Raw genomic sequence first — 115,343 nt, 5'->3', positions numbered from 1 at the left:
TGCAATCTCTCTAGGCGAGCCATCAAGAGAGAATACAAGGGCCAGCCAGAACCCTTCCGCCGGAGCCGCAATCTCTCTGAGCAGCCATCAAGCGAGGAGGTGCAGGAGGGCCGGTCAGGCCCTCCTGCCGGGGTCTGACTTTTTATCACAAATCTAGTTGATTCGAAAGGAGGGAAGCGAGTTGCATTCCCTGCAACACGTTCTGGATATACATCCACCCCAACCACAAGGTTTTCCATCCAGGTGGGCCATCGCCTTTGCGACCCAAGTAGCCACCATGACGTGCAATGCCATGCCAGCATTGCTGCACCGTCATGGTTTTTGCTGGATGCCCACTCAAATGAGCCACCACCAGGACAATATCAGTGGGTATCACTGCCCGTGCCAGCTCGTCAGGACATTGACGCGAAAGCACACGCAATTGCAACAAGCGCACGGCAATGGGGGCAATGATGCCCAGCAACGTTCGCAACCCCTCGTAATCCCGAATCTCTCGTTCTTCCATATGGCATCCCGTCTTGAGACCTTGGTGATAGTCCTCAACAATCCAACGCCTGCGATACCACTCGACCCGCTCTTGGGCTTGAGTTGCCGTGTGGGTGGGGACCGAGGTCAACAAGATCCAGTCCAAGGCTTCAACCCCTTCTGGGGGATCAGGTTCCCACACACGGATGACCCAGATCACCAGCGGACGCCACTGGTTGGCTTCCCGTGTGCGGGGAGGCAACAGACGCACGGGCTGCCAACTCACGGCCAAAAGGGCCTTGCGGGCCGGGTGTTTCTGGCTACTCTTGAGTTCCAGCCACATGCTCGACCGAATGGGCATCTGCTTGACCACCTCCAGCAAATGCAGCGTGGGGCTACGATGATGATGCGATCGTGGGGGCACCGGTGTCTCTCCTTGTTCCACCAACAGATCAATACAGCGATCTTCATAGGCCCGGACGAGAAAATCACACCCCTGCTCTCGACATTGGCGCATGAACGCAAAGATGTCACTGTAGCGGTCGCCCATATGAATCCATTGACTGCCAGCAGGAGGCGAGCCCAGGATGCGCACACTGCGCTCCCATACCTCCGATTCCCGTTCGCGTTTCCAGCGTTGTTGCTTGCTCTCTTTCTCAGGGGCTGGCTGGCGCAAAAAGGGTTCTTGATGAGCCAATCCCAACAACTGATCGTGCTGAGGTACAACAGCCAGGACGCTTTGCAACAGAAAGCCGTGATGCGTTCCGTTGCCAATGGGCCCCAGTCCACGCGTCGTAGGATGAGCCTGGTAATCCATCTCTGTGGTATCCTGAATCAACAAGACCTGTGCCTGCTGGTGGCATGCTTGCCGTGTGTGTTGCAGGTGGGGAGCAACCAGATGTTCATACGAGGTATGCGACGAATGCACAAATCGATAGGCCGCTTCCAAGCCCGCCGGGCTCAACACACCGGGCAGAGACGCTTGTGGATGCTGCGCAAGGTGGAACGCAAGATCGACGGCACGCTGCACACGACGTGGATCGCCCAGTTGGACCGAGCCAAAGGTGGCTTGAGCCCACTGCTGAGACGACAACAAGATTGCTGGAGACAACATCACCTTCTCCTTTCTTTTCGTTCTTGGTCGTTCCAATGGCATGTGCACCAAGAACCGTGGTTTTTCTGCTTCCACGATTCAACGACTAAAAATGTGATAAAAAGTCAGGCCGGGGTGCGGGGTGTCCCCGCTCCTCCTCCACTCTCTTCTGCCGCCGAAGGCGGCACCAAAAAACAAGTCCCAACAAATGGGATGTGACCAAACTCACATCCCATTTGTTACACACCCCCTTCCCGCGTTGTATCATTATGTATAATATAGACTCAGCCGTTTAACCTGAATACTTATGATCCGGGAGGATAAATCAATGTCGTTAAGCTGGATTGATATTCTCTTTCTTGCAACCGTTGCACTATTAGTCTTTAATGGCTTTCGCAATGGCGCTGTCTTTAGTCTGGTAAGCCTGATCGGTCTCCCGGTAGGTCTCTGGGTCGCATATAATTATGGCCCCCAATTTACCCGGATATTATCCTCAAATGGCATTCCAGCAACACCCCTCATCTCTTATATTGTGCTTTTCTTTGGGAGCGTTTTTGTAGTACACATCATCGGCAATTTCATCCGCGGAGCAGTCAAGAGCACGCCTATCATCAGTCAGGGTGACACCTTATTGGGTGGAGCGATTGGCTTTGTCGAAGCCTGGCTTCTCTGGCTACTGCTACTGATCGTACTAGGAGCTTTCCTGGGTAACCTGCAATCCTCGCTCATACAAGGCTCCGGCCTCGTACCAGGCTTAAATATCCATCTCGATCAATTACAAGGCTGGCACGACTTTTACAACCAGGCGGTCACCAACAGCTTATTCGCTAAAGTTAATGGCCTATTCATAAAATCCCTGCCCAGTTTGCCTTAGACCTTATCCGAAAACCAGTGATACAATACAGACAAAAAACGATGAGGTGAACAACGATGGTACGAACACGACCGTGGGAAGTCAGCGATGAACTGTGGGAACGCGTACGCCCCCTGATCCCAGAACGGCCGCCGCATCCCAAAGGCGGAAGGCCTGCAGCCGATGATCGCAAGATGTTTGCCGCCATCGTCTATGTGTTGCGAACCGGCATTCAATGGAACGCCCTGCCTCGTGAGTTGGGAGCATCCAGCACCGTCTATGACCGCTTCCGCGAGTGGGAAGCCCAAGGCGTCTTTGAGCGCTTGTGGCAGGCTGGCCTGCAACACTATGACGACTTGGTCGGCATCAGCTGGGACTGGCAGAGCGCCGACAGCTCGACCGTGAAAGCCCCTTTCGCCAGAGCCGCCGTCGGCCCCGCTCCCACCGATCGCGGCAAACAGGGAACCAAACGGAGCATTCTGTGTGATCGCCGTGGCTTGCCCCTGGCGCTGTGCATTGATGGGGCCAACCGCCATGATAGCAAGCTGCTTTTCTCCACCCTGGATGCTCTCGTCGCTGAACAACCAGAACCCACCGTGGAGCATCCTCAAAACCTGTGCTTGGATGCGGCGTATGATCATGAGGCAATCTATGGTGAGCTCTATGAACGAGGCTATGAACCACACGTGCGGCTCAACCGGAAGTACCACACGTGGTATCAGCCTCCCCAGGAAGAAGCCAACAGCCTGGAACCAGGAAAAACGCCGCGTCGATGGGTGGTCGAGCGCTTTTTCTCCTGGCTCAATCGGTGGCGCCGCTTGCTGGTCCGCTGGGAAAAGCTTGGTCAAACGTATCAAGCGTTCTTGCAGCTGGCTTGCGGACTCATTTGTTTTCAGTATGCTTCTCATCATTAGGTTTTCGGATAAGATCTTAGTTGAGTTAGATGAAACATAAAACTTGCTTTATTGCGGTCTAGTTCATACAATACACAATAGAACATATCATTCAATTGGATGAGCCTGGCTGGTTGTGATCCAGCGGCGTTGCCACGTGTTTGGTACTAGCAATAGACCGGAGGTCGCATACGACAAAATTTGAACATCTCATCGATACTGGTGTCAATAGTGGACCCGAGCGCGCCTATCTAGTAGCGGTTGATGCTACAAGTGCTGATAGTGTCTGGAGCGTCGAGGACTCGCTCAACGAATTGGGCGCGCTGGCCCGTACGGCTGGTGCTGAGGTTGTAGGTACAATGCGCCAGCGTCTGACGCATCCTGAGTCCGCAACCTATCTGGGAAAAGGACGTGTACAGGAACTTGTAGACATCGAGAAGCAACTTAATTGTGATCTGATCATCTTTGATGATGAGCTTTCTCCTACCCAGCAGCGCAATCTAGAAAAAATCCTCAATGCGCGCGTCATTGATCGTACTGCTTTGATCCTCGACATTTTTGCCCAGCATGCACGTAGCCGTGAAGGTATTCTCCAGGTGGAGTTAGCTCAGATGGAGTACCGTCTGCCTCGCCTTAGTGGCCAGGATGTAGAATTTACCCGCCAGGCGGGTGGATCTCGTGGTGCTACAGGAGGTGTTGGCGGTGCTATTGGTGTACGTGGCCCTGGTGAGACCAAGCTAGAAATTGATCGACGGCGTATTCGCAGTCGTATCTCAGAGCTAAAAGAAGACATCGAGGATGTACGCAAGCAGCGCGCGATTCACCGCCGACAACGAGCAGCCCAGGCCATGCCAGTTATCGCCGTAGTTGGTTATACCAACGCAGGCAAATCGACGCTCTTTAACACCCTGACAGAAGCCGGTGTCCTGGCTGAGAACATGCTATTTGCCACCCTTGATCCGGTAACTCGTCACATCGTTTTACCCAACCACCAGGAAATCTTGCTCACCGATACCGTAGGCTTTATTCATAAGCTGCCAACCAAGCTAATCGCCGCTTTCCGTGCCACGCTTGAGGAAGTAGTGGAAGCTGATATGTTACTAGAAGTAGTCGATATCAGCCACGAGAACGCAATCGAGCAGAGCGAAACGGTCACAGAGATCCTGGAAGAGCTGGAGGCCGCAGATAAGCCGAGGGTGACAGCCCTGAACAAAATCGACCTGGTTGATGATCCCGATGACGTCGATACCAGCCTGTATCCCAATGCAGTCCCGGTTTCAGCCCTGAAGAACCAGGGATTAGACGCCTTACTGGAGACCATCGCCCGCGTGCTGGCAGAGAGCATGGAAGAGGTGGATATCCTTATTCCTTATCGTAAAGGGGACCTGGTAGAGCTCTTCCATCGTCGAGGCAATATCCTGAAGGAAGAGCATCTAGAGGATGGTGTGCATATCGTTGGGCGCATCCATCGCACACTGCGAGGTTACTTCCTCTCCTACTCCATTGCCGAGTAGCCTGTACTCAATCCGTCCACTTTTGTCAGGCGACATACCCTCTTTGAAACTCCAATCAATGAAGTTTCAAAGAGGGTATGTCAGACCTGTTATGGCGTCCATTTTTCGGGTAAATTCTGGAAGGGCTACTAACTTGTCGACCCCGAAATGGTATGTTATCCTGCTGAATACAATCACTCTGATCTTCAATTAAAAAAGGCGCAAATTATGTCAGAACGGAAAACGCAATCAAGATATCGCCCTTTACGCGTCCGTATACGATCGAGCAGTGATCACACATCTCAAGGACGTGAAGTGGCTAGTGTTACCCAGGAGCACACTGTGAATCGTGAGACAGAGCAGACTTCTACTATCGCCAACTCTTCTGAAAAGGAACGATATATCCATCAGACCCGCGAACTGGTACGACTCTGTAGCCTGTTGCGTGCCGACCTGGACCTCGATGAAGTATTGCAACAGATCGTCGCCTCCACTGCAGCTTGTACTGGTTTTCGAGTCTTAAATATTAATCTGCTTGATCAGAGTGGCAAAATGCTTTCTTCTGCAGCCTCGATTGGCCTATCAGAAGCAGATGTTCGCACCTTGCGTGAGACTCCATTTCCCATTGAGTCATTTATCAATACAATGTTACCCGAATTTCGTATCAGTCAAAGTTATTTTATTCCTCATTCATCTTATAAAGAGGCTTTGGTTAATGTACCTGTTGTGATTGTTAAAGAAAAAGATAAAGATATATATGAGTCAGGTCAGTGGCATCCTGAAGATTTCCTTTCAGTGCCTTTATATAGTCCTCGTAAGCAAGAATTATTGGGCTATCTTTCTCTGGATGATCCTGAAGATGGAAAAGTTCCGACCGAAGAGGCCGTTGAGGTGATTGAGCTGTTCGCTAATCAAGCGGCGATCGCGATTGATAATGTGCGTATTTTTCATGAGCGCGAGGCCGAGCATCGGGCGCTGGAGGCGAGTGTAACAGCTTTAAGCGAGCAGATCCAGCTGCTCTCAAAGGGTGATATGCGGCCGCGTATCTCATCGCAGCATCCACGGTTACAGCCTGTCGCTGATACGATCAATTTGACGATCGATCGTATTAGCGCGATTTTACATGATATGCGGGCGGTGGCCCAGGCGGTGGATGCCCATACCCAGAACGTACAGCAAAATTCTGAATTGCTGGTGCACGATACGCATATACAGGAGAAGCAGGTCGATCAGATTTCGCGCACCATTAACGATTTCGCGCAAATGATGAACAAGATCTCTGAGCGGGCGGCCAATCTGTCGAAGACGGCCATTGATGGAGTAGATGTTACCAATGAGGCCCAGAACACAGTCGATCGGACCGTTGAGGGGATGAGCCTGGTGCGAGAGGCGACCTTGCAATCTGCGCGTACCATGAAGAATCTCAGTGAGAGTGGGCAGGAGATCAATGAAACCGTCGCAGGCATGAATGATTTAACGATGCGGATGCATCTACTGGCCCTTAACTCGGCGATCGAGGCTACCCGGGCTGGCGAACATGGCCAGGGCTTTACCGTTATTGCGCAGGAGATCCGTACACTGGCTATGAGTAGTGCCGAGATAGCGCGTAAGGTAAGTTCATATATCCATACTATCCAACAAGAGACGACCAAGGCCTCTCAAAGCGTGGAGCAGAGTACTCAGGAAGTGGTGAAGCAGACGGAACTGGTAATGCAGACGGGCGTTGCCCTGGATGCGATCGGGGTGGTGACGGATCAATTGACGCATTTGATCGATGGTATCTGTACTACGGCTGAGAGCCAGGTGCAGGGATCACAACTGGTGGTCTCCGCTATCACTGAAATTTTGCGTATGACGGGTGATGTCACCCGTCATATGCGCGAGATGCAACAATCTACGAATCGTCTGGTTGAATTTACCGATGCATTGCGCTCACGCCTGACTCGTATTCATCTGCGTGAGCAATAATACTATAGTTGTTAACACCGATGGCCCAGATTGCGTGCTGTTTCGTATGCGATCTGGGCTTCTGCTATGCGGCCCAATTGTTCTAGAACCTGGCCTTTATGATAATACAAAATGGCTTCACGTGGTGCCAGGACAATCGCCTGTTCGTAGGCGCTCAAGGCTGTTTCCTGCGCATCCAGGTCCACTACATCAAAAGTGTTTGTATCTGTAAAAAATGATGAATAGAGTTTGTTCATTTGGTGTGTGAGAGCAGGACTATGCATTGCCGCCCTTCCTTTTTTTCTTCCGCACTGTTCTGCTGATCGATAATGATCAACTTGTCCGTCCTACGTCAAAATATTATCAAGATGCAATCGTCAAGGCCGCTTACGCGCAGCCTACTATTTTATATTCTGATTGGGAAGATCGAAGCAGGTTAATCCTCCCTGATAGTCCTACAATTGCTGTGCTACGCTCGGGGTTGGTTGGTCTGTTAGTGTCTGTACCAGAAATGATCCCAGGCTTCCCAAAAAGTATCTCCGGTTGCCGAGACCATGCGTGGCCCCTCGATTTGCACGCCCTGGCGTCCAATGAAGCTATTGGCTCGTTCTGGTGTAGCCAGTTCAACCCGGAAAGTAACCGGGCCAGTCAGTTTATAAGGTTTGGGCCAGTTAGCTTTCTGGCTTAGCGCCTGGGCTACGCGCATCTCGATCAGGGCGCAGGCGTCCTGGGGAGCCAGATTGATGGACGTATAGCGCCCCAATCCCTTTTTGACCTGGGCTGTAACGATCTCTTCACCCAGGAGTGCCTTTACCTCGCGACAGGTAGCTTCATCGCCAGAAGCAAAAACGGCTGGAACGTTCCAACTGCCTGCAATCGCGGCCAGTATGCCACTTTCGCCAACCAGCGTATCGTTTATCCAGGCATTGTGCCATTCCTCAGTTGAGACCGTATGACAGAGAACACCATCAGGCGTACCGGCCATGGCATGCGCACCCACAAATAGAATGGCATCACAGCCACTTTCGAAGGCATCGATGTAACGTGCCCAGGGATATCCAAAGACATATTCCGCACCAGATTCCAGGCGTGAAGGAAGGAAGCTCTTAAAATTATAGGCTCCACCAGCCCCATGGCAATCGACCACAATAACTTCACTGGCTCCGGCTGCGCGCGCACCCTTTACAGCTGCATTCATTTCATCAGTATAGAGCTTACGACACTCTTCATAAAGAGCGGTCCCAGCAGTAACCTGCTCCCACGTTTCAATACAAGAGATGCCTTCCATATCACAGAAAATAACGACTCGCATGTATTCTCTCTTTCCTCTTAGTTGGGATTGTCCATTCATTCTTGTGCGCTTAAGATGTTTAGGGAACCATAAATACATCATCAAATACTATGCATCGCCCGTCTTATACATGCCTGGATGCGGTTTTCTTTTTGATTACATATATAATAACGGGTTATTCATACCCAGATTATGTCATTCTAGCCAATTTTCCTATGCGCTGAGACTGGGTAGAAGGTTCGTAGCACAATTCTTATATATTCAGCCTTCTAATTACCCTATATCATACCCCCATCGGCAGAACTGATAAAACAGGCATAGTACTTTCTAGCTTTATGCTAATTCAAACGATTATCTCTACAAATATTGAAATGTAATTGTAGAGGTAAAAATGCACTTATCATCTAAGCATAAATATTGATGAGTATCGAGGATAGCAGGGGAAATGGGGCAGGAGGATAGTTATCCTCCTGCTAATTTTATTTTGCATGCAGGAGAGGGAAGCAAAGTCATTATTTGCTAAGGCGGGGAATTCCGCATAATAGAATTTATGCTTCTATTATGTTTTCAATTTCTTTTAATAGATCGTCCAGTTCGAATGGCTTCTCTATATAAGGAAGGCGTAAGGTATCCAATTCCTTCTCTGAAAAATTTGCGCTCATAAAGAGAACAGGTGTATTTTCCAGCCCCTCAGTTGTATGTAGCAGATTATAAAGTTCCAATCCGTCCATGCCAGGAAGTTGATAATCAAGCAGGAACATATCGGGTTTGCGCGCACGAATTGCATTCAATGCTTTGAAAGCATCTATGGCAAGCACTGCTTGATAACGCGTCTCTTGTTGAATGGCATGGACGATGAATTCCCCGATATCTATATCGTCTTCAACTACGAGCAGCGATTTTACCGCCGTAGGTTCTTTCACTCCTGATGTTGGGTTGTTTAACATTCGTTTCCAACTCCTATTCCGAATCCGATAGAGAAATAAAGTCATATTAGGTACGTGGACAAGATCTATAGCGTTTCACTTTATGGAAAATTCAGGTAGGTTTGCAAAAAAAATTTTCGAGGTGCAGAAGATAAAAAAAATTTTTTACTCTTTACTTAACGTAGTCTATGCGCCAGAGATGTTAATTTGAAGAAGAAGCAGAATCCTCTGATAAACGCACCAAATCTTCAATCGTTTTTAGAAGCTCATCTAACTCAAAGGGCTTCTCCAGAAAAAGAATATTATTTTGTTTGATATCATCTTTTTCTGTACTGGCACTAAGAAAAATAGTCGGTACATTCTGCAAGCCGGTTTGCTGATGTAATTGTTTGTAAAGTTCGAAACCATTAATGCCTGGAGGCAAAAAGTAGTCGAGTATAAATAGATCCGGAATAATAGTTTGGATCACCTCTAAAGCCTCGTCCGCGTTGGCAGCAAGTATGGGTGTATACGTTGTCTCTTGCGAGATAACAAGGGAGAGGAACTCCCCATTATTAGGATCGTCCTCGACAATCAGTATTTTCTTTTGCTGCTGCATATCTACTGACCCTTGTGCCATTGGCTCATTACCTCCTTGCAATTTATGGATAGCAGGAAGCCAGGTTGGATTTTATCTTAATACAAATGTACGACATAATCCGTATCCTGGCTATCTATACAATTAGAAAAAGCGTACCAAAAGAATCATAGCACATTTAGCGTCGGCGTTTTTTTCGCCTTTTTCGCTGAGGTTCCTCGTATTCTCGATAGAAGCGTTTCCCAATTTTCCAGCCGAAGTAGCCACAGAAAATAACCGCTACGATAGCCACCACGAACATCACAATGCGGATCGTTGTACTTAAATTACTATGGAGCACACTGGCCAATGGATCAGCATAGAAACGACCAAAGATAGCCACACTTAAACTGAGCAACATCCCGATCATTGTCCCAAGGCAACAGCCAAGTGGGCCGCCATTGGTTTCCCCCTGTGCCTCTGGTGGTAGTTGTGAAAGAGAGGAAGGTGGGGGAGAAGAAGGAGATGTTGTATCAGACTCTGTAACCTTTTGAGGAGGAGTTGTTTCCTCCTCCTCCGCTGAATGTATTTTATCAACAGAATCTTCTGACGAAAACGAATCAGATGGCGTAGACACAGAAGTTAATCCTTTATATCTGTCAAAAACAGTTGTTCGGGCCAGCGGGACTAGAAAGTCCCAAACTGGCGATCTCCGGCATCTCCAAGGCCTGGAACTATATAGCCAATATCGTTGAGTGCCTCATCGAGTGCCGCGACATAAATATCGATATCAGGATGTGCCTGCGCAAGCCTCATAAGCCCATAAGGAGCAGCGATAATACCCAGATACGAGAGGCGTGGAATACCGCGACGCTTAAGAATATTAATAGCATCAATCGCCGAGCCGCCGGTCGCCAGCATCGGATCTACGGCATACACTACCTGTAAATCTACCTGGTGTGGCAGGCGATTATAATACTCCATTGCCTGCAATGTTTCCTCATCGCGGCGCAGCCCCAGGTGCCAGACCTGCACATCTGGAATTACCTGGCGAAATCCCTCGGCCAATCCCAGGCCAGCCCGTAAAATAGGTGTCACACCAATGCCACCTGCCAGGCGATAACCGGTTGTGGACTGTAGCGGTGTGTCAATCTCACTCTTTTCCAGTGCCAGCGTTTCTGTCGCCTCATACGCCAGCAACGCGCCGATCTCTTTCACCAACTGATAGAACTGAGGGGGGGTGTATTTTTATTGCGTAGCAGGGTCATTTTATGTGCCATCACAGGATGGGATGAAATATGTACCCGAGGAAGCTTTAGAACTTCCTCCCGTGTGGGTTGAGGCACGCCCTGCATGGGTAATTTCGATTTCCCCCCTTGTGGACTTGTTCCTAGCATGTTTCTACCCTCATTATAAATCGTATCAACTTTACTGAGAATTGTATCAGAGTTAGCCAGACGCGTCGAGTCTGCAATGATAAAGTTGGGAAAAAGTGGGGAGGTGCGGGAGGGGCGGCGAGCCCCACCTGCCGGGGTGTGGTGGCAGGCATGCTGGGGGCATGCCAGTCCCCACTAAATTCTTCCCCACTCCCGCCGCAGGCGGGAGTGTTGAGCTTTGTTTCTACCACTTTTTAAAGTGAAGACCATCGGGTGAGAGAGGAGGCCCTGGAAGAGCGCGCATGGCGCCCCAATAGTCCATTGGTCAAGTATAAGGGAAAGACAGCTCTGCATATGCTATACTACACCCATGGTTATAGCTGCAGCTGAAATTACATTGCATTTGCCGGCATGCCATTCATTAAAAGATAAACGGCAAATTATAAAATCTATTATGGCTCGTGTACGCAATCAGTTCGAAGTCGCTATTGCTGAAGTTGGAGATAATGATCTCTGGCAGAGCGCCAAAATTGGACTGAGCCACGTTAGTAACAGTAGTCAGCACGCTGACGAAGTACTTTCTCATATCAGGCGCTATATTGAAGAGACGCGCCCGGATATTGTGATCTCTGCTTTTGAAAAAGAAATAATTCACTGGTAAATCTATGGTACAAATGCTCAATACTTCACCGTCTGATGTACCACCACCCGTTTATGTACTGGGGGTGCGTGTAGATCGCCTCACCCAACGCCAGGTACTTGCTTCACTGGAGCAGATACTTTCTTCCGCCCAACGCAGCTCGACGCCACTTCCCTGTCAGCAGATCGTTACTGTCAACCCTGAGTTTGTGATGGCCGCCCAGCGAGATAGTTTATTTTGCGCGTGCATTAATCAAGCCGCGCTGGTGATGGCGGACGGTATTGGTATTGTATTGGCGGCCCGTTACTTGCGCCAGCCAACGCCTGAGCGGGTGACTGGTATTGATACTTTAAGCGAGCTCGCCACATTATGTGCCCGCCAGGGATACCGGATGTTTTTATTGGGCGCTGCACCTGGTGTGGCTGAGATTGCCGGGGAGCGCCTGCAAGAAATGGCCCCTGGCTTACAGATCGCGGGCACCTATGCTGGCTCACCAGCCCTGGATGAGGAGCAGGCTATTCTTGAGCGTGTGCGCACTGCCCGGGCCGATGTTTTGTGTGTTGCCTATGGTGCGCCTGCCCAGGATCTCTGGATCTATCGTAACCTCAGCCGGTTGCCGGTTGCCCTGGCGATGGGTGTTGGTGGCTCATTTGATTTCTTAGCGGGCCGGCAACGCCGCGCCCCCTATTGGATGCGCAAAAGTGGCCTTGAATGGCTATATCGCTTATATCGCGAGCCCTGGCGCTGGCGAAGAATGTTGGCATTACCTCAATTTGCATTATCTGTGGTTTTGAAAGGGCGTAATTCCCATGACGCTTGAGACTTCTACCTCTCTCCCCTCAACCACCACCCTACGCTCGCTGATCGCTGCGTTCGCGGGCAAACGTGTGCTGGTGATTGGAGATATGGTATCTGATGAATATATAATCGGTCGCCCCACGCGTATTTCGCGTGAGGCGCCCGTTCTCATATTAGACCTGACCGAAGAACGTACGGTGCCGGGGGGAGCCTGTAATGTAGCCGTTAATGCGCGCTCATTGCGCTCAGAAGTGCTGCTGGCCGGCGTAGTAGGCGACGATATTGCCGGCCGTAAATTGCGCGAAGCTATTGCTACCTGGCATATGAATCAGGATGGTGTGGTCTCTGACAGGGATCGCCCAACCTCAACCAAGACACGCATTCTGGCGGGCAGCGCACAGATTGTGCAGCAACATATTGTGCGTGTGGATCGGGTAGATACCTCTGATATCAGCGCGGCAAGCAAAAGTCAGATTATAGACTATGTTGAACGCGCTCTTCCGACTATTGATGCGGTGGTCCTGTCAGATTATGAAAATGGCATGATCAGCCCTGAGATTATCGAGACCTGTATCCCAGTGGCCAGGGCGTTAAATAAAGTAGTGGTGGTAGATGCCCACGGTTCGCTCTTCCGTTTCCAGGGAGTGACCGCCTTAACGCCGAACCAGCCTGAAGCTGAAGCTGAACTGGGTATGACCATTCGTACTCAAGCAGAATTAAATGAGGCCGGGCGACGTTTATTAGAGGGAAGCAATGCGCAGGGGGTATTGATCACCCGTGGTAGCGAGGGTATGAGCCTGTTTGAAGCGGGAAAAGCACCCTTACATCTGCCTATCTTTCCGCATTCTTTCGATAGCGAAATTGTAGATACCAATGGTGCCGGTGATACAGTTGCCGCCACGTTTACGCTAGCCCTGACCGCTGGTGCCAGCATGGCAGAAGCGGCCTACCTGGCCAATGCCGCGGCCTCGCTTGTTGTACGCCGCATGGGATGTGCCAGTAATACACCAGAAGAATTGATGGGAATCCTACATGAGTAAGGTTATACACGAACTGACGCAGCAAAAGATTCTGACACGTACAGAGCTGGCCGCGGAAGTACAACGGCGCCGGCAAGCTGGTGAACGTTGTGTCTTTACCAATGGCTGTTTTGATCTCTTACACCTGGGACATATCCGCTATCTCCAGGAAGCGCGCGAGTTAGGCGATTTTTTAGTGCTGGGGCTGAATAGCGATGATAGTGTACGTGCCTTGAAGGGTCCGACACGACCACTGGTGTCTGAAGATGAGCGAGCAGAGATTATGGCGGCCCTACATAGTATCGATTATGTGACCATTTTTCCCGAAGTTACGGCCGGGGAACTTATTGATCTGCTGCAACCCGAAATTTATGTCAAAGGTGCGGACTATGTTGGGGCGCAGGGCGGTCAACCCGATATGGAGCGTTTACCTGAGGCAAAGCATGTGCTGGCCTATGATGGGGAGATCCGTTTACTTGCCTACTTACCACACCACTCAACTACGGAGTTAATCGCCAAAATTAAGCGTTTGCCATAAGGTAAAGTAGGATCAATTACTGTGCTTATTTTGTGAAGCTCCACTATTTTTGTTTATTGGTCTATGAGGAGCAATTTTTTTATGGCAAAAGACTCTATTAATAATGAAGAAATACTCTCGTCCGAAAATAACCATGATGATGACGCGGTGGAAGCCGTTCCAACGGTCCTGGGTGGTGGGAATATAGACTCTGAAGCGGCTGTAGAGATTATCGAGACTACCACAGCTAAAGCAAAAGACGATACCAGCGTTTCTTCCACGGCCGAAAGCGCATCATCCGAGGTACAGGAAGAAGTAGTTGCCCCTGCCGATTCGGCCATAAGGAGCGAGCGCAGAGAATTGGTGAAATCGGCTTCTTTGGTCGCTCTGGGTAATCTTGGTAGTAGTGTACTGGGTATGCTGCGGCAAAGCTTCATTGCTTACACAGGCCCTGGTATTTCAGGACCATTTTTTGCTTCTCTCTCGCCAGCGCAAAAGTTCAATGATTTTATCGTCAATGGATCTGTGCCTGGAGCATTGATACCCACCTTTAATGACTATGCCGAGAACAAAGAAGCGTTGCGGCGTCTGGTATTTACCCTTGTAAATCTGGTCTTGATAATCATGACCATCTCATCAGTGGGTTATTTCTTCGTTGCTCCCTGGTTTACCAATACTATTCTCGCGCCCGGTTTTAATCCGCAAGAAAAATTGTTGACGCTGCAATTTACACGCATTGTTTTCTTCTCGTTGCTGGCGCTCGGTCCTTTTGCCGTATTGCAGGCGGCACTTTACGCGCAGAAGGAGTTTGGCTGGACCGCCTTTGCGGCTGCGGCCTATCACGCAGGCATCATTGTGGGCGCCATTTTTACAGGTATGGTGGGGAAGCAATTCTTTGGCCTGGGTCAATATGGCCTGCCCCTTGGTGTGATTATAGGCACGGTGGGCGAAATACTACTATTGATTCCAGGCATGCGTAATCAGGGTATGCGCTATATGTTTGTGCTGGATTTTAATCATCCTGCACTGCGCCGTATTTTAAAGCTCTACGCGCCTATCGCTTTCAGCTTCTTTTTCTCGGCCTGTGTCGCCTTTCTGGATCAATTTTTAGCCACCCAGACGCCCTGTATCGAGATAATGCGGCAGCAAAAGAGCTGTGGGGATGCCAATCTTTCCGCGATGGCTTTTGCCACCTTGTTGATTCAATTTCCTGGTGGCCTGGTAGCATCGGCACTCTCTTTTGCCGTTCTACCTACCTTAACTACTCATATGCGCGAAGGGGACCTTGAGCGCTTCAAAAGCACCTTGCTGCTGGGTTTTCGCTTAGGTTTGCTTCTGATGATTCCAGCGGCCGCGGGTTTGATCGTCTTAAAGTTGCCGATTGTGACCTTGCTCTTCCAGCGTGGTAAATTCTCGCCGGCCCAGGCAGTTCTGACCTCAATGGCGCTACAGAATTTTTCATACCAGCTACCATTTATCGCCATCGACCAATTGCTCATCTCAGCCTTTTATGCGCGTAAAAACACAATTATTCCGGTTGCGGTACTGGTGCTCAGCGTCTTTGGCTATCTGGCTGTCGCTTTACCATTCTGGCACACCATCGGCATGCCTGCCCTGGCCTTTGCCAACAGCGTCCAGAACACCCTGCATCCCCTGATCCTCTTGCTTATTCTGTGGAAGACTATCGGCTCATTGCACCTGCGTGGTGTGGTACCAGCGCTGTTGAAGATTCTACTAGCGACCGCGGTTATGGTTGCTGTCGCCTGGGGCCTACAACTCGCACTGGCGCATATCCACCTGTTCTCACTCTCAACCTTTATTGGTAGCGCCCTCACAGTCATCGTGGCTGGTGGTATCGCGGCCGCGATCTACTTTATCCTGGTAATTGCTTTTAAGGTAGAAGAGGTCTCTATGCTGAAGGGGGCGGTACTTGCCAAGCTGGGCAAAAAGTAGCGTACCGTTCAATCGTACGTGAAAGATATAACTACGACATAAAAAAACCTCGTCAACAGACGAGGTTTTTTTATGTCGTAGTTGGCAATGTATACTCTTCTATACGCGAGTTATGGAATACGGGCAAATAAATCGTTCTCCCCTACCGTATCATTGCCAACACGTGACGTTGCCAATTGAAAATACTCGGTGCTACGCCATTTGCGTTGTAACTCACGTGGAAGCCGAAGGATCGGGAGCACAGAGTCTACCTCGCTCCTATGCATATCCCAGGATCGCTTCTTCTCTTGTTGCCAGGGCTCTACATCCAGCAAAACGCTGATCTGATTGTCATCGAAGCCAGAGTGCTCCAGATCTAAATTTTTGAACACATTGTCAAAAGCCTGATCCTGGATCCATTCAGACATCATAACCACCTGGCGGCGCGAATACGAAGTATAGTACAGTTTGCAGGCGGAATAGCCGGGACCCAGTTCGGGATAGAGGTCGCCATCGGCTGCGGCATGAAAGGCTCCAATTGTGTACTTATAGATCGTGATATGATCTGGATGGCCATAGCCGCCAGATTCATCAAAGGTTATAATTACCTGTGGGCGGAACTCACGGATAATTCCAACTAATTTGCCAATTACTTCGGCTGCACTGGCATTAATTAGCGCCTCGGGATGTTGATTGGCTGGTGTATCTGGCATACCTGAGTCGCGGTACCCCAGAAACCACAGATGTTGCACGTTGAGGACCTCGGCGGCATCCCGCATTTCGCCTTCGCGGATCTCACCAAGGTTGTTTGGTGCAGCCAGGATTGAATCGGAGGCTTCTCCGACCTCTCCTCGTGTGGCGTAGACAAGGCCCGTCTCAATACCGAGTGCCTGGTATTTCAGCAAAGCGCCGCTGATGAGCCCCTCGTCATCGGGGTGGGCAAAAACGCCAAGTAGTCTTTTCGTTGACATGGTTCATGTTCCTTCTTCTACTGCCTGCCTTGTGGATGGAACCTTTCTGCTAATGTAGCATGTGTTAAGAATGACTGTCAATTATGCATACTTTCCAGCAGGGTTTTTTCATGTTCCTCTTTGGCGCCTGCGGCGCCGGGTTGGGAGCGTGGAGTGTGTTTTGTGGGCGGTCGCGGCCGCCCACAAAACACACTCCATGCATGAAATAATGTACATCTTATTGTGAAGAATATTTTTTTAAATGATAGTTTTTATATAGAGACTTGTAGAGGTATTCTGTTTTTCGTGCAGCACTGGCAGGGCTTCTCTGGCTATTCTATAAGATACTAGATTTTTGTAAATGCATATCCCTAAAGAATAGAACGAGTATTTAGACTATGACTCTATCTTTCCTGTGTCAAATATGTTACACTATGTTTGGTGTGGAAGGCATTGCGTACTTTTTAGGTAAATCATGCATGTATTACTGCTTTTAAATATTATTAACGATGTGTGCTATTTTAATAGCCTTTGGACACCGGGTTGAGGATTGGTGGATAGCATAGTTAGCCAGCCAGGATGTCGTGTGATCATATGCTTTTAATCTCCTGGGAGTCAGGTGTATCTATCCTCCAATGTCATAGTCGTAACCATAATCAATATACATTGGCTGATTAGCTATGATTGAGCGGCATAACGATTGCTTTATTGCATGCAAATAAGAATCAAGGAGAGTTGAATGGCAAGGTCAACATTAGATAAAGAACTATTGGAGTTGGACTCTCAAATTCAACATCTGGGTACTCTCGTAGATGAAGCATTGGAGAAGTCTCTGGATGCTCTAGCGACAGGGGACCTGGCCCAGGCGGGTATGGTCATCGAAGCTGACTCAACAATTGATAGTGTGCGCAAGACTGTGGAAGAGCATGCTATCCGCCTGTTAACAATGCAACAGCCATTGGGTGGCCGCGACCTGCGCTATCTGACGTCAGCGCTGGCGATTGCTGGTGACCTGGAGCGTGCCGGTGATGGTGCTGCGGGTATCGCGCAGATTCTCTTGCGCATGGCCCCTTTGCGTACTGGTGAGGGCGTTGTCAGTACTACAACCGTTGGAGATACCCAGGTTTCGGAAGCCTCTGCCCTACGTGGTATTCTAGAGCTTGGACGTGAGGCACGTCGCGTTTTACAGGGAACCATGAAAGCATTTGCTGACCGCGATGTGAGGGCGGCACGTTATATCTGGGAAGAGGATGATGTGGTGGATGTACGCTATCATCTGGTACGTCATGACTTGATGGCCATGATGGCGGGCGCCCATGCCATCCCTACACTGCAGCATGATGGTAAAGCGTTACAACGCGTTACCTACTTACTATGGATTGCCCATAAATTGGAGCGCGTTGCTGACCACTGCACCAACGTCTGCGAGCGCCTGGTATTCACCATTGAAGGCGAAAACGAAATTGTCGCTTCTTCAGATAAACAACAATAAACCAAAAAGCGGCGGGCTGATACAATTTGTGGATTGTATCAGCCCGCCGCTTTTTGGTTTTTGGCTGCCTGGCTTAAGCTTTAATCGCCTGCCAGAAGAGATTCGATAGCTGCACATAGCCGGCGGCACTGGGATGGAAGCCGTCACTACTGATATATTCAGGGTGTGAAGTGAGCAGACTATTCTCAGCAGTAAGATCAACCAGTGTTACACCATATTGCTGGGCGAGGCTGGCAATGTGGATATTCCAGCGCTGAATCTCACTATGCATGCGAGCTTTCTGATCGGCATTGCTGCGCGTGAAAATGGGTAGGCGCGTCAAATCAGGTAGATTCGCCATCACCATCCGGGCCTGGGTCTGAGAATGCAACTGCTGGAGCATCGATGAGAGGTCTTTCATATAGTTTCCATATGAAACGCCGGCAATAAAGTCATTTGTGACCAGCCAGATAGTGATCAACTGTGGATTGGTATTCAGAGCCAGGGGAAGTTCTTTAGTCAGGGCATCATGCAGGCGAATACCACTGACACCAAGATTGATCATATGTGATCCCTGGGGAAGATGGGTAGCGATCAAGGGGACGTAACCCTGGGCCCCTGGTTGCTGGCTCCCCACCCCGACGGCATCCGAAGCCCCGAGCGCGACATAGATTAGCGGTCCACTGGGAAGTTTCGCGCTGGTTGACGACGTTGTAGGAGCGGTAGTATGGGGCCTGGGTTTTACGGCACTGGGACTGGTGGAACTGCCACAGGCGCTAAAGAGTAGCAGCAGTGCACAGGCCAGGATAAACAGGATGCCGATTGGCTTTTTATGGAAATATGTCTGCATATGTGTAAATTCACTTTTTCATGGTAACGATTAAATGTACTGCATCAACTTCTCCATTGTAACATACGTTAGCCTTCCACAGAATGATACACAAAGATCTTTTTTGGTGCTGCCAGTTTATTTTTCTTCCAGGGCAATTCCTGTACAAAAAAGGAAAGAGTGCTCAAGAGAGCATTCTTTCCTTTGCGTTTGATTGTATTGTCTATCAGACGAAATACTGCTCAGAAAATGAGTAATATTAGGTTCTCCGCCCTTCCCCTGGAAGGACGGGTGGGGAGGGTTGCGAGGACTGGCATACCCCCAGCATGCCTGCCCCTGCACCCCGCTTTCCCCCTAAAAGGCGGAGAGTTTAATATTAAGCGCCTGAGACTGATGAGTAGCCAGCCTGACCATCAAAATTGTAGAGATTCTCAATTTTAATGAAATCCAGTCCGCTCTCACTGATGCGTTGAAGCAGAGCGGTGATCTGGGCATGGTTAACCAGGCCCTCACCCAGGAAGCGGCTGCGCCAGTGATCCGTGGTGAAGGTCTCGGAGAGACCATTGGGCCAGACGCGTGCTCCACGGTTGGTAATGAGCTTTAATTCGAGACCATCGCCATTAGCTTTTTGTAAGATACTGGCCAATTTCTCTGTATCATGCTCTGACCAATCCAGGAAAACATCGACGCCGACCAATTCTTTCTTACTCTCGACACGTGTGCGCTCGACCTGTTCTTTGGTTTCCTGTTTAGGGGCGGAAACATAATGGACCGCCTTGAGGGTCTGTGGTTCTTGTCCCAGGCGTGCAATCACGGCCTCGGCAAATTCTTTGGTACCGACTTTTTGCTTGCTGATACCCTCTTCAAAGATATCATAAGTATGGATGCCATCCTCAATGGTGCGCAGCCAGGCATTATGTACGCGGGTCGCCACATCTGGCTGATCAATATGGACCAGCAGCATAACGGCGGCCAGGAGCAAGCCAGAAGGATTGGCCAGATTTTGGCCGGCGCGACGTGGGGCTGAACCATGGATAGCTTCGAACATCGCGCACTGCTCGCCGATGTTAGCAGAGCCAGCCAGGCCGACTGAACCAGCGATCTGGGCCGCCACGTCTGACAGAATATCCCCATACAGGTTGGGCATCACAATGACATCAAAGGCCTCAGGAGTATCAGCCAGTTTCGCCGAACCGATATCTACAATCCAACTCTCGTTTTCAATGTCAGGATACTCTTTAGCGATCTCATCGAAGACCTTGTGGAAGAGGCCATCGGTAATCTTCATGATATTGTCTTTCATGAAGCAGGTCACTTTTTTGCGATTATTGGCACGAGCATATTCGAAGGCATAACGAATGATCTTCTCAGAGCCTGGGCGGCTAATCAGTTTGAGAGACTCCATCATATCATTCGTCTGGCGATATTCGATACCTGTATAGGTGTCCTCTTCATTTTCACGAATGATCACAACATCCATAATTGGATGTTTGGTATCGACAAAGGGATGATAGGAGACGCAAGGACGCACATTGGCATAGAGTCCAAAGGTAGTACGTGTAGTTACATTCAAACTCTTATAACCGCCACCCTGGGGAGTCGTGATAGGAGCTTTAAGAAAAACTTTGGTGCGGCGCAGTGATTCCCAGGCGCTGGGCTCAATTCCAGCGCTAATTCCACGCAGATATACTTTCTCACCCACCTCAATTGTCTCAGGTTCAATCTGTGCACCGGCCGCCTCTATAATATGAAGCGTTGCATCCATAATCTCTGGCCCGATACCATCACCGTGGGCCACTGTAATTGGTGTCTTATTTGCCATTGGTTTAGGAGTCCTTTCTCCATCTTACCGCTCCTAGTACTGGGAAGGAGTCGGATTGTAAGCTTTAGCACATAATAAAGAGCACGTACTTCCCCTGTGTGGGCATAGTGGTACGTGACTCCTGGAAATAACCCTGGTAATCATGGCACAAGGTGTCAGTGATTACCCGCATTGTATCACATTGGAAATTTACGCTGTTGCCTTACTGCCATCATCGACAACGGTTAATTTGCCAGTATTAATGTCGATAACCAGTCCATAAACCGGGATTTTGGGCAAGAATGGACTTTTTCGAATGACCTCAACTACTTCTTGTACATTGAGATGGACGTCCTTAAAGGCACCGATCCAATCGACCAGCCCATTGATATCTTTAAGATTATATTGTTGAATCAGCTGCTGTGGATCGACCCCCAGTGCCTGCATAGTCGAGGTCAGGACCGTTGGATCGACTTTGGAGAGGCCGCATTCGGTATGTCCAACTACGATGACCTGGCGTACGCCAAGCAGGTAGACGCCGCCGGCCAGAGAACGAATTAAATCGTTATCGGCCCCCACGCGTTCAGGTGAAGAAATAGTCGCGCCAGCGGTACGCAGTTCCAGCACATCGCCGCGCTCTAAACCGAGGGCTGGTTCAAACATATTGACCAGACGACAATCCATGCAGGTAACGATTGCGGTATGTTTGCGAGGAGCGTGTCCGACATGTGGAAGCGATGTATGCTGGAGGAAGCGTTCATTATGAGCTAGAATATCTTGCAGCATCAAGGTCACCTTCCTTATCTATTTTTATGGAAAAAAAACTTGTATTGTAATGCTTGACGGCCCCAGTTTAACATGTGCGCATCCCATGTACAAGTGAGAGAGACGCAAAAAAAGGGAAGCAAGCCTTGCTGTGGGAAGATTGCTTCCGCTAATCTTAGCTATTGAATAGTTCGCGCACACCCCAGGCATGGGCACCCGGGGATGAGCCACGCAAGATAGTGGTTTTTAAGCCTGTTTCTTGCTCATAACGTTCGGCCAGGGCCTGTATCTGTGCTTCGGCATGGGTGCGGGCCAGAATAGCAACCGTGCCGCCACTTCCCCCACCCGTGATTTTTGCGCCATAAAGGGGAGCGTTGGCCGCGACCTGACGTACCAGGTTCACCAGGCGATCAGTGCCAGCCGAGCCAAGCCCACAGGCGCTATAGCTGACATGGGACTGATACATCAATTCGCCAAGCAGCTGTAACTGCTCATCGTTGATGGCGTCTGTTCGCAGCAGGGTGCGGAATAGTTGTACCCGGTGATGTTCATAGATAGGATGGGCGGTTGGTTGACGAACCGCGTAGCTGCGCTGAGGATCAATCTGTGTAATCGTATCTGTTGTCCCCCCATAACGTTCTAGAAACTCTGCCCCCTGGATAGTTAATGGGAGCTGATCGCGGAAGCTGGTTTCCCAGAGCGAAGGCGTAATATTGGCGAGAAACCCCTGCCAATCTGGATCAGCAATAGAAACGACCGCTCCATCTTGTGGCGTAATAGCATAGCCACGCAGCTCGGCAATCATGCGATAGCCCATAAACGCACCAACACGTACAGAACCATAATCAGCTCCGACAACGGCATGTCTCACCCCGGAATCGATGCCCCATATCTCAATTCCTTCTGGAAGGGGTACCGATCCCTGCAGTTCAGCTGGTTGGCAGAGCAGGGCCAGTAAGCTATTATCCTCACCACAGGCCGAGGTCATCTGATCCATGATGCCACAGGGCGCCCCCACAATCAAATTCTCCACCTTCTGGCATAAAAGTGCTATCTCTCGTCCGCTGAGTCGTAGCTGATAATGTGCATTAAGTGCTTGCATGACCGCTACTTCCAGGGCGGCCGATGAGCTGACACCTTTGCCAATGGGGACTTCGCAGTGGATCATAATACGCAAGCCATGTGTAATAGTCAACTGGCGCTCACGCTGCAAAACGACCAGCACACCGAGTACATAGGCTGCCCATGAGGTCGCAGGATCGCTATTGAACTGCTGCCGGGCCTCCTGATAGCTGAGTGGTTGACCATTGTCCTGTAAGCTGCTCAGCGGCACGCTGACAAGCGGCTGACCGGAGAGTTCGCTGATCGCCGTACTACATACAGTGATGGTTGAAGCGTTGGTTGGCTGTATAGCGGCAAAGGTAGCCACCGCCAATGGCATCTCAAGTACCAGCGAGCCAGAGTAGTCGGCGATCCCCCCATCAGGTCCAGGCGGCCGGGGGCACGTGCGAGTAGAAGAGGTTTATCTGTGGTAAAGAAATCTGTATGCTGTGTATTAAGCTGGGTGAGAAAGTGCTCAATCTCTGGTTCGGTCAGGCCTGGCTGCCGGTGATGATAATGCCACATGGAGAAGTGACTCCTTTCATTTCAATGCCCATCTGTTTTCACATCCAAGCATGTTTTGACTAATCATGCTTTAAGTAATAAATACTGTGTCAGCAATGTTTTCAGGGTAGGGGCAATCTGTGCATGAATGGCATCGTTAGCATAACCGATCCAGGATATATTTGTCGAGACATCCAGGGGGGCGCTAAGTTGTGCACCATGTTCATTAGTGACGATGATACCCAGTTTGCGTGCGATCAGCTCGGTACATAAATCATAGGGATGGCAGCAGAGTCCGGAAGCCTGGCCACGAGCGGTCAGGAGTGGCTCAGCCAGTGGACGCAGATCCGCCACCCAGCGATCATGGCCCATCATCAATTCATAGAGTTGTCCACCACTACAAATATATTGATCTTCAAAGGCCTGTACCTTACCAGCTTCAGCGGGTCCAAGTGTGCGTCGGACCAGCTCATCATCGATGGTGGCTAATTCGGCCCGTACACCAGGAAAAAAGCGTGAGATATTGCCATAACCCTGAGCGATGGTAGGGGCCTGTGAAGGTTGGGCGTGTAGCGGGATGCTCTCGCCGGTAAGCCGGTTATAACGCTCTCCCTGAGCCGGTTGGTCGGCCAGAGCCCACAGGCTATCACTCAAATGTTGTTTGACCAGCGGAATCTCAGTCTGAACCGCCAGCTCTATATCTGAAAGGTTAGTGGCCGCTCCTCGATTAGGAGCCACCCCGGTTAAAATCCAGGCGGCTCGCTTCTGATACATCAGGCCACGCGTCCCATCGATAGGATCAATGATAATCACCAGCTCGGCCCTGGCTGGATCGATCTCTGGTGGGAAGACCATCAGACCATCTTCTCCCAATCCCTCTGCAACCAGCACAAAGGACCAGCGGCTACTGAGCTGCGCAAAATGTTGTAAGAGTACCTGTTCAGAGATGCGATCGATGGCAAAAATTGTATCGCCGGCCTGTTCGGCCACGATCTCACTTAAAGCGGCCAGCGAACTGCGTTCACAGGTGGCCACGACCTCATCACGAATAGCGGCATGGATCTGACGAATAGTAACCAGTAATTCATTGGCGGCGCGAATCATTCTTTTCCACCTTTGTTCTGTTCTCGATAATGCACTGTAGATTGTTGTAGCAATTCGGCAGCTTTTTCTTCTGGCAGAGTATCGCTAATAAAATTGCCGCCGCCGATCTCTGGACCAGCCAGGTATTTGAGTCGGCTGGGTTGGCGTAAGGGAGGGTGAAAGGCAATAAAGAAATGGTACACACCATAGTCCCCATCATTCGGTGCCTGGTGCAAAGCCATCACATAGGGAAAAGGCATCTGCCAGAGATTATCAAAACGTACAGTGACATTCTTAAGCGCCCGGGCCAGGGAGACAATTTCCTGCGCATGTAAATCCGAGACATAAGAGACACGGCGCTTGGGTGCCACGTATACTTCATAGGCATAGCGAGCAAAATATGGCACAAAGGCAATGCAGTACTCATCCTCATATAAAATGCGCCGTCCATCTTGCTGCTCGGCTGATATGATCGTCCTAAAGAGCGGTTGTCCGGTCTCTATTTGATAGCGCTGAGAAGCGAATAACTCGGTTTCAATAGTCTTAAAGACGAAGTTGGTGGCGTAGATTTGTCCATGGGGATGAGGATTGGAGACTCCGACAACTTCCCCCCGATTTTCAAAAAAGAGGAGATGTTTAATATCAGACAACTGCTGAAGTTCGCGGGTTTGTGCCTGCCACATAGAGACCACATTTTCAATGTCTGGCAATGCCATTTCCGCCAGGGTGAGGTTGTGGGCTGGACTATAGCAGATGACACGGGCCAGGCCTTGTGCTGGACGGACGCGATAAGGGAGGGGAGGGACAGATGGATTGCCAGGAGCAGTCAGGCCAACGCAAGGATGGTCATTATCAAAGACATAGACGCCGGTATAATCGGGATTGCTCGCGCCTGAGACACGGCTATTGCCAGGGCACAGATAGCAGTCAGATTGATATACTGGCACCTCCTGATCCGCGATCGAAACGGTCTCACCAATCCAGGGACGATTCTGACGATGTGCGGCGATGACCACCCACTCCTCGCGGAGTGGGTGCCAGCGCTCCTCCCACTTTGTTTGTTGGGGAAAAGCTGTCTCGTTCATGGTATTACTGCTCCTCAGAATAACCATTCGGGTGGGTACTATGCCATTTCCAGGCAGTACGCACAATATCTTCTAGCGTGTACTCTGGTTTCCAGTCTAGCTCGGTTTGAGCCTTGTTACTACTGGCCCAGATCGCTACTGGATCTCCAGCGCGTCTTGGCTCCAGATCGACCCTGAAATCAACGCCGCTAATGCGTTTGGCGGTATCGATAACCTCCTTCACGCTGCTACCAACGCCGGTACCTAGATTATAAGCTGTGCTCTTACCTGTCTTTGCCAGCGACTCAAGCGCTTTCACATGGGCGATTGACAGATCGACTACATGGATATAGTCGCGGATCGCAGTTCCATCGGGTGTTGGATAATCGGTACCAAAGATCTTGACTGCCTCTGTCTTACCCACAGCGGCCTTCATAACCAGTGGAATGAGGTTGCCTGTAATGCGCCAGTCCTCACCGATTTTGTTATCGAGCGAAGCACCAGAGGCATTAAAGTAACGCAGGCTGGTTGAGCGTATTGGAGTGGTCTTATCAAACCAGCGCAGCATGGTTTCCACCATCAGTTTGGTTTCCCCATAGACACTTTCAGGACCAAAGGGGGCATCCTCAGTAACAGGGAGAGTTTTTGGGGTACCGAAGACGGAGCAGCTTGAAGAGAAAATAATATAATTACAGTTATGGCGTTGCATCGCCTCAAGCAACGTCAGTGTGCCGCTGACATTATTGCGAAAGTACTTAGCTGGCTGGGTCATCGACTCACCTGGAGCCTTATAGGCTGCAAAATGAATGACGGCATCCGGCTTCTCTTTATCAAAAATTCTGTCGAGCAATGCGGCATCATCAATGTTACCTTGAATAAAAGGGGCTCCCAATAGCGAAGCTTTATTTCCATTCTCGAGCGTATCAAGAACAATTACATCATGCTGGCGTTTGATAAGCTCGCGCACGGTATGTGAACCAATATAGCCCGCTCCGCCTGGTACAAGTACTTTCACTTTACTGTCCTCCAGTAGCTTTTCTATGCATCTCTAATCTCTACTAACAGTATACTGCACAAAACGCGTCTAGTCAATGCGCATTCGTGCAAATAAATTGCATGCTATTGCGCAAAAGGGCAAGATGCAGTGTGCAATATCATCCACAGATGATGGATTACCTGGATAATATCACAACCCATAGGGTTAAGTGGAGAGACTATTGGCGCGGTTTTATAAGAAGGTGTTTGGTATCTCGGGAGCGTGCGGGAGCGTAAGCTCCCGAGAATGTTTCTTTAATGGTGAGAAACTGCATGCGCAGTTTCCCACCATTAAAGATGATTGATCGCAGTTTCTTCACATTAGAGATAATTGATCACCGTGATTGAAAATGTAGGTGCAGATATTACGGAAAAACAGGCAAATTAAGCACACCTGATTTTTTATTATGTACTAGAAAAGCGCGTACAGCGCTTTTCTAGTACATAATAAAAATTTAAGCACCGCAGGTGCAGAAACACAGGCGTGGGGATTACTGAGCCAGTATGACTTTGACTTCAGTTTCTTTAAGTTCTTGCAGGATATTGGTGGGGATCTCTGTGTCTGTGATCAGGGTGTGGACAACGGAGATGGGCGCGATTGCATGCAGGGCCACTTTTCCTAATTTCGTATGGTCGGCCAGTACAATTGTTTGTTGGGCCCGCTCAATAGTCATTTTATGGGTTAATGCCTCCAATTGATTGGGGCCGGTCAAACCATATGTTGGACTGAAGCCGGTTACTCCGATAAAGGCTTTAGCCACAAACATCTGGCTTAAGCTTTGTTCAGCCATGGGGCCAACGAGGGCAAAGAAATCGGGGAGGAGGAAGCCGCCTGTGAGCGTCAACGTTAGCCCGGGCACCTGGGCTAGCTCCATGGCGATATTGACGGCGTTAGTTACCACGGTAAGATTAGCAATCTGGGCGCGACGAATATAGCGCGCCAGGTGTGTGGTGGTCGTACCCGGCGAAAGCGCCAGCGTATCACCTGGTTGGATATAGCGCAAAGCAGCCGCCGCAATGCGATTTTTCTCATCAACCAGCTTTCCCATATTCTTTTGAAACGTTAGCTCTTCAGCATAAGTGCTGTAAGAAAGCGCATCCAAAGGTACCGCCCCGCCATGCACACGTCGTAAAAGGTTCTGGCGTTCCAGCTTTTCTAGGTCGCGTCGTATGGTGGAGGAATTAACCTGGAGGCGTTGGCTCAAGTCTTCGGCCAGGACTCGTCCATTGGCCATAAGTTCTTGTAGAATAAAATCAGTTCGTTTTGTAGCGTCCGACATGCATCTTCCCAAATGTGGCAATGTGCCGCAATTATATATGGTTGCCTGAGTGCTGTCAAGCCAGGTACGCCTGCTCTGAGCAAGCTTTAACACATTATTGATGATATTTGAGTCATTTGAATTGATTTCGTACCATTTCAGCGCTATTGTCGCGTTGTAACTGGACTAGCGGTGTGAAGTATGGTATAGTGTAGAGTACACACCATGTCTATAACGCTTTTAGAAATCAGAATGGCAATTCATTGAGTGATAATTCACCACTAACAGATTTAGAGAACCTGGAAAATTTACACGGTTACCTGGGGCCTACCCCCCCACCAGGCAAACTGCCACAGCGAGGAGAGCGTTTCTGGGTTGATCGCCCGGCGCAACTATTACATGCGGTCAGTTTACTTAAGCAGTCTGGTGTGGTGGCGGTAGATGCAGAATTCACTCAGGTGCGTGCGCGAACACAGAGTGATGTTGTTTCTAATATCCCTCGTCTCGCTCTTCTACAATTATCAATTGAGAATCATTGTTTTGTTGTAGATGCGCTACGCTTATCCGATCTTTCGCCTTTAATGGATGTGCTTGGCAACCCTTCAATTGCTGTGCTATTGCATGGGCCGGCGCCGATATGCGTGTGATGGCTGAACGTGGACTGCAAGTTGCCCACTATTATGATCTGGAGGCAACGTGCCGTTCTATTTTTGGTCAGCACGAATCTTCATTGGCGGCAATGCTCCAGAGAGCCTTTGGCTATCATTTGGACAAGAGTCTGCAGCGTACCGATTGGACCAGGCGCCCACTTCCTCCTGCTATGATTGCTTATGCTGCCCGCGACGCAGAAGTGACCTTAGCTCTTTATCATTGGCTGGATACCCATTATCATACAATTCTCCAATTGCATGAGACAAATGGCAAAGCAGACCTGGTTGCGCACTGGATTGAGCCGTTTCTACGGGGAAATGCAGCCCTCTCACCCGAGATGGCCGTCACCGAGGCCAAAGCTCAAGGGCAGATCGTGAACCGTGCCCAGGTGGCCGCTGATTGTCGCGCGGCCCTGGTGATGGTCAAACATCCTATGCGTCGCAATCGCTTGCTACGCCTGATTGCTGATCTCTCATTGACCCAACTCGCGGGCGACATTCTGCCATTGTTGCAGGCTCCAACCTCTGATGAGCGAGCCGCCAGTGCTCGAGCCCTGGGACGCATGAGTATACAAGCTGCGATCGAGCCTATCAGCGTTTTGCTCAATGATCCGGTGTTAGATGTACGCAAGGCAGCCCAGACCGCACTACGCAATCTGCTGACAAAAGAACTGCGCCAGACTCGCCCCGCTCCCGCGCGTGCCGCCGATGGGACACGCAGCTGGGTGGTTGAGAATACGCAGTCCTCAAATGATGATGATAACGGTTGGAAGTCGCGCCTACGCTCAATTATAGACGCCTGAACCTCTGTCCAGAAACCATTAGCGGCGGCGCCTGGGTAGGCGTGTACCGATCCAGATCAATAGCGCTAATCCCGTGATGGTCCCGGTTCTGCGGATACGTTGTTCCCAGCGTAGTTGTTCCTGGGTATCTTCAGCTCCCAAGTGGAGTAACTGTACCACCCTGGCCGCCAGCGTAGCGGGCAACGGAGTCTCAGCCTGCTCATTTCTTCCGGGCAGGATAATAATATCACCATTGGTCGAAGTTGTTCTCTGGGTCTCGTGTGTTTCTGGTTGGTTTGCCAGAGGTGCATGATCGTGTGAACGTAAATATTCTGCCAGGTGTTGAAAATACTGCTGGATAAAATGCTTAACAGCGCCTTTGATCAAGGCGGGGGTTAATTTGCTGCCAACCTTATTCGTCGTGATGGTTCCTTTATAGGCAACGATTGTTTTATGCTCGCGTTCATGCAGATGAATACTGCCAACACCGCTTAAATTTGTATCGCCATCGCTCGTAAAGGTCAAACGATAATGATAAGGGTACTGTTGTTCTGAAAGTGTCATCACACCATGATGAGTGCCTGACAATAGTCCGCTACTCATAGTGAGTGTAACGTCATAGGTATGCTGGTCTACAGACTTAACCTGTTGTAGACCGGGGATAGTAACGCCGAGGATCTCCTGATCTGTCAGGCAGCGCCAGACCTCTTGTGGAGAAGCCTGTAAGGTGTAGGTCCCTTCGATATTCATATTATAAATCCTTTGTGATAGATGAGTTCTCGTCGTTGAATAATAATAGCTACTGATAGCTGTCATTATAGGTGAGAATTTCATTTTCTGAAAGTCCGTGTTTCTTCTTGCCTATAATGAGTGATGTATCTAGGTCTAGAGCGGTTTTAAATCCGCTCTAATTTGCAAAAATGGGCCTAAAATGATTGCGGTTTTCGCTTTATTTTAGGTGTAAAGATGAAATTATTTCATCTTGGACAGTATAACTCTTTTGTGTCTGGTTGTGTTGGTTGGGTACAAATCAAAAACGTATCTTTACTGGGAAGGAATAGTACTGTCGGTTTTCTTCCTTCATCGTGGATTTTCAAGGCTTCATGAATCGGCTTCTATAGCTGATTTTATGAAGCTTTTTCTATTGTGGTGATTTGTGCTTTTTAGTGCGTTTTTCTACTAATTTTGTGCTTTGGGTGAAACATTTTTTCGTAAATTGATTTTTTGTTTTGTTCCCTATATACTTTGATCAATAGAGTATATAGGGCTACTGCTCCGCAAGTATTGCGAAAGGCTGGTTTCTATGCCAACTCAAGAGGAACGGTTGACTGCGGTAGAAAATGATCTTAAGCAGTTTAAGACTGAAATGAGGCGGTTTAAGACTGAAACTGTGACTTCTCACCAAGACTCTAATATGAATCTGATGCTGGTTAAGGCCACTGTGGATGGTTCGTATGATCGTATTGCCTCTTTACGTAACCAATTATCAGATTTCAGGCAAGATGTTTTGGATCGTTTCGAGCGACAAGAAAATCATTTTGATGCACAAGATGCTCATCTTGATATGCATGATAAACGTTTTGATGTTGTGGATAAGAAGCTCGATCAGATTTTGCAATTGTTGACTAGTTTAACAAACAAATCTTAATCTGTCTGTATCTGGATATATTAAAATAAAAAGCACCTGGTTTACTTGCTCCAGGTGCTTTCGCTTTATTTATTTCTTAACTTTTCTGGTATACCATCTGCAAACAATGGAAACGAATAATGTAACCTGTATTTGTCTCCTCTGTCTGTTAGAAAGTCTACTGCTAGAGGTGTACCATCTTCGTCGTAAGCTATCCTCAATATTTTGAAGAGTGCTGATGTGTCATCTGGCGATAGCTTGAATTTTTCACGTTCAACACTACTGGCTTGTGTGACATCGACAGTTTCTGTACACCATGATGGTTTTTTTCCCAATTGTTGCATGATCTGGTAGATGTCACAATTCGGTTTTTTTAATTCTGGTAACGATTCTGCAAACCAGAAGGGCAAGTAGGTATCAGCTATTGCAATAATGGTATTTGGATCACTTTTCTGAACCGTTCGCAAGATGATCACATTCTCGCCTGGTTGTATTGCTAATAACTTTGCAATTTCTTCATCGGCTCTCTCTACTTCTATATCTGCTGTTGGTTCTAGTGAGGCAGTAGTTTCTTGTTGGGATATATCAGATACAAATCCTCCGTGCCTGGTCGAGAATATTCTATGCCTTACATTTAAATCTGCTACTCTGTATTCATTGTATGCAGCGTTGTTAGGCCATGACCTCTCTTTGAGAGGCTGTATCTTTATTAGCCCTTCAATAGCAAGCCTTAACAACATGATTTGTGTACTGGTGTTGTTAATGCCATATTCCTGTTCAATTTCTTTAGGGTTGATGATCTGATCCGCTTTATAGATGCCATTCAGTATCTTTTCTCTCATTGACTGATGGGCATCTGTAGCTTTATTTTTTCTCAGTTCGGGTGGTCTGGTCTCTAAAATTTTTTGTGGTTTGGGTCCTCTCATTTCATGACTCCTTTTCTAATTTTTTCATTAGGGTGAGTATATCTTGTACTTGATTGTAGATATTTATGCTTACTTGCTCTATAGCTTTCTTCCCATTTTCAGGGTTAGCTAGGCTTGGGTCCCCCCATATACCTTCTTTTGTTAATTGGTAAGTGTTGAATGCTTGAAGGGCTGAGTGCATTATAGATGGGTTAATGTCTACTTGGTACTTAGCATTTGCTGGAATGTTTTCTTTAACTAAATTAGGCCAGTATGCTTGTATGATAGAGGTTTCTATCGCTCCAGCATGAATATCTTCTATCTTGTCTGGATTCGAGCAATTTTTAAACCAGATAGTACTAGTTTCTGATATCGCGTTTATAACGGTGGTTGGTATATCCTCTTTAGCTGTTATTTCTGCGGATAGGGACGATAAAATGTTATTTCCTCCATGCCAGTTTAAGAGGATAAATAAGTCGGGTTTGGCCCAATATTTAAGATTGTAAGCGATGTCGTGAATAATACTGGCTATGGTGCTATGGCTAAGTGCAATCGTGCCATTTCCTTTATGTTCCCAGGAACAGCTAAATGGAATAGGTGGGAGCAATAGGCATTCATCATCTGAAAATTGCTTTTCTAATTTTTCAGCAAGTAGTTGGGCTATACGTAGATCAGTATCTATAGGAAGGTATGGCCCATGTTGCTCACATGATCCAATAGGTAACAACACAATCCTCTGTTGGGCTTTTAGCATTTGATTTGCTGGTCTATCTACTTTCATTTTTCCTCCTCGTGCTGAATAGTTATCAAATTTATTATAGCACAAACAGATTTATTTCTGATAACCAAAATCAAGATGAAAAACCATTGACAATATAAAAAGCAATATGATAAACTTAAATCAGATTTGATAACCAAAATCAAATTGAATAAAGTACGGTAGTTCGAGCTAGGTCGAGGCTCTTGAAAACAGCACATGAACAACTGAAGAAAAGACACGGTATATCTAAAGGGTATAGCTCGTAGTCACGTGTGAGGGAACCTGTTCTTGCTAAGGGTAGCAAGACAGCCAAAGGACTGCTGTTAAAAGGCGATGACCGCTCACCGGATTGGGGTATAACTGCTGTCACTCATTGTTCTCTTTTCCTTCATCAACTGCAAAGGTTGACGGCTGGCGGTTGGGTTCGTTCCTGGTCGCTAGACGCTAGCCTTGGTGGTAAAGGTTAGGTTTCTGTAGCACTGTCACATGTGCAAAGTCCCCGTTTAAACGCTTACTTTTGCAAGGGAGTGGCATGATGTCACCGCTTTTCGAATGGGCTTTGTACTGGGCTGTGGTGATTGTGGCTGGCCTTGCGGTGCTGGTTACAAACAGGCCGTACAATCCACGCATTTGCCGTATTCTTGCCCGTAACGTGTTCCTCGTGAGTGTTGTGCTGATTGTGTGGCATTTCGTGGCGGTGTCGCTTGTCCCTCGCACTCCTGCTGAGGCGAAAGCTCCGGCGGTGGAGGCCGTGAACTATGTCAGCATAGCACGGCAAGATGCGGTGGCGGCTGGCATCAATCCTGATCTGTTTGTCAGGCAGATTCAACAGGAAAGCGGGTTCAATCCTGACGCGGTTTCTCCGGCTGGTGCCGTGGGAATTGCACAGTTCATGCCTGCTACGGCTGCGGGCCTGGGCGTCGATCCTCGTGATCCGGTCCAGTCGCTTCGGGCGGCTGCACACTTAATGTCCTCGTATATCCGGCAATATGGGAGTGAATCGGCTGCTCTGGCGGCCTATAACGCTGGTCCTCAAGCGTTGCGGAATGCTGTTTCTCGATGTGGTGATACCTGGCGGTCGTGCTTACCTGAGGAAACGCAACAGTATATCGCTGTTATTACCAGATAGGAGTGAAGCCTATGTCAAAACATCTGTGTCAGCAATGTGGGCATATGTGGGTGGTCACGGCTGCGGCTGGTTGGTTTCAGTGTCAACGGGTGATCGATACCAAAGTGACCAAACGCAATCCCATTGGTCAGTCGGTTTATTGTGGTGCGGTGGCGCATTGTCCTGGGTGCCTGGGCTATGTGCTGCAAGGGTACGAGGTGGTGATGTGTCGTGAACACGCTTGCCTCAATATTCAACGTCTCCCGCTGATGACGCCAACACGTCAGCGGTCCTTTTCATCCTTTACCACTGAGCAACAATCGCTCTGGTAAGGTCGTCTTTTCCTCCGGTCGTCCGTTCTATATTGGCCTGGGGTCTGGTGCTCCGGGCCGTCTCATTTCACACTGTTGAAGAAAGAAAGAGGGTACGAACTATGATGACTTTTATTGGTTTCGTTAAAGCTGGTGGTGTCTACGATGTAACTCCGAAAAACAAACCGACTGAGAAAAAGCAGATGATCTCGTTCACGGTGACCGATGAGTTGGGTAATAGCTTCGCCTGCCAGATGTGGCAGGACGATCCGCAATTCTCCCAACTGGCGCAGGTCATTGAGTCGGCGCGTCGTCAACCCGTGCAATTCGAGGTCGCTGGCTATACCTCGCGTCTGCGCACCTTCAAGGATGGTACGGAAAAGCCGCAAACCAATTTCATTGTGACACGTGTGTCGTTACCGAATATGGGCCTTCAGGCTGCATAAGAAAGGGGTGGTCCTATGAATACACGTACGGTCGTTGGCGTTCACCTGTTCCGTGAGCGCCTTGATGTTCTGTTGGCTGTCCTGGCTCCGCTCATCATGATGGCGGAGTCGGGCTATGCCAATGCCTGGATCTTCGCTGGTGGGCATCTCGGCGTTGACTTTCCTAGCTTGATGGCCTGGGGTCGTGGCATCTTCTTAGAAGCTTTGATCTTCGCCTGCTACAAGCTGGTGCGGGTCTTTGTTCTCAACAAGAAGTACTTCATTGCTGTGGTGCCGTTCATCGTTGGCAGCGTGGGTATGATCGTTTCGGCTGGCTGTAACCTGGGCTGGATGTCACAGAGTCCAGAAATGCAACGGGCGTTCGCTGCGGTGGCAGCCTACCTTCCTGGCTGGATGGGTCAGATTTTTCATATTGGCCTGGGCCTGCTCTTTCCGGTGGGTGTCGGTGTGTTCGCGCTTTTTGATGTCTCACACCTGATTGAAGAGCTGGTCAAGGCGGCGCACTTGGATAACAAAGCGGTGATGGTGCTCCGCTCCGAACTGCACCGGACGGCGTTCCTCAAACATCAGAAACAACAGATCAAAGAAGCCTCCGAACAATATGCCGAAATTTGTCGGGCTGATGTCGATGGGATGGTGGATCGTGCGCGTAAGGGTGACTTCACCTTCGGGGCTGAAGAATTGACACAGCCGCTCACATCCACGCCTTCATCGGTAACACGTATCAATCCTCCAGTGGCTTTCCCTGCGATCCCTGCTCCACAAACGAGCTACATCAACGGGCAGTACACGACCAATTTCCCGCCAACGGGCACGACACAACAGCTTAACATTCCTCCTGCTCCGCTTCCTGCGGCTGCTCCGGTCAAGCGGAAAGGGCTTGGTAGTTGGCTCGCTGGTAACTAACACTTCTTGCACGCCTGCACGCCTGCACGCCTCACATGAGGCGAATGGCGTGCTATCCTTCTCTTTTTTTTGCTCTACGGTTCGTACATATGTTCTATAAAAGCAAGCAAGCGAAAAAATCCTGCGGCATTATCTGGCTTCCAGAGGCATACAGCGTACAGGTGCGCGAATGTCGCGCCGTGACGGTGCGTAGCAAGCGTACTACCTTGATGCCAGTGTTACGCTCGGAGTCCGACGGTGCCTGTGATGCAGTCCTGCGTATATCACCTTGGCACCGTCGGCACGGAGTGCTTAACACTGAGCGTCAAGGTGGAGACGCTAGTCACGACACCATGTTGGCTAGGGGTGGGGTGGTGCTCCCTCCCGCTCCCAAGATAGAAAGAAGGTGCTCTATGCAACGTCAGCTCACTGATGTTCGCTCGATCAATACGGCTGTTTGGGATAACGTGAGTGGTCGGAACAATGGCGTTTTTTGTCGTCTGCCTGATGGCTCAACTCACAGAATTAATCGTGCTCGTACAGTTCATGGTCAATTGCAAGTGCATAGTTTGCATGCTGATCGTTGGGTTGTTCCTGCTCTGGTCTATCAAGCATAGGAGGTGCATGGTATGTCGACTCCTTATATTGTGGTCGCGTATGATCTCGCATCAAATACTTGCCTGGGTATTGTTGCTGTAGCTCTTTCTATGGAACAGGCAGTAAGCATTGTGAAGGCGTTCGCATTTGTTGCGCTGACCTGTGGCAGTTCTCTCCGCTACTATGTTCGTGATAGTTCTTCAGCCTCGCTGTATGGTCCTGAGTGTGCCGTTAATCTCTTGGTACACTGGCAACTCCCATAGGTTGCAGACAGGCGCACACAAGTAACACGCGCCTGTCTATCCTCATGTTCTATGAGTTTACTTCCTCGCTTGTTTCCTGTGGCATGGCGGTGCATAGCGCATAAAATGATGTCTCTTCTTCCATCTGTGAAAAGTCCCCGTTTAAACGCTTACTTTTTGAGGTGGCTTATGGATGAACAACTTCAGCAATTTCGTGAGTCCTGGTTGTATCATGCGACACTGTTTCTGTTTGAACATATGCAGCGGTGCGGTCTGGCTCCGGTTCCGGTTCGTGTTTCTTGCGGCTGGCCGATGAGTGGCGGTGCTGGTCAAAAGCATGTCACCATTGGTCAGTGTTTCCCTCCGACGATGTGTGCTGACGGTGTGGCACAAATTTTCATCTCTCCTCGGCTGTCAGATTCCATTGATGTGCTCGGTACGCTGCTGCATGAATTGATCCATGCTCATTTTCAAGGCCGCTTTGGGCATCGGAAAGAGTTCTCTCAAGCGGCGCGCAAAGTTGGCTTAGATGGTCCTCCTACGGCAACGGTCGTCGGTGCGCAACTGCGGCCTTTCTTGCAAGAGTATGTGACGCGTGTTGGTGCCTATCCACATGCGGCGATTGTGCCACGGGTGAAAGAGAAGGCTCCTGGCTCTCGTCTGCGGCTGTATGAGTGCTCGTGTGAGACTCCTATCAAGGTGCGGGTCGCAAGCAATGAGTTTGATGCGACCTGCAACCGTTGTGAAGAACTGTTTGTGTTGGTTGAAAAATCAGAAGAGAAAGAGGGATAAGCCTATGTGTAGACGGTCTTTTGAGTCGAGCGATTCACTGAACGAGGGTGGGCCAGTTCCACCCTCCTTGTCGTTTCTCTCCGTCTTTGATGCCTTGATTGATAAGGTGAAGGTCGTTGGCTATGGCGTGGATACCTTGATTGTGAATATCCGCTATTCGGATGACTCGTATCAACCGCTCCAGAAAGAGCTAGATGACCACCTTCAGAATTAGACTACTTGCAAGGTGAAGCGAAAGTCTCTGAGACAGCGGTGATCACGGAATGGTCATTTCTGGGGATGCCGCTCTTTATCGAGCCTCACGGTGCTGGCCGTCAATGGCGGTGGCTGCTGACCTGTCCCTGGCTGTCCCTGGTGATCTCGCGTGGGACGTTTAATGACGTGATCGCACAAGTCCGTTTCTCCTCGGAATACCTGTGGTCGCAACCGTGGACGGGTGACGCACTGGTCAAGGTTCATGATTTTCTGATGCAGGTCTTTGGGGACCATATTCACCTGCAAGTCTCCTCGGTCGATCTGTGCGCGGATGTGATGGGCTATGATTTCTCGCTGGCGAACTATCAACAAGATTTTGTGACACGTGCGCGTAAGCAATCTGTGATCTACGGGGCTGATGCTGTCAACCTGGATAGTCGGACACCTTCGTATCTGCGCTTTAGCTCTAGCTCGTCGCCGATCTCCTGCCGCATTTATAACAAGACACAAGAGATTGTCCAGAAGTCGTATAAAACGTGGTTCTATGACCTCTGGAAGCAAGAGCGATCTGGCCTGTATGCTGGCTCCTGGGATGGTGAGTCAGCGGTGTGGCGTGTGGAGTTCCATTTCAAGCGTGAATTTCTCCATAACTTGGCGGTGCCTATCGAGAGTCCCTATGATCTGCTCAATCAATTTCAATCGCTCTGGATGTACGCGATTGGCAGTATGGAGGGTGATAAAGACGGTTTTCCTGATGGCTGGTTGCGCTATGTGATGCCAACAGAGGACAGTAACCGTGATCGCTGGCCGTTGCATCCGGCTTGGGTGGTTCTTCAGTCGGCCTTTACTGAGATGGTTGAGCCTGGGCTTGGTCCAGTGGTGCGGCAACGCATTCGAGAGAAAAATCTTGAGCGTGGTTTGGCTGCGATCATCGGGTATTCATCAACAATGGCGGCATGGAACGGTGGCGACTATGCAGCTCCTGGTGCTGACTTGTCGCTGACGTTGCAATGGCTGTACGAACACGGTCAAGCCTACTTGGAAGCAAAGGACCGTGATTTTCTGGCTGAGGTTCGCCGCAAACAACTGTTGTATGGATCTGAAGGTATTGAGTAAACTGAGCTTGAATGGAGTTTGCTAATGAGATTGGACATAGCACTTAAAGATTATGTTACTGCGCATGAGATAGATAATTGCAGTGAGCATACTATTAGAGAACAGCGGCGTCTTTTGTTGGCATTTCTAGCTTGGTTAAGGTCTGAACACAATGTTACGGATACAGACGATTTGAGGGTTACTCATTTGCGAGGTTGGATCGCCTATCTACAAAAAAAACCTCATAAGAACCATCAAGATAAAGGGCTTAAGGATAGCACTGTGTACCAGTACGGTCGTATCTTGCAGACTTTTTGCCACTGGCTGGAGCATGAGGAGATAATAGAAAAGCCTATTAGCACGCGCTTTAAGCTTCCCAAGATGGAGAAGCAATTTATACCGACCTTCACACCTGATGATGTTCAGAAGCTTCTAGCTGCTTGTGAAGCTAAATATCAGCACAAACCGGAATTGAATAAAGCCTTGACTGCACGTAATCGTGCTATGGTTTCAGTGATGCTTGATACTGGTATTCGTCGTAGCGAGTTGGCCGGGCTGCGGCTCTGTGATATAGATCGTGAATTGCGTCTCCTGGTAGTTCATCGTAAGGGTAACAAATGGCAGCAAGTACCGATTTCCCGTGATGGCTTTAAGTCACTTCATGAGTATCTAACCAAATATAGGCCACATCTGTCTAAGATAGCTGGGATAACAAAAGCTCGTAAAGAGGATAGAGTGTTCTTGACTGCCTACGGTGAACCTCTTACCGTTGGTGGGGTATCCTGCTTCTTCACTAATCTTCAAAGGAAAGCGGGGATTGATGGCAAGGTTGTAAGTCCGCATAATTGTAGACGTTATATGGCGACAACACAGTTAGCTATGGGCAGGAGTCCTCTAGACGTTCAGAGACAAATGGGGCATACTACTCTAAACATGACTAACAGGTATGCCTCATTGACGACAGAACAATTACAACGATCTCATGAGGAGTTCTCACCATTAAGAGCCAAGGGGACTAACGATTTTAAGCATATGGGGTCTGGTTATTGGGAAGAATAATTATCAGGGTGGCTAACATTATTTGCTACAAATACTAATGTTAACCACCTTGTGGAACCCGCTTCTGAAGCCAATTGATGGTTGCCCAACATAACATTATAGGTGAGAAGTTTAGAGGCTGCAACACATCGCGGATTCTATGTTATTTCTCCGGAACGGTGGGCGAAAGTCAGAACTGGTTTTTGCTACAAATAGTTTAGGAGTAGAAAAATAAAACTCTGCATTAAGGAGGCTCTTTCCCTTACTATGGAAGGCTTGCTTTCGTTTAACTCAGGGTGTATACTATCACGCGTATAATTGCGTGAGGAGGAAGTCGGGTTTTCGCCCCCCCTCTGTGAGGAGCTAAGTATGAAAGTTATTCTATTACAAAACGTTGAAGGTTTGGGAAAAGTTGGTGATCTGAAAGAGGTTGCTAATGGTTATGCCCGTAACTACCTCTTGCCGCGCCAGTTGGCTGCAGGAGCAACCCCAGGCTTAGTCGCTAACCGTACACAGCGCATCGCTGCCGAGCAGCGTAAGATGGAGAAGCAGGCCGAGAGTGATCGGCAGCTAGCTGAGCGGCTGGGTCAGGTTTCATTAACCTTCAAAGCTAAGGTTGGCACTCAGGGCCGTCTCTATGGTTCAATCACGAGCCAGGATATTGCTGCTGCATTGCGCGATGCCGAGAATGTCACGATCGATCGTCGTGTTATTGACCTTCCCGAGCCTATCCGTGCGTTGGGCACTTTTACTGTTCCTGTGAAAATTGCGTCTCAATTAGAGCCAAAAATCACAGTTAATGTGGTCGATGCGGCGGAAAAGGCTGTTGCCCAATAAGCTTTTATTGCCAGGGCTGCGTAGGGTGATCTGCAAGTAAATAGTTACTTGAGGATGCTGTATGCAGTTTCCTATCTACCCCAAAAAATTGACCGTCATTGCTTTCTTTACTCCCAATGGTGAAAGGTAAGCAGAGTATGACGGTCATTTTTTATGTCTTAAACTTGTGGCAGATGACTACATTTTGGCATAGGCTGTGTTCACTATGGCATTTGGAATATATCTGAGTAGATCGGATGCCAGGAGACCTGCCCGGCCAATGTTCATATTTTCAGTTACCAGATCGGCTGCCGCAGTATGCAGATAGACGGCGGCGCTGGCTGCATCGAATGGCTTCACTCCCTGTGCTAGAAAGCCACTAATCATACCTGCCAATACATCGCCGGTACCGGCCGTTGCCAGAGCTGGATTTCCCCACCAGTTAATACGGGTCTGCCCGGTGGGATTTGTCAGGATGGTACAAGAGCCCTTCAGGACCAGATTGACCTGCCATTCTTTGGCCTTGGTGCGGGCTAACTCTAGCCGGTCAATATTGCCCCCTGATACCTTAATACCATTGCTGAGACGTCCCATCTCACCCGGATGAGGGGTAATCACCGTATTCTCAGGTAGTAGCGTCCACCAGCGTTCCAGAGCGGAAAGGTTATTTAATCCATCTGCATCTATAACCAGGTGAGGACGTTTCTCATCCGGCAGTGAGCGCAGATGTTCAAGGACCTGTAGAATGACTTCGCGGGTATTGGATGATTGTCCCAGGCCTGGCCCGATCAGCAGTGCTTTATAGTCATCGAGCTTGTCGATCAAGGCATTGGCACGCTCAAAGCTCTCTGCATCATCTTCGGGTAAGATCGTGAACGTTGCCTCATGAAATGAACTGGCGTAGAAAGGCAGCATTTTTTCTGTGACTGCCAGGGTAATTAAGCCTGCTCCTACTCTAGCTGCCGAGTTGCCAGCCAGGTAAGCTGAACCTGGATAAGGCAGCGAGCCACACAGTAGCATAACCTTACCAAAGGTCCCCTTATTACTGTTGAGAGGGCGCTCAGGCAAGAGTCGATGTACCATCTGGCCTGTTAGCATCTCTGTCTGTAGCTGGCTTTCTAGTTCGGCTGGTAGGCCGATATTCCCTACCTCCAAGTCACCCATATAATCGCGGCCGGGAAAAAAGAAAAACCCCAGTTTGGGGCAGGCCAGGGTAATAGTAGTATCCATGGCGATGGTGCCCGGATCTACTTCGCCGGTATCCGCATTGAGTCCAGTGGGAAGATCAATCGCTACCAGGCGCAGGTTTTTTCGCCTGGAGCGCTCTTCTTTTACGCGAGCAAGCAGGGCACGCATATCGTCAGGCAGTGGACGCGAACGTCCCGTTCCCAATAAAGCATCAATGACATAATCTGCCCGCTGGATCTGCTCCGTTAGAGCCTCATCAACCACCGCATCCGCTCTTTTTTCACCTTGCACAATCAGCTTATGTTCTTTCCAATAATAGAGGCTAATCAGTGCCCCGCCTTTTTCCAACTGGTCGGCCATGACCAAACCATCGCCTCCATTGTTGCCTGGACCAATCAGGAACAGAACTTTCAAGCCTTTGAGACTATAAGTGGGAAGCAGATTAGTCTCAAAAATTTCTGCGGCACTTTTTCCTGCGTTATTCATGAGGATCTCTGAGGTCAGGCCATACGTTTGTTCAGCCCGGGCTTCAAGTTCTCTCATTTCTGAGACGGTGACGATATGCATACAACACCCTCCATGTTGCTCTACTGATGTATCTCTGTCTTTTTGTATTGTACTTACTGACTAATAAATAGTGAAGGGGGCGCACCATAAATGAATTGATAATCCGCGTCCCTATTGTGAGTGATAGTCACGAGACAATATCCAGTCTCTCCTGTTACTGAGTACGTTTGAATGCTATGAACTGGCTCAGGGCTATGCTATACTGCTATATTATGAAGATAGCGCTCAAAATTACACCCCAACGCAGTACACAGTACGCACATATGACAGCCATTCTGGCGCAGCCGGAGCTACTTACCAGTCCGCTGGGCCCGCTTATGCAGGAGATACAACCTGTGACCCTGGCCGGTCAGGATTATTTATTAGCGACGGTGCCAGAGGATGAGAAGGATCGATGCCTGTCTCTCATCTCAACTGTCTTGCCCAGGTTAGGGGCTTTAAGTGAAGGATATGAATATTTTGAACAGCTGGGAGAGGTTCCTGGCCCTTTGCTGCGCCCGATTGAGCCTGATTTTACCCCATTTGTACCCATGGAAATGTCTGAAGCCCGGCGTTATCGGGGTAAGACCAACGAGACCTTTACACGTGTCTTGCTCAACGCGGCTGTGTTTTCCGGTCGTTTTGAGCTTTCTGAGGCAGAGCGCATTAGAGTTCTGGACCCTTTATGTGGTGGGGGAACTACCCTGTTCCTGGCGCTGGCCCTCGGCTATGACTCCTTTGGTATTGAGTTGAATCGACAGGATGTGGATACCACAGCAGTATTTGTACGCCAGTATTTAGAGAGTGAACATATTCGTATGAAAGAGATTGATGAGCGTGGTCGGCGTAGTGGTCGACGCTATCAATTCGAAATCGGGCGAAAAGGCGACACACGGCACATGGTACTGGTTAATGGCGATACTTCCGAGGCTACCTTGCATATGCGCGAAGTTGTCGGAGGCCCACATATGCATGTGATTGTAGGTGACTTGCCTTATGGTATTCAGCATTTTGGCGAGATTTCATCCTTGTTGAGCAAAGCTCTGCCAGTATGGGAAAGCATGCTATTGCCTGGCGGCAGTATGGCCCTATCCTGGAATGCTACACGTATTGAGCGTAAAGATATGATAGAAGCATTTCAAGAGCATACCCAATTACATATTTTGAACGAGGCTCCGTATACACAGTTCGCCCATCCGGTGGATCGCGTGATCAAACGAAGAGACCTGCTTATAGCGGTGAAGGCGTAACTGCTCCTTTGTAGCTATACAATGCTAGCTGGCTTCGCATATAATGTTACTAATTGTCACCGTAACAATCGGAACACCAAAGCTACCCGCTGAAGACGGGTGCTGCATAATAAGGGGTATGTATGCGTAATCTCCCAAATATATTGAGCATCAGCCGTTTAATTGCCACGCTGATCGTCTTTATCCTGGTCTTAGTGAATCAACCCTGGGCATTTCTGGTCGCCACTGTACTGTTTTTCCTGGCCTCTGTGACCGACTACCTGGATGGCTACCTGGCCCGACGTTTTAAGTTGTTTCCTCATTGGGGGTCTTTCTGGATTTAACCGCCGATAAAGTTTTTGTGGCCGCGGTCCTGATCGCTCTGGTACAACTCAACCTGGTGCCTGCCTGGGTTACTTTTATCATCATCACACGCGAATTCATGGTGTCCGGTTTACGTTCAATCGCGGCAGCCAAAGGCAAGGTTATTCCTGCGGGCATCTGGGGTAAGCAGAAGACTTTTATTACCCTGGTAGCTTTAGGGGCTTTATTGTTAGCTAAAGGATTAGGTGCGCATATGCTCTCACTATTTCCTCTTATGCTCACATTTAATAGCCAGACCGTCAATGCGGCCGAGATCCTGTTACTGGTGGCAGATGGCTTAATCATTATCGCTACGATCTGGACCATCCTGTCGGGTGTCGAATACCTGATTGGTGGTTGGCCACTGTTACGCAGTAGTGAGGAAAGCGCGCAATAAACTCTACTAAGAGAAGAAGCGAGAAGAGAATTCTCTTCTCGCTATTTTGTTGGGCTGACTTCCACATTAGCTACCTTCTGTCCTAATTTTCTCTCGGTTCCTGAGAGCAGGCGGCCAATATTGTCCCGGTGAAAAATAATAATTAGAGAGGGACCAATAATCATATAGAGGAGTTGAGGCAGGCTAACGGCGGCAAAGAAACCTGGATGGGTGAGTCCCAGGGTATAAAAAATAATCCCACAAATAATCGATGTCAGGGCGCCAACAATTGAACCAAGTGAAACGTATCTCCAGATACTAATAGTACCGATAGTAGTGATGGCTGAGATCAAAAATGTCAGTGGTGAGCAAACCAGGAGTACGCCAGCGCCTGTAAGTACGCCTCGGCCCCCTTAAAGCCAATAAAGACCGGATAACAATGTCCCAGCAAGGCTGCCAGGCCAGCTATCAGAATGCCCCAGCCCCCCACATTAAAAAGCGGAACCAGCGTTGCCAGCAGGGCTGGTCCGATGCCCTTTGATAGATCGATGACCAGCACAATCAGTGCCGGACCCGTCCCTAGTGTACGCTGTACGTTGGTTGCTCCGATTTTGCGGCTGCCATGGTCTCGAATATCATAATCCTTGCCGCGTAGCAGCTTTCCCATCCAATAGCCAGCGGGGATCGAACCCCACAGATAAGCGACGATTGCCGTCAGAACAAGTGAACCGATGATATTGGGCATCGAATTCTCCTTTGTGTGATGTACATTCAGTGCCAGCCACATTATAGACTGCTTCTAATAAATTGACTAGAGGATATGTTTGTGTAAAGAAACGCTGCTAATAGTTATTACAGGTCTTCCCCGGTGGATTGGGCGCGCAGGGACATTCTCTTACTTGAGGTTGAATGGGTAAAAAAGTTCTTGAAGTCAGTACTTCTGGTTATGGGTTATCAAGCTATGTTATAACAGCTATATAGATACTGTAAGCTGATAAGCCACAGGGCTTTTTCATGTTCGTCCAGAGATCACGAGCAAGCGATACGATGGATCTTCTTTCAGGTGAGGAGTGTTGTGTGGGCGGCCGTGGCCGCCCACCACGCAACACTCCACGCGCCCAACCCGGCGCCAGAGAGGAACAGTAAAAAGCCCTGGATAAGTTATTATTCAGACACGTTTATGGATGAAATGGTGATATACTCAAAGGGAATATTGGGTTATGGCTTTTAAATAGCGTGCTGTAGAGGGTAAGGATGTTGCATATGCAAAGTGTTGGAAAGTATAGTCGTATCTTTGTCAGAATACTTATTCTAGCTATATCAGGTGTCTTATTCATGGTAGGAAGATATATTGTAAGGCACCCACAGCTGCTGAAAAGCATACTACCAGGTGACGGTCGTCTCCATGAGAGAGCACTTGAAGAGCCAGTGGTCACTATCCCTGTGACCGCTGAAGAGCCAGTAAAGATTGAAGAGCCGCTAGCAACTGAAGGTCTGGCAACGGTCGCAGATCCAGCCGCAATCGAAGAGCCGCTAACGATTGTAGATCCGCCAGAGACTGAAGAGCCGGAAAAAATTGAAGAACCAATCGTAATTGAAGAACCGGCAGCAAGCGCTGAAACAGCCACCACTGAGGATGTAGTAGTTTTTGAAGAGATGCCTGTGATCCAGCCAATAATGGTGTCAGAAGAGGCTCCTGTTACTACTGACAGCGCGGTGGCAGACGAGACTCCAGTAGATGAACAAACAGTAACAGACCCCACGCTAGCCCCAACCCCGGCAGTCGTTGCCCATGACGATTCTGTTGCACCCCTGCCCGATGCTTACTGTGTCAAATGCCGTACCAAACGAGGGATGCAAAACGCCAAAAAAATTGTTACAAAGAATGGAAGGAATGCTATGGAGGGCACCTGTCCAGTCTGTGGTACGCGACTTTTCCGTTTTATGTCAATAAAATAGGTAAAATCCTCGACTGAAAAACATTGAAACAGTTTGAAATCATAAATTTCGCATACTGCTGGTGGATTATACGGAGATAAATTCACAAAAACATTTTGCGTCAAGCGGCCTGGCAAGCAAGCCAGTATATGCCATGTTAGCATGATATGAAATGAAAAGACTTCATATCAGAATAATGAAAAAACGGTGCAAATCACTTGACGTTCCTTCATTCTCAACGTATAATCTCCCTCATGTGTGTTGAGCATCTACGTTTCGCGTTGAACCGGGGCGTGGAATCATGTCGCCTCGATTGACAAAAGACAGCAACAAATAACCAGGCGCGCAAGCGTTGTATTTGCTGTCAGTACTTCATCCTCTTTTAGGAAACTTGCAAGGATTGGCAAAAAGTTGGATGTGGTTTCACTATCAATGTCTCTGATAATCAAGTAGATGATGGTAGAAGACGGGGGCAAGCCACATAGCCAGAAGCAAAAGAGTGATGAAGCTTGTAGTCTAGCTAGACAAGGTAATCAGAGGCAGATATCGGGAAGGGACCCGTTGGGGTCGAGAGCCTCACTACCAGGAGGAGTTATACAATGAGTATTGGTGGACAGAGTGATGCATCTGATCGCAAAGTCTATCGCTTAACGCCAGAAGGCTTTACTAAAATGAAAGAGCGGTTGGATTACCTGCGCAACGTAAAACGTCGCGAGGTCGCCGACTACATTCACGAAGCCAAAGAAGCGGGCGATATCAGCGAAAGTAGCGCATACGAAGAAGCAAAAAATGATCAGGCAATGTTGGAAGGCGAGATTATCGAGCTTGAGCAGCGGCTAGCCCTATCTGAAGTGATGACCCCGGATATGCACACTAATGCGGACGGTACGGTTCGTATTGGGATGCAGGTGGAAGTAGAGACAGATAGAGGTACCAAACGAACGTTTAAGATTGTTGAAACGTTCGAAGCTGATCCAAAAGCTGGATTAATCTCTGATCAGGCCCCGGTGGGCAAAGCTCTGATGGGGCATCGCGAGGGCGATGAAGTAAGTGTTTCAACTCCTGGCGGTGTAACGACATACTACATCCTCTCGATCCGTCCAATGCTGTAATCGCACAACCATTTTCACCACGGGGCATCCAACAATGTGGGTGCCCCGTTTTTTTTGAGCAAAGCCAGGGAATAAGGATGTCTATCTATCTATAAGACAGGCCCTTTATTTGACACATATCGTACACCTCGGTAATATTAAAAGGTACATTATTGCTGAGACTTAAGGTTGCATTGCAACCGACCAGCAAGATGCCTGTTAAAGGTAATAAGGAGCTTGTAATTGTTAACATTTGAAGACTTGACCGGATTATTTATCAAAACTGCGCGTGATCTGGGTCTGGTCGTCCATCCCGAATCCTGGTTGAATACCCGTTCACTGGAACGTGAATTTTCTTGTGCCTGCCATACAGGTAACTGTGACGATGTTGAAGAACAGAGTTCATGTATTCTCTCATTTTCCTGGGGTGTACTGGATACAGCCATTTCAACGGATGGTCTGGCTGCCATCTGTGAATTTTTCCATGATGTTGAGCAAGACTGTGGTCATCTCCACACCAGTGCGATCCCACCGTTAGTACTTGATCTTTCATATTCATTGGCTCTCCATGGTGAGGCGCCTTCTGAAGAGACCCTGCTCTCACTGGCTCAGATGCTCAAGCTTCAGGCCAGCGAACAGAGCCGTAGGACTACCGAAACGCGTCCCGGGGTGAGCATGATCTTACGCGATAATCGTCTCTATCCTGAAGTTCTGAACTTACAGCAGCGTGTAGAGATCCCTATCTGGCATCCACTGGGTATGCGTGGTTTACATGAAGAGCAACCCGTTCCTGGTGAGAGTATTCTGGTGCAGGTAGATGATGGAGAGATTGAAAAAATCGTCTTGCCAGATGATCCCCAGCCAGAAGAGTGGTTGCCAGAAGTGCTGGTTGATGTATGCCAGGATATCATGCAGGTTCTCGCCGCGCTTGAAGTTGCTGTGCTTTCTAACTCTCATGACCACTCTTAATAAAGAGTCTTACTGGGTGCGCCGTTCATCTTACATATATTGAGGCATTATTGGGATAGTAAAGGATTCTACTGCTAGATGCTTTCCATACGTATGTTAGCTGACACTGATATCGAAGTTGCGGATCAGATTATGCGCGCGGCATATCGAACAACTTCCAGCAGGATGCAGGTGCTGCGGCAAAACTTATTGATACAGCCAGATGGTTGGTTTTTAGCTGAACTAGAGCAACAGCCGGTCGGTTTAGTCGGAGCTACCAATTATGGGCCTTTTGCCTATGCTGGCTCTATGTCTGTTTTGCCTTCGATGCAGAGACGAGGGATTGGGGCTGCCCTGCTGGAGCATCTTTTACGTTGGTTAGAGCTTGAGCAACATTGCTCGACCATATTATTGGATGCTACTAAAGAAGGGGCTTCCTTATATCAACGCTTCGCTTTTCAGGATGAAGATACCGTTGGACATTGGGTTCGTCCTGCTTCCGCGTTTGCTACACATCTTGGACACCATGATGACCATATTCAACCTTTGCAGCGCGAAACGCTTCCAGCTTTGACCGCCTTCGATGCCCCTTATTTCGGAGCGGCCCGCGCCATCATCTTCTCCCTCCTGACCCTAAACTATCCGGACCAGCAGTCTTTTGTCTCCTATGATGAGGAAGGGGATATCAGTGGTTATCTATTTGTCAATGGCCGAACCCTGGGACCCTGGGTTGCCCGGCGGAACGAGGATGCGGAGGCTTTATTAAGGCATGTGCTTGTATTGTCGTCAGCCAAACCACTGACCGTGCTAGCGCCCGCACTTAATACGCATGCTGCAGCGTTGTTAGAGCAATATGGCTTTCATCCCCAGCGTATATTGCGCCATATGCGTCGAGGAGAGCCAGTTGGCTTGCGTGAGCGAACAAAAATATATGGGCAGGCCAGTTTCTCTTTAGGATAACTGGTGGGGGTCGCTAATTAATACATCCGTTTGGGTTTACGGCGCCGATCTTCAGGTAGCAAGGTATCCAGTGCATCATCGATCGTGACCACACCTTCAAGGATGCCATTTTCATTGACTACGGGCAATGCCAGCAAATTATATTTGGCCAATGTCTCGACGACCGCCCGTGGATCAGCATCTGGCAGTACTTTAATCAGGTTTGTCTCCATGATATCCTGCAACGTTTGGGTCGGCTGTGCGACCAGCAAGTCCCAGATAGATATCACTCCGAGAGGATAGTACTCATCCGCATCCTCATCATTTACGCAATAGACATAGGCGATGCGCACATCATTATCGATGATTTCAGCGCGAATGGCCGTCAAGGCATCCTGCGCAGTGCGAGTCTGGTTGAGTACAATATAGTCCGTAGTCATCAGGCCGCCAGCCGTATTGGCTTCATATTCCAGCAGATCCTGTACCTCTTCCGAGTCTTCAGGATTCAGCTGGCGTAATAATTCTTGCTGACGCTCTTCGGGTAACTGACCGAGCAAGTCGGCGACCTCGTCTGGTCCCATGGCATGCAGAATACCTGTGGCCCGTTCATCGGGCAGATTTTCAAGGATCTGTGCCTGGCGCTCTGTATCAATCTCCTCCATCGTATCAGCCGCCATTTCATTATCCAGCCGCTCGATTAGCCGGGCGCCCTGTTCTACAGTGACCTGGTGCACTATACTGGCGATATCGGCGGGGTGGAGCTCTGAAAGGTGACCACTGAGGGTGCGGGAAGTGGGAGGCGTGGCTAAAGGGGAGGTTGGGACCTTATCCTTGTTCTCTTCTTCATAAGGGGCGGCTTGCATCAATTCAACCTTTTCCCAGGGAACCAGGGTACTGCTTGTAGGTTGATTGATTGCATTGGCTAACCACGAGGGAGCCAGGCGACGGACCAGGCCAAGCGAGCTCTTATCGACGCCTAGAATCTGCCAGGCATCACTAAAGCAAAGATCATTGACGCGGACCATTTTTTTATGTTCCAGGTCAATGATCTGTTTATCGAGTATCTCTTGAGCCAGGCGAAACTCATCTTCATTCAAGAGATTGGATTGTACAAAAGCGAACCGCTCGATGGGATAACGCAGATGCCATGTTCCCTCACTACGTATGATGTCAGTCATCGGAACACGTTTCTGTTGATCGTCTTCAACCTCTACCAGCAGAGCGGTAGGGGAGGTTGGAGTACCCTGGCCTACCTGAGATGCTTGCGCTAGTAAATCGATGATTTTGCCCACGCGCACATTGTGCTGGTCCAGAACTGGTGCGCCGAGCAGTTGGCTTAAGTATAACATGTATTACATCTCTACCCTTGAATCAGGTAACACTTTACTTGGTTCTAACTCAACTGCATCATCCTGATTACGGCTAAGCTTCACACTTGTCCCAATGAAATCACGGAAAAGTGGATGGGGACGAGTAGGACGACTTTTGAATTCAGGGTGGAACTGTGAAGCGACAAACCAGGGATGATCTTTGATCTCGATCACTTCTACCAGGCTATTATCGGCTGAACGGCCACTGACAACCAGGCCATGAGCTTCCATACGTTTGCGATATTCATTGTTGAATTCATAGCGATGGCGATGGCGTTCAAAGACAATTGCCTCACCATAAGCTTTATGGGCCTTGGTATCTGGCATCAAGCAGCAGACCCAGTTACCCAGGCGCATCGTGCCACCTTTATCTGAGACGTTGCGCTGTGTATGCATAAGATCAATCACTGGATGCGCATTTTGTGGATCAAATTCTGAGCTATTCGCGCCGGTCAGGCCCATTACATTACGCGCGAACTCGATTACAGCCACTTGCATGCCCAGGCAGAGGCCCAGATATGGAATATTGTGGCGACGTGCATAACTGGCTGCCTTAATCTTGCCCTCGATACCACGATGACCAAAGCCACCAGGAACCACGATACCAGCAACATCTTCCAGGGCTTCTTCATAATTATCGCCCATCTGCTCCAGGGCCTCTGAATTGATCCATTTAATATGGATATCCACATCGTGGAACCAGCCGGCGTGATGGAGTGATTCAGCCACAGACATGTAGGCATCATGGAGCTCCACATACTTTCCAACCAGACCTATGGTCAGTTCTGGTCGAGGACGTTTGATGCGGTTCACCAGATTTTCCCATTCTTTCATCTGGGGCTCATGTTTAGGGAGATTTAATTCTTGTACAATAAATTCGCCGAGGCCAGCTTTTTCCAGGCTCAGGGGAACTTCGTAGATGGTCTCCGCATTGGTCATGCCGATGACCGCCTTCTCCTCAATATTACAGAAGAGCGCGATCTTCTCGCGTAGCTCATTGGGCACTGGATAGTCAGAGCGGCACAAAATAACATCAGGCTGAATGCCGACGCGCAACAGTTCTTTAACACTATGCTGGGTTGGTTTTGTTTTGAGCTCTTTGGCTGCACCAAGATAAGGAAGAAGCGTAACATGGATATAGAGGACATCCCGACGTCCGACATCTTTGCGCATCTGGCGGATCGCCTCTAAATAAGGCTCGCCCTCAATGTCGCCAACAGTGCCACCAACCTCAACAATAACCACATCGGCATCTGACCGACGAGCAACGGCATGAATGCGATCCTTAATTTCATTGGTAATATGAGGGATAACCTGAATCGTCCCTCCAAGGTATTCACCACGGCGCTCTTTACCAATCACTGAAGCATAGACCTGGCCAGTAGTAACGTTATTGGCCTGGTAGGAAGGTTCGTCTATAAAGCGCTCATAGTGGCCAAGATCCAGATCAGTTTCCGCGCCATCATCAGTTACAAAGACCTCACCATGTTGATAGGGTGACATAGTACCTGGATCAACATTAATGTAAGGATCTAATTTCATGAGCGAGACGGAGACTCCGCGATTTTTGAGGAGACGCCCCAGTGAGGCGACACTGATACCTTTCCCTACTGATGATGCTACACCGCCCGTTACAAAGATAAATTTTGACATAGCTTCGCTTCCTCCTTATACCCGGAGCCTTGCCTTGAGCAATTGAAACATTGATAGTATAGTCACGGTCTTTACCGTGGTGTAAGTAACACAACCTGCATAGTAGCCGGTAGAGAATTCTTTGTGACTGTAAATTTTGGCTGTGGTTCGATTGCTTCAACACCCATTTCACGGCAAAATTTATTTAACTGTGCCGGAATGCCTTCTGTTTTTTCTGGGTGATAATGCATAGGGATAACCACGCGTGGTTCTACCTGACTGATAATCTCCGCAGCCTGTGTTGCATCGATCGAGTTTCCACCGCCAATCGGAAGGAGAAGTATGTCCGCATCGGCAACTTCTTCTAATTGTTGCTCTTGTAAAACATGACCCAGGTCACCTAGATGACAGATGACGAGATCGTCCATATGTATAATGTAAATAGTGTTGCGTCCCAATTTTTTACCACGTTCGTCATCGTGATAGGAAGCAACACCGGTAATCAATACGTCGCTAATTTCATATTCACCCGGTCCACGTACGACCCGTGGATTCCCACCCACACCCTGTACGTAGTTATGGCCTGGATGATCATGACTGACTGTAACAATGGAGGCGTTCACTTTACTCAGCTGGGAGGCGACTTCTGCATCAGCCTGCTGAGGAGTAACGGGATCTGCGATTAAAACAACATTTTTGCCACGTAGCTGGAAGCAAGAGTGGCCAAGCCAGGATATTTCCATAACTGTTATACTCTCTCACATAAGTTCGGGCGGGGACCCAATGTCCTCGCCCGGATTGTATTGTATCATAATGGATAAGTGTTCTACAAGGGACCAGCTAAGGTGTGATAATTTTGTGAGCCTAGGAAAAATGACTATTGTTTTCGCTCTTTCCTAGTCTATAGATCCCATGTGTTACTATCTTTGTTGCTATGTATGTAGTCATTCGTTTACTCGATATGGATTAATTTTTTTAGGTAATTATTTTTGAGTACACTTTCATTTCTTTTAGATAAGAGGAGAGGCTTTATATTATGCGGGTTTCTGTTGTCGTCCCTGTTTACAACGAAGAAAAAACAGTGGCTAAAATCCTGGAGATGCTTTCTCAGGTGGGTTTAGATCTTGAAGTTATCGTTGTTGATGATGCTTCAACTGATCGTACATGGGAAATTCTCCAGCAAATTCGTCAGACAGCGCCATTTGATACCTATCAGTATGTGCGCCATGAGCATAACCAGGGTAAAGGCGCGGGCCTGCGCACCGGTTTTAGACTGGCTACAGGCGACCTGGTTACTGTCCAGGACGCAGATATGGAATATGATCCTCAGGATATTCCTGCGTTGGTACGTAAATGGGAGGATGCCACAAAGGCAGGCCATAAGCGTGTGGCTATTTATGGCTATCGTGACCTTTCGGGCCAGAAGTTCACTACACGCTGGGGCAATCGCTTCCTGACAACCATGACTAATATCCTATTTGGTAGCCGCATCCATGACATGGAAACATGTTACAAATTGATGCCTGGTGCTGTAGCGCATGCGTTACCTATGACTGGTCGCCGTTTTGAGATCGAGCCAGAAATTACCACCTGTATCCTCAAAGCTGGATATGCTATTTTTGAGGTGCCGATTAGCTATTATCCACGCGAAGAGAAGAAACTTTCTCCCTGGAAAGATGGCTGGCCAGCCCTGGCTATGTTATTGCAGCAACGTTTTAACAAGCCTTTTCGTGTGATTGAGCCTGCTCAGGTCAATACTGTTGAACCAGAACATGTTCATATCAATAAGTAGGTATTTGTCTTAAAAGGCCTTTTAGGGTTCTGAATAAGGATGTTTTCCTTGAAGGCCTTTTCAACTGGCATTTGTCTATCCGTTGGATAGGGGTGAGCTTATCTTGTTAGCCGATCGGCATGTAGATTTTTTGTGGAGCTTATCATTTGCCAGATATGTTGATCCTTTTTGCGGCGATAGTCATAGTAGCCTTGCAGCCGGGCGTATCCTTCGAGTAGAATCGCGCCCAGGGTCCAGATGAGCTGTCGTGGTGTTCTCATCGTGATAGCATGGCAGGCCAGAATTTGCCAGAGAATGGGACCTACCTTCAATGTTGATGCTGCATAGCCTTGCGACGCTTGCACCTGTAGATGGCCGGCGTAGATCCTCCTGCGTTGCTGAAGGAAATCCTGGATTGTTAGTGGTCCTTTATTACGGACAATACAGGCCGGCTGATAATGCAATTGGTAGCCGAGTTGTGAGATAAAAGCCTGAATAGAAATCTCGTCCACTGCACTCTTTGCAGGAATGGCTGTAATCACATTGCGAAAGGCGATGGCTTCCCCCAGCTTTGGTTCCTGGCGCGCCAGACGATCGTGAAGGTACCAGAGCAGATGCACTGCATGCCCCATAAATGTGTCTTTTGAATTTATGGGCACGGGTCTTCCTCCAGTCATGCCAATATATGGATTTTTAAATGCAGCGCATAATTGCTCAAATGCCATTGGCTCAGGAATTACATCGGCCCCCAGTAGTATAAGGATTTCACCTGTGGCCTGTTGCAGAAAAAGATTGATGGCTGAGGCCTTGCCTTCTCTATATTGCTGAGTATAAAGGCGAATACGTCTATCTCGCCGAGCCATCGCGGTCACAATTGGCACTGTCTGATCTGTGCAGCCGCTGGCCACCACAATAATCTCATTAATGCTAAATGAATATTGTTGCTGGGTCAGGACCGCCAGCAAGGTATGTGCAATATTAGACTCTTCATTGTATGCCATGATGCCAACGCTACATGTGAAGCGGGGGACACTACCTGAGGCCGTCTGTTTCCTATAAAGTTCAACCTGCGCCGCTTGTCTGCTTGAAAAGACTCTTGTTGCCACTACTACCTGCTCCCTCCACCAAAATGCCTGCCAGGGCAAGCATCATTGACAGAAACATATGTATGTATTTATGTAATATCCTGTCAAAATGATTTTTTAATTATCTTTTGTCCACTACAACACAGTATGCATGCACAATTTGCTTATATCAATATGCGAAAGTATACAAAGGCAGACTCTTTCGTATCGCATTTTCTCCTGTGAGGGAGGGAGCAAGTACCAGTATATTTATATATGCGTGTGTACTCTCTCGACGTCTTATCTATCCTATGGTATAATCTGTCCGAAATTGATTCACTTTTGGTTGAAATGGGTTAGCACGAAAGAGAGGATTACTCTTGCTGCAACAGTGGCTTCCGGCTATTAGAATTGTTCAAATTATCTTGAGCATAGCCGTAGTAGTTTTTATTTTGTTACAGGCGCGTGGAGCTGGCCTGGGTAGTGCCTTTGGTGGCAGTAGTGCCGGTTCAGTCTTTAAAACACGCCGTGGGGTTGAGCGTTTGATTTTCAATGCGACGATTGTTTTTATCGTCCTTTTCGCTCTGATCTCTGTGTTGAGTGCTGCTATCGCTGCTCGCGGGTTATAAGTCGCGCTTAAGACACCCTCCTTTGTGCACTGCGTTCCGTGCAGTCATCTGTAAAGCGAACTTCGTAGACACAGGTTACGTCAACGCTTAAGGGGTTATGCAGCAGGTACACTGTGCACGGATAGCTTACCCGCAATATAATAGAAGGCTGTTGAAGAGGTCCGGTCATATTTCTCAACAAGTACGGACAATATTCAACAGCTTCTTTTGCTTGCTGCTTTTTATTTTCCTCCTTATTGCCTGTGCTGGCCCAGCTCCTTCTAAGCAATTACAGCTGCAAGTGCCTCCGGCCGCTCGCATAACATATGTAGCGATTGGCGCATCTGATACTTTTGGCACGGGCACTGCTGATCCCGCCACACAATGCTGGCCCGTCGATCTGGCAACTTCTTTAGGTCCCCAGGTTCGTCTGATAAATCTAGGGATTCCCGGAATTAACGCCCATGATGCGCTTAATATAGAGCTACCAGTAGCTCTGGATGAGCATCCAACCCTTATAACGGTCTGGCTAGCAGTCAATGACCTGGTTGATAAAGTTCCACTGGATAGTTATCAACGTGACCTGAATAGTGTGGTCCAGCGCCTACATTCCGCCAACCTTAAAGCTCGTATTGTGGTTGCCAATGTGCCGGATCTGACCTTCTTGCCGCGTTTCAAAAACAATAATGTGCAAGAGTTGCACCAGACAATCGCTGCATACAATAACGTCATCTCCTCTGTGGTACAACATAACCATGTTATACTGGTCGATCTCTATCAAAATTGGCAAACGCTAGCCGAGCATCCCGAATATATCAGTCAGGATGGTTTGCATCCCAATGCGATCGGTTATGCTCAAGTGGCTGAAATTTTTTATCACACACTGCAGATACAAAAAACATGACACAATTTTTTGGCATCTCAATTGACCGTTTAACTCCTATCCTGGTGATAGTGACAGGCATCATCGTGGGCGGTACACTGCTACTGGCTCTGTTTAATACTATCTTTTTTAAGATCGGTCTACGTAATGTGACCCGTCGGCGTACCCAGATGGGTTTAATTGTATTTGCCCTTATGCTATCTACGACCCTGCTCTCAGGGGTGCTGGCGACAGGGGATATTATGACGGCGGCCGTACAAAGCGTTGCCGTTTATAATTGGGGCAATATTGATGAACTGGTTGAAGGGGGCCATGGCGCGGTGGGAAGTTATTCTCAACGCATCTATGATCGTGTCAAGCGGCATGCCCAGAATGATTCAACGATCGCGGCGGTAGGGGCGGTCTTGAATGAGAGTGGTTTGTTGATCGCGGACCAGACGTCGCGCCAGGTACGTTCGAATGTTGGTGCTTTAGCTGTGTTACCTGGAAGCGAGCTAGGATTTGGAGGTCTCTATGATGCCAGCTCTAAACGTCCACGCCCAGTCAGTGCCCTACCAGATAATGCTGTCTATCTTAATCAGACCTGCGCTACCCTCTTAAATGCAAAGGCCGGCGATCACTTATACATATATTCATCGCGCTGGCCTGGACGCCGCTATACGATGCGTGTGGTTGCAATTGTCGGCAATGCTAACATTGTCGGTGATCAGCCAACCTTAGTCAGCAATTTAAATACTTTTCAGAAGGTAGAGAGCTTACCTGGTCGGATCAACCAGATCCTGATCGCTAATCGAGGCGGTGGCGGCGTCAAGGGAGCAAACCTGTCTGATCAGGTAGAGGATCAAGTAGAAACCTGGATTCCAAGAAGCGTTGTTCATGTTATCCAGGTCAAGCAACAAGGAATTCAAAATTCGCAGAATGCCCAGGAAATATTTTCACGGATCTTTTCTTTGTTCTCCCTCTTTGCGCTGGCGATCGGGCTCTTGTTGATATTTCTGATCTTTGTCTTGTTGGCGGCTGAGCGGCGCTCGGAAATGGGGATCTCACGTGCCATTGGAGTACAAAGGCGACATTTAATCTTAATGTATATATTTGAAGGTACGATCTACGATCTCTCTTCTTCGCTGATTGGATTATTGGCTGGTTTTGGACTTGGGGCCATCTTGATCTATTTGCTTGGACCTGTCCTGGAGCGTTTCAACTTCCCGCTAAAATTTACTTTCCAACCCCATAGCTTATTAGTAGCCTATTGTCTGGGGGTAATCTTTACCTTTTTTTCAGTCGTCCTTGCATCCTGGCTGGTAAGTAGAATGACTGTGAGTGAAGCCATCAGGGATTTACCAGAGCCCGGTCATATGCGTTTATCGTTGCGTGAACAGGGAGAGAGTATCTACCAATTGAGCTGGCAATTGCGCGATTGCTTACAGCCAGGGGTGCGCAACTGGCGGCGTGCCCGTAGAATCCTTTTTGAACATATACCAGAGGTATTATTGAGTTTCTTGCTGACATTGGCTGCTACTGGTATCCTCCCACTTCTGGGTGGTATTTTTCTGGTCCACTGGGGCTTAAATAATGCTGAGGTCATCCCCTTTTCACTGGGCCTCTCACTCTTTGTATTTGGTGCCGTGCTATTGCTTAAAGCCCTGATTCTACAAAGCCTGGCAGTATATATGCAGCTTCGCCACAGTCAGCGGAAACTGGATTTTCACTATTGGCCCTCCTGGATTGATGGCGCGACAGCGGCCCTGATCGGGTTGGCATGGGTAGCTTACTGGGCATTACCTTTTGACGCATTGGCGCAGTTTGGCTTACCGCGCTTCAAAGCAGGTATCGAAGTATTTTTTGTCGCTGGTGTCATGATGGTTCTGGGGACGGTCTGGACGGCAATGTCCAACGCCCGGTTGTTGATGGCCCCCGTGCTGAGTCTGTGCGCGCGTATCCCCACTATTTTTGTGACGATCAAACTGGCTCTAGCCTATCCATTACAACGGCGTTTGCGTACTGGTTTGAGCGTCGTGATGTTTAGCCTGGTAGTTTTTGCCATGACTGTGATGACAATTATTACCAGTTCCATGCAAAGCTCTTATGTAGATATTGCTACCCAGACCGGAGGTTATGATATCCAGGCTACCGCTTATTTTAAAGCGTTACCTGATCTGCAAAGCTCCCTGGTCAGTCGGGGGATTGATCCAGCCGATTTTTCCGCCATCGGGGTCAGGAGCACGACAGCGCTGGGGGTATTACAACCTGAAGCGCCCTCCCCACGCTGGTCTATCTATCCTGCACAGGTGGTGAGCGGCGGCTTTTTGCAGGGCTATGGAGTACACCTCATCGCGCGTGCCCAGAGTTTCCAGAACGACGCCGCGATCTGGCAGGCACTGCGGCAGCATCCCAATTATGCTTTGATTGATAGTAGTGCCCTTCCTGTCAGCCATGAATATGTCTATGACCCTTCTGCTGGCAATGCTACGACAGCCAATGTACCTAAAACGCCTCCCGGCTTTGATCCAAACCTCACATTTGCCATGAGTGGCGTGACGCAAGGGGATACCTCATTTTCGGCGGTTCCCCTCTGGGTGATTGGCCTACAGGGCAAGAAGGCCACAAAGATAACCGTAATTGGGGTGGTAGACAATAGCGACTCGGCCCATTTTGGGCTTTACATTCCTCAGGCCGCTTATGATGAGAAGCAGGCAAGTTTCATACCAACCAGCACGAATACCCCGCAGACTCAGAGTTACTATTTTAAAGTAGCGCCAGGACATGATCCAAGGACATTAGCACTAGCTCTGGGTTCCGCTTACCTGGACTATGGGGTAGAGACGACCGTATTAGAAGATGCCATCTGGCAGGTTCGTGGACCACGTATCTTATTGAGCAATGTCTTGCTGGCTGTAGTTGGACTGGTACTTTTGTTGGGTGTGGCGGCGCTGGCTTTAACCGGCACTCGTGCTGTGATCGAACGGCGCCAGCAAATAGGCATGCTACGTGCCCTGGGATGTTCACGACCACTAATCCAGGCCGCATTTTTACTAGAATCATTTCTGGTAGGGGCGCTCGGAAGTTTGTTAGGTATCGTGCTTGGCTTGATCCTGGCCCGTAATATTTTTGCCGCAAATTTCTTTGAACAGTATCAAACCGGCCTTGTCTTTAGTATCCCCTGGCGACAATTGGGTTTGATCGTTGTCATCTCCCTTTTTGCCTCATTCCTCGGAGCGATCTTGCCCGCCTGGCAGGCCGGGAGTGTCGCGCCAGCAGAAGCATTACGCTATTCATAAATCCTGCCTGATAAATCCAACATTTTATGTATGATGAGTTGCATTTATGTGGATTAGCTCAGCAAGTAAATGGGTGAATATTGCATAATAGCAGTATAAGAATTTATGGTGTCTGCATACAAATGAAAAAGATTGTAAAAGTATCAATCTATGAGTTAAAATAATAGAATAGATGTCGTTTGCTGTGATATTTTACTTCACACCTTGTATCCACGGAAAGGATGTTTATTGTAAAAGTATTTTTTCTTGAAATGATGTTGTCCTCTCTTCTCTGTGACCGCATGATGAGGATATTGTTACGCAGGCGTAGCAATAAACGTGGGTCATGGCAATGTTTTGCCACCCAAGCAGAGAGATAAATGATCGATTAAGCTGTGATGTACTCCCAACGGTTCTTGTTAAGAGTGCCTCTCTTCAAGCAGCGTGTTTGGGATTATACATAGAAGGATACTTAGGCTGGTGGTGTAATACCTGAGAGTTGTTACATCATCATCATGTGACGAAGGACTGTCTATGCATGTACTATTTATTGGTGGCACCAGTGAAGTTGGCGCCAGTTGTCTTGCCGTTCAAATTGCCGATCAATGGATTGTCATTGATGCCGGCGTTCGGGTGGATCGTAGTGCTGATCCCTTACCTGATTTTGCATTATTAGAGGACAAAGATGTCCGCGCAATCTTTGTCACGCACGCCCACGCTGATCATATTGGAGCACTGCCTCTTTTACACCAGGCTTACCCGGATATCCCTATTTTTGCTTCACGCGCGACTGGCCTATTAATGGAAGTAATGCTGGCCGATGCCCAGCGTATTATGCAGCGGCGTGCCGTTGAAGAAATGGAATTGCCTCTCTATCCCAGCGACCTGGTCGAACGTATGCTTAACCAGGTGCGCCCATTACCTGTCGGCGAAGCGGTAATGATTCCAGAACTGCCTGAGGTGACCGTGATTGCCAGCCCAGCGGGTCATATCGCTGGAGCCATCAGTCTGGGCTTTGTGGCCCCTGACGGCTCTCTGGTGGTTTCTGGTGACATCAGTGTTACCGAGCAGCGTACCGTTTCCGGTGCCCAGCCACCCCCGATTGAGAAACCTGATCTACTGATTCTGGAGGCCACCTATGGTTCGCGCCTCCATGCTAATCGACAAGCCGAAGAGCAACGCCTGGCGCAGGCTGTCGCCGAAGGGATTGAGCGTGGCGGCCACGTGCTGATTCCTTGTTTTGGTCTGGGTCGAGGGCAAGAGGTGCTGCTCTTGTTGGTGGATGCCCAGCAGAAGGGAATGATTCCAGAATTTCCTATTTATGTAGATGGCCTGGTGCGCCGGGTCTGTTCGACCTATCACCTACTGCCAGAAGCACTTACCCCTAAATTGACACGCCAGATTCGCAAAGGTTATTATCCTTTTGCCGGGAGGCGCATCACCTATGTCAAAGATGAGCACGACCGGGAGCGTATTCTTGCGGGCGAGCCAGCCTGTATCATTTCAAGTTCAGGTATGCTAACTGGTGGCCCGAGTGTCTGGTATGCTTCACGTTTGATTTCCAATCCTCAGGCTTCTATTCTCATTACCAGTTATCAGGATGAAGAATCCCCTGGTAAACGTTTATTGGATGTAGCGGACCGCCGGCAAGATAGTTTGGACCTGGACGGTGTTAGCACGGTGGTAAACTGCCATGTTGGCAAGTATAGTTTATCTGCCCATGCTGATGCGGGCGAACTGGCCAGTTATGCCGCTTCCCTTCAACCTTTATATGTCGCCCTTGTACATGGGGATGACGAGTCTCGTCTGGCATTACGTGCCCGCTTGAGCGATACAGATGTATTACTGCCCGACAATGCTACCGAATTTTCTATCTCAGCTGGCCGGGTTGTACATCCTACACTATCGAATAGTGTGACCGCGCTTTCCCAGTTGCGGGTCGGCATCGGACAGGGTTTACCCTTTGAGCGTGCCCACGTTGAGCAACTCTGGCAGGCCGTCTCGCAAATCTCGACCCTGCGCATTGTTACCGTACGCGAACTGGCTTTAATCTGGGATGGCCATGCTCACGAAGAGACCATTGCCCGCATTCTGGATGTGCTCAAGCAAGATCCACGTTATCGCTACTTCATGCCGCACCGAGCGCTAGAAGAAGCATTTTATGTCCGTGGCAAAAGTACCTCTTCAGAGCTCTTCAGTGATTTAATTGGCCAGGTTCTCTTTGTACAGGTTGCCTTTGGGGGTAGCCCGATGCCTGCTCTCTGCCGAGGACTGTTGCCGACCGCCTCGGTACGCCTGCAATTTGCTCCTGGGGTTTCCGATCGTATTAGATATGCTTATTCGACTATTCTAGATGTCCTGGGCGCACTACCTGAACATTTAGAAGAGCGCCAGGTCTCATCCTATTTGACCGAGCTGAGCCGCCAGGCCCGCGTTTTACGGCGTTCGCTTTCTGCGCAGAAACTGGCCCTGGCCTGTCATGAAAATACCAATTATACATTGAGTGAGCTCTGTGAATTGAGTAGAGTCTCCTCAACCGAACTGGCTGATCGGCTTGCTGTCGCAGACCTGGTCCAGCGTTCGTCTTCGCTCTTCTATGTACAGTTGATGCCTCAATTTGAAGAGGGACAAACGATCTATACCCTGGCCCCCAATTGGCAGGAAGCGCTTAAAAAAGAAGAGAGCGAGACCCCGGCCGCCCAGATTGATCGCCGTGTGGTCTTACAGATTCTGGAGCAATATATTGGCAATCCACCCGATCTCTATCGGAGACGTTTTGATGCTGATACCGGTGATATTACGCTTTCCTTCCATTTCCCCGATATTGCCAAAAAGAAGTATCAACAGGCCTTGATCGAAGCTGCGGAAGAGGCTGACGTTAATATATCGATATCTCCCTATGCTCATCAAGATGCTCTCAGTGAGATGGCGCAACAAGTTTTGCCAGAAGGATTAAGTATCCAGAGTCACCCTTCGGTGTATCAAGAGACCAGGCATATTCATTTTGATGTCAGCGGGCAAACTACACCGAGAGCCTTGAAAGAGGCGCAGGCCCGCTATCGCGATCTAACGGGATGGCACCTGACATTTATGGGGGCGACTATTGGTGCTACTGCTGTTCCACAGACCATGCCTGAGATTGTGGCTGAGCCGCCGGTCATCTCGCTGGTTTCGTGTGAGGAGGCTGTGCGCGTGGCTGAGCAACGTCTCAACTCGCTGCCTGGCTTTATACAAATTGATGTGGAAGAGGCATGGCACAGCCTGATTGTTTCTTTCCTCTTTCCAGATGTAGCTCGGAGTCGCCATGCATCGCTATGGAAAGAAATTGCAGAACTAACTGGTTGGTACGTAAAAATTATACCTATAGCCTCGCGTGACGCGCTGATTGAGATAGCCAGGCGTTCGCTTCCTGAAGGTCTGGTCTGTGTTGGAATTCCCGAAGTATTGGCAGCTCAAAAAGTTGTGCGCCTCGTCTATGATGGCTATGATTCCCATGAAGACATCAATGATGCGCGCACAGAGTTTCAGGTTACGACTGGTTGGACGCTATCATTGCTGCATACCTCTTCGGTTGTGGCCGCTAACACCGGCAATCATCAGCATAGCCGTGCTACCGCCATCCGCCCTTCTGATAAGCCCTATCGGATGGAAGATGCGCTGCATTATGCACAAGAGCTATTAAAGCCGCTACCTGGTTATTTACGGGTAAAGGTAGAGATGGAGAGTCGGACGTTAGTACCGCGTTTTACCTTCCCAGATATCGCCAGAGAGCGTTATGCGGAACAACTGGCCTCTATTTCAGAGGTAACTGGTTGGAATGTGCGCTTACATCTAATCATTTATCCGCCGGCGCTTAAAGAGGTGCTTGCCCACATTTTACCCGAAGGTCTCTCATGTGTTGATACACCATCCATCTATCAAGATAAACACAAGGTAGGGATTGTATGTGTCGGCCAGGTCTCTCCGGAGGCTGTGCAGGAGGCCCAACGCCGTTTTACAGAAGAGACCGGCTGGGAGCTTGAATTACGTGGCTCCTCGGTCGAAGCGATCGCTGAAGAGACTATTCCCGCCGATGTTGCCCTGCTATCGCGCAGCCAGGCTATGATGCGTGTGGTGGAAACATTTGGAGATGCGCATGATTTTTACCAACTGGGTGTAGATGACCGGCGCTCAACCCTCTGGCTCCATTTCTATTTTCCCGAATTAGCCCGTAGGCGGTATGAAGCACAACTTGAGCACCTGTCTCATGAGACAGGTTGGAGAATCGATGTAGATAAAGATGTCCATCAAAAGGCTCTAGTTGAGGCTGTGATGCGCCTATTGCCGCCGAATATAACTATTATTGGGAAAAAATCTATCCTGCATGAGCAACTAACCCTGCGTCTTACCTGTACCGGCTCGCTAGAAGCAGGCCAATTACAGCAAATCCAGCATAGTTTTACTGAAGAGACGGGTTGGAATGTGATATTGGATTTTTCTGGCCAACAAGCCTTCTACATTGCTCCAAATGAAAGTGAGCAAAGAGACATAGCAGAAAGTAGGGCCAGGGAGCCATTAAATGAGCGCGATGCCCAGGCTTTGGTGCAGGCAAAACTGGCTACATATGGAGTAGTGCGCCGCTTATTAGTAGATGCAATTCGCCACATTTTATTAGTGCATTTTCAATTCACCAACGGACAGAGGCATATCGATACCTCGCTCCTGAATGAATTGGAAACAGAAACTGGCTGGCATATCCAGTTAGCTTAAAGTAGAAAGGAAAGCCTCGCAGGGGGAGAGTCCTGCGAGGCAAAAATATATACACCCACGAAGCGCCATTGCTACGCGGAGAGCATATCGTGTGTAGAGACCCCAACCAGGGCTGGGTAGCGACCGGGCTTGTGCTCAGGGTGCCATAAGTGTGGGCCGCTATGACATTTGCGTAAACAGTCAGGTATTTTTCGGTCATAACTTGAGCCGAAAAATAGCGTTCAACGTGTTCACGTACAGCATGGCGATCCAACTCATGAATACGGGACATATAATGGGTTATATCTGAGGTATCATGCGCCAGAAATCCTGTATGTCCGTGGGAAATAATTTCTGCGGCAGCACCGCGCTGAAAAGAGATGACCGGGCAACCCAGGGCCATGGCTTCGATCATTGCAACCCCAAAGGGTTCTTCCCACTGAATTGGATTTAGCAGTGCTCTGGCCTGGCTGAGTAATTCAAGCTTGTTCTGGTTGGTTGCTGGCCCAAGATAGCGAATATCATGTCCATCGATATACGGCTCGACCAGATGCCGATAGTAGTCCATCGCATCGCGGTTATATGTCTCTTTGGTGCCAGCCAGAATCAATGGCTGATGGGCACGCCTGGCAGCTTCAATGGCCAGGTGTGCTCCAGCTTCATAAGTGAAGCGCCCAATCCAGATAAAGTAATCGCCACCGGACTGTGGAGTAATTGGATATTGTTTTAGTTGAATACCATGGTGGATTATACCCGCGAAACGTGCCTCTTTTGACAGCCGCGCCACCTGTTCTCGTGCGCACTCACTGGTGGCAACTAGAGGAACATGTTGGGCCCACTCCATAAAATAACGATCGGCATCGCCAGTCCAGTTATCTACTGTGCGATCGAATGGAAAATATTCATGTAATGTAGTCACGTGTGGCATCGACATCATTGCAGCTAGCGGAAAGATGTACATATCGCTGCTAGAAGCGAGATGGGTATGTACGATATCAAAATCGTGTTCAGCAATATATTCTAGCGATTTATGTAAATGATAGTATGCCTTCAGATTTGCTTGCCACGGGACACCTTCAGTAATTAAAGATTTAGGGATAAATGAGATCTGCTTGGCAGACGTGCGAGCATCTGCTGGCGCAAATAAAGTCACTTCATGACCCAGATCAACTAATTTTTCCACAAGATGATAGATAACATTTTCGGTTGTACCTAGATTCTGGGGGGAATTGCGATCCAGGGTGGTGCTACCTGTGCGATTTTCATACGTTCCTCGCTCTTTCTTAGGAACTTTACATCCCCGCTCTACTTGTATCGATAGAACAGCATATGTCCTGGTTATGTTTTTGCGTATGCAATCCATCCTGTTTATGCTGTTCCATTTTTTGTTGTCTGTAAGTTATTTTTCCGTGTGCATATATATAGACTGCAGAATTTCGCAACTATTAATAAAGTTAAGGATAAAAAATATATGGAGCAGGAATTTTGACTCATCCATTGAACTTGACAGCAGAGTATAATAAAGGGCAGACTTGGCGAGGAGTTTGTATATGAAATTTGGACTGGCAATCCCTAATTGTCATGGGGATTTTTCTGATATTCATTTAGTAGCAGAAGTAGCACATGAAGCTGAAGAAGCTGGTTGGGATGGTTTCTTTCTCTGGGACCACATTGGCGATAAATGGGGTGATGAAGTGAGTGATCCCTGGATCATGCTAGCTGCAATAGCGATGCGCACTCAGCGTGTCAATTTAGGTACGATGGTAACGCCCATGACACGGCGTAGACCCTGGAAACTAGCGCGTGAAATCGCTACCTTGGATCATTTATCCAATGGACGCATGATCCTGGGTGCCGGTAGCGGTGGTGGTATTGAATATACCAATTATCATGAGCCTGGGGATGTAAAAACGTATGGAGAGCGCATGGACGAGGCGCTCGAACTGCTCTCAAGCCTCTGGAGTGGAGAGCGCATCTCTTATGAAGGACAATATTATCAAATTGAGAATGTGCGCCATCTTCCACGTCCTATTCAGCAACCACGTATTCCAATCTGGATTGGTGGTGTCTGGCCAAATAAAAAACCCATGCGCCGGGCTGCTCGCTGGGATGGTGTATGCCCAATTGGTAAAGGCGTCGGCATGACAGAACAGATGACCCCTGGACAGGTACAAGCCTGTTTTGATTATATTCGTTCTCAGCAGAGTCCCGAGCAGGCCAATAATCAGGATTATGCACGCGTACAGTGGGGCATTCTAGACGGTAAGGACCATGGCTACGATGCGGCCCTGGTCTCTGCTTATGCAGAGGTCGGAGTGAACTGGTGGATAGAAAATCTGAGTTGGGAACGTGGAACTCTGCAAGAGTTACGCTCTTATATTCGTCAGGGGCCGCCACAACTCGCTTAAGTTATCTTTTTTATCTTCCATTGTAGCTGCATTGCTGGCTACAGGTTAATCGTATCTAAAGGGAAGCAGCTACCGGCAAAACATTTATGGCCATTCTTGGCTTGTAAATCATGTAATGACAGATACATCTGCAATTTGATCATATAGATAATAAGCGCATCCGGGTATTCCTTTAGTTGTGGTACAAGTATACTCGAGAAGCACATGTATCTTTCATCAGTAGTTTGTGGACTTCTCATAAAAGCGCCTGGGCAGCTTTAAGAGAGTTTATATTCTCTTACATGTATTAATATCGGCTTATAATCGAGCGTATTAAAAAAAGATAAAAAAATTATGCTAATGACCTCAAAAGTGTATTCTTCTACCGCTTCTTGTGTTATAAATGGGAATAAGAGAATAAAGCATCGGGGAAAACCCCTGATGTGCCAACCATGATGCTTAGCTCGCTCAGGTGGCGTCATCTCCTTTTCTGAGATGATGTGGGGAGACAAGGGTCTGCGCCCTATGTCTCCCCCTTTTTTATGCCTCATACAAAGTCATAAAAATCTTAACTTAAGATCGCTTTCACCATGGCCATATCGTTAACACTGCCATCCGCACTACTGTAAGAGAATGCTACCAGCACCCCTTCCTCGCTCCCATTTTTGAAGGTAGGATTATAGCTCACATTGGTAGAGAATGATGTGGCGCCCATCCCTTGTTGTCCATGAACATCGGCGTTACCCAGTGCATTATACTGATTATCGAAGACCATCAGTTTCCCAATCACCCCTTCAAAGGCTGTTCCTTTGCCCATCACCGTAACCGGACTTTGAATACGGCTCTGCTGGGCTGGTGTGCTAATGGATAGACCGGGGCTATCCACTTTAATGATGATCCAGATGCCACCATTAGCGTTGTTTTCTAGCCGACTCATGGTAATGGTAACTGTATTTTTGCCGGCAGCTGATGATCTTTCGACTTTAACGACGGCATCGACATCATTATTACCGCCTCCACTGACAATCGTCGTCTGGGTGCCGTTTTGCCAGTTGAAGAGCTTGGTATTGGCTACAAATTTGCCAGCTACCAAAGAAGGGCTGAGCTGCCAGGCTTCTTGCCCCTGATTAACTTGTTGTTGATCTGCCTCTGCCTGATAGCGGGTGGTACTGGGAAAGAAACCGGGAAAAGCTATCGGGACGAGTGTCTGGCTACTATCTGACCATTTGAATTCGCGTTGTAGATCATCCACGATTGCCGCATCGGGTTGTTTGTGATTCTGGGGAGAGTTCTGATTAGCCTCGCTGGTGAGAAGCGTATTGTAAGCACTTACTTTAGCATCACCTTTATAAAGATTGGTGAGCTTAAAAATTTCGTCGGGTTTAGGATTGGTGATGTTATTGTACACATGTACATCGAGGATATGGCCAGTGCCAGCATAGCGTACAGTAACCAGGGCTTGCAGATTTGTTTTCCCCATTAGATTCGCACAGATGACTTTTTCCACCTGATTAACATTGGCCTGAGTAGGTATTTTTGTGTCCCAATAAGAAGGTAGACTAACGGCAGTTGGACAGGTTTGTGAGCCTAATTTCACTGAAGGGGTCGCGGTTGGTGTAGCAGTTATTGGGGTTGGTGTGGAGGCTGTCGTAGTGTTTTTGTTTGATGTGGAATTTCCACCTCCCAGCGAACAAGCTGCCAGTATAAACAAAACAAGTAGATACACGATAGTGTTTTTGAACAATGATGGTAGTGGTATGTCGCGCATGTGCTGCCCCATATTCGTTCTCTCCTTGATATCCCCTACTCGTGTTTGAATTATCATCACTTTATGAATACAGTATAATGCCTGCTTTACAGGGTAGTTATCGACGTGCCAGCATAAATGTAGTATCTCCTCTATCCATATAAACTCAGGTATGCCAGATATTTATAATATGCTTTGTGCGATCCCTTAAATATTCTTTTCCGCTAAGAATGTGCCTTACTCCCATCCTCATGGGAAAGGTGCCAATCTTGCACGGACGGGCGCTGGCGCGCCCGAATTTTTTATCTTATGTGGTGCAAAAAGTGCGCCCAGCGCACTTTTTGCACCACATAAGATTGCTTCATGAGCACCTTTAGCGCTCAAACTCAGGTGTGAAGATGGCGAAGAACATGAGGATCAGATACACTTTTTGTAGTGATTTGTATAAAAGGTTCTGCGAACCTTTTATACAAATCACTACAAAAACTATTTGAGCGCCGCAGGCGCGAAGTATCAGGGGCCCAGGCAAGAGCAGCAGGCTTTTCAAGCACACTCCAATATAGAACATTTATAAATTGTTTTATCAATTGATTGATTTCTAGAAATTGCTGGGGATGTGTATTGACAACCAGCAAAGAAAGAGCTATTATAGGGGAGGTGAGCATATTGGAGTGTCGTCCAATGGTAGGACATCTGACTTTGGATCAGGTAATCGGGGTTCGAATCCCTGCACTCCAGCCTTAATCTAAAGGAACATTGCTCGTGGCAAATCACATCTTACCTCAAGATCATCTAATTGCCAAAAAATATAACCTGGGTGTACCAACCCGCAAATTTCGTTTTGATTCCCCTCACTATTTTTCATCTCGCCCATTTATCCTTTTTGCTGAACTGTTTGTTGTCGCATTGCTAGGCCTCTTTTGCATCACTTGTGGCTCTATTTTAGCTATTTCCGCCACTATCACCTATAGTCTTTATAATGCCTGGTTATGGATGATGGGGATGGCAAGCATTCCGATGCTATTTGGGTGGATGATGCATAGGCGGGGCAACCGGCGTTTATTCACGCTGAACATCTTCTGTGGCATTAGTAGTCTGCTGCTGGTATCACTGGGGAGCTATCTGGCAACTATCCGGACAATGCCTCCTGATCCACTGGCCTATGTCTTTGGCGGTTTGTTTCTAAGCGTCGCTGGATTGATAATTGTCAGTGTAGCAATCTGCTTTCTGCCACTCTCGCGCTCCATCTTAATTTGTACCGATGGCTGCCTCTTTATCAATAAATTGCAGTGCAGGCGAGTAATACGTTGGGAACAGATCACATCTATGCGCCTGGGAAAAGGTTTCGCACGCATTGTGTGTAGCAATGGGAGCAGCCTGAAGTTGCAGCGCACCTGGGCTAATAGCACGACCGTCCAGCATATCATTTACGGTAAGGCTTTTCGCTATCTCTTCGCACGTGCGCGCTCGTCTTATCATTCTGGTGAGCCCGTTCCCTTTGGCCGTTTCACCGTCACCTGGCAGGGTATTGATAATGGCCAGCAACTCTTTCGGTGGGAGCAATTGCGCACCTGCGTGTATATCGATTCAGGGCTTGCATTGATTAGTATCGATGATACATGTCTGGATCTAACCTATCTATCACAATTGCCTGATGCCACCGTTTTTGTTGAGCTAGTCAAATACATTCTGGCTGCACGACAGAGCCACAACTCCTTAATTCTTTGACCACAATATGCTGCTAGACCGATCCTGCTTCTTTGTACTTGAACTTTTCGACTGCCACATTCGTAATACGTTATATCGTTTGTTTTAATGTCACTCTTTACGTTTAAATTTGTAAGAGTAAATCATTGTGAGCTCTCCAGTTCAGCGTCGATGCGCTTGAAAAATTAGCTAACACTTGACATTGAAATTGCTAAATGTTATATTTCTATATGGTTGCTTATAACTATTGGTAATATTCTTCATTGCAAGAGAGATAGAAGTATGCTCGCACATACAACTGCGAGGAGGAATAAAGCATGTTCTGGTTTAACTATCGTCCAAGAGGCCCACGAGAATATCGGAGGCAGAGAGGTTTTTATGGTTTTCCATGGTGGCTTTTCTTCGCATTCTGGTGGGTTCTTCCTAAAAGTTTCTGGGGTTTCATTTTTATCGGCTTCCTGGTCCTGGCGCTAATTGCGTTTATCAGTCGTATGAGCACGCGGTCCTGGACGTCGAATCAATCGCAGCCATACTACACTCCAGGTACGCAGAATCCTCCGCAGCAACCTTATTACCAGCCCACGCCACAGCCGCGCGAGCAGCCTGAAGAGGGTCGGTCTTACTATCAGCCATATCAGCAGGGTTATCAGTATCAAGCGCCGGTAAACGAGTATCCTGGCGCTTCAGCAGAAACTTATGAGCAGGCTCCTGAGCAGGTGCAAGAGGATCCTTACCAACCCAAAGCCGAATATCCACAACAGATGCCACCCATGTAATTTATGCAAACACATCTTTAAGCTACGTGAAAGATCAAGGCCGGAGGTTGTTTATGCGCATCTTTGAAAGTTTAAAAAAGTGGGGCCAGAATCCATATCCTGAGAAGCCCTCTTCGTTAAGCTTCCATGAAGAGATTGTCTGGTATCTTACATATAAAGATAAGATTTTTGCCATTAAGGCATATCGGCAGCATACCGGGGTAGGTTTGAAAGAAGCCAAGCACGCAGTGGATGCGATTGAGAGAGAACTGAAGGGCTCGTATCGAATTTCCGATCAAATCAATACAGATCAAATCAATACAGAGGAACTCCAGACGATGATCCTGGCCGGACAAAAGATTCTAGCCATCAAATATTATCGCGAAAAGACCGGAGTAGGCTTGAAAGAAGCTAAAGATGCCGTGGATTGGTTAGAGCAATCGCTGCGTAACAAGAGCGAATGATCGTTTTACTAACTAAGTACCTCTAGCGGGCCAGAGATTAACGGGACCCGTGGGCAAACATCACGTGATATTTGCCCACGGGTCCCGTTTGTGTCTTCTGTTCTGGTTGGCGTGGTTATGGAATAACGTTAGTATCTTTATCCAGGGCCAGCACGAAGCGCGTCAGCAATTCAGCAACTTCATCAATATCTTTTAACGAAGCAATCTCTGAACCAGTGTGGAGATAGCGACAGGGGATGCTTACCAGGGCGGTAGCCACACCACCGCGTACGACCTGAATAACGTCAGTGTCGGTCGAGGTGCGGGCCGCCTGCGGATCAATCTGCCAGGCTATGCCAGCTTCTTCTGCTGCTTTGACCAGCAGCTGATAGACGCGTGGGTTAATATGGCCACCGATTGAAAGCACCGGACCGCCATGTAGCTTTACCTCACCCAGTTCTTTTTTCGAGGTACCTGGATGGTCGGAGGTGAAGGTGACATCTACCGCGACGGCGATGAGTGGATCAACGCTAAAGGCCGCTGTCTGGGCACCACGCGAGCCAACCTCTTCCTGGACCGCTGAGACAAAGAACACGCCAGCTTTTAAGGCTTCACGTTTCTTATGCAGGCGGCGCATCGTTTCCACCAGCGCAAAGACACTGGATTTATCATCCAGCGCGCGCGACACAATCACATCGTTCTGCATACGCTCTAGCTGGGCGGCGCGAGTCGCCACGCTGCCCAATGGCACCAATTTTCTGGCATCTTCCTGGCTATTCGCGCCAATGTCGATCCACAGGTCAGCGAGTTTAGGGCTCTTGCCACGATCCTCGCTGCTCAAAGTATGCACAGGCGAGCGACCAATGACTCCCAGAATAGGCCCACTGGGAGTATGAACATGGACACGATTACCTGGCAGGGTAGAAGGATCGAAACCCCCAATTGGAGCGAAATAAAGGAAGCCTTGCTCATCGATGTAGCGGATCAGAAAACCAAGCTCATCGCCATGAGCGGTTAGCATGACGCGCGGGGTACCTTCTGGATGCAGCGCAGCAATCACATTGCCGTGTACATCTGTACGCACTTCGTCGGTATATTTTTTTATTTCTTCGCGAATGACCTGTTGTACAGGTTGCTCAAAGCCAGAAGGGCTGGGACTCGTAATCATTAGCTCTAGAAATGCGACACGGGCCTCATCTATCATAAAAACCTCCAGAGGGACATAATAATAATAGAAATAGTAACCTCATAAAAACAAAGAGCCCGGTCGAGCCTCCGCTTATATGAGAGAAGGCTCTTACCGGGTTCACGTTCTTCCTTGAGAATATCACAGAATAAACATAGTCAGCTTAACGCAAACTTAGCGTACAAATTGTTTGAGTACTTCATCAACACCCGGGTGTGTGCGATTCAAGCGTAAATCCTCTGCTCCCGTTGCATCAGTCTGGACGAGTAGAATATTTTGCTGAATACAGCTATTGAGCAACTCGCGTGCAGACTCTCGTGTTAAACGCCCACGAAAACGATTCTTTGGATTGACTGGATCGCCAATAAAATTAGACACCCCAATAATTGTGCGCCAGGACCAGTTGCGGTCAATATAATCAAGAAACTGTAAGAATTGCGGGTCAAGCACGTCCATTGGTGGGCTGCCATAGGGAGATTGCTGATACTGAGATCCGCTATTATTAAAGTTTACCGCAGGCATAGAGCCAGTACTTGCAGTTAGAGAACTGCTGGGTGACATCTGGACAATTGGTAACTGCCCAGTGGTACTGCCCACACCACCTGGAACAAGAGGCACAAATTGATTAGCACTACTAATTAAATCTCGGCTGACGGTTCCTGGAATACCAACAACAATAACAGTTTTGTTCAAACGTAACTTTAAACGGGCACTGATTCGAGTAAAATCTTTATCGCCAGTCATCAACACAAATGTAGAGATGGTCGGACGATCAAAAACAGTTTCAATAATATCCATCAACATATTCAGATCGACCGTACTCTGCACAACCGTACTCTGCACAATAGTGCTATTGCCAGGATTAACGGCGGGCATGTGGCCAGTATTTCCAGTATGCTGAGTAGTATTAGAATATCCTAAAGGACCAGTATTGCTTTGCCCAAGTGGGCCGGTCGGGCTGGATTGACCATAGGAATTTCCATAGGGTAATTGGCGATATGACTCGCGCTGCTGATCATCTGACATGGCGTATGGCTCATCGGGAGGCTGTTCCTCTTCGGTGAGAAGATTTTCATCCAGGTCATCGTGCAGGGAGAGCGATGACTCCGCTTCAGTGGGCCAACCATTGTTCAGCATTCCTGGTTGAATTGCTGGAAGAGAACCAGAATTACCGGTTATGTTTGAGGGCCACTGTCGGGGGTAAGCGCCAGTTCCTTGCTCAGCAACGTAGCTTGAGGAACCAAGAGAGCCAGTTGGAGTATTACCAGATGACGAATAGTGGATCGTGCCCATACGGATACGGTCCCTTTGTTTGGCTGGACAATCAACACGGTCGATCATTGCCGCAGTTAAACTTCCTTTAAATGGCTCCGGTTGCCGAGACCAGTCCGCATAAGCGCGGGCGACCATAACAGTACCATAGCGGCGAGCCACAGCAATAAGTTCCTGTGGGTCGGGCTCTCGCCGTTGTATATTCAGCATACTGTAACGTATGTTCTCAAAATCGATGAATAAAGCAATATCTTCGGGCACAACCTTCTCCTCTCATGGGGAGAAACCGCGCAGGCCAAGATTTATGATTGTTCAGGTGCTCGGATTACCTAACAGTGTATCCTCTAGCTATGAGCATATCATACTTTATGGTTAAAGTCGAGAGGTCTGCGCTTTACTTTGCGTACCTACTATGGTATATTCTGTAGTTGAGAAAGAACAAGAGATACAAAAGAGTAACCTGTAATGGAGCTAACAGAATATCATCTCGTAGAAAAATCAATTTGTCCTGTCGCCCGCACTGCTCAGATTCTGGGCGGGAAATGGACTATACTCATTATTCGTGATTTGGCCGCTGGTGTCAAGCGCTTCAATCAGCTAGAACGCTCTCTCCAGGGCATCAGCCCCAAAACACTTTCCGAACGACTCCGCTCCTTAGAAGAAGAGGGAATTGTCATTCGCCAGACATTTGCTGAAGCACCTCCTCGCGTTGAATACTTATTGACGGAGAAGGGATGTGACCTGGTGTCTGTGATCGATAGTATGCGGGCCTACGGAAAACAGTGGTTATGTAATAAGTAGAATCGCATTCATTGGATCTTGTAGTCAGTTTACTTCCCCTACCCACGTAATTTAAGTTAGAAGAACCGGGGAATGCCCCCGGTTCTTTCTCGTTATTTTCAGACGTATTAAAGTGATGCCCCAACTAATTCGCGGTGATGTTCAGAGAGGAAACGGCTTAACACACCGGAGGTTTGAGGCGAGGTGAGTTCTTCTGCCTGATTATCCGCTCTGTCCACTAACTCATACAGACTAGCAATATCATAGCGTATCTGTACCTGCAGCTGGCCGTCACTATTAAAACCCTCTACGAAGAGTCCATCCTCTTCTTCATGGATCGCGATGCTCTTGACACCAATCTGGTCAAGAACCTGACCGACTGCATGTAAGATGTTCGCATAACTGAACGTGGCCGGCATTTCTCCCTCCCTAAATAATTGGAAGAAAAATTTTCAATTGTTTACTTAATAGTTCCTCTTCACGACTACTCTGTCACACTGCAACACACCACATTTTTGATAGGTGGATTGTCAGGTTCATACTACACTCCGACAATTTTAGCATAACAATCTTTAAACGTCAAGTTACCGTTTCGCTGACGTTTCATGGGCTCAGGCACTTGTTGTAGCCCATGCGCTACGAACTGGCGTATTTGCTTCTTCTGTGTCTTTATCGCTAGCATTGAGGTCAGCAAAAAATCGGGCCCGTTGAAAATGGCTTTGTACGGGTGTTCTTCAATAGAGAATGAATGAGGTCTGTGGGCTTACCTGAGCCTATATAAAAGCTCAACCACATATAGATAAAACTGTACCATCTTTTGATCTGCTTGCACTAATTTTGCTAATTGATAAAAAAATATGCAAAAAACTGTTGACAAAGTCAGCAAGGTGTGGCATATTATCTGAGCGCCGCACGAGAGCGATGCGGGGCACCTAAAAAGCACACTAACAACTAAAGAATATCATTTCTTCAATTTTGCTGAGCGAATAACAGGTCAGCCAGAGTTGAAGCAGAGGATCGATTTTTTCGATTAAGAAAAAGTCAAAGCATTCCAGAGACATGATGTAGATCTGAACGAAGAGAACAAGCTACACAGAGTACGAGGTGGATGCCTTGGCGCTGAAGACCGAAGAAGGACGCGGAGACCGGCGAAACGTTCGGGGGGAGCTGCATACAAGCGATGAACCCCGAGATTCCGAATGAGGCAACTCCTCCAGAGTGATGTCTGGAGACCGCCTGCTGAACACATAGGCAGTGACGGGGGGCAGTGGGTGAACTGAAACATCTCAGTAACCCGACGAAAAGAAATCAACCGAGATTCCCGTAGTAGTGGCGAGCGAACCGGGACCAGCCCAAACCAATCATCCCTCGGGACGGTTGGGGTTGTAGGACCGATAACAAACAACTTTTGCTTACTTGAACACGTTGGAAAGCGTGACCAGAGCGGGTGAGAGTCCCGTAAAGGACGAGCGAGAGGAGTGGATCGGTATCCTGAGTACCACGAGGCACGTGAAACCTTGTGGGAAGCTGGGGGGACCACCCTCCAAGGCTACACATCTTCAGCGACCGATAGCGAACAAGTACCGTGAGGGAAAGGTGAAAAGCACCCCGAGAGGGGGATGAAAGAGACCCTGAAACCACGTACTCACCAGCAGTCAGAGGCCACTGTTCCAGGAGGAACCAAGGGCTGATGGCGTGCCTTTTGTAGAATGATCCGGCGAGTGCATCGTCGTAGCCTGGTTAACCAACGCTAAAGTTGGGGAGCCCCAGGGCAACCGAGTCTGAAGAGGGCGAACGTTGCGGCGATGCGACCCGAAACCGTGTGAGCTATCCATGAGCAGAGTGAAGCGGATGTGACAGTCCGTCGAGGCTCGAACCCACCAGTGTTGCAAAACTGGGGGATGACTTGTGGATAGGGGAGAAATTCCAATCGAACACGGAGATAGCTGGTTCTCCCCGAAATGTATTGAGGTACAGCTGTATGAAACACTATCCTGGAGGTAGAGCACTGAATGGGCTAGGGGCCTCGTGCAGGTTACCAAACCCAACCAAACTTCGAATGCCAGGACAGCATGCATGCAAGTGAGACGGCGGGGGCTAAGCTTCGTCGTCAAAAGGGAAACAGCCCAGACCATCGGCTAAGGTCTCTAAATCCGCGCTTAGTGTCAAAGGGAGTCAGTACGCCCAAACAGCCAGGATGTTGGCTTAGAAGCAGCCACCATTTAAAGAGTGCGTAATAGCTCACTGGTCGAGTGTAGTGGCACCGACAACGTATCGAGGCTCAAGCGAGGTACCGAAGCCATGGAACCTTTCTATTGAAAGGTTGGTAGGGGAGCGTTCTGCGGGCAGAGAAGCCAGACCGCAAGGACTGGTGGAGCGTGCAGAAGTGAGAATGCCGGAATGAGTAGCGTCATGTCTGTGATAACCAGACACACCGAATGCCTGAGGGTTCCTGGGCACCGTCAATCGTCCCAGGGTAAGTCGGGTCCTAAGCCGAGGACGTCATAGTCGTAGGCGATGGCAAGCAGGTCAGAGATTCCTGCACCGGAGTAGCTCGTTATGAGCAATGGGGGGACGTGGTAAGGAAGGTGAGCCCATCGAATGGACAGGATGGGTCTGTGCGGTGAAGTGCGAAGCCGAGGCAAATCCCGGTTTCCTGTGCATGACACGTGCAGCGAGCGGACGTCAGTCCGCGGAAGTCATCGGCCCCTAAGCCGCCAAGAAAAGCCTCTCGCCAGAGTGTACTCCGCCCGTACCGCAAACCGACACAGGTAGGCAGGGGGAACTCTCCCCAGGTGATCGAGCGACCCTCTGTTAAGGAACTCGGCAAATTGACCCCGTACCTTCGGAAGAAGGGGTGCCCTAGTAGCGATGTCCTTCGGGATGGCGTGAGGGGGTTGCAAGAAATTGGCTCAACCGACTGTTTACCAAAAACACAGGTCTCTGCGAACGCGAAAGCGGAAGTATAGGGGCTGACTCCTGCCCAGTGCCGGAAGGTTACGAGGAGCGGTGATCGTAGCTGCGAATCTAAGCCCCGGTGAACGGCGGCCGTAACTATAACGGTCCTAAGGTAGCGAAATTCCTTGTCGGGTAAGTTCCGACCCGCACGAAAGGAGTAACGAGTTGAGCACTGTCTCGACAGAGGACTCGGCGAAATTGAAGTACCCGTGAAGATACGGGTTACCCACGACAGGACAAAAAGACCCCGTGGAGCTTTACTACACCTTGACCTCGAAACGAGGCAGAGCGTGCGTAGCATAGGTGGGAGTCGGAGAACCTATCCTTGTGGGGGTAGGGGAGACAGCAGTGAAATACCACTCTCGTTGTGTTTTGTTTCTCACACGTCACCGTGAGCCGGGACGTGGACAGGATCAGGCGGGTAGTTTGACTGGGGCGGTCGCCTCCCAAAGAGTAACGGAGGCGCCCAAAGGTTCCCTCAGGGTGGATGGACATCACCCGTAAGAGTGCAAAGGCAGAAGGGAGCTTGACTGCAAGACGGACAGGTCGAGCAGGGACGAAAGTCGGGCTTAGTGATCCCACATTCCCGAGTGGAAGGAGTGTGGCTCAACGGATAAAAGCTACCCGGGGATAACAGGCTTATCTTGCCCAAGAGTTCACATCGACGGCAAGGTTTGGCACCTCGATGTCGGCTCGTCGCATCCTGGGGCTGGAGTAGGTCCCAAGGGTTGGGCTGTTCGCCCATGAAAGCGGCACGCGAGCTGGGTTCAGAACGTCGCGAGACAGTTCGGTCTCTATCCGTCGTGGGCGTAGGAGAATTGAGGGGCGTCATCTCCAGTACGAGAGGACCGAGATGGCTCAACCGCTGGTGTGCCAGTTGGCCTGCCCGGGCCAGAGCTGGATAGCTATGTTGAGAAGGGATAAGCGCTGAAGGCATCTAAGCGCGAAGCCGCACCCAAGACAAGTTCTCCCATCACATTTGTGTGATCAAGATCCCAGGAAGACGACCTGGTAGATAGACGACACGTGGACGCCTGGTAACAGGTGCAGCGAAGTCGCCCTAATGATCGTACGGCTTGTTTCACCCCATCGTTGAGTATCTTCATCGTGGCATTCTGAGGATGCGAGTCCGCTGCTTCAGCGATGGCTGATCTGGCGCTCGGCAAAATTGAGGAAATGGTATACTTTTAGTCTGACAGTGGTTCACCAATGAGATTAGTCTCATTGGTGTTTTTTTGTCTATGGATATGGCAATAGAAACAGTTCCTGAGAAACAGTAACGTGTTGTGTTAGGCCATGGTCAGGGCGTATTTAATCTCTTTCTGCACTTCTACGTCCTCTTCAGTTGTCAGTGCCTCCTGTAAGGCCTGCACAGCTGAAGAGCCACCAATACTGCCCAGGGCCCAGGCAGCATGGCCACGAATTAAGGCTTCCTCATCATGTAAAGCCTTTTCCAGAGCAGGAATCGCCTGTGGATCTTTGCTGTTGCCTAAAGCGACACATACATTGCGTAAGAGACCACGCCGTTTGGTTCTTTTAATTGGACTACGCCGAAAGCGTTCACGAAACTCTTCTTCCGTCAGTGAGAGCAACGGAATAAGTTCAGGAGTACTACCTACTGCTGGATGCGCCTGAAATTCAATCTGGGGTCGAAAAACTTTATTCGCGTTGCTATCTGCCACTTGTTCGGTACGCTTCTGAATACTTTGCAGGGGCACAATAGGCTTGCCATGAATATCTCGTAGCCCCAAACGCTTTTCAGCCACCTTATTGACTGGACACACTTCCTGACAGATATCGCAGCCAAAAATGAGATTTCCCATCAATGGCCGCATTTCCAGTGGAATACTGCCACGTAGTTCGATGGTGAGGAATGAAATACACTTGGGGCTATCCAGTTCATAAGGATTAGGTAGGGCACCTGTCGGGCAGGCGTGCAGGCATATCTCGCAGCTACCACAGTTAGCTTTGAGCGCTTCATCTGGTTGCAGCGGCAGATTGGTGACAATCTCGGCCAGAAAGACCCAGGAGCCCCAACCTTTAGTGAGAATATTTGTATTTTTACCATACCAACCCAGACCAGCGCGTTGAGCGACTGCCCGATCTACCATCCGCCCCGTATCTACAAATAAGCGCGTCTCTATATCCTGGTCCCACTCATCCCGTGCATAGTCTTTTAGCCAGTTAGCAAATTGCTGCAACCTGGGTTTGATAATGTCATGGTAATCGTCTCCCCAGGCATAGCGCGAGATACGACCATGGGGCTTCGTTTCGTCCGCTTCAACTGGCTGTTCGGTTAAATAGCACAGTGCCAGCGTAATAATGGATTGTGCCTCAGGCAGTAGCGCATCTGGATGGCAGGAGATTTCCGCCCGTTCGCTGGTAAACCAGGGCAGGCCATCCATTAGACCACGTCCGATGCGCTCTTGAATTACTTGTTTGGCCTCAGGAAAAGCCGCAGCGCTGGTAATGCGCGCTGCATCAAATCCTAAGCTATAAGCATACTCTTTTATTGTTTGTGTATTAAGCATTGTACCTGACACCATATATTGACTGGCTCGTATTTCATGGGCAGCTATGACTTTAACTGGTAATATCACGCGCCTTTAAGGCCCACCAGGTGATGCCACCAAAGACAAGCAGGTAGACAATGATAACAATCCCTGCGTGGATATCATCGATCGAGCCTGCGGCTCCTCCCAGAATGTAATTCTGTTGATTGGTGCGTAGAGCGCCTAGATTATTACCAATAAAATAATCTGGTATTGCGGCCAGGAAACTACCAAAGGCATTTTGCATGCGGTTGCCTAGAATCGAGAACAGCCCACTAATTCCACCTTCAAGGAACCACCAGATTAATACACCTGTAACGCCTGCCGCGGTAGCTTTTCCCCATGTTGACAGGCTGATTGCCAGTAAGCAATAGGTAAAGACACTGAGCAGAGTAACCAGGAAATAAAGAACGGTGTGTAGGAGCCATATCCCGTTTACAACGCTCAAATCAATGGTGCGACCTGTTGGTAGATTTAAAAGCATCCACGTTATTATACCAATAACTACCAATGATATATATGCAATACATATGCATGCCAGAATCGCCCCTAATTTTGCTAACAGAAATTGGATGCGGGTAGGGCCTCGCGTCAGCATCAAGCGAATACTACCCACTGAATATTCTCCACCTACGATTGTACCTGCGAGAATAATAAACAGGATTGTGCCAATGAAATTGGTGACCGAGATGATTGTATTGAGTACTTCTGGAAGGAGACGTGATGAGGTTGAATTGGTGAAAAGCAGTGCTAGTATGACTGTAACTACTGCTATCGTGCTCAATACTTTTGACATCGCGCGGCGTCGAATTTTGTATAACTCAGCGGCAATCGAGCGGCCCAGGACATTAATAAAACTCTGGCTACCCATAACTACATTTTTACTGCGCGCCGGGGCTGGAACAGGCTGCTCTAATGTTGACTCTGTTTGATTGCTCATTTTGCCGCTCCTTTTGTGCCATCAGCCGATGTATTCAGCTCATATAGCGTATCTTTCGGGGTGGCCTCACCAGGTTGATTGGGTTGAGCGGTCGCTTGTAGATACACAGCTTCCAGACTTCCTTCGCGTGGGTGTAATTCTGCTGCGAATAGTTCATTGTGCGCCAATAAACGATTGATTTCAGCCGAGCGAGCCGCCGGCGCATCTACTAGAAGTACCGGTTGCCGTAGCGCATTTTGTTCAATAGCAATATGTCCCATCCAACTGATTCCCTGCTCTTTTAAGCGCTGTAAAACCTGCAAGGCAGCCTGGACCTCTTCTGCCTGGTTCATGCGAATCTCCACCTGTTCTTTTTCACGTAAGAGCTCTTTAACATCGCCCTGTTTTACAAGATTGCCTTTGCGCAGAATCGCGACCCGATTACACACCTGTTGGACCTCAGACAAAATATGGCTGGAGAGGAAAATGGTCTTGCCTAATCCCGCCAGGCGTTGAATAAGCTTGCGAATCTCGATTACCCCGGCCGGATCTAAGCCGTTGGTCGGCTCATCCAGCATTACCAACTCTGGATCGGCTAGCAGTGCCGCCGCGATACCCAGGCGTTGTTTCATACCCAGGGAGTAATTTCGATAAACTAGCCGTTGATATTGCCTGAGTTCAACTATATCCAGGACTTCCTCATAGCGTCGATTATTGGCCTTGCCCAGGACCATGCCTGAATTGGCAGCAATTACACGTAAATTATCGATACCCGAAAGATATGGATAGAAAGTAGGTGTCTCAACAATAGCACCAATGCGCTGCAAAATGGCAGGTAGCTGATAGGCATTATCCATCCCAAAGAGTACCGCCCGTCCGGCTGTAGGATGAATAAGTCCAAGTAGCATACGAATAGTCGTTGTCTTGCCTGAACCATTAGGCCCCAGGAAGCCAAATACATCTCCCCGCATTACCTGCAAATTAAGATCATTCACTGCAACAAGATTTCCAAAAGCTTTTGTTAATCTTTGTGTACTGATTACTGGCATGCCGTCATTTAAAGGTGTGCTTATATCGCTCACTGACGACTCCTTCTCTTTTCGCTATTTATATTTGTGGTATACACCAATTTTTTCTGCCTGGCGAGAGTAAATACCTCATCTCCTATTCGAATAGTATACGGTTAGTGTGCAATCCAGTTCTACCCCTATCTTTGTAACGTAGTTTCCCCATTAATTACGACTTTTTTTCTATGTCTTTGACGTAAATGTTGCCACTTTTTGGTCGCTTGAGAAGCATACATATTTCTGGTTGATCGGGCTGTATATCCTCCCTTCCTGGATTAGCAAGAGCTAGTTTTTTAACGTAAATAAGCCCATCATAGAAACATATTCATGGCCTTCTTCTTGAGTAACGTTACTCCTACCCGCTCTCTTCTTGTTCCAGAGACAGGCCTTATGCTATAATCTGACAAGGAAAATTAGTCCATGATGATATTCGTATCTCAAAGCAAAGCGTGCTAGCCGCGCAGTAAAAACGCAATTATGTTTCCCACGAGTATTGGTCTAATGTTTATCAGAATTTTATAGGGAAATAGGCCGTACTGTTAATAGCGGCTTATGCCGCCAGCGCTGTCTCCCCTGTTCCGGGCGCTAGCATACCTCCCTACCTGGTAGAGAGTGCCCGGTGCCCAGGAAAGGACTTGGTTAAGATGATTGATCCCGATAGCGAATTGGAAGCTCGATATCGTTCCGTTACTGTAACACCGGACTGGTATCAAACAAATATTCCTTGTCAGGTGGGGTGTCCGGCTCATACGGATGTTTCTACCTACATTGGCTTAATTTCGCAGGCTCGTTTCGATGAAGCATATCTGTTGAATCGTAAGGCAAATGTCGTACCTGGTGTGCTGGGTCGTACCTGTGCGAAGCCGTGCGAGCCTGTCTGCCGCCGTAATAAAATTGATGGGAAGCCGATCTCCATCTGCTGGTTGAAGCGTGCTGCCTCTGATCACCGTGAGTATCGCCATCACGCCGAGTGCCCTCCTGTAACCAAAGATAAAAAGGTTGCAATTGTGGGTGCTGGCTCAGCTGGTATGGCCTGCGCTCGTGATTTGCGCGATATGGGTTACCCTGTCACTATTTATGAGCAGTATCCAACCGCCGGCGGTGTAATGGTGAATGGTATCCCTGTCTGGCGTCTTCCTCGTTATGTAACTACCGAGGAATGTGATGAGTACATGGCAGATATCGGTGTTGAGATTAAGTACAACACCCGTGTTGGCCGCGACGTGCAGATAGCGGATCTACTCAAAGAGTATGATGCGGTTTATCTGGCAGCTGGTTGTTATATTCCAAATGCATTGACTGGTCCCGATAATAAAGTCATTAAAGGTGCTGACCTGCACGGTGTTATCGACGGTATCCGCTTGCTGGAAAAGACAAACTATGGCGAGCCGGCCTTTATCGGTAAAAAAGTGGCTGTGCTGGGTTCTGGCTTTACCGCCATGGACTGTAGCCGCACGGCGATCCGCTTCGGTGCCGAGAAGGTCTACATCATGTACCGTCGCTCGAAAGAGGAAGCTGGCTCAGACGAGTATGAGGTAGATGAGGCCGTATTTGAGCACGTTGAGTTTAACTATCTTGTGACCCAGCTGGAAGTTACCAGTGAGGATGGCATCCATGTTAATGGCATGCGCTTTATTCGTAACAAACTGGGCGATCCCGATGCCAGTGGCCGCCGCCGCCCTGTTCCCATTCCAGGCACTGAGTTCGAGATCGATGTCGATACCGTTATTCCGGCCTTTGGTCAGTATAGCGATGTATCGTGGTTGCCAGCTGAAGAGCTGGGACTTGAGGTTAACAAATGGGGTGTGCCGCTGCTGGATATCGATACCTGGATGACAAACCATCCTGGCCTTTTTGCTGGCGGTGACTTCACCCAGGGTGCTCGTAACCTGATCTCGGCGATTGGCGATGGGCGTGATGCTGCTGGTGCCATTAATCGCTATCTGGGCGGTGTGGACAAACCGGCTGAACCCGCTGAAGAAGTTGAGCTGCCTGACTACCGCCGTGGTATGGTCGACAATTATGAGTCCATTCCACACCAGATGTTGCCTTCACTGGAGCTCAAAGACCGCTATAGTCATACCCGTGAGACAGAGACTGGTTATACACCAGAGCAGGCTGTTATTCAAGCTCGCCGCTGCTTGCAGTGTCAGTTGAATATCATGATTGATCCTTCGATCTGTATCCTGTGTTCTGGCTGTGTCGATATCTGCCCTTATGACTGTATTAGCATGGAAGGTCTATCGCGCGTAGTTAAGGCTGATCCTATGCATGAGGATACCGAAGACTGGCGTGGTGGTGCCGATATGATTATTGATGAGGAAAAGTGCATTCGCTGTGGCCTGTGTATTGTGCGCTGCCCAACTGATGCTATCTCCATGGTTCAGTTCGAGGTTGCCAGCCCCAATTCCCGCTGGACGGTTTCGAAAATACCTGTCATCAATGTCAATTAAGAGAATTTGAAAAATGCAGGGGTGATAATCACATCCCTGCATTTTTTGTGTGGCGAATATACTTGATACTCCGTCTGAATATGTCAGACCCCATTAGCATGGGAAGCATAGCGCTCAAGAAATCATCTTAAGTGTTGCAAAAAGTGCGCCCAGCGCACTTTTTGCAACACTTAAGATGATTTCTTGAGCGACGCGCCGCAGGAGCGAAAGCTTATACTTGAGGGACGCGGTGGCGATAGGTGCATGACATATTCTCTATGAAAGGAATCATTAAGATGGAAATCGATCTGGTACAGCTTAGCCGTACCATAGCCTATGCTCTGCGTCACCAGCCAGCCAGTTTTGGGTTGACATTGGATGAAGAGGGCTGGGTCTCTGTTGATTCATTGGTTGGTGCTTTGTGTCAGCATCGTTCTGCCTGGAAACAATTGCAAATAAGCGATATTGAGAAGGTCATGGCTTTACCTGGTAAGCGGCGCTATGAGTTGCGGGACGGTCGCATTCGCGCTTATTACGGACACTCGATTCAACAACGTATGCTGCGTGAAGCCGCCACCCCACCAACCTATCTTTTTCATGGTACAACCCCTGCGGCATATGAGCAGATCCGTCAGTCTGGCTTATTACCGATGGGGCGCCAGTATGTTCATCTTTCTGAAGATAGAGAGACAGCCCTCCAGGTCGCCCGGCGCCGTACATCCCAGCCCATTATTCTTGTAGTAGCCGCTTTGCATGCTCACCAGGCTGGCGTTCAATTTTACCTGGGAAATGATAGTGTCTGGTTGGCCGATGCCATTCCACCGGATTATCTTACCAGGCAATGATGCATTATGGTTCTATTTATCCCTTTTTCCTATTAGATTGCTTTAGTTACATGTGCCGATTATACTAGATACTAGGTAGCTTGATATGTGGGTATGTGTTTTATGTTGTAAGGGAAAGGGATATCATACTATGTCACATGTACGTTTTTTATGGATCAATCTTGGTTGCTTGCTTGTTGCTATATTCTGCTTGTTGAGTTGTGCTCCAGGCGGCTTCGCTTCTTCCTCGCATCCAACAAGAGCTAATACGACTGTCGCAGGAAAAAGTGCTCTATCTTCTGTTGGATCTATTCCAACCACTGTCAGCAGTACGGAACGGGTACTGGTGCCGTTACGGGATCGGATACTAACCATTACGCATATTCAACAGAAGGATGACTCAGATGCCACTACACGCGAAATTAGCGTTGCTATGCTGTTACAGAATGCTACGCGACAACCAATAGCGAACCATGCCTCATATTTTCGTCTGGTGACCTCTGAAGGCGATACATTTGGACAACAGATAGAGACATCTGCGAATTTTGATCATCCTATTGCTGGGGGAGAAACCTATAGCGGCAGCATCACTTTTAGCGTTTCAATAGGTGTGAATGCAAGATTGCGCCTACTTTATCACCCTGAGCAATCAACCCAGACAGCACTTATACCACTGGCTATTTAAAATGCTGTTCAAGCGTATGAATGCAGCTGCCTGATAGACGACCCCATTTGCCCGCAAATGATCAGCTTGAATGCTGAACCCGTGGCCATAAGTGAGCTGTATTTACGATTGCCACGCATAGCTTTTTGCCTGGTAGGATAATTGCACATTAACAGTATGTATAAAGTCTCTACAATTTTGGGTCGGTTGCCTTCTTTTTATGCATGGACATGGAACTGCGTCTGTTCATAAGCTCGATGCAGCTCACTATGCTTTTATATGTTTTTCAAATTGAGAGAATTAAAGACCGTTGTTGACTAAACGCTGTTAAAGAGACTTTTTTCGGATCTCTAGTCTATCACTTTCCTTGCTCGCTTTGTTGACTTTATACAAGTGGTTCCAATCTACATCGCATGAATAGGAGTCTATCAGCTGTAGTAATAGGAAATATATTGAGAGAGAAATTCTAATTGGAGCAGATCATATTTCCTTTGACCATTTTATCTCTTAATATATATGCTATTTGCCTACTTCATTCTAGTAGTACATTGGAATAGGTACTTGACAATTTTCGCTGTATTAAGCAAAATTGTAAAAAAGCCCGATTTGTGAGAGATGTGCATCTGTATGAGTCGTATATTTATCATGGATTAGGCGAGTGTACCACCGATCACGGTATATTCTTTCCCCCTTTTTGAGTCGCCTTGTTGTAGTACTACAAACAGGTGCCAGCGGCTCACTAATCTGAAAGGATATACACAGGTCTGCAAGGAGCAATGATGGTGCGACATGAATGGTCCGATGAGGATCTAGCCCAAAAGCTGCATGATCGAGACCCCGAGGCACTAGAAACCCTCATATCCCGGTATTCTCGTGAAGTTTTTTATTTTATTCGTTTGGTGCTTGATAGTGTTGGGGTAACGCAAGATGCAGAAGAGTGTGTCAATGACCTGTTTGTCGCTGTCTGGCAAGAGATTGATACCTTTGACGCTACACGCGGGACCTTGCGCACGTGGCTCACGATGCGCGCAAAATATATTGCTTTAGATCGTCGACGCCAGCTGTGCCGTCGTCAGACACACAACGTTCAATCCGCTGATGAAATTCGCCAGTGGAATTCATCTGATACTAATGGAAATCGTAGGTCTTCTGGCTGGGGATATGAGCAGGAAGCGCGTGCGACATTGCCTCCACATCCAGAAGCAAGTATGGAAAATTTGCTAGAGCAAAGCGAAAGGCGTGAGGAATTACGCCTCGCGTTGGCGACGTTGCCCGAACTTGACCGCTTTCTGATCTATCATCGCTATTTTAAATTTGCTAGCACTGAGGAATTAGCGGCAAAGACGGGATTAACCCGCCATGCCGTTGACACGCGACTCTGGCGAGCGCGCAAAAGCTTACGCGAGGCGCTCAAGGAGCATGCCCATGAGTATGAGCGAATTTGAGGAAAACTCACCAGAATCACAACCCGAAATATTTTGCCTCCCGAATATGGAAGGTATATTTCCTGATGATTTCTCGATGGATGAGATTGAGTTTGCCTGTGAGTTAGATGCCCTATTTTCTCCTGAGCAAGAAGAACTTCCGCCTTTGTTTGTACAGACATTGATGGAGTCTGAGGATAAGCGTTTCCAATCTGTTGAACATGGATTTGAGTTGAAGACGCGAGCCGCTGTATTTCGACGTCTTCAACTGGAACGTCACATTGTTCGTTCGCCACATCCATCGTTGCGCTCAACTTTGTTTGATGGATTTACGACTGTCTCTCACCCTCTGTTAGCTTTCTGTGCATCCTGTGTACTGTTTATGTTGCTTACGGTAGTGGCGACTGCCCCTGCCTTTGCTTCAGGCCTGAATTATCTGTTGACCGGTGCGCACAGTGGGGTATTGCTGGTCAATGAGCCTCCTCCTATTGCCTCTTCTTCCCAGATTACAAAAGCGAAACATGACCAGGGAAGCGCGAAAGTTGAAACACAGCAAATTAGTTTGATACAAGCACAGCAACGCTTACATTTCCCTCTCTCTATCCCTTTAGCTGTGCCTGCTCGTTATAATCAAAGTGATTTTTATATTTACGAAGGCGATAAGACCTGGGCGGATGGTCCCATTATGGTTGTTGAGTATACATATTCTTTGCCCGGGGTCGCTCCTAAACATATTACTATCTGTGAGTTTAAGCCACAGAGTAACGTCTATCTGGTTGTTAAGGATGGAGCGGCTAAACAAATACCAGTTACTCATGGCGGGAATAGTGACTCTGCTATCTTTGTGGAAGGACATTGGACCCAGACCGGAGATTCTAACGCTACCTGGGTCTATAATGATCGCAGCGAGATTGTTGATGAGCAGAATGGTGTCGTCTTCTGGATCGTTGGTGATCCGAGTGATGGTATTAATAACGCCGAACTTACTTCGGTAGCCAATTCGATGCAGATATTTGATTTGCATGCTGGCCATCACATCGGCGGCCGTATCGACCGCGTCACACAGAGCGATGAAGACACTCCACAATTGTTTGCTAATGATGTCATTTCCCTGGACAACCCGGATAACAATGATGGCCCTTCATTCCGGCTGGTAGGCGCTACCTCAGACCAACCACAGAGCCGCAATGGATTAAACAGTCAGTTTTCCTTTATTGATTAGAAATATGCCAGTTTCGCGTCCTCGGCGCTCAAAAAAGATTTAGCTTATCAGGAGGCCCCCGCATTGTTCGAATATCCATTCAAACAATGCGGGGGCCTCAAATCTTCGGGATGCCTCATGTTTTCTGCACGACACAATAAAAACAATGCGGGCGCGAATGCGCACGTCATTATGAAGCAAATTTTCTTGTTAAACCGTATAGTATACGGTGAGATTTTTACTACGTTTTACTCACCTGAAAACGAATTATGGCTTATATCAATACCTGTATTTTTTGGGGAAATTGAATGCAAGGTTTAGGCCTCTAGATGCGTTTATAATAGAGGATAATCTTTGATATGTTCTACATAAAAAAAGGGTATTGTTGACTTTGAAAGATTACTATTGTTGTGTCACTAGACAACAACCTGTACCATCTGGTATGCTATTTGATGAAGATAGAAAAAGTGTATACAGGTTTTGCATCAGTCGTCTTCTCTTGCAACGTCGCTGGAGAGGCTAGTCATACACCTCGAAGGAGAGGCAGATGAAAGTTGCAACTAAAGTGAGAATGACAAGATCTCACGGTATTCCCAATTTACGTGTACTGCGTCAAAAGAAAGGGCTGAGTCTGGGGCAACTCGCGGATCTCTCAGGTCTGCGACGCGATACCATTACTCATCTCGAAACCGGGCGTGAAGAGGCTCAACCATATCATGTGCGTATTTTAGCTCGTGTGTTGGGGGTTCCTACTTTTGAACTGGTCTCTTAATTAAGTACCGATTTGGGACCAATGCCAGGGCATCTCTATGATGCCCTTCTGGTCATTCTTTCTTCATTATAAATATTCGCTTTGGCTCATTTGTCCAGGTATAAGAGCTGACGCGAATATTTTTTTGTGTCCTTTTTCGCCTCCCTCCCTATAAAAGATTTTTGAGCGCCAAAGGCGCTCAAGAAGATTCTTGTGTGGTGCAAAAAGTGCGCAAAGCGCACTTTTTGCACCACACAAGAAAAAAAGCTCGGGCGCGTTAGCGCACGTCCGCATAGGAGCGAGATGTTTCCCATGATGATGGGAGTAAGGCACATTCTCTGCACCAACATAAAAAAATCTGTTCGGACGCGCTGCGCCTGTATGGGGAGCGAGAGATACCATTTCCCATAGACATAGGAGCAAAACATCCTGTCTACATCTGTATCAACAAACGGTATACAAAACTCCTATATTCTCACCAGGAAATTTTCTGGGTTTGTTTAATCTTTTATAGATGTAAAACAACATTCACGTAGCTTCTATTAATATAGAATAACGATAAAACTTATGAAAAAACTCATTCTAGAAGGTTACATATGATGAATTTTTGCCTTAAATATGATATATTGAAGTTAAATCTTAACAAGATCCTAAGAAGCCTCATTAGCATATTGCTTATAGAAGAGCGTGTTTGTATAATAAGGGATAAGGACGCACAATTTTTGTATAAAGAATAGCACCATGTGGTGGATTGTCTCTTGGAGCATAGTAGAAAGGAATCGACGCTGTGCTAGCACAATATTCAGAGTCCGGTGATGCGCAGGTATTTGATAAAGAGAATCCGATCGAAATTGCCCGGCTCACCGAGCAAATCTGGCTATTTATCAAGGCTATGGGGGGCCACTGAATGGATTACCTGATCCCCGGCTGCTGCAGCGTGTATTAGATATCACCTGTGGACCTGGAGATTGGGGCCTGGAGGTGGCGTTTTCTCATCCACATTTAGAAGTCGCAGGCATTGATGTTAGCCGAGCTGTGATTGATTACGCCAATGCTAAGGCCAGATCACAAGGTTTAAGAAATGCCTCATTTGGCGTTATGGGCATCTTAGATGAGCTGGATTTTTCGGATAATACGTTCGACCTCATCCATGGTAGCTTTCTTTCTGTACGGGTGCCGCGCGAATCCTGGAATAGTGTCTTGAAAGAATGCTGGCGTATATTGCGTCCTGGCGGCGTGCTACGGCTCATCGACACAGATGGCGTGGTGACAAATAGTAGCATCTGTGAAAGCTTTAATGAGTTAGTGTGCCGCGCTTTTCATACTGCCGGATATGGTTTTTCTCCTGATGGCCGCAGCCTAGGTATTACTCCAGTGATTGAGACCCTCTTTCAAAAGGCAGGTTTTCAACATACGCACTGCACGCCATATCAGATTAATTTTTCCGCTGACACACCCTCCTGGATGGAAGTCTACCGGAGCCTGGAAGTTATCGGGCGACTTTTGCAGACTGTATTGACTCAAGAGGGTGCAGTTGCCGATGCTGATATGGAACAAGCCTATAAACGTGGAATAATTGAGCTATTAGCGGCAGATTTTTGTGGTATCTGGCCTTTTGTAAGCGTATATGGAGTCAAGCCAGAATAATGGCTGTTCCGTTGCTTCCCTGATATCAGGCAAGTCGTCAGTACACTTCGTGATGAGAAATATATCTGGAAAGGATGTGCTCTCTTGTCGATCGACCCATTATCTGATACTCAAAAAACGTCAGATACCATGTTTGAGATAGATGCCCCTGTTGAGTTGGCGCGTGTCAGTGAAGAGATTAAAAGTTATACAAAAATGATGGGGAATGATTTATTGGCGGGTTTCCCCAATCCTAAGGATATTCAGGTAGTTTTGAACTTGCCCTGTGGGCCTGGCGACTAGGCCCTTGATGTAGCATTTCGCTATCCCCATATGGAAGTGGCTGGCATTGATGAATCTGAACATGTCATTGATTATGCTCGTGCCAGGGCCAGAGGTCAGAATCGTACCAATATATCTTTTGGCGTGATGGATCTGCATGGGCGCTTAGATTTTTCAGATAACACATTTGATATTATTCACGGGCGTTCTTTTAGCGAATTCCTGCGTAAGCCACAGTGGATGCCAGTTTTGGGGGAAATTTTGCGTATATTGCGTCCCGGGGGATGTTTCGCCTGGTAAGTTCGGACTCTATTTTGTCTAATAGCGCGTCCTTGCAAAAAATATCTGATTATATCAACACTTCTCTGCAGCAAGCTGGTTATGGCTTTTCATCTGATGGCAGGACACTGGGTATTACTCCCGTCATAGAGCATCTTTTGCGCAAAGTTGGTTTTGTCGAGGTGCATCTGGTGCCATATATGCTTAATTTTTCGGCCGGTTCTCCTAACTGGCATATGCTCTATCGTAACCTGGAGATCATGTCACAACATTTTGCGCCTATGCTGCAATACCAGGGTCTGACAACAGAGGAGAGCGAGGCTCTCTATCGACAGGCCCATATTGATATCCGATCTGAGGATTTTTGTGCCGTAGAGTATCTTTATGCGGTTTATGGTAAAAAGAAATAAATGCTTAAACAAATGAATATAGAATTCGGGGCGTTATCCAAAGTTGCTTATGCGTGAGGATGGCGCCTGGCTCTCTATCAGTATAAATACCTTCTTCCCCTCGCAGATGCATTTTTGCCCTCAGCTTATGCTCCCTTGAAATCTCTACCATCTATGGTATGCTACATATTGTTGGGTAGACTTATATAGGTGGTGAATCAATCTATTTATATTTATCTATCTATGGCTCCCCCCAAATGCCAGGCTGAGGCATTTATTTTATGCTATCCATTATAGATAAGGAGTATTATTCAGCAATGACGAGCGAAACACAGAATAAAAAATTTCGTGTAGGAATTATTGGTTTAGGGTTTGGTGGTGAGAGTGCGCTCAAGGGTTTTCGGTTGCTGTCAAATGTTGAGGCTGTAGCCCTGGCAGGACTTGAAGAAGACCGTTTGGCGTATCTGGGAGACACATATGGAATTCCTGTAGAAGGTCGTTACCGGGACTACCAGGACCTGCTGGCAAATGAGGAACTGGATGCGGTTAGTATCGGCGTCCCCAATTCTTTGCATGCTCCAATTGCTATTGCTGCTTTAGAGCGTGGATTGCATGTGTTATGTGAGAAGCCGCTGGCTCGTAACAGCGAAGAGGCTGAGGCTATGGTTCAGGCAGCCACTAAGGCCAACCGCGTCTTGCAGGTCGTTTTTAATCATCGTGAGCGCAATGATGTACAGACCTTGAAGCGTTATATTGATGAGGGAAAATTAGGCAATATTTATTATGCCAAAGCTTACTGGATGCGCCGCCGAGGCATTCCTGGTGCCGGCTCCTGGTTTGTAAACAAAAAAATGGCCGGTGGTGGCCCCCTTATCGATCTAGGTGTGCACGTGCTGGATATGGCCCTGTACCTGCTTGAAGAACCTTCTGTGTTGACGGTCAGCGCTTCAACTTATAATGAGTTGGGAAGTCGGGGTGTTGGTTTCGACGTGAATGCCCGTAAATCAGGGCTTGGCAGTGGCTATGAGGTTGAAGATCTGGCCACCGCGTTTTTGCGTCTCTCAACTGGCGGCACTTTGCTGTTAGAGACCAGCTGGGCAACCCATAGCAGTGCACAGGATGACTATGGAATTGTGCTTTATGGTACCGAGGGTGGCGCTGAGATTCGCGTCAAAAACTATAATACTGAGAATACCGTGACCATCTATACCGATGTTGCTGGTGTGCCCTCTGAAATTCAGCCCCGTGTACGTGGTGGGCAATTTCATAATGCGGTTACAAAAGAATTTATCGAACGCGTTGCGGGCGGCAACTGGTCGCTTTATAATGGCTCAGATGGTTTGCGCCGTGCTCGCGTCATTGATGCCTGTTATGCTTCCGCTTTACAGGGGCGTGAGGTTCTAATCGAGGCATAATCATTATTAACTGGTTTGTATTGGAGGAGATATATGAGCGAGACGGCTCAGGCGAAAGCCGCTTTGATTACAGGTGGGTCCCGTGGAATCGGAGCCGCTACCGTTCTGGCATTGGCCGACCGTGGCTATGATGTGTCTTTTAACTATCGCAATAAGGCCGGACGCGCCAATGATGTCGTCTCTCAAGCCACCAGTCGAGGTGTGCAGGCCCTGACCGTGAGTTGTGATATCACGCGTCCTGAGGATAGAACCAGGCTCTTTGCCGAGGTACAGCAATGGCATGCCCGGCTAGATGCTTTAATCCTTAATGCTTCTGGTGGTCTGGAGAAGGATGCGCTGGCATTGGATCCTGATTATCCAATGCACATTAATCGTGATGCCCAGGTTGCCCTGGTTGATATGGCTCTTCCTCTGCTGCGGCCTGGCAGTACGATTGTCTTTATTACCAGTCATTGGGCTCATCTCTATGGACATGGTATCCAGCATGTGCCAGCATATGAGCCAGTGGCAGAGTCAAAATATGCTGGCGAGCAGGCTTTGCGAGCACGTATGCAAGAGTTCGCTGATCGTGATATCCGTCTGGTAGTGGTGACCGGTGACCTGATTGAAGGCACCATTACTCCCAAGCTCTTAGAGCGCTCAGCGCCGGGCCTGGCTGCCAACCGGAGCACTCAGGTGGGCCCATTGCCTACCGCGACTGAAATGGGCGAAGCGATTGCTAATGCTGCGACTGATACTAGCATTCCCAGCGGTCATACTATCGTTATTGGTGGTTCTCTTGAATCGCTGATGGCTGAGAGGATTTCTTAACTTCTGCTGCTACTTATGCATCCAGGCGATTTTGTGCGGGAGACGTTAGCGTCTCCCGCACTTTTATTTTGCCTCTGATACGAGAATGGGCAGTTCTGGTTGGAAGGCTGGATAATAAGGCGGTTCTTCGGTATCCGGCCAGAGCAAGCGCATTTTCTGGGCCAGCGCATAAAGTGTATTGCCAATGGCCTTCATATATCCATAAGACTCTGTCAGGCGGGCGGCATTCTCAAAGAATAGTAGATAGCGTTGGCGATCGGTCAGGGCCATAATAAAACGATCCTGCGGTAGGATAATATCCAGGGGCACCATGGTATGGAAGCCAAGCACCCATGAGATGGAGGCCTCGATCAGCCCATGCTGGAATAGCGTGTCATCGCTTGCCGCGGGGCAGCCCTGGCTGAGCTCAGTACGATAACGTGCCTCCATGCGTTGTACGATGTCTTCGGGTATGCGATAGAGGCAGCGGCAGGTGGGAAAAGGTACCCTGCCATATGCGCCTTCTAGCAGCGCATGGGTATACATTCCGCCTTCAAAATCAACCATGCGCATACCGTGCTGCGTCTGAATTACATTGTCGGGGCAGGCATCACCTTGCATAAAGGCCAGAAAAGGACCTGGATTGGTAAGCGCCATTTGTAGTGTCTGCAGCTCTTGAGCGATACCTGGTTCTGGCTGCACATTGAGGGTGGTGAGAATCTTCTCCATTTGCGTCTGTAGCCAGCTATATTGGAAATATTCGCTATCCTCCATCGGTCCCAGCGCTGTCCGAATAGCTGTATATGCGGCCTGTTTGCCAGCTGAAAGGGCGTGCAGGCGTCCGTGAAGCGCTGCATACTCCACCAGGGCTGTCTCAGCTAACCCTGGATCACTGCCCAGTAATGTATGGTTGAGCTGACTTCCCGTTCCTAAATCTTCCATAATGAACAATCCCAGCTCTCGGTCGCCGGCATAAAATTTAGGAGCCAATGGCTCTTCTGGAGATAAGGACTGGATAAATTGTAGACTGGCCCATTCATTTAAGAAGAGGGGATGAACCTGAGTCAAAGGGGTACCATCGGGCTGGCTCGCCTGCTTAACGATGACGCTGGGAGCTAATATATCAGCTCCCTCAAGTACGGGACAGCGATAGACCTTTGAACGTTGGCTGCCACCTAGATCTTCACCGCTACCAAGCTTGATGGTTGTATTATAGTGCCGGGTGAGTAGTTGCTCGGCCTGTGCAATGGTTTCTACCGCTTGCAGAGGTTGTGTTGTTTGGTCTTGCGACATCGGGTTCCATCCTTTATGTTTATCTCTAATTATGCTTAGTGCCCTGCTCAACACGCCAGTAGATATTATCGTTCCTCTGCATCAAACCTTCATGAGTACTGATCAGCTCACATCGGTGTGAGTCTGATCAGGGTGATAGTGTTTGAGAATATCATTGACCTGCTTTTTGCTATAGTGTACCCCATTCTTAATTTGATTAGCTAGTTTGTACATAGCTGTGCGAAATACAACTTTATAAATATAGTAGACGTAATGTAAAAAGAAGAGAACATACACATCTTTAGGGACTTTTGAGAGTGAGGTATTACAGCATGGCACCACAAATGGATTCACAGGAGCAGCGCCCCAATCCAGCGGCTTATCAGGGTTATGAAGGTACCGCAACCGCCGGTCGGGATGTACCACCCTATGAGCGAGAGCAGGCCGCCTATGGCCAGCCAGTTGGTACAAATAAATTTGAGGATGATAATTTCGTGGAGGCGGTTGCCCAACGTCTAGGACAACGCCTGACACAGAATCAAGATTTTAGTGGTAAATTACATCAACCACGTAGCAGCAGGCCCAGAGCATCCGCTGGTCAGCGTCTGGCATTGGCCATTGTTTCGCTCGGGGTACTTATACCTATTTCCAGTGACTTAATGCAAAATGTTGGTAGTGCTATTGGCTTTGGCATGTTTTTTGCGGCTTGCGGTGCTATCGTTCTCATTAATCTGATCTTCAATTTGTAACCCTATACAGGCAAATTAATAAGCGTGAAAATTAAAGGTCTCGCACTGGGCCTTTTAATTTTCACGGGCATTCTAATCTTTCTTCTGACTCTGCCTCTGGTGCATAATATGCTCCAGGTAGCACCTATCTAGCCTGGCCTTTCTCTATCTCATTTTTAATGGTATTGATAGTGGTATCCAGCTGACTAATGCGCCCCTGGATCTCGGCTGTCTTTTGTTGCTCTGAGCGTACAAAGCGCGTATAAGGTGCGATGGCGTCTTCAATACGGCTGACCGAGTTCTGTAACTCCTTGCGAAACTGTTCGCTCATGGCTGTACTCAGACCTTCTTGCAGCTCTCTCATTTTCTCATCGAAGGCTCGTTTGGCCTGTTTACGGCGCAGTGGAATAATACCATACCCGACTAATAGCAAGCCTATCCCTGCAATAATGCCGGTGACGTCGGCTGCCAGTGTTCCCATAAAAGCCACAATGATTGCTCCCAGTCCGATACCGCCAGCTCCAGTGATCACTGCCTGGGCTACCGTACTCCGCATGTCCTGTGATAACTGGGTAGACTCAGCTTCTTGATCGTAGGTTTGGATAACTCCGGTGACGGTATGTGCGACGGATTGGAGAAGGAGGCGACGATTGTAGTCAAACTGGCGACTGACCGTCCCGATCATTTTGTCTTCGCGCCGCAGGCTTACTTCGCGCCGTCGATCGATATACTCCATGATATTTTGCCAGAAGTGATGTTCCTGTTCAACCATCCAATCGATCATCTCTTGTACCGCGTGTTCGATGCGCGCCGCACTATCTCCCAATACCTCATGTTCGAATTCACGACGAATACGTTCACCTTGCACCAGGTCGAGAATGCGGCGCAGGCGAATGGTATCTTCAAAGAAGTAATCGCCGCGCTGGCGCATCTCCAGGACGACATTGGAGATTTCTGTCAGACGATGTTTGAAGTTACGTTGCATATCCTCGCGATAGTATGTGACCTGATCTTCGATATTGGTGACGGTACGTGCGTCTTCGGTCAGGAGTTTGGCGCGCTCCTCCACCGAGGTTCGTGTTTGATCAAGGAGACGCTGCATAACGCCCAGCGGGCTTAATAGCTTCAGGCGTACACGCTCCTCGGCGTCCAACGTCTTAAACAGATACTCTTCGAGCTGGCCAAAATGGCTGCGTTCCCATAGTTCCACTGCCTCATGTCCGACCGCCTGGCGTGCCTGTTGCGCCTGTAGTGCTGAGACCGGAAAGATATCAGGTTTAAATCCTAACAATTGCTGACAATTGCTGGAGATAAAAGCTGTGATTTTCTGCAATTCTTCTGGTGAGCGTAGCAGATCAATTTTATTCAATACGAACACAACTTTTTTGCCCCAGGCACGGATGCGTTCAAGGAAATTCTTTTCGCTCTGGGTAAAGGGCCGATCGGTTGAGGTGATAAACAGGATCAGATCGCTGCGGGGTACAAATTCTTCGGTGAGGCGCTGGTGTTCGAGTAGGATCGCATTAACACCTGGCGTATCTACAATACTGATGTCGCGTAAAAATTCCGCCGGATAATCCATTTCAAGGATTTCCTGTGCCAGTATATGCTGCGCCTGCACATCACCATGGCGCAGGATTGTTACCTGGTGTGTGGTTGGAATGACCCCTTCTTCCAGCACATCACTGTGGAGCAGGGCGTTGATGCAGGCAGATTTACCGGCATTGAACTCGCCCACAATTACCAGCAAGAATAGATCATCGAGTGAGGCCGTGACCTGGCGCAAAGTTTTCTCATAGGGTTCGCCCCCCTCAAAATTTTCCAGGCAGCTTGCCAGATCAATCGCTAATTGCTTTTCCTGCTGTAAGAGGGCACGTTGCCGCTCTTGTAAGATAGATTTGGCCATACTCTTTTTATCTCCTCTGCGCGGCCGCTGTATTACCATCGATCGCGATGGGTTGTAGTAATAATACGTTACAGCGGCTGCTGAGAGAACAAATCTTTAGGAGCCGTGCGTGGCACAATCACTTTTAATGCTTGAGGTGCGACACTCAAGAGGGTTGGCTCTTCTTCTGAAGTGCTGGTATGGCCTAGTGGTTCGCCGTCAACCTGGATAGCGACTGCCTCTGTGGTGGTAAGCTTAATGGTCTCACCAGTTTCGTAGCGTACCCACTGGCGACGTTGGTGGCGTCTGAGCAGGAAATCTATCAGGACCGCTCCTCGGCGTAGCAGGCTCTGTCTGCGTATGACACAGAGATCAAGGAGCCCATCATCGCATTTTGCGCGCCAGGTATATTTCATGGCGCCACCATAAAGTTGTGTATTGCCGATGATTACCTGGAGCGCATTAACCTTAATTGTCTGTCCTCCCAGCGTCACAGTCGCCCGAAAAGCTGGATAGCGGGCTCCCCACCAGGCTGCTACCAGCAGATAGCCAACCACGCCCAGGCGTTTGACCGGTTTTTTCTCTACTGCCTGTGTAACCTCGCCATCTACTCCAATACCAACCATGAGCAAGAAATAGCGATCTTGAATTTTACCCAGATCGATGCGGCGTGTTTGACCATTGAGTAAGATATTGCAGGCACCGTTGAGGTCCAATGGAATGCCGACTTCGCGGGCCCAGACATTGACCGTTCCACTGGGGAGGACCCCCAGCGCCGTCTCGCTGCCCGCCAGTCCTTGAATTATTTCATGAATAGTGCCATCCCCACCGATGGCGATCACTACATCGATCTTTTGTTGCACGGCCTCACTGGCCAGGCGTTTGGCATCACCACCAGCCCGGGTTAGTTTCAGCTCAGCCTGCCAGCCCTGCTTACGAAGCGTTGAGACGATATTCTCAATCTGATGGGCATGGAATGTATAACTGCCTGAGGTTGGATTCGCGATCAATATAGCTTTGGTGCTTTTTTTTTCGAGGGATGAATTCGCTTGATCTGTCGTCTCTTGCATTATGAACCTCATTACTATTGATTACTCAACGCCTTCCACTATGTCAAATAATTCTCGTTCTGCAATCATGAGTTTATTCTCTTCATCTCTGTTACGTATTATCGACGCAGCCGGTTGTAGTGGCGGTCGGGCTAACTCAAGCTGGATTAATCCACGCGCGGGACCCGGGCGAGCAATTCTGAGACGACCTCGTAGTTGATGGTGCCCAGTCGGCTGGCAATTTCTTCCGCTGTGAGGGTCGCTTCCCCCTGGTGGCCGATCAATACCACTTCATCGCCCATGCGTGCCTGTGGAATATGGGTGACATCGATCATGCTCTGGTCCATACATACACGGCCAATGAGCGGCGCTTCTTGACCATGAATAAGGACACTCCCCAGTTCTGCGGACTGCGGCGAAAGCCATCGGCGTAGCCAACGGGTAGGACGGCGATACGTGTGGGACGTTCTGTGACATATGTACTGCCATAACTGATACCCTCACCAGCGGGTACCCATTTCACCTGCGATACCTGCGTCTTAAATGAGAGGGCGGCCCGGAAGCCTTCTGGCAGTCGTACATAGGGGGATGGGTCCAATCCATAGATGGCGATACCAGGGCGTACCATATCGAAGCGTGCTTCGGGGATGGTTAATGTGGCAGCACTATTAGCGGCATGGACGATTGGTGGACGCAGCCCTTCTGCCTCCAATGCCTGTAAGACCTCCTGGAAGCGAGCGAGTTGCAGACGCACATGGCTCTGGTCTTCAGCGTCGGCCTGGGCGAAGTGGGTGTAGAGACCTTCGAGTTCTAGCCCTGAGAGTTGGCCAGCTTCACGCACCAGTTCTATGATAGCTGGTAGCTCTTCAAAACGAATGCCCAGCCGTCCCATGCCGGTATCGACTTTGACATGGACCTTGACCGTTTTATCCAACGCCTGTGCTGCCTGTGAAAGTGCCTGCGCCTCTTCTTTGGAGTAGATGGTCACACTGACGCCTAAACGCAGGGCTTCGCGCATTTGCCAGCGCGGTACATAGCCAAAGACAAGAATTGGGGCGTTAATATGCGCCTCGCGCAAGGGTAGGGCTTCGCTAACCGTCGCTACCCCAAGCATACTGGCCCCATTTTGCAGCACTGTGCGGGCGACTTTGAGGGCGCCATGTCCATATGCATCGGCTTTGAGTGCGACCAGGACCTGCGTCTGGGGTCCTACCATGGATGCGATATGGCGCGTATTGCTGCCGATGGCGTTCAGGTCGATTTCCACCCAGGTCGGACGCTCGGCGTGTCGGAAAATGGTCTTTTTCCAGCCGGGCGTCTGGCGTACCAGCAGTTCTGAGGCCTCCCAGGGACGAGCCATCAGCAACTCGGTAACCCGTTCCATGCGTGTCTCTTCCGAACCCTTGATTAAGATTACCGCATTTTTGTCGGCATCAGGAAGAGATGCCAGAATGCGGCGCGCCGCCTGTGCGGCATCTTCGTGGGTTGAAGTCATGATGATATGTTCAGTATCCATACCTGCCATTTGCGCTTCTTCGGCGATCAAGGTGGCCCATTCACCACGCGTGATTAGATAGTCGACGTAGTGGGTAATTTCTTGCCCGATGGAGCGGTGCGCTTCCGCTTCAAAATCACCTAGATGCAGCATGTCACCCAGGATCGCGATGCGCTGACTCTGCTCTCCAGCTAATGCACTGAGTGTCTGTAAGCCTGCTTTGACAGAGGCGGGCGCCGCGTTATGGGTGTCGTCCAGCAACATTGATTGTCGAATACCAGGGAGTGGATTGAGCCGGCCTGATTGAGGCTTCAAAGTGGTCAGTGCCTGTTCGACCAGGGTTGGATAGATGCCACGGCTAAGCCCAATCTGGTGAGCGGCTAGCATGGTAGCAAAGTTGTGCTCTCCCAATAGTTGTGAGCTTAATTGGAGCGTCGCCCCATTATGCTCGCCTTTCCCATGTTCTCCGTTGCCTGGACGCGTGATTGTTCCCTGGATGCCATTCCAGCCGACTGTCACCTGGCGGCGTTCAGCAGCCTTTCCCATGGTGTCTGGCAAGAAGGGATGGCAGGTTACGGTGCGTAAGACCTGGTGCACATGTTGCTCCAGCATGGACTGAATGATTGGATCATTCTGGTTATAGAAGAATTGTCCGCCCTCGGGCAAACTGGTGAGCAGGGTACCTAGCTCAAAGGCTAAATGTTCAAGTGAGCTAAAATATTGGAGTTGAACGGGGCTGATATTAGTCAGGACGCCAATCTGTGGACGTAACATACGACAGAGGGCGGCGATTTCGCCGGGATGGTCACAGCCCAGTTCAATGACGGCATATTCATGTCGTGCTTCCAGACGTCCCAGTGATAGCGGAATTCCTAGCATATCGTTATAATTTTGCCAGCTGCGAAAGGTTGTAAACTGGCGCGAGAGTACGGTTGCGATGGCCTCTTTGGTACTCGTCTTGCCTACGCTGCCAGTGACAGCAATAACCGTGGGATGCCAGATTTCCAGGATCGCGCTGGCGTATTGTTGCAGGGCCACGCGTGTATCCTCAACCACAACTATTGAGACCTCTTCACTGGCAAGGGCGGATTTAGTCTGTTCGGAAAAATGTTGAAACACCTGCTCCTCTAGTAGAAGCCCAACTGCTCCTTTGCGGATGGCATCGAGTACATAATCATGGCCATTGCCTCGTTCTCCGCGTACCGCAACAAACATTTCGTTGGGCATCACCTGGCGTGTATCGTGGCTAAATGCCCGGAAATGGGTATACTTACTCCGCTGACGCAGGCTACCTTGCGTTGCTCTCAATAGGTGATCAAGATAGATCATGGTATTCCTCTATGTTAAATTAGATGTGTAATGTGTAGCGTGATGGTGTGTATATTTTTTACCATCTGCTTTGATCCATAAGGCGAGATAATACTCTTCCTTGCTTAAGATTACCATATCACTGCTATCCCTATGATCGTGTATGAATTTTTATACATTGGTATACACCTGTGTTTATTATATGTTGTCTGAATATTTCCCCCGTGCGGACGTGCGCTGGCGCACCCGCACCTTTTTTCTTTATGAGTCACCCTAACTTTTGAAAAAGTTTCCAAAACTGGTGGTGCAGGGTCTTCCCTGCCGGGGCGCGGGGTGTCCCCGCCCTAACCTTTTCCCTTTCGCGCCGCCTGTGGCGGCGCGAAAAAAGAAAAGAGAGGTTTGGCGGGGACACCCTGCGCCCCGGCAGGAGGGCTCGCCGCCCTCCTGCACCACACAAGAAAATTTGTATGAGGCTTATCTCCTCTGAAAATGAGCGTTTTCATGTCGGATGGTGTCGCCAGACATGAGAGTCTTGTTGTATAGCATGATTTTTATTATGTGGTATGTAAGATGTTTATTCTGCATTTTATGCGTCAAATAATAAAAAATATGGGCCTATGTCCTTTAGGGGGAAAGCGGGGTGCAGGGGCGGTAGCCCCTGACGGAGCGCGAGGTGTCCTCGCCACCCACCCTCTCCGTCCTTCCCCCGGAAGGACGGAGAACCAAAAATATGAGAACCAAAACAATAATTATAGTGCAAAATTTCTTTTGTGCTGAAAAAGTGCGCCCTGCGCACTTTTTCAGCACAAAAGAAATTTTGTTCGGGCGCGTCAGCGCACGTACCAGAGCCAGTGTGAGCACTTATTGTTATATGCTCAGCATATATTGCATATTGCCAACATGTTTGATAAGACCATCTAATTCCAGGATGGTCAGGGTGGCTGTGACAGTATGGGCGGCGAAGCCAGAGGCACGGATCAGATCATCTATATGTTGGGGTTCGCGGGTCAACAGGGCCAGCAAAACCCTTTCCTCCTGGTTCGCCGGCTGGCGCAGCGTAAGCGTTTCGTCTTGAGGTACGGTGTGGATATTGAGGTGATCCAGAATATCGCTGACATCCGTGACCGGGTGTGCGCCATCCCGAATAAGTTTGTTGACGCCCGCTCCGTTGGCTGAAAAGATGTTGCTAGGGACCGCATAGACCTCTCGACCCTGGGTCAGGGCTGAGTTGGCCGTAATCAGGGCTCCGCTTTTGGGAGGGGCTTCTGTGACCAGCACACCCAGGGAGAGCCCTGAGATGATGTGGTTGCGCGCTGGAAAGTTGCCCGCTTCAGGTTTTATACCCAGCGGAAACGCGGTTAGTAGTACGCCTTGTCCCGAATCAACAATCTGCCTGGCCAGGTGATAATTCTCCGGTGGATAGATGGTATCTAATCCACAGGCTAAGACAGCAATCGTGCGTCCGCCATTGTCGAGTGCCGTATTATGGGCTACCGTATCTACTCCCAGGGCCAGGCCACTGACAATAGTGATACGCCCCTTTACCAGTTCCTTTGTAAAATGTTCTGTAACCTGGCGTCCATAGTGGCTCATTTTGCGCGTGCCAACGACACCAATACTGTAGTGTAGATCGTCTGAGGTCAATTGCCCGCAGGCATATAGTACAGGTGGGGAATACTCAATTTTGCGCAATAAGGGAGGATATAAGGCGTCCTTCCAGGTGATCACCTGGATGCGTAGTTTTTCTATGCGCTTTAATTCGTGAGGGGGATCAATGCAGGCGCGCTGTTTCAGGAAACTCTCAATGGTGCGCTGATCCAGGCCCACGCAGGCCAGTTCATGGGCAGTCGCCTGCCAGGCGCGGGCCACATCTTCCTCGAAATAATCTAATAACATTTGAAAGCGTACCGGACCAATGCCCATGACGCGACTAAAGGCGATCCAGTACGCTAGTTCCTCTAAAGAGAGCGCATCTGAAGGATAATATCGGGCTAAGGGATCATACACTTCCACCCGCCGCTGCTTCTTGCCCATAATGTTGCTTTACTCCTCTATATTTAGCTTAGGCTCCTCCATTGTCGTCACCTCTGGATTTCCCCATGGATAGGGTTGATAAGCAGAGTAAGAGGGAGGAACACTGTTTGCTGTGTTGGCGTATTGTTCTGCCGGCCCGTATGGTCCTGCAGGGCTATATGCCGATGGTTGACTATAATGGTGATTGGGTTGCTGTCGATCTGGACCGCTGTAATTGATATAGTTTCCTGGGTACATGGAGTTTGGTACTTGCTGTAATGCCGCCTGCGCCCTGACTTTGCGGCGGTTAATCAATACAAAGACTAACAGAGCAATACCGCCTAGCAGTGGCACTACTATTAAAAGTCCCCCGGCCGCTATTAAATAGCTATCACTGGTATCTGCTGCTACCACTGGTTTACTGTCAACCGCTGGGGTTGCCGGTTGTTGCGTTTGTTGGGTACCTGATAAAGTGGCTGGTTGATTGAGGCGAAGGTGCCACTGGTTCTCCAACTGTGATGAATCTACGCCCAGTGATTTTTGTAGATCGCTATCAAATGATTGATCTGTGCTATGGGTTGCTTGAATTAGTGCCGCCATCTTTTTAAGCCCGAACGTTGCATACATATAACTAACCAGCTTCCAGCTCTGAGCATATGCCTGGTAGGCTTTTTGTGCATCCCTGGGAAATGAAGCATCTAAACCTTGCAACGGAAGCAGGCTGTGTTTGGTGAGCTCATCATTAAATGTATTTTGCATATTGGCTTCATGGTAGGCCTGATTGTAGACGGCCAGACCCTCATCAAACCAGGTTGGGACATTACCCTGGGCAGCCTGATGAAAGACCAGGTGTGTTAGTTCATGGGGAGATCGCGGCTCAAGGTGATATCGTCTGGTCCACTAACGACGACAGATGCCTGGTTAAGCTGGAAGAAAGTGACCCCTCCGACCCATTCAACTGTGTCTGGAGGGAGTGAGCTATGAAAATCATCATTGTTGTCATATACCCATAGATTAACCGGCTTCTGCAATGGCGTGCCCAGATTTGTATAGATACGCTTCAAACTATTGGTGGTCTGTGTAAGCAAGATCTGCCCAAAGTCCGTTGAACGATTATACCAGTTGACCTGGTAGAGCCCTTGAGAGAGATGTTGCCACTGGAAACGCGTATCAGTAATCTGAAATTTCTTGGCCTCACTATCATATTGATGGCCGTTTATATCCTCGATGGTCCAATGGTAAGTGAGAATAGTTCCGACCGGCATAAAATGCTGCTGATCAAAAACCTCATGCCATTGAAAGAGTATATCGTGGGCCTGTGTATGAGCTACAGCATGCACTTCTGTCATATGCTCATAATTGAAATCAAGTGAGAGTGTAGCAAGCTCTAACGGTGTTGCCGCATCGTGAGCATCCAATTGAAAATCCATAGATTTTGGAAAGTTAAGTGTAGCCGTCTCTGAGCTTACGCTGATCGGCTCAGCCGCAACAGCTGCATGGGCGTGAGAAGATAGATTTGCCAATATGATAATAATAATTGATAGAAAAATAAGAAGGCGCCCGGTAATATGTATGAAACTCAAGCGCATAGATCAAACTCCTTGTGCCAATTCGAGAATATCAATTCTTATTATATATGATCAGAATATCGGCTGTCTTACTTTACTCATCCATATAGTACGCATGGCTTGTCCAGGCTCACAGAGACTGCGTGCGCAGCCGCGCCCGAGCTGCTTTATTATATTTGCAGAAAATGTGTTTTACACATTTTCTGCAAATATAATAAAAATAATAGGGAAGTGGGATGCAAAAGCAACAGCCTCTGCACCCCGTTTCCCTTAAAGGACGGAGAGCTGTGTGTGCTTCTCTTTCTCTCTGCAATATCGAGCCTGCATTTTCACGCCTTCAATGCTCAAAATAATTTTTTCTCAGGTGGTGTGGAAAGTGTGCAGCGCACACTTTCCACACCACCTGAGAAAAGGGGTCGGGCGCGGCTGCGCACGTATGCATAGGAATCAAAGACCGAGAATTAGGAAAGAATCTCTAAGTGCTGCTAATAGATAAAAGGGAGTGTTAATTTATCTCATAGTTGTTCGTTTAATATAAACGAGGTTCGGATTGTGTTTACCCACCGCAAACGACCGAATCGGGGAAATGTGTGGAAGGGAGGCTGTTTACCACTCGGGTATACTTCAGCATATAATTTTCCTGTTTCTCCTTTTGTCTTTTGTACATGTGCAGAGGACCGGACAGCAATGAAGCAGTTCTCATTGGGAATAACTGAAGAGGTTTCCTTTGGTAGACAGGCATCGGGTAATCATGAGGATACTTAGTTTATGAGTAATAACCTGGATCAGCAAGCTGATAGTCATCAACCACGGATTGAAGATAGCACACCACCAAAGACGGGAGGGCTTTTAAGTAACTATCGTCAACAACAACAGGCGTCGATATCGCAATCAGGACTGGAGCCAGTACAATCTTCACCATTAACACCAGGACAATTTGGACCCCCCTCTTTGCCAGGTTCGTCCGAGAAGGGATCAACCTCTCTTCCTACTGCGTCTTCTCCTCGCTCGCGTGGTCAGCTCCAATTGCCTGTTTCTTCTATGGGTGTTTCTGCTAGTACTGTTCCTGGACGAGGACTGTTATTGCGCTCACCAGGTCTATTGGCCAATACCGTGAATATGGTGCGCCATTGGTCGGGTAAGGTGGCGGCCGTCGCTGGCCATAGAGTGCAACCTCCGGCTCCTTTTATGGAGCGCTATCATAGCCCATCTCCGGCGGAAGCAGCCACTGTTGAGCGGCAGATGCCCCGGCCGCAACGGAAAACGCCCTGGCGCCGTTCTCGCACCCTGCGCATCGCAATGCAGATGAAGCAGCGGCGCGCACGCTGGCAGCGCGCTCCCCGCCATCTCTGGATGGCTATGTTGATGGCCATCACGTCGGTGCTGGGGCTCATATTTATTACTGGTGGGGCTTATAGTTATGGATATTATGAGCAGCAATTGCCACGGGTGGATGAACTGGCCAATGCGCACATTGCCCAGAGTACGCGCATCTATGATCGCAATAATGTGCTCTTGTTTGAAGCGTATGATCAAAACTCCAGGCAGGATGGCCGGCGTACCGCGATCAGATATGAAGATGTTCCCAGGGTGATGCAGGATGCTATGGTGGCCATTGAAGATAAGACTTTCTGGACCAATGCTGGTATTGAGCCTGCCGCCATCATTCGGGCCGCAGCCAGGCAGTATGGGGGCGCCAGCACGTTGACGCAACAGGTGATTAAAAATCTATCCAATAAGCGGGAGTACGCCCTTGAGCGTAAAATTACCGAAGCGGCTATGGCCGTTGGCCTGACACAGCAATATCCTAAAAGCAAAATTCTTGAGATGTATTTCAATATAGCTCCTTTCGGGAGTCAAACCTATGGTGTCGAGGTAGCGGCGGAAGATTATTTTGGCTTGCAACCAACCTGTAGAACCAATCAAAAATGCATCCCTGGCATTGCCAAACTAAATTATAATCAGGCAACCGGAAAAAATGATCCCTTGCTGGGCCTGGCACGTGCCTCGCTACTGGCTGGCATGCCCAATCAACCGGGCTATAACGATCCAACTACCGGCCCGGATGCCAAACAACGGGCCATTGCGCGTCAGTGGCTGGTTTTGCAGCAGATGATGGAGCAACATATCTTTGTAGATGGGCTGGGTCTGATTACTCCTACTATTATCAAGAAAGCCCAGCGGCTGATGATACATACAAATTTCAGGAGTTATGCACGTACCAAACGCGCTCCCCATTTTGTGGATTGGGTCATCAATCAGGTCTCAACCGCTCTTGGCAATGGCGATATCGCCACTGGCTATGAGGTATTCCAGAAGGCTGGATTGAATATTCGCACCACCATAGATGTCAATTTGCAGGACTATGTGGAGCGGGCTGTGAAACGTCACATTGATCAGCCTGAGTATCAGAAGTTGCGCGGCTATTATGCGACTTTGAGTAGTTATAATAATCTGCACTCAGCCGCGGTGGTGGTGATGGATGCGAAAACTGGCGAGATTCTGGCTATGAATGGGAGCGCTGACTATAATTCGCTGGATCCGCGTGTGGGAGGCCAGTTTAACGCGGCAATCAATACACGCCCACCTGGCTCAACCTTTAAACCGTTTGAATATGCTACCGCCTTCCAGATGGGCTGGAATCCCGGTATTGTGTTGACAGATAACCGCACCTACTTCCCTAATGGGGCCGCTCCCGGTACACCGATGCCGCACACGGATAAGGATGCATTATCCAAGCATTCGACTATCTATGCGCCATATGATTATGGACATACCTATACCAATCAACCGGTGACGCTACGGATTGGTACCGCCAATTCGTATAATATTCCGGCGATCAAGACGATGCAGTTTGCCAGTGCCAACCAGGTGCTGGCTACGACGCGCCGACTTGGCATTACGACGCAGGCCAATACTGGCCTGGCCTGGGCTCTGGGTTCAAAGGATATCTCACCGCTGCAAATGGTGGATGCCTATCAAACCTTTGCCAATCAGGGTGTGCGTATTCCGCCTCAGAGTGTGCTGGATATCTGGGATAACTATGGTCACAACCTCTATCACTATGATGGGGCGACGCCGCCTGCTGGCCGGGTCTTCTCGCCACAGGTTGCCTACATGATGACTTCAGTGTTGTCGGACGAACCCTCCCGGGCCTATGAATTTGGCTCGGATCATGATTTATCTTTTGCCGATATGGATGCCAATTGTGCCTATTCGCGCTTTGCTTGTAGCCGACAGGTGGCGGCCAAAACTGGCACGACCGATGACTTCAGAGACAACTGGACGATTGGCTATACCCCTGACGTTGTGGTAGGTGTCTGGGTGGGCAACGCTAACAATGAAAAGATGAACGATGTCATTGGCATTACCGGGGCCGGGCCCATCTGGCATAGCGTGATGGAACGGGTCCTGGATCATTGTAATCAATACGCTCCCCACACCAATGCTTTCGCCAGCGCCGACCAGATTGCCTGCGGACCTGATTATCATTTTCGTTTTTCTGCCCATCCGCAATGGACCTTTCCGGTACCAGCTGGCCTTGAACTGGTCAATCCGTCTGCCTTTACCGCTTTGCCAGGAAATGGACAGGCTGATTGGGTACTATCTTCCCAGCTTCCTTAGTAAATAGGGATGATTGATAGCTCGTTGGCCTTTTAATAGGAGAGCCTTCTTATCTATTCACGCGTAATTTGCAGGAATACGTCACTTAGCAGTATATTCTTGTTGCTGAGTGGCTTATTCTTGCACATGTAAACGCACATAATTTAGTAGTAATAAAGAAGAAGTCTCATTATATATCCCCCAAATAGGGGACTGTGTTAACGTGTGTCATCCGGTTCGTTGAGATAGGTAATTCGGGACACTATTTATGATGCACGATGTGGATGGCCGAATGCTGGGAAAAGTAGGTGGTGAGGGTCCCTATATATACTGGCTGGCGTCCTCCAAATGTAACTGGATCTGACGTTTTTTCTTCTTTAGAATAGAAGAATACCGATCTTGTTGCTTTCTCTGATATGAGAAGAGAGGAAGGAGCGGGGACGACTATTATTTTGTTTGACGGTGGTATAGGCAATATATAGATGTATTTATATATTGCAGGCAGAGACTATACACTGTACTAACATGAGGATGATGTATGAGTGATAATTGGAATCAGAATTCAGATACAAATCAACCTAAACCCCCTCCTAAAACCGGGGGCCTTTTAAGCAACTATAAAACACAACAACCTGATCAAGGTATACCTGATGCGCGATCTATGCCGGGAGCGAATTCTGCCTCATCGCCAGCCGGTCCTCAGCGTAACAATTCATCATTGTTGCGTGGGGGATTTCAACAACAATCCCCAACTTCACAGCAAGGACAGTTTTCTCCGTCGCAAGCTAATCCTGGTATGCAGCAGAGGTCGCAGTCGCCACAGCCATATAATGCAGGAAATCAGCAATGGTCCCCTGTTGCCCCTCAACCGGGACAGCAGTATCCGCGCCAGCCTCAGCCTCAGTCTATGACCCCCCAGCAGCGCCATGGCCTGTTGTCCAATACCGTCGATATGATGCGGCGCTGGTCAGGTAAATTTGCTTCGGTCGCAGGTCACCAGGTGCAGCCGCCCGCGCCTTATCTGGATCGCTATCGGCCAGCTTCCATGCCAGGTGTGGAGATGTCGCCGTCGCGGCCATCGCGTCCCTGGAAACGTTCACGTGTTTTACGGATCAATCAGCATATACGCCAGCGACGCCTGAAATCGCGTCAGGGCGGCGTTGGCCGGGTGCTGGCGATTACCCTGGCGACCCTGCTGGTATTGGTATTGCTGACCTCCTTTGGCAGTAGTGCTTATGGCTATAGCTATTATGTGCAGCAGCAGCCGCGCATGGAAGAATATGCCAATCAGCATATCGACCAGAATACACGTATCTATGATCGTAATGGCGTCTTGCTGTACGAGGCATATGACAATACCACCTCTGCCTACAGTGGTCGCCGTGTCACCGTGCGCTATGAAGATATTCCATTGATCATGCAGAATGCCATGACGTCCATCGAGGACAAGACCTTCTGGACCAATGCGGGCATTGATCCGCTGGCAATTGTGCGCGCAGGTTCAAGCGGCTATGGTGGTGCCAGTACCCTGACCCAACAGGTGATCAAGAACCTGACCAGGGATACTAATCCGACCTACCAGCGTAAGTTGACCGAGGCGGCCATGGCCATCGGCCTGACACAGCAGTATTCCAAGTCTAAGATCATGGAGATGTACTTCAATGTAGCTCCCTTTGGAGCGCAGACCTATGGTGTTGAGGTAGCGGCTGAAGATTATTTTGGCCTGAAGCCAACCTGTAAAGTTAACCAGCCCTGTACGCCAGGTATTTCTAACCTGGACTACAATACCAGGACCAGGAAGCATGACCCTATTCTCGGCCTGGCTCGCGCTTCATTCCTGGCCGGACAGCCCAATGCACCCAGTGCTACTGATCCAACCATGGGAGCTGAAAACAAACAGCGTGCCCTGGATCGCCAGAAACTGGTGCTGAACGCCATGATTACTCAGGGGATGACCGTGAATGGCCAGGCCGATGGTCCTCCCATTACAGAGGCGATCGCCAAGCAGGCAGAAGACCTGATGGCCAAACAAACCTTCCATCCGTATCAGCGTATCATGAAGGCCCCGCACTTTGTGCAGTATGTAATTGACCAGATGGTGCAGGCGCTGGGTGGTGGTAACGCTGGTCTGCATGCCTTCCAGACCGGTGGCTACAACATACGCACAACCATTGATATCAACCTGGTCAATTATACACAGAATGAGATCACGCGCCATATCTATCAGCCAGATATACAGAAGGTCACTGGCTATAACTTGACTTTGAGTACAGACAATAACGTGCATAATGCAGCAGTAGTTGTCATGGATTCAAAGACCGGTGAGATTCTGGGTATGAATGGGAGCGCAGACTTTAATTCCACTGATCCTACTGTTAATGGTCAGTTTAATGCGGCCATTAATGCTCGCCCGCCTGGATCAACCTTTAAACCTTTTGACTATGCCACTGCCTTCCAGATGGGTTGGAATCCCGCTATAGTTTTGCAGGACAATGAAACATTCTTTCCCACTGGCAGTACTGCAGGGGTACAAATACCAACATCGCAGGATCAGATTAATGCTATGTCGAAGGCGGGCCTGTTCTATGCTCCCTCGGACTATGGACAAACTTGGCATTTTCAGCCCTTTACTGTTCGCCAATCGACCGCTGGCTCTCTAAACATTGCGGCCATTAAGACCATGCAATTTGCAGGCGGTAATGCCGTTTTAAATACCATGCAGCGCCTGGGCGTCAACAATCAGGTCAATGATGGTCTGGCCTGGGCCATCGGTGCCAGGGATGTTTCGCCCCTGCAAATGGCCAATGCTTATGAGACCTTCGCTAATAATGGCGTACGTGTTCAGCCACAGAGTATCCTGGATGTCTGGGATAATTTAGGCCACAATCTATATCACTATAATACTAATAAGCCTGTTGGTGGCCGTGTTTTTAGTCCCCAGGTCTCTTACTTGATGACTTCGGTCTTGATTGATGAGCCGGATCGCCTGGTAGAATTCTCTGGTGACCATGACCTATCGTTCACTGATATTGATCCAAATTGTGCCGTGAATTTTTATTGTGCTCATCAAGTGGCGGCCAAAACTGGTACGACCGATCTGTTTAGAGATAACTGGACGATTGGTTATACGCCAGACGTGACCGTAGCTGTCTGGGTTGGTAACGCCGATAATTCACCGATGCGAAACGTTATCGGTATTACTGGTGCCGCCCCCATCTGGCACAATGTCATCGAAAGCACGCTGGGATATTGTAACCAGAATACAACTGGCGCATATGCTCAATATGGCGATGGCGTTGCGTGCAGTAAATATAATTTCCGCTTCTCAAAGAATCCCACTTGGACATTTCCTGTTCCTCCTGGTGTTACTCGGGCCTCACTTTCGTCCAGGACTGGTCTGCAGGGTGGTGGTACGATGGACTATGTAATCGATGGGCAGGCGCCAATGCAGCCATAGGCAATTGGTAGTTGTTCATTAGAAATATGGTTTGTAAAGAAGCGTTGCCATGGTAATTCAGTTTGCTATAGCAACGCTTCTTTATTTGTTTGCCTGATACAGAAATATGTTTGTTCTTCTCCAGGAGTGTATGTTCGTTAAAGTCGCGCTACTCATTTCACCCACAATTATATCCTTGTATGACCGCCTGGCTGGAGACTTGACAATCGACCCTTGAGAGTGCTATTCTGTACTTGCAGTCTCCAAGTGAGAGTGCTAGCAATCGCAGTTGACAGATGTTGTATCATCCGAGCATATCCATAAACCGCCTTGTTATCGCAGGCGCGGGATACTTGCCAGGGAGGTACAGCAAGACAATCGAGGGAAGCAAGTACATGACACCTCTAAGCCCACGTAAACAGCAGATTTTGCGTGCGCTGGTTGAAGAATACATTCATCACGCAACCCCTGTTGCGTCCGAGACGCTCGTACGTAAGTATGAGCTCCCTTTTAGTTCTGCCACCGTGCGTCACGAGTTAGCAGGATTGGAAGAGGCGAATTTGATTAATCAGCCACATACCTCTGCTGGTCGTGTACCTACGGACCTTGGCTATCGCTACTTTGTCGAACACCTGATGCAGGAGTCGGCATTGTTGCTCGATGAGCAGCGTCTGATTCGCCATATGTTCTATCAAGTACAGGACCAGCTGGATCAATGGGTACGGCTTACGGCATCGGTAATGGCACGCTTGCTACATAGCGCCGCTGTAATGACCCCTCCGCGTTCCAGTGAAGGTCGTTTCAAACACTTTGAGGTGCTCTCTGTGACCGATCTATCGGTGCACCTGGTGTTGGTCCTGATGGATGGGTCGATTCAGCAGCAACGCCTGCTCTTAGAGACGCCAACGCAACAAGAAGAATTGAGTGCTATTGCCGCTCGACTCAACCCATTGTTTCAAGGCAAAAATGCTGATGAGATCAATGAGTTTCTCGTGACCTATGATCCCGCTCCCGTGGAACGAATTATTTCAAATGGAATTGTTCGTATTCTGGAGCAGAATGGCGATATGCAAGGGGATGTCTTCTTTGGAGAAGATATCGTCAATATTCTAGACCCCAACACTGTTTCTCCCGCTTCGCTACACTTACCTCCTGAGGAAGAGCGTGCCGAGCGTATTCGCAAAATGATTGAAGAGCTTGAACACAAACGTCTACAAAAAGTGATGGATGATATCGAGCAGAAACGCATTTTGCCGGTGTTGGCCTCGCATCTTCCTTCAACGGATGGTGTGCAGGTGATCATTGGTGGAGAGAACCAGTGGGATGAAATGAAGGATGTCAGTTTGGTCCTGGCGCGTTATGGGCAGCAGGGCAAGGTGGGTGGTTTGCTGGGTATTATTGGCCCTACACGTATGCAATATGGTCGTGCCATTGCGGTTGTCCGCTATATGGCAGAAGTTATGAATGAACTACTGGCTGACGTTTATGGATGTGAGTAACACTCAGATACATATAAATAAATTTTGGATCTGATCTGTGGATTGTGGATCTGATCTGTGTAAAGCAGATCTGATCTGTGGATGCTAGATCTTGAGATTTTGATTTTTAGGAGGCAACTGTGCCAAAGGTTATTGGAATCGATCTTGGAACGACAAACTCGTGTGTGGCGGTGATGGAGGGTGGAGAACCTGTTGTTATTCCTAACGCAGAAGGTGCACGTACTACACCATCTATCGTAGCTATCAATAAAAATGGCGAGCGCCTGGTTGGTGAAGTTGCAAAGCGTCAGGCTATCACAAATCCAGAAAATACAGTCTATTCGATCAAACGTTTTATGGGTCGTAAATTTGAGGATCCTGAAGTTGATCGCGACAAACGTTTGATGCCCTACAAGGTAGTGCGCTCCGCTAATGGCGATGCCTGGGTAGAGGTACAGGGCAAGCAGTATAGCCCTCCAGAAATCTCAGCCATGATCTTGCAGAAGTTGAAAAATGATGCTGAAGCTTACCTGGGTGAGCGCGTAACACAGGCCGTCATTACTGTGCCTGCTTACTTTAACGATGCTCAGCGCCAGGCAACAAGAGATTCCGGTAAGATTGCTGGTCTGGAAGTGCTGCGTATCATCAACGAGCCAACCGCTGCATCACTGGCCTATGGTCTGGATAAAAAGAAAGACGAGCGTATCGCTGTCTATGACCTGGGTGGTGGTACATTTGATATCTCCATTTTGGAACTGGGCGATGGCGTATTCGAAGTGAAGAGCACCAATGGTGATACCCACCTGGGTGGTGATGACTTCGACCAGCGCATTATCACCTGGCTGGCTGATGAGTTCCGCAAAGAGCAGGGTATCGATCTGCGCCAGGACCGCATGGCCCTCCAGCGTTTGAAAGAGGCTGCTGAGAAAGCGAAAAAAGAGCTCTCCAGCTCGATGCAGACCGAGATCAACCTGCCTTTCATTACCGCTGATGCCAGTGGTCCAAAACACCTGGCCATGACGCTGTCACGTTCCAAATTGGAGCAGCTGGTTGAGGATCTGGTTGAGAAATCCCGTATCCCTGTTACCAAAGCTCTCTCCGATGCCGGTGTGCGCCCTGGCGATATCAATGAAGTGGTGATGGTCGGTGGTCAGACTCGTATGCCTGCTGTCCAGACGCTGGTACGTCGCATCTTTGATCGCGAGCCCAATCGTGGTGTAAACCCCGACGAGGTCGTAGCCATTGGTGCTGCTATTCAGGCTGGTGTCTTGACCGGTGACGTCAAAGACGTCCTGCTGCTCGATGTTACACCTCTGTCCCTGGGTATCGAGACCCTGGGTGGTGTCTTTACCCGCTTGATCGAGCGCAATACCACCATCCCAACCCAGAAGAGCCAGGTCTTCTCGACCGCCAGTGATAGCCAGCCCAGCGTAGAAATTAATATCCTGCAGGGTGAGCGCGAATTCGCTAAAGACAACCGTTCACTGGGTAGCTTTATCCTGGATGGTATTCCACCTGCACCTCGCGGTGTGCCACAGATCGAGGTTATCTTCGATATCGATGCCAATGGTATCGTGAACGTCTCGGCCCGTGATAAAGGTACTGGCCGTGAGCAGAAGATCACCATCATGCCTTCTAGCGGTCTCTCGAAAGATCAGATCGACAAAATGGTTAATGATGCTGCATCCCATTCTGAGGAAGACAAGCGCCGCAAAGAAGAGGTTGAGGAGCGTAACCTGGCCGATAGCGCAGCCTATCGTTCAGAGAAGAGCCTGGCCGAAATTGGCGACAAGATCTCGGCTGAGCAGAAGAGTGAGC

Annotated in this window: 93 protein-coding genes, 1 tRNA gene, 1 rRNA gene and 4 pseudogenes (1 of these 99 cut by a window edge); 59 read left to right on the top strand and 40 right to left on the bottom strand. The window is 48.8% G+C overall.

What is annotated here, in order from left to right:
• Positions 1–145: 145 nt before the first annotated feature.
• On the bottom strand, positions 146–1,579 hold the full coding sequence (locus tag EL645_RS08315) for an IS4 family transposase (RefSeq protein ID WP_161977224.1): 1,434 nt from the start codon (positions 1,577–1,579) through the stop codon (positions 146–148).
• Positions 1,580–1,886: 307 nt separating this feature from the next.
• Between EL645_RS08315 and EL645_RS08310 the strand changes: the two genes are divergently transcribed.
• The 4 genes from EL645_RS08310 (at position 1,887) to EL645_RS08295 (ending at position 6,765) form a co-directional block, all read left to right on the top strand.
• Positions 1,887–2,432, top strand: coding sequence for a CvpA family protein (locus EL645_RS08310; RefSeq protein WP_161977223.1), 546 nt, complete (start codon positions 1,887–1,889; stop codon positions 2,430–2,432).
• 56 nt (positions 2,433–2,488) lie between these two features.
• Positions 2,489–3,325, top strand: a complete 837-nt coding sequence (locus EL645_RS08305) for an IS5 family transposase (RefSeq protein WP_126548740.1) — start codon at positions 2,489–2,491, stop codon at positions 3,323–3,325.
• 140 nt (positions 3,326–3,465) lie between these two features.
• Complete coding sequence (hflX, locus tag EL645_RS08300; protein ID WP_246035316.1) at positions 3,466–4,818, top strand: GTPase HflX; 1,353 nt, start codon at positions 3,466–3,468, stop codon at positions 4,816–4,818.
• Positions 4,819–5,139: 321 nt separating this feature from the next.
• Entirely contained in the window at positions 5,140–6,765 is a 1,626-nt protein-coding gene (locus EL645_RS08295) for a methyl-accepting chemotaxis protein (RefSeq protein WP_161977222.1), read from the top strand.
• A gap of 11 nt (positions 6,766–6,776) precedes the next feature.
• Here the strand turns inward: EL645_RS08295 and EL645_RS08290 are convergent, their stop codons facing one another.
• The 6 genes from EL645_RS08290 to upp all read right to left on the bottom strand — a co-directional run bounded on the left by EL645_RS08290 (position 6,777) and on the right by upp (position 10,717).
• A complete protein-coding gene (locus tag EL645_RS08290; RefSeq protein ID WP_126549584.1) occupies positions 6,777–7,028 on the bottom strand; it encodes a tetratricopeptide repeat protein in 252 nt (83 codons plus the stop codon).
• 209 nt (positions 7,029–7,237) lie between these two features.
• A complete protein-coding gene (locus EL645_RS08285) occupies positions 7,238–8,056 on the bottom strand; it encodes a M55 family metallopeptidase (RefSeq protein ID WP_126549583.1) in 819 nt (272 codons plus the stop codon).
• Between the two features lie 527 nt (positions 8,057–8,583).
• Positions 8,584–8,982, bottom strand: a complete 399-nt coding sequence (locus EL645_RS08280) for a response regulator (RefSeq protein ID WP_161977221.1) — start codon at positions 8,980–8,982, stop codon at positions 8,584–8,586.
• 181 nt (positions 8,983–9,163) lie between these two features.
• On the bottom strand, positions 9,164–9,580 hold the full coding sequence (locus EL645_RS08275; RefSeq protein WP_126549581.1) for a response regulator: 417 nt from the start codon (positions 9,578–9,580) through the stop codon (positions 9,164–9,166).
• 136 nt (positions 9,581–9,716) lie between these two features.
• The gene (locus tag EL645_RS08270) at positions 9,717–10,154 is read right to left on the bottom strand and encodes a hypothetical protein (RefSeq protein WP_126549580.1); all 438 of its coding nucleotides are present in this window, start codon (positions 10,152–10,154) and stop codon (positions 9,717–9,719) included.
• 50 nt (positions 10,155–10,204) lie between these two features.
• Complete coding sequence (upp, locus tag EL645_RS08265; protein WP_218031785.1) at positions 10,205–10,717, bottom strand: uracil phosphoribosyltransferase; 513 nt, start codon at positions 10,715–10,717, stop codon at positions 10,205–10,207.
• A 546-nt stretch (positions 10,718–11,263) separates the two neighbouring features.
• Between upp and EL645_RS08260 the strand changes: the two genes are divergently transcribed.
• From EL645_RS08260 to murJ, 5 genes are all read left to right on the top strand, one after another.
• Positions 11,264–11,554, top strand: a complete 291-nt coding sequence (locus tag EL645_RS08260) for a DUF503 domain-containing protein (protein WP_126549579.1) — start codon at positions 11,264–11,266, stop codon at positions 11,552–11,554.
• Positions 11,555–11,558: 4 nt separating this feature from the next.
• Positions 11,559–12,353: a WecB/TagA/CpsF family glycosyltransferase gene (locus tag EL645_RS08255; protein ID WP_218031784.1), complete on the top strand. Its 795-nt coding sequence runs from the start codon at positions 11,559–11,561 to the stop codon at positions 12,351–12,353.
• Positions 12,343–13,371 carry a bifunctional heptose 7-phosphate kinase/heptose 1-phosphate adenyltransferase gene (locus EL645_RS08250; protein ID WP_126549577.1) on the top strand — a complete coding sequence of 343 codons (1,029 nt, stop codon included), beginning with the start codon at positions 12,343–12,345 and terminating at the stop codon, positions 13,369–13,371. Before EL645_RS08255 ends, EL645_RS08250 begins: the two co-directional genes overlap by 11 nt.
• Positions 13,364–13,888, top strand: a complete 525-nt coding sequence (locus EL645_RS08245) for an adenylyltransferase/cytidyltransferase family protein (RefSeq protein WP_126549576.1) — start codon at positions 13,364–13,366, stop codon at positions 13,886–13,888. The genes EL645_RS08250 and EL645_RS08245 overlap by 8 nt, the downstream gene beginning before the upstream one ends.
• A gap of 81 nt (positions 13,889–13,969) precedes the next feature.
• Entirely contained in the window at positions 13,970–15,820 is a 1,851-nt protein-coding gene (murJ, locus tag EL645_RS08240) for a murein biosynthesis integral membrane protein MurJ (protein WP_161977220.1), read from the top strand.
• A 110-nt stretch (positions 15,821–15,930) separates the two neighbouring features.
• On the opposite strand, the gene EL645_RS08235 is transcribed toward murJ, so the two are convergent.
• Positions 15,931–16,770: a PIG-L family deacetylase gene (locus EL645_RS08235; protein WP_126549574.1), complete on the bottom strand. Its 840-nt coding sequence runs from the start codon at positions 16,768–16,770 to the stop codon at positions 15,931–15,933.
• A gap of 718 nt (positions 16,771–17,488) precedes the next feature.
• On the opposite strand from EL645_RS08235, the gene phoU reads away from it, so the two are divergent.
• A complete protein-coding gene (gene phoU / locus EL645_RS08230; RefSeq protein WP_126549573.1) occupies positions 17,489–18,241 on the top strand; it encodes a phosphate signaling complex protein PhoU in 753 nt (250 codons plus the stop codon).
• Positions 18,242–18,314: 73 nt separating this feature from the next.
• Here the strand turns inward: phoU and EL645_RS08225 are convergent, their stop codons facing one another.
• The 8 genes from EL645_RS08225 to EL645_RS08190 form a co-directional block, all read right to left on the bottom strand.
• Entirely contained in the window at positions 18,315–19,070 is a 756-nt protein-coding gene (locus tag EL645_RS08225; RefSeq protein ID WP_126549572.1) for a GDSL-type esterase/lipase family protein, read from the bottom strand.
• A 355-nt stretch (positions 19,071–19,425) separates the two neighbouring features.
• Positions 19,426–20,871, bottom strand: coding sequence for an NADP-dependent isocitrate dehydrogenase (locus tag EL645_RS08220; RefSeq protein ID WP_126549571.1), 1,446 nt, complete (start codon positions 20,869–20,871; stop codon positions 19,426–19,428).
• 189 nt (positions 20,872–21,060) lie between these two features.
• Complete coding sequence (locus EL645_RS08215) at positions 21,061–21,636, bottom strand: beta-class carbonic anhydrase (RefSeq protein ID WP_126549570.1); 576 nt, start codon at positions 21,634–21,636, stop codon at positions 21,061–21,063.
• A 154-nt stretch (positions 21,637–21,790) separates the two neighbouring features.
• Complete coding sequence (locus tag EL645_RS08210) at positions 21,791–23,056, bottom strand: galactokinase (protein ID WP_126549569.1); 1,266 nt, start codon at positions 23,054–23,056, stop codon at positions 21,791–21,793.
• Positions 23,057–23,304: 248 nt separating this feature from the next.
• The gene (locus tag EL645_RS08205) at positions 23,305–24,324 is read right to left on the bottom strand and encodes an inositol monophosphatase family protein (protein ID WP_126549568.1); all 1,020 of its coding nucleotides are present in this window, start codon (positions 24,322–24,324) and stop codon (positions 23,305–23,307) included.
• The gene (gene galT / locus EL645_RS08200; RefSeq protein WP_126549567.1) at positions 24,321–25,388 is read right to left on the bottom strand and encodes a galactose-1-phosphate uridylyltransferase; all 1,068 of its coding nucleotides are present in this window, start codon (positions 25,386–25,388) and stop codon (positions 24,321–24,323) included. Before galT ends, EL645_RS08205 begins: the two co-directional genes overlap by 4 nt.
• 4 nt (positions 25,389–25,392) lie before the next feature.
• Positions 25,393–26,382, bottom strand: a complete 990-nt coding sequence (gene galE / locus EL645_RS08195; protein WP_126549566.1) for a UDP-glucose 4-epimerase GalE — start codon at positions 26,380–26,382, stop codon at positions 25,393–25,395.
• Positions 26,383–26,893: 511 nt separating this feature from the next.
• The gene (locus EL645_RS08190) at positions 26,894–27,682 is read right to left on the bottom strand and encodes a DeoR/GlpR family DNA-binding transcription regulator (RefSeq protein WP_126549565.1); all 789 of its coding nucleotides are present in this window, start codon (positions 27,680–27,682) and stop codon (positions 26,894–26,896) included.
• A 242-nt stretch (positions 27,683–27,924) separates the two neighbouring features.
• On the opposite strand from EL645_RS08190, the gene EL645_RS44040 reads away from it, so the two are divergent.
• The gene (locus EL645_RS44040) at positions 27,925–28,308 is read left to right on the top strand and encodes a ribonuclease D (protein ID WP_126549564.1); all 384 of its coding nucleotides are present in this window, start codon (positions 27,925–27,927) and stop codon (positions 28,306–28,308) included.
• Positions 28,308–29,114: a 3'-5' exonuclease family protein gene (locus tag EL645_RS08180; protein WP_281276387.1), complete on the top strand. Its 807-nt coding sequence runs from the start codon at positions 28,308–28,310 to the stop codon at positions 29,112–29,114. The genes EL645_RS44040 and EL645_RS08180 overlap by 1 nt, the downstream gene beginning before the upstream one ends.
• An 18-nt stretch (positions 29,115–29,132) precedes the next feature.
• Here the strand turns inward: EL645_RS08180 and EL645_RS08175 are convergent, their stop codons facing one another.
• Positions 29,133–29,843, bottom strand: a complete 711-nt coding sequence (locus tag EL645_RS08175) for an SRPBCC family protein (protein ID WP_161977218.1) — start codon at positions 29,841–29,843, stop codon at positions 29,133–29,135.
• A gap of 553 nt (positions 29,844–30,396) precedes the next feature.
• Here EL645_RS08175 and EL645_RS08170 point away from each other — a divergent pair.
• Positions 30,397–30,741, top strand: a complete 345-nt coding sequence (locus EL645_RS08170) for a hypothetical protein (RefSeq protein ID WP_126549561.1) — start codon at positions 30,397–30,399, stop codon at positions 30,739–30,741.
• 65 nt (positions 30,742–30,806) lie between these two features.
• Here the strand turns inward: EL645_RS08170 and EL645_RS08165 are convergent, their stop codons facing one another.
• On the bottom strand, positions 30,807–31,646 hold the full coding sequence (locus EL645_RS08165) for a GntR family transcriptional regulator (protein WP_126549560.1): 840 nt from the start codon (positions 31,644–31,646) through the stop codon (positions 30,807–30,809).
• 1 nt (position 31,647) lies between these two features.
• Positions 31,648–32,406: a creatininase family protein gene (locus tag EL645_RS08160; RefSeq protein ID WP_126549559.1), complete on the bottom strand. Its 759-nt coding sequence runs from the start codon at positions 32,404–32,406 to the stop codon at positions 31,648–31,650.
• 511 nt (positions 32,407–32,917) lie between these two features.
• Between EL645_RS08160 and EL645_RS08150 the strand changes: the two genes are divergently transcribed.
• The 11 genes from EL645_RS08150 to rplI all read left to right on the top strand — a co-directional run bounded on the left by EL645_RS08150 (position 32,918) and on the right by rplI (position 39,931).
• Positions 32,918–33,514, top strand: a complete 597-nt coding sequence (locus tag EL645_RS08150; RefSeq protein WP_126549557.1) for a lytic transglycosylase domain-containing protein — start codon at positions 32,918–32,920, stop codon at positions 33,512–33,514.
• An 11-nt stretch (positions 33,515–33,525) separates the two neighbouring features.
• Complete coding sequence (locus EL645_RS40220) at positions 33,526–33,825, top strand: hypothetical protein (protein ID WP_174845294.1); 300 nt, start codon at positions 33,526–33,528, stop codon at positions 33,823–33,825.
• A 101-nt stretch (positions 33,826–33,926) separates the two neighbouring features.
• The gene (locus tag EL645_RS08140; protein WP_126549556.1) at positions 33,927–34,250 is read left to right on the top strand and encodes a hypothetical protein; all 324 of its coding nucleotides are present in this window, start codon (positions 33,927–33,929) and stop codon (positions 34,248–34,250) included.
• Positions 34,251–34,265: 15 nt separating this feature from the next.
• A complete protein-coding gene (locus tag EL645_RS08135; protein ID WP_126549555.1) occupies positions 34,266–35,156 on the top strand; it encodes a hypothetical protein in 891 nt (296 codons plus the stop codon).
• A gap of 392 nt (positions 35,157–35,548) precedes the next feature.
• Positions 35,549–35,752 carry a hypothetical protein gene (locus EL645_RS08130; protein WP_126549554.1) on the top strand — a complete coding sequence of 68 codons (204 nt, stop codon included), beginning with the start codon at positions 35,549–35,551 and terminating at the stop codon, positions 35,750–35,752.
• Positions 35,753–35,764: 12 nt separating this feature from the next.
• The gene (locus EL645_RS08125; RefSeq protein ID WP_126549553.1) at positions 35,765–35,995 is read left to right on the top strand and encodes a hypothetical protein; all 231 of its coding nucleotides are present in this window, start codon (positions 35,765–35,767) and stop codon (positions 35,993–35,995) included.
• 168 nt (positions 35,996–36,163) lie between these two features.
• Positions 36,164–36,766 carry a SprT family zinc-dependent metalloprotease gene (locus EL645_RS08120; protein WP_126549552.1) on the top strand — a complete coding sequence of 201 codons (603 nt, stop codon included), beginning with the start codon at positions 36,164–36,166 and terminating at the stop codon, positions 36,764–36,766.
• Between the two features lie 4 nt (positions 36,767–36,770).
• The gene (locus EL645_RS08115) at positions 36,771–36,980 is read left to right on the top strand and encodes a hypothetical protein (RefSeq protein ID WP_126549551.1); all 210 of its coding nucleotides are present in this window, start codon (positions 36,771–36,773) and stop codon (positions 36,978–36,980) included.
• Positions 36,981–36,985: 5 nt separating this feature from the next.
• Positions 36,986–38,077: a hypothetical protein gene (locus EL645_RS08110; protein WP_126549550.1), complete on the top strand. Its 1,092-nt coding sequence runs from the start codon at positions 36,986–36,988 to the stop codon at positions 38,075–38,077.
• Between the two features lie 24 nt (positions 38,078–38,101).
• Entirely contained in the window at positions 38,102–39,115 is a 1,014-nt protein-coding gene (locus EL645_RS08105) for a tyrosine-type recombinase/integrase (protein WP_126549549.1), read from the top strand.
• A 348-nt stretch (positions 39,116–39,463) separates the two neighbouring features.
• Entirely contained in the window at positions 39,464–39,931 is a 468-nt protein-coding gene (rplI, locus tag EL645_RS08100; RefSeq protein WP_126549548.1) for a 50S ribosomal protein L9, read from the top strand.
• Between the two features lie 177 nt (positions 39,932–40,108).
• On the opposite strand, the gene EL645_RS08095 is transcribed toward rplI, so the two are convergent.
• Positions 40,109–41,665 carry an NAD(P)H-hydrate dehydratase gene (locus EL645_RS08095; RefSeq protein ID WP_126549547.1) on the bottom strand — a complete coding sequence of 519 codons (1,557 nt, stop codon included), beginning with the start codon at positions 41,663–41,665 and terminating at the stop codon, positions 40,109–40,111.
• Between the two features lie 263 nt (positions 41,666–41,928).
• On the opposite strand from EL645_RS08095, the gene EL645_RS08090 reads away from it, so the two are divergent.
• Together EL645_RS08090 and pgsA are read left to right on the top strand one after the other, a co-directional pair.
• Entirely contained in the window at positions 41,929–42,894 is a 966-nt protein-coding gene (locus EL645_RS08090; protein WP_126549546.1) for a TRM11 family methyltransferase, read from the top strand.
• Positions 42,895–43,016: 122 nt separating this feature from the next.
• Positions 43,017–43,633: pseudogene (gene pgsA, locus EL645_RS08080) on the top strand (CDP-diacylglycerol--glycerol-3-phosphate 3-phosphatidyltransferase).
• Positions 43,634–43,674: 41 nt separating this feature from the next.
• Here the strand turns inward: pgsA and EL645_RS42480 are convergent.
• Positions 43,675–44,279: pseudogene (locus EL645_RS42480) on the bottom strand (glycerol-3-phosphate acyltransferase).
• 668 nt (positions 44,280–44,947) lie between these two features.
• On the opposite strand from EL645_RS42480, the gene EL645_RS39980 reads away from it, so the two are divergent.
• From EL645_RS39980 to EL645_RS08050, 4 genes are all read left to right on the top strand, one after another.
• Positions 44,948–45,571 carry a DUF5679 domain-containing protein gene (locus tag EL645_RS39980; RefSeq protein WP_126549541.1) on the top strand — a complete coding sequence of 208 codons (624 nt, stop codon included), beginning with the start codon at positions 44,948–44,950 and terminating at the stop codon, positions 45,569–45,571.
• 578 nt (positions 45,572–46,149) lie between these two features.
• Positions 46,150–46,662, top strand: a complete 513-nt coding sequence (gene greA / locus EL645_RS08060) for a transcription elongation factor GreA (protein ID WP_126549540.1) — start codon at positions 46,150–46,152, stop codon at positions 46,660–46,662.
• Between the two features lie 222 nt (positions 46,663–46,884).
• On the top strand, positions 46,885–47,610 hold the full coding sequence (locus EL645_RS08055; RefSeq protein WP_126549539.1) for a hypothetical protein: 726 nt from the start codon (positions 46,885–46,887) through the stop codon (positions 47,608–47,610).
• A gap of 78 nt (positions 47,611–47,688) precedes the next feature.
• A complete protein-coding gene (locus tag EL645_RS08050; protein ID WP_126549538.1) occupies positions 47,689–48,549 on the top strand; it encodes a GNAT family N-acetyltransferase in 861 nt (286 codons plus the stop codon).
• Between the two features lie 17 nt (positions 48,550–48,566).
• Here the strand turns inward: EL645_RS08050 and EL645_RS08045 are convergent, their stop codons facing one another.
• The 3 genes from EL645_RS08045 to EL645_RS08035 form a co-directional block, all read right to left on the bottom strand.
• On the bottom strand, positions 48,567–49,877 hold the full coding sequence (locus EL645_RS08045; protein ID WP_126549537.1) for a magnesium transporter MgtE N-terminal domain-containing protein: 1,311 nt from the start codon (positions 49,875–49,877) through the stop codon (positions 48,567–48,569).
• Positions 49,878–49,880: 3 nt separating this feature from the next.
• Complete coding sequence (pyrG, locus tag EL645_RS08040) at positions 49,881–51,551, bottom strand: CTP synthase (protein ID WP_126549536.1); 1,671 nt, start codon at positions 51,549–51,551, stop codon at positions 49,881–49,883.
• Between the two features lie 71 nt (positions 51,552–51,622).
• Positions 51,623–52,273: an MBL fold metallo-hydrolase gene (locus EL645_RS08035; protein ID WP_126549535.1), complete on the bottom strand. Its 651-nt coding sequence runs from the start codon at positions 52,271–52,273 to the stop codon at positions 51,623–51,625.
• Between the two features lie 293 nt (positions 52,274–52,566).
• On the opposite strand from EL645_RS08035, the gene EL645_RS08030 reads away from it, so the two are divergent.
• Positions 52,567–53,322 (top strand): glycosyltransferase family 2 protein, encoded by a 756-nt coding sequence (locus tag EL645_RS08030; RefSeq protein ID WP_126549534.1) that lies wholly within the window; start codon positions 52,567–52,569, stop codon positions 53,320–53,322.
• 98 nt (positions 53,323–53,420) lie between these two features.
• Here EL645_RS08030 and EL645_RS08025 read toward each other — a convergent pair whose 3' ends face one another.
• Entirely contained in the window at positions 53,421–54,407 is a 987-nt protein-coding gene (locus EL645_RS08025) for a glycosyltransferase family 2 protein (RefSeq protein WP_126549533.1), read from the bottom strand.
• 338 nt (positions 54,408–54,745) lie between these two features.
• On the opposite strand from EL645_RS08025, the gene secG reads away from it, so the two are divergent.
• The 4 genes from secG (at position 54,746) to EL645_RS08005 (ending at position 63,862) form a co-directional block, all read left to right on the top strand.
• Complete coding sequence (gene secG, locus EL645_RS08020) at positions 54,746–54,994, top strand: preprotein translocase subunit SecG (protein WP_126549532.1); 249 nt, start codon at positions 54,746–54,748, stop codon at positions 54,992–54,994.
• A gap of 280 nt (positions 54,995–55,274) precedes the next feature.
• Entirely contained in the window at positions 55,275–55,877 is a 603-nt protein-coding gene (locus EL645_RS08015; protein ID WP_161977216.1) for an SGNH/GDSL hydrolase family protein, read from the top strand.
• Positions 55,874–59,134, top strand: coding sequence for an ABC transporter permease (locus EL645_RS08010; RefSeq protein WP_126549530.1), 3,261 nt, complete (start codon positions 55,874–55,876; stop codon positions 59,132–59,134). The genes EL645_RS08015 and EL645_RS08010 overlap by 4 nt, the downstream gene beginning before the upstream one ends.
• A gap of 513 nt (positions 59,135–59,647) precedes the next feature.
• Positions 59,648–63,862: an MBL fold metallo-hydrolase gene (locus EL645_RS08005; protein WP_126549529.1), complete on the top strand. Its 4,215-nt coding sequence runs from the start codon at positions 59,648–59,650 to the stop codon at positions 63,860–63,862.
• Here the strand turns inward: EL645_RS08005 and EL645_RS08000 are convergent.
• Positions 63,780–65,204, bottom strand: coding sequence for a glycosyltransferase family 4 protein (locus EL645_RS08000; protein ID WP_246035315.1), 1,425 nt, complete (start codon positions 65,202–65,204; stop codon positions 63,780–63,782). The two genes, EL645_RS08005 and EL645_RS08000, sit on opposite strands and share 83 nt — an antisense overlap.
• Before the next feature lie 187 nt (positions 65,205–65,391).
• Between EL645_RS08000 and EL645_RS07995 the strand changes: the two genes are divergently transcribed.
• Positions 65,392–66,249, top strand: a complete 858-nt coding sequence (locus tag EL645_RS07995; RefSeq protein ID WP_126549528.1) for an LLM class flavin-dependent oxidoreductase — start codon at positions 65,392–65,394, stop codon at positions 66,247–66,249.
• A 547-nt stretch (positions 66,250–66,796) separates the two neighbouring features.
• Here the strand turns inward: EL645_RS07995 and EL645_RS07990 are convergent.
• Entirely contained in the window at positions 66,797–68,008 is a 1,212-nt protein-coding gene (locus EL645_RS07990; protein WP_161977215.1) for a Gmad2 immunoglobulin-like domain-containing protein, read from the bottom strand.
• 634 nt (positions 68,009–68,642) lie between these two features.
• On the opposite strand from EL645_RS07990, the gene EL645_RS07985 reads away from it, so the two are divergent.
• The 4 genes from EL645_RS07985 to EL645_RS40825 all read left to right on the top strand — a co-directional run bounded on the left by EL645_RS07985 (position 68,643) and on the right by EL645_RS40825 (position 70,901).
• Positions 68,643–68,713 (top strand) — tRNA-Gln (locus tag EL645_RS07985).
• Between the two features lie 24 nt (positions 68,714–68,737).
• A complete protein-coding gene (locus EL645_RS07980; protein ID WP_126549526.1) occupies positions 68,738–69,703 on the top strand; it encodes a DUF6585 family protein in 966 nt (321 codons plus the stop codon).
• A 296-nt stretch (positions 69,704–69,999) separates the two neighbouring features.
• Positions 70,000–70,458, top strand: coding sequence for an acetate uptake transporter family protein (locus EL645_RS07975; RefSeq protein WP_126549525.1), 459 nt, complete (start codon positions 70,000–70,002; stop codon positions 70,456–70,458).
• A gap of 53 nt (positions 70,459–70,511) precedes the next feature.
• Positions 70,512–70,901: a ribosomal protein L7/L12 gene (locus EL645_RS40825; protein ID WP_218031783.1), complete on the top strand. Its 390-nt coding sequence runs from the start codon at positions 70,512–70,514 to the stop codon at positions 70,899–70,901.
• A 115-nt stretch (positions 70,902–71,016) separates the two neighbouring features.
• On the opposite strand, the gene EL645_RS07960 is transcribed toward EL645_RS40825, so the two are convergent.
• Entirely contained in the window at positions 71,017–72,084 is a 1,068-nt protein-coding gene (locus EL645_RS07960) for a M42 family metallopeptidase (protein WP_218031782.1), read from the bottom strand.
• A gap of 156 nt (positions 72,085–72,240) precedes the next feature.
• Positions 72,241–73,599, bottom strand: a complete 1,359-nt coding sequence (locus EL645_RS07955; protein WP_126549524.1) for an NYN domain-containing protein — start codon at positions 73,597–73,599, stop codon at positions 72,241–72,243.
• A gap of 204 nt (positions 73,600–73,803) precedes the next feature.
• Between EL645_RS07955 and EL645_RS07950 the strand changes: the two genes are divergently transcribed.
• Complete coding sequence (locus tag EL645_RS07950) at positions 73,804–74,139, top strand: winged helix-turn-helix transcriptional regulator (RefSeq protein ID WP_126549523.1); 336 nt, start codon at positions 73,804–73,806, stop codon at positions 74,137–74,139.
• A 107-nt stretch (positions 74,140–74,246) separates the two neighbouring features.
• Here the strand turns inward: EL645_RS07950 and EL645_RS07945 are convergent, their stop codons facing one another.
• Positions 74,247–74,537, bottom strand: a complete 291-nt coding sequence (locus EL645_RS07945) for a hypothetical protein (RefSeq protein WP_126549522.1) — start codon at positions 74,535–74,537, stop codon at positions 74,247–74,249.
• A 662-nt stretch (positions 74,538–75,199) separates the two neighbouring features.
• Between EL645_RS07945 and EL645_RS07940 the strand changes: the two genes are divergently transcribed.
• Positions 75,200–78,160, top strand: a 23S ribosomal RNA gene (locus tag EL645_RS07940).
• A 205-nt stretch (positions 78,161–78,365) separates the two neighbouring features.
• Here EL645_RS07940 and queG read toward each other — a convergent pair.
• From queG to EL645_RS07925, 3 genes are read right to left on the bottom strand one after another with little or no spacing between them, the layout of a single operon-like run.
• Positions 78,366–79,607, bottom strand: a complete 1,242-nt coding sequence (gene queG / locus EL645_RS07935) for a tRNA epoxyqueuosine(34) reductase QueG (RefSeq protein WP_161977214.1) — start codon at positions 79,605–79,607, stop codon at positions 78,366–78,368.
• 52 nt (positions 79,608–79,659) lie between these two features.
• Complete coding sequence (locus EL645_RS07930) at positions 79,660–80,568, bottom strand: ABC transporter permease (RefSeq protein ID WP_126549520.1); 909 nt, start codon at positions 80,566–80,568, stop codon at positions 79,660–79,662.
• A complete protein-coding gene (locus EL645_RS07925; RefSeq protein ID WP_246035314.1) occupies positions 80,565–81,629 on the bottom strand; it encodes an ABC transporter ATP-binding protein in 1,065 nt (354 codons plus the stop codon). The genes EL645_RS07930 and EL645_RS07925 overlap by 4 nt, the downstream gene beginning before the upstream one ends.
• Positions 81,630–82,258: 629 nt before the next feature.
• On the opposite strand from EL645_RS07925, the gene EL645_RS07920 reads away from it, so the two are divergent.
• The 12 genes and pseudogenes from EL645_RS07920 (at position 82,259) to EL645_RS07865 (ending at position 93,711) form a co-directional block, all read left to right on the top strand.
• A complete protein-coding gene (locus tag EL645_RS07920; RefSeq protein WP_126549519.1) occupies positions 82,259–84,067 on the top strand; it encodes an FAD-dependent oxidoreductase in 1,809 nt (602 codons plus the stop codon).
• 275 nt (positions 84,068–84,342) lie between these two features.
• A complete protein-coding gene (locus tag EL645_RS07915; RefSeq protein ID WP_126549518.1) occupies positions 84,343–84,891 on the top strand; it encodes an RNA 2'-phosphotransferase in 549 nt (182 codons plus the stop codon).
• A 130-nt stretch (positions 84,892–85,021) separates the two neighbouring features.
• Positions 85,022–85,555 (top strand): hypothetical protein, encoded by a 534-nt coding sequence (locus tag EL645_RS07910; RefSeq protein WP_126549517.1) that lies wholly within the window; start codon positions 85,022–85,024, stop codon positions 85,553–85,555.
• 755 nt (positions 85,556–86,310) lie between these two features.
• Positions 86,311–86,979: a sigma-70 family RNA polymerase sigma factor gene (locus EL645_RS07905; protein WP_126549516.1), complete on the top strand. Its 669-nt coding sequence runs from the start codon at positions 86,311–86,313 to the stop codon at positions 86,977–86,979.
• Positions 86,960–88,180 (top strand): hypothetical protein, encoded by a 1,221-nt coding sequence (locus tag EL645_RS07900; RefSeq protein WP_126549515.1) that lies wholly within the window; start codon positions 86,960–86,962, stop codon positions 88,178–88,180. The genes EL645_RS07905 and EL645_RS07900 overlap by 20 nt, the downstream gene beginning before the upstream one ends.
• Before the next feature lie 526 nt (positions 88,181–88,706).
• Complete coding sequence (locus EL645_RS07895) at positions 88,707–88,931, top strand: helix-turn-helix domain-containing protein (RefSeq protein ID WP_126549514.1); 225 nt, start codon at positions 88,707–88,709, stop codon at positions 88,929–88,931.
• Between the two features lie 852 nt (positions 88,932–89,783).
• Positions 89,784–90,557: a class I SAM-dependent methyltransferase gene (locus tag EL645_RS07890; RefSeq protein WP_126549513.1), complete on the top strand. Its 774-nt coding sequence runs from the start codon at positions 89,784–89,786 to the stop codon at positions 90,555–90,557.
• Between the two features lie 84 nt (positions 90,558–90,641).
• Positions 90,642–90,839, top strand: a complete 198-nt coding sequence (locus EL645_RS07885) for a hypothetical protein (RefSeq protein ID WP_126549512.1) — start codon at positions 90,642–90,644, stop codon at positions 90,837–90,839.
• 24 nt (positions 90,840–90,863) lie between these two features.
• A pseudogene (locus tag EL645_RS07880) lies at positions 90,864–91,118 on the top strand (class I SAM-dependent methyltransferase); the annotation flags it as partial.
• 32 nt (positions 91,119–91,150) lie between these two features.
• A complete protein-coding gene (locus EL645_RS07875; protein ID WP_126549510.1) occupies positions 91,151–91,507 on the top strand; it encodes a hypothetical protein in 357 nt (118 codons plus the stop codon).
• Between the two features lie 296 nt (positions 91,508–91,803).
• The gene (locus tag EL645_RS07870; RefSeq protein ID WP_126549509.1) at positions 91,804–92,901 is read left to right on the top strand and encodes a Gfo/Idh/MocA family protein; all 1,098 of its coding nucleotides are present in this window, start codon (positions 91,804–91,806) and stop codon (positions 92,899–92,901) included.
• 33 nt (positions 92,902–92,934) lie between these two features.
• Entirely contained in the window at positions 92,935–93,711 is a 777-nt protein-coding gene (locus EL645_RS07865; protein WP_126549508.1) for an SDR family oxidoreductase, read from the top strand.
• A 63-nt stretch (positions 93,712–93,774) separates the two neighbouring features.
• On the opposite strand, the gene EL645_RS07860 is transcribed toward EL645_RS07865, so the two are convergent.
• A complete protein-coding gene (locus tag EL645_RS07860; protein WP_126549507.1) occupies positions 93,775–94,983 on the bottom strand; it encodes a hypothetical protein in 1,209 nt (402 codons plus the stop codon).
• A 311-nt stretch (positions 94,984–95,294) separates the two neighbouring features.
• Between EL645_RS07860 and EL645_RS07855 the strand changes: the two genes are divergently transcribed.
• Positions 95,295–95,711, top strand: a complete 417-nt coding sequence (locus EL645_RS07855) for a hypothetical protein (protein WP_126549506.1) — start codon at positions 95,295–95,297, stop codon at positions 95,709–95,711.
• A gap of 124 nt (positions 95,712–95,835) precedes the next feature.
• On the opposite strand, the gene EL645_RS07850 is transcribed toward EL645_RS07855, so the two are convergent.
• From EL645_RS07850 to EL645_RS07820, 6 genes and pseudogenes are all read right to left on the bottom strand, one after another.
• Positions 95,836–97,596 carry a dynamin family protein gene (locus EL645_RS07850; RefSeq protein WP_161977212.1) on the bottom strand — a complete coding sequence of 587 codons (1,761 nt, stop codon included), beginning with the start codon at positions 97,594–97,596 and terminating at the stop codon, positions 95,836–95,838.
• A 68-nt stretch (positions 97,597–97,664) separates the two neighbouring features.
• On the bottom strand, positions 97,665–98,645 hold the full coding sequence (locus tag EL645_RS07845; RefSeq protein ID WP_161977211.1) for a diacylglycerol/lipid kinase family protein: 981 nt from the start codon (positions 98,643–98,645) through the stop codon (positions 97,665–97,667).
• Between the two features lie 146 nt (positions 98,646–98,791).
• Positions 98,792–101,448 (bottom strand): annotated as a pseudogene (alr, locus tag EL645_RS40815) (alanine racemase).
• 846 nt (positions 101,449–102,294) lie between these two features.
• Positions 102,295–103,461 (bottom strand): DNA-processing protein DprA, encoded by a 1,167-nt coding sequence (gene dprA, locus EL645_RS07830; protein WP_126549503.1) that lies wholly within the window; start codon positions 103,459–103,461, stop codon positions 102,295–102,297.
• 9 nt (positions 103,462–103,470) lie between these two features.
• Positions 103,471–104,289 carry a peptidase MA family metallohydrolase gene (locus tag EL645_RS07825; RefSeq protein WP_126549502.1) on the bottom strand — a complete coding sequence of 273 codons (819 nt, stop codon included), beginning with the start codon at positions 104,287–104,289 and terminating at the stop codon, positions 103,471–103,473.
• A 5-nt stretch (positions 104,290–104,294) separates the two neighbouring features.
• Positions 104,295–105,029: a gluzincin family metallopeptidase gene (locus EL645_RS07820; protein ID WP_126549501.1), complete on the bottom strand. Its 735-nt coding sequence runs from the start codon at positions 105,027–105,029 to the stop codon at positions 104,295–104,297.
• 747 nt (positions 105,030–105,776) lie between these two features.
• Between EL645_RS07820 and EL645_RS07815 the strand changes: the two genes are divergently transcribed.
• The 4 genes from EL645_RS07815 to dnaK form a co-directional block, all read left to right on the top strand.
• Positions 105,777–108,632, top strand: a complete 2,856-nt coding sequence (locus EL645_RS07815; RefSeq protein WP_126549500.1) for a transglycosylase domain-containing protein — start codon at positions 105,777–105,779, stop codon at positions 108,630–108,632.
• A gap of 517 nt (positions 108,633–109,149) precedes the next feature.
• Positions 109,150–112,068, top strand: a complete 2,919-nt coding sequence (locus EL645_RS07810) for a transglycosylase domain-containing protein (protein WP_126549499.1) — start codon at positions 109,150–109,152, stop codon at positions 112,066–112,068.
• Between the two features lie 374 nt (positions 112,069–112,442).
• Positions 112,443–113,546 carry a heat-inducible transcriptional repressor HrcA gene (gene hrcA / locus EL645_RS07805; RefSeq protein ID WP_161977210.1) on the top strand — a complete coding sequence of 368 codons (1,104 nt, stop codon included), beginning with the start codon at positions 112,443–112,445 and terminating at the stop codon, positions 113,544–113,546.
• A 119-nt stretch (positions 113,547–113,665) separates the two neighbouring features.
• Positions 113,666–115,343: the 5' portion of a molecular chaperone DnaK gene (dnaK, locus tag EL645_RS07800; protein ID WP_126549497.1), read on the top strand. The gene runs 233 nt beyond the window's last position; the window shows 1,678 of its 1,911 coding nt (coding positions 1–1,678); its start codon is at positions 113,666–113,668; the stop codon falls past the right edge of the window.

It is taken from the genome of Dictyobacter kobayashii (assembly GCF_003967555.1).
Taxonomy (GTDB): Bacteria; Chloroflexota; Ktedonobacteria; order Ktedonobacterales; family Ktedonobacteraceae; genus Dictyobacter; species Dictyobacter kobayashii.
Note: the sequence above shows the minus strand (reverse complement) of the source record. Positions and strands in the feature narration are given on the sequence as shown.

Excerpts from the sequence above, each read along its gene's own strand:
- EL645_RS08255 (WP_218031784.1), top strand. The coding sequence starts at position 11,559 with ATGGTACAAATGCTCAATACTTCACCGTCTGATGTACCACCACCCGTT.
- EL645_RS07900 (WP_126549515.1), top strand. The coding sequence starts at position 86,960 with ATGAGTATGAGCGAATTTGAGGAAAACTCACCAGAATCACAACCCGAA.
- EL645_RS08305 (WP_126548740.1), top strand. The coding sequence starts at position 2,489 with ATGGTACGAACACGACCGTGGGAAGTCAGCGATGAACTGTGGGAACGC.
- EL645_RS08260 (WP_126549579.1), top strand. The coding sequence starts at position 11,264 with ATGGTTATAGCTGCAGCTGAAATTACATTGCATTTGCCGGCATGCCAT.
- EL645_RS07855 (WP_126549506.1), top strand. The coding sequence starts at position 95,295 with ATGGCACCACAAATGGATTCACAGGAGCAGCGCCCCAATCCAGCGGCT.
- EL645_RS08010 (WP_126549530.1), top strand. The coding sequence starts at position 55,874 with ATGACACAATTTTTTGGCATCTCAATTGACCGTTTAACTCCTATCCTG.
- EL645_RS07920 (WP_126549519.1), top strand. The coding sequence starts at position 82,259 with ATGATTGATCCCGATAGCGAATTGGAAGCTCGATATCGTTCCGTTACT.
- EL645_RS08245 (WP_126549576.1), top strand. The coding sequence starts at position 13,364 with ATGAGTAAGGTTATACACGAACTGACGCAGCAAAAGATTCTGACACGT.
- EL645_RS08095 (WP_126549547.1), bottom strand. The coding sequence starts at position 41,665 with ATGCATATCGTCACCGTCTCAGAAATGAGAGAACTTGAAGCCCGGGCT.
- hrcA (WP_161977210.1), top strand. The coding sequence starts at position 112,443 with ATGACACCTCTAAGCCCACGTAAACAGCAGATTTTGCGTGCGCTGGTT.
- EL645_RS08220 (WP_126549571.1), bottom strand. The coding sequence starts at position 20,871 with ATGGCAAATAAGACACCAATTACAGTGGCCCACGGTGATGGTATCGGG.
- rplI (WP_126549548.1), top strand. The coding sequence starts at position 39,464 with ATGAAAGTTATTCTATTACAAAACGTTGAAGGTTTGGGAAAAGTTGGT.
- EL645_RS07930 (WP_126549520.1), bottom strand. The coding sequence starts at position 80,568 with ATGAGCAATCAAACAGAGTCAACATTAGAGCAGCCTGTTCCAGCCCCG.
- murJ (WP_161977220.1), top strand. The coding sequence starts at position 13,970 with ATGGCAAAAGACTCTATTAATAATGAAGAAATACTCTCGTCCGAAAAT.
- EL645_RS08045 (WP_126549537.1), bottom strand. The coding sequence starts at position 49,877 with ATGTTATACTTAAGCCAACTGCTCGGCGCACCAGTTCTGGACCAGCAC.
- EL645_RS08035 (WP_126549535.1), bottom strand. The coding sequence starts at position 52,273 with ATGGAAATATCCTGGCTTGGCCACTCTTGCTTCCAGCTACGTGGCAAA.
- EL645_RS08315 (WP_161977224.1), bottom strand. The coding sequence starts at position 1,579 with ATGTTGTCTCCAGCAATCTTGTTGTCGTCTCAGCAGTGGGCTCAAGCC.
- EL645_RS07850 (WP_161977212.1), bottom strand. The coding sequence starts at position 97,596 with ATGGCCAAATCTATCTTACAAGAGCGGCAACGTGCCCTCTTACAGCAG.
- EL645_RS08310 (WP_161977223.1), top strand. The coding sequence starts at position 1,887 with ATGTCGTTAAGCTGGATTGATATTCTCTTTCTTGCAACCGTTGCACTA.
- EL645_RS08170 (WP_126549561.1), top strand. The coding sequence starts at position 30,397 with ATGCCAACTCAAGAGGAACGGTTGACTGCGGTAGAAAATGATCTTAAG.
- EL645_RS40825 (WP_218031783.1), top strand. The coding sequence starts at position 70,512 with ATGCGCATCTTTGAAAGTTTAAAAAAGTGGGGCCAGAATCCATATCCT.
- EL645_RS07865 (WP_126549508.1), top strand. The coding sequence starts at position 92,935 with ATGAGCGAGACGGCTCAGGCGAAAGCCGCTTTGATTACAGGTGGGTCC.
- greA (WP_126549540.1), top strand. The coding sequence starts at position 46,150 with ATGAGTATTGGTGGACAGAGTGATGCATCTGATCGCAAAGTCTATCGC.
- EL645_RS08205 (WP_126549568.1), bottom strand. The coding sequence starts at position 24,324 with ATGATTCGCGCCGCCAATGAATTACTGGTTACTATTCGTCAGATCCAT.
- EL645_RS08210 (WP_126549569.1), bottom strand. The coding sequence starts at position 23,056 with ATGCCATTGGCGGTGGCTACCTTTGCCGCTATACAGCCAACCAACGCT.
- EL645_RS08165 (WP_126549560.1), bottom strand. The coding sequence starts at position 31,646 with ATGAGAGGACCCAAACCACAAAAAATTTTAGAGACCAGACCACCCGAA.
- EL645_RS08115 (WP_126549551.1), top strand. The coding sequence starts at position 36,771 with ATGTGTAGACGGTCTTTTGAGTCGAGCGATTCACTGAACGAGGGTGGG.
- dprA (WP_126549503.1), bottom strand. The coding sequence starts at position 103,461 with ATGGGCAAGAAGCAGCGGCGGGTGGAAGTGTATGATCCCTTAGCCCGA.
- EL645_RS07860 (WP_126549507.1), bottom strand. The coding sequence starts at position 94,983 with ATGTCGCAAGACCAAACAACACAACCTCTGCAAGCGGTAGAAACCATT.
- EL645_RS07815 (WP_126549500.1), top strand. The coding sequence starts at position 105,777 with ATGAGTAATAACCTGGATCAGCAAGCTGATAGTCATCAACCACGGATT.
- EL645_RS08000 (WP_246035315.1), bottom strand. The coding sequence starts at position 65,204 with ATGGATTGCATACGCAAAAACATAACCAGGACATATGCTGTTCTATCG.
- EL645_RS08280 (WP_161977221.1), bottom strand. The coding sequence starts at position 8,982 with ATGTTAAACAACCCAACATCAGGAGTGAAAGAACCTACGGCGGTAAAA.
- EL645_RS08215 (WP_126549570.1), bottom strand. The coding sequence starts at position 21,636 with ATGCTGCAAGATATTCTAGCTCATAATGAACGCTTCCTCCAGCATACA.
- EL645_RS07870 (WP_126549509.1), top strand. The coding sequence starts at position 91,804 with ATGACGAGCGAAACACAGAATAAAAAATTTCGTGTAGGAATTATTGGT.
- pyrG (WP_126549536.1), bottom strand. The coding sequence starts at position 51,551 with ATGTCAAAATTTATCTTTGTAACGGGCGGTGTAGCATCATCAGTAGGG.
- EL645_RS08105 (WP_126549549.1), top strand. The coding sequence starts at position 38,102 with ATGAGATTGGACATAGCACTTAAAGATTATGTTACTGCGCATGAGATA.
- EL645_RS39980 (WP_126549541.1), top strand. The coding sequence starts at position 44,948 with ATGGTAGGAAGATATATTGTAAGGCACCCACAGCTGCTGAAAAGCATA.
- EL645_RS08140 (WP_126549556.1), top strand. The coding sequence starts at position 33,927 with ATGATGACTTTTATTGGTTTCGTTAAAGCTGGTGGTGTCTACGATGTA.
- EL645_RS07990 (WP_161977215.1), bottom strand. The coding sequence starts at position 68,008 with ATGGGGCAGCACATGCGCGACATACCACTACCATCATTGTTCAAAAAC.
- EL645_RS40220 (WP_174845294.1), top strand. The coding sequence starts at position 33,526 with ATGTCAAAACATCTGTGTCAGCAATGTGGGCATATGTGGGTGGTCACG.
- EL645_RS07820 (WP_126549501.1), bottom strand. The coding sequence starts at position 105,029 with ATGCGCTTGAGTTTCATACATATTACCGGGCGCCTTCTTATTTTTCTA.
- EL645_RS08030 (WP_126549534.1), top strand. The coding sequence starts at position 52,567 with ATGCGGGTTTCTGTTGTCGTCCCTGTTTACAACGAAGAAAAAACAGTG.
- EL645_RS07960 (WP_218031782.1), bottom strand. The coding sequence starts at position 72,084 with ATGATAGATGAGGCCCGTGTCGCATTTCTAGAGCTAATGATTACGAGT.
- EL645_RS08225 (WP_126549572.1), bottom strand. The coding sequence starts at position 19,070 with ATGCAGACATATTTCCATAAAAAGCCAATCGGCATCCTGTTTATCCTG.
- EL645_RS07975 (WP_126549525.1), top strand. The coding sequence starts at position 70,000 with ATGTTCTGGTTTAACTATCGTCCAAGAGGCCCACGAGAATATCGGAGG.
- EL645_RS08125 (WP_126549553.1), top strand. The coding sequence starts at position 35,765 with ATGTCGACTCCTTATATTGTGGTCGCGTATGATCTCGCATCAAATACT.
- EL645_RS08090 (WP_126549546.1), top strand. The coding sequence starts at position 41,929 with ATGACAGCCATTCTGGCGCAGCCGGAGCTACTTACCAGTCCGCTGGGC.
- EL645_RS08175 (WP_161977218.1), bottom strand. The coding sequence starts at position 29,843 with ATGAATATCGAAGGGACCTACACCTTACAGGCTTCTCCACAAGAGGTC.
- EL645_RS07845 (WP_161977211.1), bottom strand. The coding sequence starts at position 98,645 with ATGCAAGAGACGACAGATCAAGCGAATTCATCCCTCGAAAAAAAAAGC.
- EL645_RS08180 (WP_281276387.1), top strand. The coding sequence starts at position 28,308 with ATGGCTGAACGTGGACTGCAAGTTGCCCACTATTATGATCTGGAGGCA.
- EL645_RS07895 (WP_126549514.1), top strand. The coding sequence starts at position 88,707 with ATGAAAGTTGCAACTAAAGTGAGAATGACAAGATCTCACGGTATTCCC.
- EL645_RS08120 (WP_126549552.1), top strand. The coding sequence starts at position 36,164 with ATGGATGAACAACTTCAGCAATTTCGTGAGTCCTGGTTGTATCATGCG.
- phoU (WP_126549573.1), top strand. The coding sequence starts at position 17,489 with ATGGCAAGGTCAACATTAGATAAAGAACTATTGGAGTTGGACTCTCAA.
- EL645_RS08190 (WP_126549565.1), bottom strand. The coding sequence starts at position 27,682 with ATGTCGGACGCTACAAAACGAACTGATTTTATTCTACAAGAACTTATG.
- EL645_RS08285 (WP_126549583.1), bottom strand. The coding sequence starts at position 8,056 with ATGCGAGTCGTTATTTTCTGTGATATGGAAGGCATCTCTTGTATTGAA.
- EL645_RS08250 (WP_126549577.1), top strand. The coding sequence starts at position 12,343 with ATGACGCTTGAGACTTCTACCTCTCTCCCCTCAACCACCACCCTACGC.
- EL645_RS08275 (WP_126549581.1), bottom strand. The coding sequence starts at position 9,580 with ATGGCACAAGGGTCAGTAGATATGCAGCAGCAAAAGAAAATACTGATT.
- EL645_RS07950 (WP_126549523.1), top strand. The coding sequence starts at position 73,804 with ATGGAGCTAACAGAATATCATCTCGTAGAAAAATCAATTTGTCCTGTC.
- EL645_RS07810 (WP_126549499.1), top strand. The coding sequence starts at position 109,150 with ATGAGTGATAATTGGAATCAGAATTCAGATACAAATCAACCTAAACCC.
- galT (WP_126549567.1), bottom strand. The coding sequence starts at position 25,388 with ATGAACGAGACAGCTTTTCCCCAACAAACAAAGTGGGAGGAGCGCTGG.
- EL645_RS08160 (WP_126549559.1), bottom strand. The coding sequence starts at position 32,406 with ATGAAAGTAGATAGACCAGCAAATCAAATGCTAAAAGCCCAACAGAGG.
- EL645_RS08130 (WP_126549554.1), top strand. The coding sequence starts at position 35,549 with ATGCAACGTCAGCTCACTGATGTTCGCTCGATCAATACGGCTGTTTGG.
- EL645_RS08005 (WP_126549529.1), top strand. The coding sequence starts at position 59,648 with ATGCATGTACTATTTATTGGTGGCACCAGTGAAGTTGGCGCCAGTTGT.
- EL645_RS07910 (WP_126549517.1), top strand. The coding sequence starts at position 85,022 with ATGTCACATGTACGTTTTTTATGGATCAATCTTGGTTGCTTGCTTGTT.
- EL645_RS07995 (WP_126549528.1), top strand. The coding sequence starts at position 65,392 with ATGAAATTTGGACTGGCAATCCCTAATTGTCATGGGGATTTTTCTGAT.
- EL645_RS07945 (WP_126549522.1), bottom strand. The coding sequence starts at position 74,537 with ATGCCGGCCACGTTCAGTTATGCGAACATCTTACATGCAGTCGGTCAG.
- EL645_RS08150 (WP_126549557.1), top strand. The coding sequence starts at position 32,918 with ATGATGTCACCGCTTTTCGAATGGGCTTTGTACTGGGCTGTGGTGATT.
- queG (WP_161977214.1), bottom strand. The coding sequence starts at position 79,607 with ATGCTTAATACACAAACAATAAAAGAGTATGCTTATAGCTTAGGATTT.
- EL645_RS08135 (WP_126549555.1), top strand. The coding sequence starts at position 34,266 with ATGAATACACGTACGGTCGTTGGCGTTCACCTGTTCCGTGAGCGCCTT.
- EL645_RS07915 (WP_126549518.1), top strand. The coding sequence starts at position 84,343 with ATGGAAATCGATCTGGTACAGCTTAGCCGTACCATAGCCTATGCTCTG.
- EL645_RS08235 (WP_126549574.1), bottom strand. The coding sequence starts at position 16,770 with ATGTCAACGAAAAGACTACTTGGCGTTTTTGCCCACCCCGATGACGAG.
- EL645_RS08290 (WP_126549584.1), bottom strand. The coding sequence starts at position 7,028 with ATGCATAGTCCTGCTCTCACACACCAAATGAACAAACTCTATTCATCA.
- EL645_RS07905 (WP_126549516.1), top strand. The coding sequence starts at position 86,311 with ATGATGGTGCGACATGAATGGTCCGATGAGGATCTAGCCCAAAAGCTG.
- EL645_RS08050 (WP_126549538.1), top strand. The coding sequence starts at position 47,689 with ATGCTTTCCATACGTATGTTAGCTGACACTGATATCGAAGTTGCGGAT.